Genomic DNA, 115,343 nt, shown 5'->3' with positions numbered 1-115,343 from the left:
ACTGTCACGAGCCAGACGCAGAAATGCGTGCCCATGACCCATTCGACCGAGCTGAAATCCGACACGCTGGGAATGACCATTCCCGCCGGGCGCGCCACGGGCATGTCTGCCGTGGTCACTACCGAGACGCAGGAAGGCATTACCATTGAGAGTGAATGCATCGGCAAGGTCTACGCCCCCGGCGAAGTGGACCGCAACGACTGGACCCTGATGGGCGAACCGGACACCCAGGTTGTCATTACCAAACCTTCCACCGTGGAACTGACCTGCGCCACGCTGGTGAACCGCATTCCCGACCTCATCAATGCGGCGCCCGGCTATGTGACAACTGACCAGATGCCCGTGAACAGCTACCGGGTGAAGCCTCTGGATTATTACGTCAAAAAATAACCTGACGTTATCTGCACACAAGAGCCCCGCGCCTCTGAGGAGACGCGGGGCTCTTGTGTGTAGATTGGGGGGTATAAGGACGGTTACGCTGCTTGCCTTTGCACTGGCCTTTCAAGCCAAGGCTGCCGCCAAATACTTCTTTTGCCCTACTGGCTGCGCCAAAAGGCCATTTTATCTTGCCCTTGGCGAAAATTATCTGGTTAAAGAAAGCCGCTGGAGCGTGTTAGCTTTGGAACAGTCGCTTGCCTCGTAGGCCTATTTGGCAACCTGTTCCAATGTTGAAACACGGTGTCCAAAAGTCGAGCTTAACCGCCGAGATAGGCTTCACGCACGCTGGCATTGTTCAGCAGGCTCTGTGCCTTGTCTTCCATAACCACCTTGCCCACTTCAAGCACGTAGCCGCGCGATGCCAGCTTCAGGGCCGCACGGGCATTCTGCTCCACCAGCAATACAGTCACGCCGCGCTTGTTGATGGCCCGCACGGTTTCAAAGATGGAACGCACCAGCAGAGGAGCCAATCCAAGGGAGGGTTCGTCAAGCAGCAGCAGACGTGGTTCTGCCATAAGCGCGCGCCCGATAGCCAGCATCTGCTGTTCGCCGCCAGAAAGCGTGCCCGCAAGCTGGTCCTTGCGCTCAAGAAGACGCGGAAAAAGGTCGAATATCCATTCAAGGGTGCGTTCGCTGCGGGTCTTGTCTTCAATGCAAAAAGCACCGAGGCGCAAATTTTCAAGCACGCTCATGACGCCGAAAACCCGGCGTCCTTCGGGCGACTGGGCAATGCCCAACCCCACGACCTTGTGGCTCGGCAGACGCAGCAGATCCTGCCCTTCAAAAAGAATCTCGCCAGAGGCTGGGCGCACAAGGCCGCTTATGGAAAGCAGCGTGGTGCTTTTACCAGCACCGTTGGCTCCGAGAATGGTGACGATCTCGCCCTCTTCCACCCGCAGGTCAATGCCGTGCAGCACTTCGACGCTGCCATAGCTAACCCGTATATTCGACAGTTGCAGCAGGGACATAGCTTACCACTTTTCGTCTTCTACGCCCAGGTAGGCCTCAACCACCGCCGGATTACGGCGCACGGCATCAGGCTCGCCCTGGGCTATCATGGTGCCGTGTTCCAGCACCACAAGTTTTTCACAAATCTTCATGACCAGGCGCATATCATGCTCAATAAGCAGCACGGTAATGCCCCTGTCGCGTATGGCCGCAATGGTATCAACCAGCGCGGCGGTTTCCTGATCATTCATGCCGCCCGCTGGCTCATCAAGGATGAGCAGGCGCGGGTCCGATGCCAGAGCGCGGGCGATTTCGAGCAAACGCTGGTTGCCGTAAGAAAGCCCGCCTGCGGCTTCAGCATGGCGGTCAGCCAGGCCCACAAAGCGCAATTCTTCCATACAGCGGGCCACGGCGGCGCGTTCTTCACGGCGCTGCCAGGGCAGATGCAGCATGCAGGACAACATGCCAGATTTCATGCGGCAATGCCGCCCGGCCAGAACATTTTCCAACACAGACAGCTTGCCGAACAGACGGATGCTCTGGAAGGTGCGGGCAATGCCCAGCTCCACCACCTTGTGCGGGCGCAGTCCCGACACAGGCTCGCCGTCAAAAAAGATACGGCCTTTTTCCGGCGTGTAGTTGCCTGTAATGCAGTTGAACACCGTGGTCTTGCCTGCGCCGTTGGGGCCGATAAGCCCCACCACGCTGCCCGCGTCCACACTGAAGGTCAGGTCATTTACAGCCACAAGGCCGCCAAAGACCTTGGTCACTTCCTGCAAGCGCAAAAGACTCATGCGGGCCTCCCGCCAGTGGCCTGTTCGCCGCCTGTGGCAGCAGCGTCATCAAGCTGGCCGCTGGAGCCAGCCCCAGCATCAGACCCGCCACTGGAATCGCCGCCGGAGCCGTTCTCCACAAGAGAACCTACATGATAGCGGCGGCGGCGCGGCGGCAGCAGCCCCTGAGGCCGCCAGACCATCATGACCATCATGGCCAGACCAAAAATAAGCATGCGGGCGTTGGAAAATTCGCGCAGCAGTTCCGGCAGGCCGATGAAAAGAAACGCGCTGATAAGCACGCCAATCTGGCTGCCGCCCGAAAGAATAACCACCGCAAAAATAATGACGGATTCCATAAAGCTGAAAGATTCCGGCGAAATGGTCGTCATTTTTGCGGCGTACAGCGTTCCGGCCATGCCTGCCCAAAACGCGCCCAGCACAAAGGCCATAAGCTTGTAGTGGGTGACGTTGACCCCGCAGCCTTCGGCGGCCACGTCATCTTCCTTGATGTAGTTCAGGGCGCGGCCAAAGCGCGAATGCCACAGGCCATAGAAAAGCAGCAGGCTCACGCCCACCATTCCCCAGACCAGATAATAGAACTGTATGCCCTTGACTACCCTGAAGCCAAAAAAACTGGGGCGGCTGATGCCGAAAATGCCGTTGGCCCCGCCAGTAAGACCGAAAACGTCGTTGATAAGGGCGATGCGCACAATTTCCACAATGCCGATGGTGACGATAAGCAGATAGTCGCCGCGCAAATGGATGATGGGCCGCGCCACCAGCAGGGCAAAAAGGGCCGCCACTGCTCCGGCAACGGGCATGGTCCAGAAGATAGGCCACTGGCAAAGCGTATTCAGTATGGCGGTGGCGTAAGCGCCCACGGCGAAAAAGGCCGCATGCCCCATATGAAAGATGCCCGACTGCCCCAAGATGACGTTGAGCGAGAGAGAAAGCAGCGCGTAAAGGCCGATGCTCACGCACACGTCAGTCCAATAGGCATTGCTGAACAGGGGCAGCGTACAGATAACAGCCGCCAGGGCAACCCTGACGGCAATGCGCAATGGCTCTGTTTTCATAGCTTGTCCGCCGTGCGCTCGCCCAGAATGCCCGTGGGCCGGATGATGAGAATGAGAATGAGCACAAAAAATGCTATGGCGTCCTTCCAGGCGATGGCTATGTAGCCTGCGGCCAAAGCCTCTATCACGCCCAGCAAAAGCCCGCCTATCATGGCTCCGGGGATGTTGCCTATGCCGCCAAGGATGGCGGCGGTAAATGCCTTGAGGCCGTAAGTCCAGCCCATGGTGAAGTCAATCTGCCCGTAGTAGATGCCCACCATAAGCCCGGCGGCTCCGCCGAGGCCCGGCCCGATAAGAAATACCAGACCGATGATGCGGTCCACGTTGATGCCCATAAGCTGCGCAGCGCCGGGGTCAATGGCTACAGCGCGAATGGCCGCGCCTGTGCGCGATCGCTGGATAAAAGCCCAAAGCCCAAGCATAAGGATGACGCTGGCCGCAATGACCAGCAGGCGTACGCCGGGAACGGCCAGACCGAACAGCTGCACCGTGAAGTCGGGCCTGAGATAATCGGGGTAGACGTAAAAGCGCGCCCCGTAGATGAGCATGATGGCATTCTGGAAAAATATGGAAGCCCCAAGGGCCGAAACCACGGCAGAAAGGCGGCCGGCATTGCGTAAAGGACGGTACGCCGTGCGCTCCAGAAGAAAACCGATAAGCGCAACCAGCAAAGCCACCATCACAAAGACGGCCAATACAGCCAGTACGGGATTGAGCATCCCGGAAAAATTGCAGCTTACCAGCAGGGTCAGCCCAAGGTAGGCGCCAATGGTAAAAAGATCGCCGTGCGCGAAGTTGATAAGCTTCAGCACGCCGTACACCATCGTGTAGCCCAGAGCTACTAGGGCGTAGATACCGCCCACGGCAAGACCATTCAAAAGCTGTTGTAAAAACTGTTCCATAAAGCGTTGTACCCTTACCACGCTCCGGTAGCCGAAGGTGACCGGGAGGAGCGCGATTCCGCCGCCGGAGCCGCTCCAGGCGGCTCCCATTTGCGCATCCGGGCGGCGGGCCGGAAAAACCGAACCGCCGCCACGGACGTCATCATTAATGTATTTACTGTTTTCGCGCTGCTGAAACGCAGACGCGGGGCACACTGTACGGCCTGTTTACTTGGCCTGCAAGACAAATACGCCCTTACCGTCAACCACATAGGTGCGATAGAACTCGCCCACACGGTCGCCCTTGGCGTCAAAACCAAGGCTGCCGGAAAGACCGGGCATGTCCTTGAGGTTTTTCAGCCAGGCGGCAATGGCTTCGGGCTTGTCGTTGCCAGCGGCCAAAGCGGCCTCGATAACCTTGAAAGCGTCGCCAGCCAGCACGGCCCACACAGAAACGGGCACGGCGTTGTACTTGGCCTTGAAGGCATCAAGAAAAGCCTTGGCTTCAGCAGTGTCCATATCCTGCGGCAAGGGCGGGCTGATGAAAAAATAGCCTTCAGCCGCTTCATTGCCGGCGATCTTTACCAGATCCTGATGGTTGGCGGCGTCGCCGCCCATCATGGGCACGGGCCAGCCCATTTCTTTCTTCTGGCGCAGCAGCATACCCGTTTCAGGGTAATAGCCGGTGAAGAACACAAGGTCGGGCTTGGCAGATTTGAGCTTGGTCAGAATGGCCGTGTAGTCGCGCTCTCCGGGGGTAAGAGCGTCGTAAAAGGCCACCTTGACGCCAGCCTTGTCCAGGGCGGCCCTGGTTTCTTCGGCAAGGCCCTTGGCATAGGAAGAATTGTCGTGCAGCAGCGCCACAGATTTGTAGCCGCCCTTCACAATGGCTTCAGCCGCAGCGCGGCCCTGCGCGTCGTCACGCGGGCAGGTGCGGAAGAAAAGGGGCAGGCCCTTTTCCGTCAGGCGCACGCTGGTGGAACCCGTGCCGATCTGCACCAGCTGGGCTTCATCCAGAATGTTCTGGCTTGCTTCTGTAACGGCGGAGCCGTAAGTGCCAATAACAGCCACCACGCCAGCCGAAGCCAGTTTCTGCGCGGCCAGTGCGGCGGTACGCGGGTCGCCCGCGTCGTCTTCCACCACGATCTTGATCTGACGGCCATTGATGCCGCCCTTGGCATTGGCCTCGTCAGCCAGCAGGCTGACAATGTTCTTCATGTCCTGCCCTTCAGAGGCCCATTTGCCCGTAAGGGGACACATGAGGCCGATTTTGATGTCTCCGGCAAGAGCTGCCGCAGGCACCAGCAGGGTGAGGGCAAGAGCCCCAAGCAAACGACCAAGTGCTTTCATAAAAATCCCCCGTCCGTTATGCGATGATGATAATAACAAAATAGCATACCCTAAAATGCCAGAAAGAAAAAGCCCCAGATTTTCTGCCCGTAATCCGTATGGATACAGACGATCACTCGCATATTGAAAAATAGCTCACACCGTTGTTCTCGCGTTTGCCTGCCTGTTACAGGCAAACCCGCGCTAACAATTCGGGATATATCACACAGCACTGCCGGCGACGTTACTCTGACATTGTTCCGACGCAAACCCGTAAAACTCGACATGTATAAAAATATCTTATAGGCTGAAAGCAAGATAAACAGGGGGACGGGCCGTATACCCCTGTGTGCGGCGCACACCTCAGCCACAGACTGGCACGGTGCCCCTCAATTGGCATCGCAGGTGAACATTGCGCATATTGAAGCATTGGTGCCACGCACCGTTCACGGCCGTCCCGCGCGGTTTCGCGTCCTGGCTCCACACCCTCAGTAGTCTCAAATAGGCCCGCTGCGACCTACCCTCCCCTCCTCGCCCTCACGCAGCGCTATTCTCCAAGCACCCATACCGCCGGAGGCCGTATGCGGTTCAGCTTTGACAAGGCCGCCTGCCAGAACACTCGCAGGGCATTGCGCAAGGAATGGCTGCTCACCAACGGTTTGGGCGACTATGCCAGCAGCACCATTCTTTACTGCAACACGCGCAAGTACCACGGCCTGCTCACGGTCAATACGCAGTATGGCCGCCATGTATTGCTTGCAGGCCTTGAAGAGTCCCTTATGGGCGGCGGCAAGGAATTCCATCTTTCAACACGGCAACACCCGGGCACGCTGTACCCTCACGGCCACGACTACCTGGAGGCCTTCCGGCTTGACCAGTGGCCCCAGTGCGTCTACCGGGTTGGCGATGTGCGCCTGTGCCGCGAAGCCCTGCTTGTTCAGGGCGAGAGCCAGATACTGCTGCGCTGGAGCGTGCGCGGGCCAACCCACGCGCCGCCACTGACCCTGCGCCTGCATCCCCTTCTTGCCTACCGCAACTTCCACAAACTCACCCACGCCAACTCCGAGCTGCGCGCGGATACAACCCCGCTGCCCGATGGATTCAGCATCACCCCCTACGAGGGACTGCCCACCCTCTACATCCAGTGCCAGACAAGCCAGGGATATTCGTTCGCACCACAGCCGGACTGGTGCCGCAATGTGGAATACCTTGAAGAACGCGAACGCGGCTTCCCCTACAGCGAAGATCTTTTCGTACCGGGCACGCTTGACGTGTTCATGCCGCCCCTTGCCGGAGGAGCGGATGACTGCTGCGTCTATCTGGCGGCTGGTACCAAACCCTGCGGGCAGGATCTGCGCCAGTTGTGGAACGATGCCAGCCGCGAGCGCACAAAGGCTCACAAGACCGGGGGCGGTTTGGCTGGGCATCTGAGCCAGGCGGGCCAGCAGTTCTGCGTTGAAAGCCCGTCAGGAAGGGCCGAAATTCTGGCAGGCTACCACTGGTTTGACGCCTGGGGCCGCGACACGCTTATCAGCCTGCCGGGCCTGACATTTCACGCGGGCCGCACGAACTTTGGCCTGCGCGTTCTGGCTGATATAGGCAGACATGTGAAAGACGGGCTCATTCCCAACATGTTTTCCCCGCAGGGCGACCACGCTTACAACTCCGTTGACGCCGCCCTGTGGTACGCCTTTGCCCTGCAAAGCTGCCTTGAAGTTGATGCGGGGCAGCTCGCCTGGGTGCGTGAAAACGCATGGCCCGCATTAAAGGCGATCATTTCCGGCTACCGCGCGGGCGAAGGCATGGCGCGCCAACTGGATATTTACGTTGACGCCGAAGGTCTGCTGCACGCGGGCAACGACCACAGCCAGCTTACCTGGATGGACGCGCAGGCAAACAATGCCCCTGTAACGCCCAGACAGGGCTATCCCGTTGAAATAAACGCCCTCTGGTACAATACATTGGCATTTGCCGACCAGCTTGCCACGCGATTCGGCGAAACGCCCCTTACGGGCGACACGACCCTGCGCAGATTGCGTATGGTATTTTTTCAGCGCTTCTGGATTCACGGCGGCGGGGGCTACCTTGGCGACGTGTGGCGCGCTGGCAAAGTCGACGCCAGCGTGCGGCCCAACCAGATTTTCGCAGTTTCCCTGCCGCACGCCATTTTGCCTGAAGAATATCAGGCCCAGGTGGTGGAATGCGTGCGTAACAAGCTGCTTACTCCTTATGGCCTGCGCACCCTTGCGCCGGACGATCCCCACTACAAGGGCCGCTACGACGGCGACCCTGCCGCCCGTGACGCGGCTTACCACCAGGGCACTGTCTGGCCGTGGCTGCTTGGGCATTATGCCGACGCGCTGCTGCGCACGGCCTGGGATATTGATGGCGCTGCCCTGGCCCTGCTGGATACCCTCACGCCGCTCTACTGCGACCACATTTCCCAGGCGGGCCTGGGCAGTATTTCTGAAATCTTTGACGGCTCACCACCTTACAAACCCAATGGCTGCATTGCCCAAGCCTGGAGTGTCGCCGAATGCCTGCGCCTTTTGCTGCGGGTGCAAAAAGCAGCGCCTGCCGTATATCAACGCTGGCAAAAACTGGCTGCTCACCGCATGGCCCACCCTGTCACTGGTGATACGGCAGGGGTCTGCCGCGTGAGCATGGTTCTGGAAGGCTGCAAAAAACATCATAAATGCGCGCCGGAAGCCACGCCGGCGCCGGGATCAGCCTGTTAGAGCAGACCAACATTAAAAATGTTTATCTGCTCTGCGCGGATTTTTATAAAAATTCGCGCCACAAAATGCTTGCAAGGCGAACTCACTTCGCCGCCAAGCAAGCATTTCAAAGTGAAAATGTCCAAACAGGAGTGGAGGAAAAATTTGCGGCGGCCAGCATGAACGGCCGCTGAACCCGGCGGAAAAACTTCCGCCATACGAGGGAGAACACATGCGAGTGCTTATGTTCGGCTGGGAGTTCCCACCTCACATCAGCGGAGGCTTGGGTACGGCCTGCTTTGGCATGACTCAGGCTCTGGCCCGGCGAGGAGCGGAAATAATCTTTGTACTGCCCCGCATTGACGACAGCAAGGGGCGGGACGGATTCCTGTGGCTGCGTTCGGCATCCGGCACTCCCATTACTGAAGATCTGGTGCGGCGCATGGCCTGGGCGCAACAGGAAGTCTGGCACGAAGGAATACGTTGCCTGCCTGTGGACAGTCCTCTCGTGCCGTACCTGACCGAGCAGGACTATGCCAGCGCAATGGGGAGTTCCGGTACCCGCACCTGCATGGAGCAACCATGCTCATCTACTGTATATCCGGCTGGGAGCCACAAATTCCGGCAGCGGCAATCCATCACCTACACCCTTCAGGGCGGCTACGGCCCCGACCTCATGACAGAGGTGCTGCGGTATAGCCGTTTGGCTGCCGCTCTGGCCGTTCAGGAAAATTTTGACGTCATTCACGCACACGACTGGATGACCTATCCCGCCGGAATGCTGGCAAAAAATCTTACAGGCAAGCCTCTTGTCGTCCACATTCACGCTACGGAATACGACCGCAGCGGCTCCGGCATTAACGAGCAGGTGGCGGGTATTGAACGGGCTGGCATGATGGCCGCCGACGTTGTGGTGGCCGTGAGCCGCCTCACCCGCAAGACTGTTATCGAGCGTTACGGCATTCCCCCTGAAAAGGTTCTGGTTGTGCACAATGCCGTGGCCCGGCACGAGGCCCAGCGCCGCTACCCCATTCCCCCGCGCATCCGGCATGAAAAACGTGTGCTGTTTCTGGGCCGCGTTACCTTTCAGAAAGGGCCGGAATACTTCATGGAAGCCGCGCGTCTGGTGCTGCAAAAAATTCCAAATGTGCGGTTTTTCATGGCGGGCAGCGGCGACATGCTGCCGCGCCTCATCCGCAGGGCTGGTCAGCTGCGCATGGGCAGCCGTTTTCACTTCGCCGGATTTTTGCACGGTGAAGAAGTGGACCGCATGTTCGCCCTGAGCGATTTGTACGTCATGCCCTCAGTGTCCGAACCCTTCGGCATAACTCCTTTAGAAGCCATGCTCTACGATGTGCCAGTACTGCTTTCGCGCCAGTCAGGCGTGTCAGAAGTGCTGGAACATGCCCTCAAAGCCGATTTTTGGGATACCCGCGAAATGGCCGACAAAATTTGCGCCGTCCTGCGCTATCCCTGCCTTGCGGCTGAACTGGTGAAAAACTGCCGTGAAGAAATGAAGTCCATCCGTTGGGAAAATGCCGCCGACCAGTTGCTGGCCATTTACCACAACGTGCACGGAGGTCGCTAATGCCTGCCATCTGCTTGTGCTATGAGGTTCACGAACCTTATCAGCTACGTCGCTATACTGTGTTTGATATGGGTCAAAACTCGATATACGAAGACGACGACCATAACTGCGACGCCATGCTGCGCGCCGCACGCCTTTGTTACCTGCCCGCCAACGAGCTTATGCTCAAACTCATCCGCCGTTACGAGGGAGCCTTTCGTGTCTCCTACGCCATTTCGGGCACGGCCCTTGACCTGTTCGAGCAATATGTTCCCGAAGTGCTGGACAGTTTTGTGGCTCTGGCCCGCACTGGCTGCGTGGAATTTGTGGCGGAAACCGCGCCCCATTCCCTAGCCTTTCTCTATTCCCGGGAAGAATTCGACCGTCAGGTTAAGGCCCAGCTGGCGCGCCTGAATACTCTTTTCGGCTACAAGCCAGTAACCTTCAAAAATACGGAATGCGTCTACAATAACGATCTGGCCGTCGCCGTAGCCGAACTCGGCTTCAAGGCCGTGCTGGCCGAAGGCACGGATCATGTGCTGGGCTGGCGCAGCGCCAACTATCTTTACCAGCCCGTCAGCGCTCCCGGCCTGAGTATGCTGCTGCGCAACACCAACCTTTCGGGCGATATCGGCATGCGCTTTTCCGACACTGCATGGCCTGCCTGGCCCCTCAGGGCAGAAACCTTCGCCTCATGGTGCCACGGGCTCGCAGAATCTGCCGACATCATAAATATCATCAACGATTATCATATATTGGGCCTGCGCCACAGCAAGGAATCGGGCATTTTCGACTTTATGGAAGCCCTGCCCGAAGCCCTGCTTGCCCGCAAGGACTTTCACTTCACCACTCCAGGCATGGCAATTCAGGCGTTCAAGCCTATGGGCGAAATGGACGTGCCCCAGTTCATGTCCTGGGATGAAGAAAGCGGCGATCTCACCGCATGGCTTGGCAATGACATGCAAAAGGATGCCATACACGCGCTTTACGCCCTGTCTTCACGGGTCGCCCTGTGCGGAGCGCCTGACCTGCAACACGATTTCGACCGTTTGCAGACCGCCGACCACTTTCGCCATATGTCCACCAAATGGTTCTCCAGCGAATCTCCAGACAGGCCAAGCCCGTTTGGCAGCCCCTACGATGCCTACATCACTTTCATGAACGTGCTGGCAGATTTTGAAATGCGCCTCAAGGCAGCTGAAGAATTGCAGGCGGCACCCGCCCCGGGGGCATCGGCGATATCGGCAGCATCGGCGAAAACCAAAAGCCCTGCGGCGCAAGGACGCAAGGCGCAAGCCAAGCCCCCTGAAAAAACGTCAGGCAAGAAAAAAACTGGCGCAAAGGCCGAGGGAGCCGCAACAGAAAAAAAACCCGCTGCCACGCGCCGCAAAACTGGCACCACCGCATGACGTACCAAACACGGCGATTTCGCCCCCTGGCCAGTGTCGTTGCAAGCGCCTTTCCAGTTGTTTTTGCGTCGAACCTCAGCCTTTATTCCAGTGGGGCGCCACAAAAACGCACCTCTGCATACATGGCCCGTACGCATTGATATAAAGAACAAATTCGTCTCAAGGCGGCACTGTTTGGAGCAGATTGATTGTAAAAATATGCATTTCAAAATGAAAATGCTCTAACGATATTATGCGCAAGGAGAAGACATGGAGTTCAACTCGTCCCTGGTAACCCTGTTTGAAGTGAGCTGGGAAGTCTGCAACAAGGTAGGCGGCATACATTCCGTTGTCACCAGCAAGGCCCTTCAGGCTGTGGAGCATTTTGGCGAAGACTACTTTCTTCTTGGCCCGGCCCTGAAAGAGAGCCCCGGCTTTGAAGAAACCGACGAGCACGCCTGGGATTCCCTGCGCATAGGCCTTGCCACGCGGGATCTCAAGTGCCGCCTGGGCCGCTGGAACATCCCTGGCCGCCCCAAGGTCATCCTGGTGGAATTCGACAAACGCTATTCCAGCAACCAGCTGCTTTTCGAAATGTGGAAAAACTACGGTGTGGACTCGCTTTCCGGCGGATGGGACTATATTGAACCCGTCATGTTTGCCGCCACCTGCGGCGAAGTCATAGCCGCCGTGCACGAAAGCCGGGTGGAGCCCATGCAGGGACACAGCGTGGCCCTCTTCCACGAATGGATGTGCGCTGCTGGCTTGCTTACGGTCAAAAAACTTGCGCCCGAGGTGGGCACGGTGTTCACCACCCACGCCACCATGCTGGGCCGCGCCCTGGCCGCAACCGGACGCGACATCTATACCAACATGCGCAATATCAACCCGGCCAACGAAGCCGCGGCCCTGAATATTACAGCCAAATGGTCAATGGAAAGCACCGCCGCCCGTGAGGCCGACGCCTTTACGACCGTGAGCCCCATCACGGGTGAGGAGTCCACGGTTTTTCTGGGCCGCCAGCCTGACGTCATCACCACCAACGGTCTGGACCTGCGCGTCATACCCGACTACTCCGAAGACCGCAGCATTCCTCTGGCTACCCGCGCAAAAGTAATGGAAGCTGCAGGCCGCTTTTTGCGTGATCCCCTGCCGGAAGATACCAGAATTTTTGTCATTTCTGGCCGCTATGAAATGCACAACAAGGGCGTGGACGTTTTTCTTGACGCTCTGGCCCAGGCAGACCGCAATCTGACTGGCACCGGCTCCTCCATTCTGGTTCTCTGTCTGGTAATGGGCGGGCATATGGGGGTAAACCCGGCTGCCATCTCCGGCGATCCGGCAGATACAGACAACGGCCAGCCCTTCATTTGCACCCATCATGTGTGGAACGCCCCCGAAGATCCCATTATCAACGCCTGCCGCCGCCTTGGGCTCAACAACAAGAGCGAAAGGCGCGTCAAGGTCATCTTTGTGCCAGCCATGCTTGATGGACATGACGGCTTTTTCAACATGCCCTACGAAGAAGTTCTGGCCGCCTGCGATGGAGGCTTTTTCCCCTCCTGGTACGAACCCTGGGGGTATACCCCGCAAGAAAGCGCGGCCTGGGCCGTACCCACCCTTACTACCGACCTTTCGGGCTTCGGCATGTGGGTCAAAGAACAGATTAAGGAAGAGGGCATGGACCGCAGGGGCGTATATGTCATGCCAAGACGCGGCACAAACTTTGAGCAGAGCGCCAATGTTCTGCACGAAAAAATACTTGCGGCAACCGCAGGCTCCGCAGAGGACCTGCACGCATGGCGGGGGCACGCCCGTAGCCTGGCCGAAAAAACCTCATGGGGATATTTTTTCGACAACTATATGAAGGCGTTTGAGATCGCCCTTACCAAGTCCGACACCCGCGCCGACCACGATGCGGGGCACGGCGCGCTTACGCGCGTGCTCACGGCTTCCTGCTCTGCTACTCCCTTTTTGCGTTCCATCATGGCTGTTGCCGAAGTGCCCCGCGAACTTCTGCGCCTGCGTGAACTGGCCCAGAACATCTGGTGGTGCTGGCACGACCATGCCAAAGCCCTCTTCATGGCCCTGAACCCGCAGCTTTGGGAAGCCTGCCGCAATCCACTCAAAATGCTTGAGGAGGCATGGCCCGCACGCTTCAAAGAGCTCATGGAAAATGAAGAATATATGGCCCTGTACTACAAGGTGATGGACAAGTTTGACGCCTATATGGCCGAACCCATCCGCTCCCTCAGTGTGGACGTGACGCCGGAACATCCCATTGTCTACTTTTCCACGGAATACGGGCTTAACGAGTCCATACCCATCTATTCCGGCGGTCTGGGCGTGCTTTCAGGCGACCATCTCAAATCCGCTTCGGACATGGCCCTGCCCCTGGTTGCCATCGGCCTGCTCTACAAAAGCGGCTATTTCATGCAGGAAATCGACTCCAATGGCCGCCAGATCGCGCAGTACCCCGTCAACAATTTCGGGCAGATGCCCATCAAACAGGTACACGACGCCCTGGGCGAACCCGTATATGTGCAACTGGAGCTGCCGGGCCGCATCCTGTATGCCCGCGTGTGGCGTCTGCAGGTGGGACGGGTGACGCTTTACCTTATGGATACGGACACCGACCGCAATACCGGTGAAGACCGCCGCATCACCGACCGCCTTTACGAGGCCAACCGCGAAACGCGATTGTTGCAGGAAATTCTGCTGGGTCAGGGCGGCATGCGTCTTTTGCGCACCCTGGGCATCATCCCCAGCGTTTACCACATGAACGAAGGCCATTCAGCCTTCATGGCCCTTGAAAGAGTACGCGACTGCATGACTCAGGGCATGGCCTATGAAGAGGCGGTGGTGCGCGTGCGCTCCAACACGCTCTTCACCACCCACACTCCCGTGTCTGCGGGCAATGAATCCTTCTCTCTTGAACTTATGAGCCGCTACTTCGGCGGCATGGCGCAAAACCTGAGCCTTTCATGGCAACAGTTTACGAAACTGGGACAGATTGAAGGCGGCGACAGTCAGGCCTTTGAAATGACGGTGCTGGCTTTGCGGCTCTCTTGCTGGGCCAACGCGGTCAGCCGCCTGCACGGCGTCGTTTCGCGCCACATGTGGAACAAGTTGTGGAAGGGATTGCCAACGGCTGAAACTCCCATAGGGCACGTCACCAACGGGGTACATACCCCGTCCTATGTGGGCAGCTGGATGCACGAATTGCTGCACAAGTATCTCGGCGAAGGCTGGATGCAGGCCCTGCCCGGTGCTGGCGTGTGGGATAATGTGGACGCAATACCCGACGATGCCTTTTGGGCTGCCCGTCAAAACCAGAAGGAAGCGCTGCTTGACGCCCTGCGCAAACGGGTTCCCGTCTTTGCGCAGCGTTTCAAGCTGGACCCGGCCACCCGTAAGGGTATGGAGGCTCTGCTCAAACCAGAAACCCTCATCATCGGCTTTGCCCGCCGCTTCGCGCCATACAAACGCGCCACGCTGCTTTTTGCCGATCCCGACCGGCTGGCGCGTATTCTCAACAATCCCGCCCGGCCTGTGGTGCTGGTCTTTTCCGGCAAGGCGCACCCTGCGGATGAGGCAGGCATCAATCTCATTCAGGAAGTCATGCGCATGTGCCAGGACGAACGCTTCCTGGGGCGCATTTTCTTTCTCGAAAACTACAGCCTGTCTGTGTCGCGGCTCATGTCGCAGGGCTGCGACGTGTGGCTCAACACGCCCCGCCGCCCGCACGAGGCGTCTGGTACCAGCGGCATGAAGCTGCCCGTCAACGGCGGCGTCAATCTGAGTATCTCTGACGGTTGGTGGTGCGAGGGCTACAACAGGCAGAACGGATGGACCATCGGCCCCGTAATCACCAACGAGCTGCCCAGCAGCGAACAAAACGACTATGTAGATGCCGAATCCCTGTACAATTTGCTGGAAAATGCAGTTCTGCCCCTGTACTTTGAGCGCAATCAGAGCGGCCTGCCCACGCAGTGGATCGCTATGGGCAAACGCTCCCTCAAGAGCCTGACCGCCATGTACAGCAGTAACCGCATGCTCAACGACTACATCCGTCAGTATTATCTGCGGGCGGCCCGCCGCCGCAACATGCTGGCTGACGACAACTGGACGGCCTGCCGCCAGCTGGCCGCCTGGGAAAAGGACCTTCCGGCAAGATTCGGCACCGTCAAGGTAGAAGAAATGCTCGTCAGTGGTGTGGAAAACAACACAATGATTTGCGGCGAACCCGTGAGCATACGCCTGCGGTTGCAGAAAGGCGAAATGAACTCTGACGAGATTCTTGTGCAGCTTGTTATTGGCCGCGCCCTTATTGACGGCAATTTCATCGACAAACCGGAAATACTCCGCCTTGAGCCACGCGCTACAGACAATGGCAACGGCGGCATGACCTATGCTGCAACCTACATACCGACGCACAGCGGACAATACCGCTATGGCGTCCGCGTTATGCCCTTTCACAAGAACCTGTCCACCCCGCTGGAAACGGGACTTGTTTTGTGGACATAAGGAAACTGCGTTCATGCACCGCTACTCTGCCGTGCCTGTGTGACGGCCGCAATACGTTTGCATAGCGGAGCAGACAAAGTAGCATGCTGTAATAGTTGAAGCTGGCCACCCTTGGGTGGCCAGCTTCATTGCATATTTGCCTGAACAGTGGCGTCATTCCAAAGCACTGCACAGCTTAAAGCGACTCTGCTCCCAAAAAATTTCCGGCAGAGCACACGTTTGTCACGCAGTACTAGAGCAAATTAACTTTAAAATGCTCCAGCACCATGCCGCACTCTTGTGCAGCTTTGGTGCAGCTAAATTTTTTCAAAGTTACTTTACCCTAAACCCCTTACAACAATCAAACCAAGAGGACACGCCTTCCGACGATGGCCCAAGCTCATTTTGCGGATCAAAGCCAACACATTGATGGCATCGCGCGGCGCGAAGGGAGATCGCCGAGCGGCGCGAGGAAGCTCCCGCAGCAGAAGCCGCGCAGCCCTCGCCAGGTGGCGGAATATGGAAAGCACAAGGGGGTGGTCCGGGGGGAGTGCAGAGGGGGCCTCGGAGGGGCGCAGCCCCTAACAGGCCCCTTCTGCCGCCCGCCGCGCAGGCGGCCAAATAAGTATAATTACAGCAGCTTAGAGTAAATAAATTCTAAGCCACTTCGCGTTTAGCATTATCATTCTGGCGAAACTACAATCTACGGTAAGCATGCACCCATCACGCCGCGCCATGCTAGCACCGTGCCGCAACCTCATGCAGCCTTCAAGCAAACAAACCACCGTCGACTCTACTCCAAAACTACATATACCTCACATATACTTCACATCTGCCCGGCAGGTCAGGAACGGCCCGTCAAGCATACTCATTGCGTCCAGCAACAAGGCGCGGAAGCTGCCCGTGCCGCCGCCAGCATTGGCCATATTTTCAGCAGCAATCTCGCCAGCAACACCCATACTGCTTACTGCGCACAAACAGGCCTGAGGAGCCTCTGCGGGCAGCACACCAAGGCAGCAACCGATGATTGCGGCAGACATGCAGCCGGAACCAGTGATGCGCGCCATGAGCGGATGTCCGTTGCGCACTGTCCATACGCCGTCAGCATGCGCCACAATATCAATGGCTCCGCTGACCACGACAACGGCTCCCGTGCTTTCACTGAGCCGCCGGGCCATACTGGCCGCCTCTTTCAGATTGCCCTCGGTCACAAGAGAAGCACCTTCAGCATCTACGCCTCTGGCTTTGGCGTCTTCGCCAGTCAGAAAGCCTATCTCCGAAATATTGCCCTTGATGGCCGTAAACCGCACCTCTTGCAGCAGGCGTTGCAAGGTGTCGTTGCGCAAGGCCGAAGCCCCCGCGCCCACAGGGTCAAGCACCACTGGCCGCCCCAGGCTGTTGGCGCGTCTGCCAGCGGCAAGCATAGCTTCAACTGTGCGGCTGTTGAGCGTGCCTATGTTGATGACCAGGGCTTGGGACAGGGCCACAATATCTTCCACTTCCGCCACATCGTCGGCCATTATGGGCGACCCGCCAGCGGCCAGAATTATATTGGCGCAGTCGTTGACCGTGACGTAGTTCGTAATGCAGTGCACCACGGGACCACAGCGCCGTACGGTATCCAAAATATCTGCAAAAACTTTCATGCTCTTCTCCTTCCGGCCATAGCCGGAAGTTCGCCAGTGGCGGCTCCTGCATGGACGAAAAACATTACAAACTGCATACCGCACGGCCTGCCTGAGGCAGACGGGGCACACACGCCCAACGGGCAATATATAGACCTGTCCAGAACTGAAACGGCCCCTGCCGGGGCCGATATGTGTTAAGGCTTTATGTAAGCAAAGCCTTCGCGTTGCAGACGCACAATCTCCACAAGACCAGCAGGCACTACGTCGCAGCCCGGCCAGATGTCGTCGCGCGTCATATTACTGTTGGCCAGGGCATTGGCGCAAATTGCAATGCGCAACCCTTGTTCCTGAAGGGGGGCGGCAATTGCCCGAAACTCTTCATTGCTTTTGTGGAACTGGACGGCGGAAGGGCCGTTGGCCACAACAACAAGCTGAAAACGTTCGCCGGGCAGTGCCTTGATGTAGTTGGCCGCATTCATCAGAACCAATTTTAAAATGGCTGGTTCCTTGCTGTCTATGTGCAGGCAGAGATCGTAGTTCATGTCCATTCTCCTAAAGGTGCAGCCGAAAAGTGCTTAACGGCGGCGCGCTCAGGCAACGCCGTGCACGGCTCAGTAGTAGCAGGGCCGTGTGATTTTGCCAAGCGGCAGGCGGCCCAGGCAGCCGTAGGCAGCCAGCATTGCTGATAAAACAGATTATTATATGCGAATGTTTCTTGCTAAGAATCTCCAAGCGGCGTATTGTGCCGTATGCGCAGTGTATTCAGCACAAAATTCTCGCGGTCTGCCCGAACCCGCCATGCCGGAAACCCTTTCGGCGGGCACGCAGGCCCGTGGTTTGCACCGCTTCGCTGTCTTGTCGCGCTGCTGTTGCTGCTGCAACTTTCCGGCTGTGGTCTGCTGTCTGCAAAAGTTGAAGATCCCCACGAACAGCAGGAGCAGGAGTCCCTTGAAGCCGCATGGCGCGGCGATCCGGTACCCTATACCCTGCGCATCAAGGTCAAGGACGGCCCGTCTTCTCTTGAAGGCAGAATGAAGTCTGTAAGCCAGCTGGAGCAACTCGCCAACGAACCGCCCGACAGCATGCTTGCTCTGGAACGCCGTGCCCGCGCCGACGTGGAAACAGCCGTCAGACTTTTGCACTCCCAATGCTATTATGAGGGAACTGCGGGTTTCAGCCTTGATGAAGAAGCCAAGCCCGTTCGCGTTACCCTCACCCTTACGGCCGGGCCGCGTTATACGCTGGGCCGCGCTGATGTGAATTATGAACCACCGCCCGACGTTCCCGGCTATTTCAAAACGCGCGAGCGTGAAGTGGGCTTTTGGGGGCTGGAAACCAAAACCATGCCGCCGCCTTCCTTTCCCGCAAGCGTGCCGGGAGTCACAGTGGGGCAACCCGTTGTGGCCGATACGCTGCTGAACGCGGTTGCAGCGCTGCCCGAAAAACTGCGCACCCAGGGCTACCCTCTGGCCGAAGTCGCCCAGTCCCGCTATACCCTTGACCCCGAAAAGCGCCAGGTCAATGCCGATATTATTGTAAAAACCGGGCCTCCTGCCCTTATGGGCAGCGTGGACGTAAAGGGCAATCAGGGCGTCAATTCTTCGTACTTGCAAAGGCTCGCCCCCTGGGTTCCCGGTGAGGAACCCTGGGACGATGAGCTTATGGATGATTACGCCAACCACCTGCGAGGGCTGGGGCTTTTTCGTTCTGTAGAAATACGCCCGCAGGAAGAGGCGCTGGCCCAAAAGAACGCCACTGCCATAAACGGCGCCCCCACCAAGAGCAAGGACGGCGTGCCCGTGCTGCCGCTGGAAGTCACGGTGGCAGAGCTGCCCTTCCGGTCCGTGGGCGGCAGCGCCCGCTATGACACGGACACAGGCCTTGGCGTGGAAGGCTTTTGGGAGCACCGCAATCTTTTTGACAATGGCGAAAAGCTCGTTGTCAGCGCGCCCATTGCCACACAAGTGCAGGGTATCAAGGCTGCCTTTGAAAAACCGGCCTTCCTTGTGCGTGAGCAGCGCCTTTTGGCGTCGGCCTCAGCCCTGCGCGAAAATACAGAAGCTTACAAAAGCACGGCAGGCAGTGCCTCCGCCGCGCTTGAACGGCGCGTTTCGCGATTGTGGTGGGCCAGCATCGGAGCCGGAGGCCAAAGCGGCTCCATCAAGGAAAACGACAAGTCCGAACAGTTTTACGGCTACGCGGGCCCCAAGGCCAGCGTGCGGCGCGACAGCCGAAACAACATACTCAATCCTACAAGCGGTTCGGAAATTGTCCTCAAGGCCAACCCCTACTCCGGGTTTTATGGCGAAAGCTTCACGGTCATGGCCGGGTCGCTGGAAGCCAGCGGCTATTACGCGCCTTTTCGCAAAGACGGGCGGCCTGACGACAAACTCGTTCTGGCGGGCAGGGTTGAAGCCGGGGCCATGTCGGGCGCGGCTTTGCGCAATATTCCCGGCAGCCTGCGCTACTACGCGGGCGGCGCTGGCTCTGTGCGCGGCTATCCCTACCAATCCGTCGGGCCGGAAGACAAAAATGGCGATCCCCTTGGCGGGCGATCTTTTCAGGAAATCAGCCTTGAAGCGCGCTATAAAATTACTGACGATATAGGTCTGGTGCCCTTCCTTGACGGCGGTATGGTCTACAGGGACGAAGTGCCCCGCATCATCGGCGATATGAACTGGGGTACGGGCATAGGCCTGCGCTACTATACCCCCATTGGCCCGCTGCGGCTGGACATCGGTACCCCCTTGCAACCGCGCGACGGCGATCCCCCTGTACAAATCTATGTGAGCATAGGGCAGTCTTTCTGATGACAAGCGCTTCAACAAAGCCTGGACAAACTGATCTCACTGCGGGCGGCTTTAAGGCCGAGGCCGCAGGTTCAGCTTCGGCCACGCCTGAAGCTTCAGCTTCCGGCGTATCCGGCACTGGTGCGGCGTCTGCATCCAATGGGGGCGGCAAGTGGCCGGGCAAAGGCCAAAAAACACGGGGACGCGCCGCCCGCATCTGGTCTGTGCTGTGGCGGGGTCTGGCCTTGCTGCTGCTTGTGTTGCTGCTTTTTCTGGCTGGCGTGCTGCTGGCCCTGCGCAGTGAAAGCGTACAGGCATGGCTCAAGGATGAAATCAACGCAACTCTGGCAGCCTCGGCGGCAGAAAGCGGGCTGCACATACGCCTGACCAAACTTTCCGGTTCATTGCCGTTCACGGCTGAGGTGGGGCTTGAATTGTCCGACCCTCAAGGCCTGTGGCTCGAAGCGCCGCAGAATACCTTTATATGGGATTGGGCCGCCCTGCCGGGGCGTTTGCGCATTGCCGAGCTGACCAGCCGTGAACCACGCCTGCTGCGCCTGCCGGATCTCCCCCCATCGCCTCCTGCGCCGCCCTCTCCACCAATGACGGAAGCCTCTTTACGAACAGTTCTGGGGCAGGCCGTGCGGACCCTCAATGGTCTGCCCGGCTGGCTGCCTGATGTGCAGCTTGACCGTCTGGCTGTTGTGGACGCGCAGCTTCCCGAATCCCTGCTTGGCGGCGTTGCACCAACTGGCGCTGCAAAGAACGCAGATGAAAAAAAATCCGCTGACGGCGAAGAGGCGAAGAAAGACGGCACCCCTGACGCCGAAAGCACCGCCCTCAAGGCAGAGGCTTCGAGTGCGCCCGTAGAGGCAGCCGATGCCACGGATACGGCGAACAGCAGTTCTTCAGCTGCTTCTTCCCTGCCAGCGGACAGCTATTTTCTGGCAAACTTTGACGCCAGCCTCAAAGCCGGAAGCACGGGCGGCGGCCTCAAGGCTGTACTGGCGGCTTCTGCCCTGGGTAACGCTCCCCTGCCGCTGCCCGGCGCACAAAGCGGCGGAATTGAAGCGCGTCTTGAAGTAAAAATTGTCCCCCGGCGCAACGAAACAGATACGTCTTCTCGCGTAGTGCTGGCCGCGTCCAGCACGCTCGAAGTCAACGTTCTGCCAGCAGGTTCTGCCCAAAAAACGGCCAGCCAAGCCTTACCCGGTGATGCGCCACAATCCGACAGTAGAGCCAAGGTTGAAGAATCTGCCAACCTCGTGGAGCCAGCGCAAACAGGAGTATCCGCTGCTCCCGTCCCTACCGGGGGGCGCGCTCCAGACAAGGTTGCGGCGACAAGCACGTCCGCTGGCCCGCTGGCAACGCTCATCGGTGAAGGCGCACGGCTTTCTCTGGTCTTTGAATGCCAAATAGACGCTTTGGAAAATCCCCCTTTGGCAGATGGCCCAGAAGCACAGGCCAGCGCCGCCCGCATGGGCCTATCCGGATTTGCCCTCGAGGCAGGGCCGCTGTCCCTGAAAGGACACGCGATCTGGCAAGACCACCCTGTTCCGCCCGCCACAGACTCCGCGCACCCCGCGCCTGCATTGCCGACGACGCTTCGGCCTGTAGCCGGGCAGAAATCCTGGCTTTCCGGGCCGGTGTTTGTGAACGCGCAGATCAACCTTGCTGCCAGCAAAAATATGCCTCCGCCAAGCGGACAAAGCGCAGCTTCAGAAGAAAGCGCCAATCCGCTGGACATGCTGGCCGCTCCAGCCTCGGTGCTCCTTACCGCTACCGGGCCGCTGGAGGCTCCAGACATCAACTTGAGGGCAGAATGCGCCGACCTGCGCATGGGCGCGCACAAACTTGAACAGCTTATGCTGAACCTTGGCGCAACACCGCTGAACTGGGGTGAAGTGCTGCTTGTGGTTGAAGACCACGAAAATAACTCTGCGCCAGCCAGCAGCACACCTTCTGTAGCTGCAAGCGCCACCGGGGCGGAATCATCCAGTGCCACACTGGTTGAAGACGCTGCGCCTCAAAAAGATGCCCCGGCAAAAAAACCGCAACTTACAGCCCAGCTGGACGTGAGCGGCAAGTGGGACAATGAGCCCCTGAGCCTTGAAAGCCAGATTTTCGCGGGCCGCGGCGAAGACAATATTTTACAGGCAGGCCTGCGCAAACTGCGTCTTAGCGCACTTGGGCTTGAGGCTGCGGGGCAACTGGCGGCAAGCCTGCCCCCAGGGTCCATGCCCGCGTGCGATGGCAAACTTGATATGCGTGTGGCCAACTGGGCGGCTCTTTCTACCTTGGTACCGGGCGCGCGCCTTGACGGTGAAGCTGCCCTGAGCCTTGAGCTGAAAGCCGACCGCGTGCCCGTGACGGTAAAAGAAACCAGTGCCGCCGCGCAAAATGACCAGAACGGACAAAATACGTCCGCTTCGGGCACACAGGCGGAGAATGAAAACGCGTCTGCCACGCCTGCGCCCTCCGATACTGAAGCTCCCGCTTCTGCCGATGCGGCAGCGGCAAAGCCCGCGCAACGCTACAGCCAGAAAGCCGAACTGCGTTGGAGCGTGCCGCGCCTGAGCTACAGCACGGGTTCCGGTGCTCCCCTTACGTTGCAAGGACTTGTTGGAGAAGTGACGCTCAAGGATATTTTTGGCGCTGGCAATCTGGCCGCACGGCTTGACCTTGCCAGCGTGCGCCAGGGCGACCTGAACCTTGGGGCCAGGGTGCGTGCAAGCGGCGCTCTTAACGGCCCGCTTGACGCCAGTGTGGAAACAAGCGGCTCTGTGGCAGCGCATGTCAACGCCCGCTGGCAGCCGGGCCTGGTGCAGGTGCAAAGGCTTGAGGCCCATTTGAGTGGCCGCGACCTTGGATTCAAGGCAATACCGGGAGCAACCCTGCGCTACGCAGATTCCGGCCTTGATCTGGCCGGGCTGGACATTCGCATGGTTCCCGGCGGCAGGCTGCGTGCGCAGGCGGCCCTTGGGCAAGACAAGCTTGACGTTCGCCTGGATCTTGAAGGGCTCGCCCTTACCCCGTGGAAAAAATTTGTGCCTGCGCTGCCGGAAGGCACGGTGGAGGCACGCGCCCGCCTTACAGGCACTCCTGCACGGCCCGGTGGCGATTTTCGCCTTGGCGTGCGCCAGTTGCGCATACCCGGTAGCCCCCTGAAGCCCCTGAACCTGGGGCTGGCGGGCCGCATTGAAGCCAGCGGCGGTTCCAGTGGCAGCCTTGTGGCCCGGCTTGAGATGGACAAGGAAAGCATTCAGGCGCTGGGCGGCAGCGAAGCACGGCTTGAAGTACGGCTGCCCCTGCTTTTCGGTAAAGACGGCCTGCCAGAGCCCAATATGCAGGGCCCCCTGCGCGGGCAGGTACGCTGGAAGGGAGCCGCAGGGCCTCTCTGGACTTTGCTGCCTGTGGCCGACCAGCGCTTTGCGGGTAATGTGGACGTGGCCGTGGATTTGGGTGGAACCCTGACAGCCCCGTCTGCCAAGGGTTCTGTGGTGGTAGACAAGGGCAAGTATGAAAATTTGCTACAAGGCGTGCTGCTGACCAATATCAACCTGCGCCTCAATCTTGAAGAAGGCCGTAAAGGCAGTTCAGGCAAAAAGCAGGGCGGCCTGCCCGGCATTGCCCGGCTGGAACTGGACGCCTCCGGTGGTCTTGGCGGCAAACTGCGGGTAGCGGGATTCGCCAATCTTGACGGCAGCAAGCTGGACATCAAAACCACCATAGACCATCTGCGCCCCCTGAGCCGCCGCGACATTCGCATCGAACTTTCAGGAGAAGCAGGAGTGACCGGCAGCGCCGCTGCCCCGCACGTCAACGGAAAAATCGTCGTCAATCAGGGGCTTATACAGCTCAACAAGCTGGCTGTGGGTGGCAGCGTCACTACCCTGCCCATCAGTGAGGCCCCTGCCGTTTCTCAGGCCTCTCAGGTTGCCGCGCCTGAAAAACCCGTTGCACAGGGCAGCCTGAACCTGAATATTGTGATTCCGGGCCGCTTTATCGTTGAAGGCCACGGGCTTTCCAGCGAATGGAAGGCCGATATTCTGATCTCCGGCACGCCGGAAGATCCGCAGGTCACGGGGCAGGTCACGGCAGTCAAAGGCAGCTTTGACTTTTTGACCAAGATATTCAAGCTGTCACGCGGCACCATTACCTTTGCCGGGGGCGCGCTGAGCAATCCCCTGCTGGACATCAAACTTGCCAACGAGACTCCCAATCTTACCTCTTATGTGACCATATCGGGCACAGTGCGCAAAATGAAGCTGTCCCTGAGCAGCGAACCGGAACTGCCCAGAGACGAAATTCTGGCCCAGATTCTTTTTGGCAAAAGCACCAATGAACTGGGGCGGCTGGAAAACCTGCGGCTTGCCGGAGCAGTGGCCCAATTGGCAGGCTTCGGGTCAAGTGAGGGCGGCATTTTTGATATGACCCGCAAGGCCTTGGGCGTTGACGTGCTTCGCCTGAATTCTCCCACAGGACAAAGCTCCGGGGATCAGTCCGGCGATGAAGGCATGGGGGCGGGCACCTCGGTGGAAATGGGCAAGTACATTACAGACATTATCTACGTCGGTGTGCAGCAAGGCATGAAACAAGGCAGCACAGCCTTTATCATTCAGCTTGAAGTCACGCCTCGCACCAGCCTTGAGTTGCGCTCGGAGCAACAGAGCACCTGGGGCGGCATACGCTGGAAATACAACTACTAGAGCCTTCAATACTCCATCACCACGCGTATTTGCGCCTGATGCATCACCACGCTGAACTGCATTTTTGACAGCGGCCCTTGGCCCGCGACCTGGTTGGAGCATTGTATTGTTGAAATTTACACGCTTCAACGCGGTACGGGAATGCAGCGCGCCGCAACACGGTATGGATTCTGCCGAAAATCACATTTTTCGGCAGAATGACAACTTTGAAATGTAATGCATTTCAAAGTTAATCTGCTCTAAGAGCAAGGTACCAATTTTACCCTATTTTCAAACAGACGAACATGAAACCAAACGACCATACATCAATACCCGCAGGCGCAACCCTGCACTTACGCCGTGCCCTGGCAACAGACCACGCCGCTCTTGCCGATCTTTGGAAGCGCAGCGTGCTGGCAACGCACCATTTTCTCACGCCCTTGGCGGTGGATGAGCTTTATACCGCCCTGCTGCAAGAATATTTGCCGGGAGTGGAAGAATTGTGGCTGGCAGAATACGGGCAGTCCACCGCAGAAATGGCAGACGCCCCCACGCCGGGAACGGACAGTGTGAAAACCGGAAAAGACGCAAAACCGTCGGCTGATTTTCCCCGGCCAGTGGGCTTTATGGGTTTCAACTGGCCGCAGATAGAAATGCTTTTTGTAGAACCGGAATTTTTTGGCCACGGCATCGGCAAGACGCTTCTTGCCCTTACGCAAAAGCGGGCCATTGCAGAAGTTGCAACACTGACACTTGATGTTAATGAGCAAAACCCCGCCGCCTTGGCCTTTTACGCACGCATGGGCTTTGCGGTGACAGGCCGTTCCCCTGTGGACGGGCAGGGCCGCCCGTACCCCCTCTTGCATATGGCATGGCGGCAGCCATAGAGCTTTTCAGCGCGAAAGATTCATCCTGTTACAGTTTAAGGCGGCAGAACCATAGAGCAGATTACCTTTGAACTGTATTATATTTCAAAGGGGCCATTCTGCCGCAAAATCAATTCTTGGCTGAATCTACGCCGCGTTGCTGCACGCTGTACTCTTATACGGCGGTGGAGCATGTAAACTTTTTGAAAGGTAGTTTGCTCTAGGGGTTGTTTCTAAATAAATGGTTTTGCGCCAAGGGCAAGGAAAAAGGCTTTTTTACGAGATAAGTGTACTTTTGCGGTACATGACGTGAGTAAAAAAGCCTTTTGACGCAGCCAATTGGACAAAAGAATTATTTAGGAACAGCCCCTAGATCGGCAGGCGCATAACGCACAACACGTCATTGGCGTAGCGCCCGTCGCGCTTGTACTCCCGATAGCCGCGCGAGCAGGCGCAGCCCACGGCATACAGCACACCATCAACGGATTCCAGATGTGAGGCGCACTCACCCTGCCCCAACGCCAGCCATTCGGCGGGCAGCCGGCAGTTTTCGCCCGGCGTCATGTCGGGCGTGCTGGAAGCCACAACAACGCCCCCCGCCTCTACAAAGAATCCCGCTGCCCCTTTCAGTACCGCGCCAGCGCAATCTCTGGGCAGCGTGTCGTCCAGCATGCCCTCGAACTGAGGCAAGGAATCAAAGACAATACCAATGCCGCCAACCGCCGCGCCGCCTTCGGGCGGAAGCACTGGCGCGCTGTATATGTAAGAAGGACGGGCCTCGCCGTCCGGCCGATAAAGCTCTGTAACGCGGAAAGGCGAAACGGCGAAATCGTTGGAATCCGTCAACGCCAGTGTGCGGCGCACATAATCTTCACTTATCTGCTCCCCATAGCGGCCCCGCTCCGAAGGCCGGGAACAGGCCACAATAACGCCGTGCGCATTGTACAGAAAAAGATTGGAATACACCGTGTAGTAACTGTTGATGTATTCCAGCACGCCCTCAAGCCGGGCCAGATCCCCCCTGCTGACAGACGGCTGCGCCAGAATCTTGCGAAAATCGGGCGTCAGTGCCCACCAACGGCAGTCATTGGCGCGCTCGTAGAGGTTGCGGTCCATAATTTCAACGGTAATGGAGGCAAGAAACGAGGCATCGTTAAGGCGCGAGGCAGTCACAGTATTCAGCAGGCCATTGGTGAACCGGTGAAATTCACGCTCCATTTGCACACACATTTTCCGCACTGCGTCCAGAATGGGGGGCAGGGCCTGGGCGGCGTGCCGCTCGTCCTCTCTGGCATTACCGCTCTGACGGGCGGCCATGATCTGCCCGTTGAGCGCCGCCAGGGTCAGATCGCCCATAACGTCGCTGGCCTGTTCTTCAATGCTGGTCAGCTGCGCGGAAAAATCCGCCTCGCGGCGCACCAGTTCGGCATCCAGCCCATCTGTGGGCCTGTCCGCAAAGGCGCTTTGCGCGCTGCAGAGCACCTGCGCACGCCACGGCTGCCCTGTATATCCCTGGTAGCCCTCTGACGGGCGCGAAACAGCCAAAGAGGTTTTGCCGCCAAATCCGGTTATGGAAAAACTTGTGGCGCTGTCGCAGTGGTACACGCGCCCCACGGGCGCCGCTATGGCGTTGCTGCTGGCAAAGGCTTCTCCGCGCTCGTCCAGCAGCAGCACAGCCATGTCATTGGCAAAACGGGCCATACCAGAAAAAAGATCGGCGGCTTCTCCCTCCATATCAAAAACAAGACACAGCACCCCCAACGGAGCCGCTGTGCCTTCAGCGCGGATCGCGTGCGAGTAGACAAGCGCCGCATTTCCGTCTGGCGAAAGGTCTGTGGGCCGGAACGTCTCCACAAAATCCTGCGAAGCCAGCGTTTGCCCTATAAGCGGATCGTGCGAGGCGCTTACAGGTCTGGCGGCGTCCAGCTGCACCCGCACACGCCCCTGCGGATCAAGCACAAGAATATCGCGGTATACGCTGTACTTGGCGCGGTAAGCTTGCAGCCGGGCGCGCATGCCGGGCATATCGCCAGCCCCTTCCTGAAGGAAGCGTATAATCTCCCCGTCTGTAGCCAGAAAGCTGACATCCGCTGTGCGCTCGTAAAGATTGCGCTTGATGATGTCCATAACCACCTGGGCCACTGGCGACATCTCGCGCACTGCTTTTTCGAGCAGTTTTTCCGCCAGCATGCCAGTGAGGTCGTGACGCAGAAGCCCAAAGGTGTCGCGCGTTTTAAAAATGAAGTCGAACAGTGTGGAGGCAATGGCATTGCAGTTGATTTTTCCCGTAAGGGCTATCCAGGTCCACTGCCGCTCAAGCTGCGCAAACACCGTGCGGCAGCGCCCTATTTCAGGCATGAAAGGAATCAGCTTTTCAACGGCGGATTTTGTATGGGAATCCAGATCACACAGCATGCGGTACCTCGCTCACACCCGGAGCACAATAGCAGAGTTACGTTGCGAGAGCGTATCTACAACAAAAAGCGGCAACCCGCGGGAGGCGTTTATAGCCACCGCACGGATTGCCGCACCAATACCGTTATTGCTGTTCTTCGCCCGCGGGGGGGGGCGGGTTGCTTAAAACCAGATCAAATGCACAGTGAAAATATTTATCAGCTCGAGGCAAAAATCAACCACAAAATTGATAGTACATCTGCCTCAAATCAAGACAAACACTTGCCGTGCTAGCTACCCTTGCGCTTGCCTGCAGTCTGATACCGCTTTTGAGCAGAAAGTTCAGACTTGCGCAGACGGATAGAAAGAGGGGTCACTTCCACCACTTCGTCTTCACGAACAAAGTGCAGGGCATGCTCCAGGGTCATTTTTCTCACAGGCGTCAGGGTGACGTTTTCGTCCTTGCCGGAAGCGCGAAGGTTGGTGAGCTTCTTTTCCTTGGTGGGATTGACGTCAATGTCGTTGTCACGATTGTGTTCACCCACGATCATGCCTTCGTACACAGGGTCGCCCGGTTCCACAAAAAGCACGCCACGGGGCTCAAGGTTATACAGGGCGTAAGCCACGCCGCTGCCTGCCCTGTCAGCCACAATGGAGCCGGAATAACGCGTGGGGAAATCGCCGCGCCATTCTTCGTAGCCGTCAAGGTAGGAGTTCATGATGCCTGTGCCCTTGGTATCTGTAAGAAACTCGTCGCGGTAGCCAATAAGGCCACGCGCGGGCACGCTGAATTCCAGGCGTACACGGCCCGTGCCGTTGTTGATGCAGTTGACCATGCGGCCTTTGCGCTGGGCCAGCTTTTCAGTAACCACGCCCATAAAGTTTTCATCGCAGTCCACATAGAGACGTTCGATGGGCTCAAGGGTTTTGCCGTTTTCATCCTTTTGCAAGATGACTTCGGGGCGGCCCACAGAAAGCTCGAAGCCTTCGCGGCGCATGGTTTCAATAAGAATGGCCATCTGAAATTCGCCACGGCCCTTGACCAGAAAAGCGTCGCGGTCTGCGGTGTCTTCAACACGCACGGCCACGTTACGCAGGGTTTCCTTGACCAGACGGTCGTGGATGGCGCGGCTCTGAACCAGCTTGCCTTCACGGCCCGACAGGGGCGAGGTGTTGATGCCAAAGCGCATGGCCACAGTGGGTTCGTCCACGTGGATGCGCGGCAGGGCACGCGGATTGTCGCGGGTACAGATGGTGTCGCCAATGGTGACGTCTTCAATACCCGCCAGCACGACGATATCGCCGGGCTGGGCTGTTTCCACTTCGGCCAGTTGCAGACCGTCGTACACCTGAAGCTTGGTGGCGCGCAGGGGACGGGGCTGGCCGTCTTCGCCAATGCAGGCAAGAGAGTCTTTGCTCTGCACCTGGCCGTGCATGATGCGGCCCACGGCCAGACGGCCAAGGTAGTCGGAGTAGTCAAGGTCGGCCACAAGCATCTGGAAAGGCTGCTCGGGGTCATGCTGCGGGCCATTGATGTGCTTCAGGATGGCTTCAAACAGCGGCGACAGGTCTTTCTGCTCGTCGTCGATATTGTTCATGGCCACGCCCTGGCGGCCAATGGCGTAAAGAACCGGAAATTCCAGCTGCGCTTCGCTGGCGTCGAGGTCGATGAACAGGTCATAGACTTCGTTAAGCACTTCCTGAGGGCGGGCGTCCTTGCGGTCGATCTTGTTGATGACCACAACCACGGGCAGCCCGGCTTCAAGGGTTTTGCGCAGCACAAAGCGGGTCTGGGGCAATGGCCCTTCAGAAGCGTCCACCAGCAGAATGGCGCCAGTGGTCATAGAGAGCGAGCGCTCCACTTCACCGCCAAAGTCGGCATGGCCGGGCGTGTCAATAATGTTGATCTTGACGCCGTTCCACGAGACCGCGCAGTTCTTGGCGGCGATGGTGATGCCGCGTTCGCGTTCCAGGTCCATATTATCCATGACGCGGTCATCAAGTTGCTGACCAGCGCGAAGAACGCCGCCCTGTTTGAAGAGAGCGTCCACAAGAGTGGTCTTGCCGTGGTCAACGTGTGCTATAATGGCGACATTGCGAAGTGAGTCATTGTGCTGCATGGGGCGATTGCCTTTTGGTAGAAAAAAATAGTGTCCGGGCAGCGCTTGTACGCATTTTTCAAAGTTTTGTCACCATTGCCCGTATGAGCCGACCCAGATTTTTGCCCGCCTGAGCAGCAACAAGAATGATTTCTTCCAAGGGAGCCGGGGTCATACAGTCTGGTAAATTTTTATTTGACAAACAGGAAAGACCAAGCACACGCATGCCCAAATGACGTGCGGCAATAACTTCAAGCACCGTGCTCATGCCCACGGCGTCTGCACCCCACTGCCGGTACATGCGCGTCTCTGCCGGGGTTTCCATTTCCGGCCCGCGCACACCAATATACACGCCGCGCTCAAGCCGCAGGCCCATTTTAGCGGCGGTTTCCATCGCCAAAGACCGCAGATCCGCATCAAAGGGCATGCTCATGTCGGGAAAACGCTGTCCCCACGGGTCGCAGTTACAGCCAATCAAGGGCGAATGCCCCGTGTGGTTGATAAAGTCTGTCATGCACATGACGGACCCGGCGTCAAAGGTGGGGTTGAGAGCTCCGGCCGCGTTGGTGATGATAAGCGTTTTTACACCCATCGCCGCCATAACGCGCACACCCATGCACACCTCAGCCGGGGTGCGCCCCTCGTACAGATGACATCGCCCCTGCTGGATAAGCACGGGCCGCCCTTGTGCATCGTCTTCACCACATGAGGTGGGAAAACGCCCACAAACAAATGCGCCCACATGCGAATCCACACTGGACTCGGGGAAACCGGGCAGATCTGAGTAAGGTATGGCCACCCGCTCCGCAAGCCTGTCAGCCAGCCCCGAAAGGCCGGTGCCCAATATAAGACCAATGGGCGAGGCGTTATTTTCTACCGCGCCAGTGGCACTACAGGATATTTTGCGCATTCCCGCAGGTTGCGAAAATGTGCAGGCAGATGCCGCCAGAGCCTTGCGCAGGGCCGCTGCCACGGACTGGACTTCCTGCGGATTTTGCATATTATCCCTCCTGTTTTGGTCGTGCAAACGGCCGCAATGCAATAGCCACGGCGGGTGCGCGATTTTTTTCACCTGCACTGCAACAGTGCGTGTGGATTTTCACACGAAAAGTGCGTACACTTATTTGATACACACTCTGTATATCCCGCCCGGCCCTGTCCTACAAGGACAAACCAGCGGTTTGACCTGAACCCGGCTGTTCGCGGCCCCCGCAACAGCACCGGAACGAACAGACAACAACTATTTGCGCCTTTGAAGCGCCGCATATGGAGACAGGCTTGGACAAAGCTCAGGAAATCATTCCACTGCAAAAGCATAAAATTCTGGTAGCCAACCGCGGCGAAATCGCCATGCGCATCATGAAGGCATGCCGCAAGCTTGGCGTGGCCTTTACTGCCATATTCACGGCTGAAGACGCCGCTTCGGGCCATGTGCGCCTGGCGCGGGAAGAAGGAGGCGAAAAAAGCCTCTTTCGCGTTTCTTCGTACCACGATGCCAACGAACTCATGTCCGTGGCTGATGAGGCGGGCTGCACAGCCGTACATCCCGGCTACGGCTTCTTTGCTGAAGACTACCGCTTCGCCCGCCGCGTGGCCAAACGCGACCGCAAACTCATCTTCATAGGCCCCTCGTGGAAAATCATTCGCGAGCTTGGTGACAAAATCAACACCAAACGTCTCGCGCGCAGCCTTGGCGTGCCCACTGTGCCGGGTTCCGACCGTCCCATCTATGACGAGATGGAAGCCGAGCGCATTGCCAAAAGCATTTTTGAGTTCCAGGCGCAGCAAGGCATCAGCAGACCCCTTGTGCTGGTCAAGGCTTCGGCTGGCGGCGGCGGCATGGGCATTGAAGAAGTGTACGATCCTGACCAGTTCCGTTCTGTTTACCGCCGCATTCGCAGCTACGCGCTGCGGCAGTTCAAGGACGAAGGCGTGCTTATCGAGCAGCGCATTACCGACTTCAACCACCTTGAAGTTCAGGTAGTTTCCGACCGCACAGGAACGAATCCCGTGCACTTCGGCACCCGTAACTGCTCCATCCAGTCCACTGGCTTGCAGAAACGTATTGAAGTCGCCCCCGGCTTTGTGCCCGACGAACTGGAATACACCTTTGACGCGGGCAAGGTTCTCAAGGATATCGTTCACTATTCCCTGACGATGGCCCGCAAGGTCGGCTACGACAACGTGGGCACCTGGGAATGGATTGTGACCCGCAAGGGCGAACCCTTCCTGATGGAAGTCAACACCCGCATCCAGGTTGAAAACGGAGTTTCTGCCCGCATTTCCAAGGTCAAAGGCCAGGGAGATGTGGACATTATTGCTGAACAGATACGGATCGGCCTGGGCGAGAATCTTGGCTACAATCAAAAAGACATAACCTTTCACGGTGTTGGCATAGAGTACCGCCTTATCGCTGAAGATCCCGACACCAACTTCACCCCCTGGGTGGGCCGTATCGAAAGCTTCCAATGGAAGGCCCAGCCCTGGCTGACCATGCTCACGCATGTTCCCACTGACGAACCGTATGAAATTCCCACGGAATTTGACCCGAATCTGGCGCTTGCCATTATTTGGGGCAAAGATCTGGAAGAAGCCAAGGCCCGCGGCCTTGAGTTTTTGAATGACCTGCGTCTTGAAGGGCACAATGGTGCGGGCGAAGGCTTAAAATCCAACGTTAATTTTTTGGCGGCCAATACCGGGCGGATTCTCCGCTTTTGACCGAAAGGAAATGAACATGGGTACACCCTTGGGCCAAAATTATGAGTGACGCCGGCGTTGAGCTGAACATCCTGCCGGGCCTGTGCGTAGCGCACAGCAGCCTTGTCATGCGCAATCTTGAAGGCCCCGCCACTATGCTGGCCGTAAAAGACCGCATGCTCGGCAACAAGCCCTTGGCTGCCCTGCACTCGTCCTACTCAAACTTTCTTAAAAAACCCGTTTAGCGGCATACGCGAGTTATGGATAATAACATAGAAAAACGCATCCAGAGCCTGCGCGACAGGCTTAGCTATCTGGTGGACATTTTTGCAGGCAAGCATAAAGACAATGCACAATTGCTGGAAGAAAAGCTCACCTCTTTTGCGACGCGCGTTCGTGCTGGGGAAGTTGAAGATCCCTATGCCGAACTGGCCACGGTAGAAGACCTTTTCAGCTATGTGGAGCGCCGCCTTGAAGGCAGCATCACTCCCATGGACAAGGTGCGCATTGTACGCCATCCGCAGCGCGTCTGCCTGCGCGATATTCTGGAAAACGTCTACGACAACTTTACCGAGGTCGGCGGGCAGGACGAGCACAGCCTTGACCCCAGCATGCTTATTGCCCGGGCTGTCATTACTAGACGGCGCGGCAAAAAAACCTACACCCAGTCTGTCATGGTCATCGGGCAGGAAAAAGGCCACGGCGCGGAATTCCGCAACGGCGGCTCGGTCAAACCCTGGGGCAACGCCAAGGCGCAGCAGTATATGCGCGTGGCCGAAACCGAGGGCATTCCAATTCATGCCTATATCTTCACGCCCGGTTCGTATCCCATTGAGGACTACCCCGGCGCGGCCCAGCAGATCGCCCGCAATATCTACAGCATGGCTGGCCTGCGGGTTCCCGTCATTGCCGTGATATCCGAAGGCGGTTCGGGCGGCGCCGAGGCTATTGGCCTCGCCGACAAGAGGCTCATGCTTTCGCACGGTTACTATTCGGTTATTTCTCCCGAAGGTGCCGCCGCCATTGAAGGCCGCCTCAAATCCGGGGAACGTGCCGCGCCCGAACTTATCGAGCACTGCGCCCAGAATCTCAAGATCACCGCGCAGGACAACTTCAAGTTCGGCTACATTGACCGCATTGTGCAGGAACCACCGTTGGGCGCGCGCCCCTGGCACTTTGATTTCTTCCGCAGTCTGCGGCAGGAAGTCATTCGCGCAACCGACGAAGTGGTGGTCTCTACCCGCAAGATGCCCATTTTCAAGGGCCTGGCCCTGTCTCGCCTGCGCAAGCCCGACGCCAACCTGGACGAAATGCACACCCGCTGGGGGCTTTCATCCAAGGCCAAGGACTGCCTGCGTGAAAAACGCCAGCAGAAGTTCCTGCGCCTTTCGCGTCAGGCCGCCCGCGACCGCAGGCCCTTCATCACCAAGCTGGCCGGCGCAACCTGGGACTGGATTTCCAAACCCTGGGTGAGCTTCAAGTACGATTTCTATCGTAAGCACCAGATGCGCATCCGCACCTTTATGGAAGAAATGGACAACGAATGGGAAGTGTTCAAGGGCCGCCTGCTGGCTCCCTGGCACAAACTCACCCACAAGCTGCCCAGCAAACAAGACAGCAAGGCCAAGGAACTCATGGCCCTTTCTACCTGGGCCGACGACTCGCGCCGTCTCAAGTGGAACTATATCTCCCCGCGTTACAAGACAGACCGTGCGGTCACCTGCCCCAACAGCGCTTCTTACGGCTGCCTTGACCTGTGGGGACCGGACCTTTTTGCGGAGTTTGCGGGCGTGTGCAGCCATTGCGGCTACCACTTTCCTATGGAGCCGGAATGGTACGTTAAAAACGTCTTTGATCCCGGTTCTGTTTTTGAGTTCAACAGTGAAATTGAAGCGGGCAATCCTCTGGACTTCCCCGATTTCAACGACCGCATCAGCGCAGCGCAAAAAAAGACCGGGGCCAAGAGCGGTTGCATGACCTTTGAGGCCCGCATAGACAACACCAAGATGGTGGTGGCCATGCTTATGGGCACCTTCCGCGGTGGTTCCGTTGGCGCTGCCGAGGGCTACAAGTTTGTGGAAGCCGCCCAGCGCGCAGCCAAGAAGCGGTATCCGTTCCTTGCCTATGTGCACGGCACGGCTGGCATTCGTATTCAGGAAGGAACCCACGGCGTCATACAGATGCCGCGTTGCACGGTGGCAGTGCGCCGCTATATCGAATCCGGCGGGCTGTACATGGTGCTCTACGACACCAACTCCTTCGCCGGACCAGTGGCCAGTTTTCTCGGCTGCTCGCCCTACCAGTTCGCCGTGCGCTCGTCCAATATCGGCTTTGCCGGACCCGGCGTTATCAAAGAAACCACGGGTATGGACATCCCGCCCAAGTACCATCGCTCCTACCGCGCCTTGTCACGCGGGCATATTCAGGGCATATGGGACAGAAGGCAGGTACGGGCCAACCTGAAGCAAGCTCTGCTCACCATCGGTGGCAGGAACTTGTACTATCGGTAGGCGGTGCTGTAGTGATACTGATGCGTAACCAGTCACTGTCGCCATCTCTAAGGCCCTGCGGGCCTAAGACCTGCCGCGCTCTGCTCACCATCGGTGGCAGGGACTTGTACTATCGGTAGGACGGCGGCGAACTCTGGATATGGCATGGTTCCCTGCCGCTTGCAGCAGGGAGCCCAGCGGGCGCTTTTTCAGCCTGCTGCAGACAGATTATGCAGATATGTCAGTACACAACATAGCGTGCGCCCAGTGGGGCAGACATTAAAGAACCCAAACGCCCGTGCCGCTCCGGCGGCACACGCGCCAAGCATATTACGGACCAAGCATGATTAATATATCTTCGTTGCTGGACGAAATTAAAGCCTCTCCCTACCGCGAAATCGTTATCCGTACTCCGCATACGGGGCAGGTCACTTTTGCGGGGCTCAAGCAGGGCGACAAAACATTTGGCCCCCAGGGCCAGTGGAAAGAAAAGCCCGGCACTCTTATTGCCACGCTGGAGCGCGAGCGCAATCCCAAGTCTATTTGCGCCTCTGAAAAGGGTGAGGTAAGCACGATACACAGCGAACTTGAAGGCCAGTTTGTCCAGGCCGGAACCCCACTTGCCGTGCTGCGGCATATGCTGACAAAGGATGAGGTGCAGAGCATCATTCTGCAAAAAACCCTGCACCTGTTCTGTGCGCCTGAACGCGCCAAGTACTACTTCACGCCTGAAGTGGACAAGAAAATCCGCGCGGCTGACGCTCAGTCAGTAGCCGTGCGCGACGGCATGGAACTGCTCATCATGTCCCGCATGAAGCGCGAAGTGCCTCTTAACTACTCCGGGCCTGACGGCGTCATTTACGCTGTCTACTTCAAGATCAATGACAACATGGACGCCGGGGCTCCGCTTCTGGGCGTGTGCCCCAAAGACCAGCTGCCTGCCATTCAGGACGTCATCATGCGTGTGCAGACGGAGTGGACGGAAAAGGAATAGAAAAGCCCCCATTCGACCAGTCAACCAACGTGGAGAACCATTATGGGCAACGCCTTGCAGATACGTGTCACCGCTGTGACCTGGAACGAAGACCTGCTCGAAAAACTGTGGCCCAAGTTGACGGAACTGGCCTTCAGCGTTCCCATCAAGCATGAGAAGCACGGTGTTCTTGAGATGGTGCGCGCCCTGAGTGACGGCCTGCAGTTTCTTCCCTGGTCCGAGGCCAGACGCAAGGCGATGGGGCCCGGCATTGAAGAGGCAGCCCGCATCAAACAGGCGCTGGAAAACGCGCTGGCAGACTGGCAGCCCCGTGAGGCCAACATTTTAAGTGACAAACTTGAAGACGTGCTGGATAATCTGGAAAAGGCGTTTGTGGCCTGACAGATCCGGAACACAGCAGTATATCATCGGAGAGCATTCGAATGCTGAATAAAGTTATGATTATTGGCCGCCTGGGCCGTGACCCCGAGTTGCGTTACACTCAGAGCGGTTCGCCCGTGGCCAGCCTCAATATCGCTACAGACGAGTCCTATACCGACCGTGACGGCAACAAGGTTGACCGCACCGAATGGCACCGTGTGTCTGTATTTCAGCGCCAGGCAGAAAACTGCGCCAACTACCTTACCAAGGGCAGCTTGGTTTTTGTGGAAGGCAGCCTGCAAACCCGCAAGTGGCAGGACCAGCAGGGACAGGACCGCTACACCACTGAAATCAAGGCGCAGCGTGTGCAGTTTCTGGAACGCAAGGGCGACGCCCCCCGCGAAGGCGGAGGCCGCAGCTTTGACGAAGACTATGGCGCACCTTCTGCCGCTCCCCGTGGCAACGCCCCGCGTGGCGGCCAGGGTGGAGCCCCGCGCCAGCAAGCGCAGGGTGGAGGCCAGGGTGGCCGTCGTGGAATGGATGAAGACCTCGGTCCCGCCTTCCCTTCTGAAGCGTCCAATATGGACGAAGTGCCCTTCTAGACCTTTCGATCACGGGTTCGGGCTTGACCTGAGGCAGCTTGTTGCCGCCCAAAACAGCCTGACCTGCTTTGTTTGGCCGGAACCACACAGGTTCCGGCCTTTTTTTGTCAAACGCTGTACACCGCATGTGTCTCTCCCCGCCCCTTGCACACCGTTTTGAACCGACCTTGTGCCTCGCGGCAAACCAATCGCGATCTAGCCCTGCTCCAAAGTGATGTGCCTTGGCCATCTTGTTTCCCTCTAACCTGAGCGGTAGACCAGATTGTATCCACCCGGAATGCCGATTACCGCCGCCAGCTCTCCAAAATATAAACAGCCGCAACATCCCGGCCTCAAACAGATTTACTTCAAACGGCTTCAGTGCCAACCAATCACGCAAAACCATCCCGCCTCTGTGTATCGTGCAATCTGACTCACTTCGGGGCTACTCGTTGGTTCTCCCTACCCTCCGTGCTTTTGTGCAATGCAGGCTGCGCTTGGCCTGACCTTCGAAGGCTCAGATATTCGCGGGTCTGGCCTTCCAACTTGCTCGCCCAAATGGGAGATTGCGAAAAAAAGCGCCATCGTCAAAAATGTAATATGCAACACCCCCAGCTCCCGCCTGTTTTCAATTCTCGGGCAGGCTATCAGCGCCCATCTGCAATGTGAATTTTATGTTACAATTTAAGTATGTTATTGAATTTCACTCCATCAAACAACAGCAAGGAGGCAAAAAAATAGCAAGAATATCAACACGTCACGTATGTGCTTACCTTGCCGCCTGCAAAGGAGATTTGCGCGTTTTTTCCAGCGAGGGGGCTTCTCTTTTTTAAAAACATGCCGTATGATGGTATTTAGGTTTTTTGGCGGGATGCAACGTCTTTTCGTATATTTTTGCTGACGTTGTCAGGAAAATTTGCAAGAGGTAGTTGACTTTTTGTTAGATTATTCACAAGATGGTTTTTGAAAGAAGCCCTCCCTATTCCGGTCAACGTGATGCCACGGTGGGAGGCTGTCATAACCAAAACACGGAGGATTTCGCGATGTCCAAATTGGTAGCTCCTCACGGCGGTAAGGGTCTGGTCTGTTGCCTGCTTGAAGGTAAGGCCCTGGAAGACGAAAAGAAAAAGGCTGCAGGCCTCAAGCAGATCGAGATTTCTTCCCGCGCTAAGGGCGACCTTATCATGATGGGCATTGGCGGCTTTTCGCCTCTGAACGGCTTCATGAACAAGGCCAACTGGAAGAGCGTTTGCGAGAAGATGACTCTCACCGACGGCACCTTCTGGCCCGTGCCTGTGACCCTGGACATCTCCGCTGACGAAGCCAAGACCATCAAGGCTGGCGAAGAAGTGGCTCTGGTCCGTAAGGGCGAAATCATGGCCACCATGAAGGTCGAAGAAGTCTATGAAATGACTGAAGCCGACAAGAAAATGGAATGCGAACTGGTCTTCAAAGGCGAAGGCCCCGACTCTGAAAAGTTCTGGGAAGTGGCCCCCGAAGACCATCCCGGCGTGAAAATGGTTCTGGCTCAGAAAGAATTCAACATCGCTGGCCCCGTCAAAGTGCTTTCGCAGGGCGAATTCCCCGAAAAGTTCCCCGGCGTGTACATGACCCCCGCCCAGCTGCGCGCCAAGATGGACGAACGCGGCTGGCAGAAGGTTGCCGCCCTGCAGCTGCGCAACCCCATGCACCGCTCGCACGAATACCTTGCCAAGATCGGCGTGGAAGTGTGCGACGGCGTGGTCATCCACTCCCTGGTGGGCTCCCTGAAGCCCGGCGACATTCCTGCTGAAGTGCGCGTGCGCTGCATCGACACCCTGGTTGACAAGTACTTCGTGAAAGACTTCGTCATTCAGGCCGGCTACCCCCTGGACATGCGTTACGCTGGTCCTCGTGAAGCCTTGCTGCACGCCACCTTCCGCCAGAACTACGGCATCAACAACCTGCTGGTTGGCCGTGACCACGCTGGCGTGGGCGACTTCTACGGCATGTTTGAAGCTCAGGAAATCTTCCGCAAGATTCCTGTGTCCGAAGACGCCGGCAAACGCCTGCTTTGCGATCCCCTGAATATCGACTGGACCTTCTACTGCAAAAAGTGCGACGGCATGGCCAGCATGCGCACCTGCCCGCACGGCAAAGAAGATCGCGTCATCCTGTCTGGCACCAAACTCCGCAAGATGCTTTCCGAAGGCGCGGAAGTGCCGGATCACTTCGGCCGCGAAGAAGTGCTTACCATCCTGCGTGAGTACTATTCCAGCCTGACCGAAAAAGTCGAAGTCAAGATGCAGCGTGCCGCCTCTGGTTCCACCATGTAAGGACGCCGCAGTCACAACGCGAAAGGACGCCCGCAAGGGCGTCCTTTTGTTTTGGCGGGCTGCCGCCTCTGCCCCAACGTGCAAACAGCCCGACAGCAGCCCATTATAGGCAAAGGCACGCGCGGCCAGTTTACTTTTACACAGGGCGGGTTCTGCTTTCACGCAGGGCGGGTTTTGCTTTCCCCATATGTGGCAACATGGTTTTTCCACAAAGTCCCCCCCTGAATCCAGTCGCCCGGCATGCCTGAACTTGTTACATATGCGGGGGCCTGATCCACTCGTGACGTGTTCACACTTTACCTGAAGTAAAAAAAAGCCTATAACCAAATGATACATTTTGGGCATAGAAGTCGTCGTGCGACTGCCGCAAACGTGCGGTCCCGAGTGTACCGGCAGGCGGCTCATCGTGGCGCGCGCCCTGTGCGTGCCCCGAAGATACCCGCTCAAACCCATCTACAGGTGGTCCATGAACCGATCCCACGAAGTCGTTACCGGCGCCCTGTGCCTTGCTCTGCTGGCCGCAGCATTCTGCGCATGGAGCGCCCTTGGCAACGAGGTTAACCTGTGCGTAACGGCTGGCTGTTCTTTATATCAAGACACCTCCGTTGCGGGCATTTCACTGTGGTGGCTCGGAGCTGGCGTTTTCGCGGCCCTGTGCTTTCTGGCTTTGTTGGGGGCCACCCATTGGGGCCGAATACTGGCAGCCCTGGCGCTCACGGGCGACGTGCTGCTGCTTGCGGTAATGGCCCTTACCGCCCCCTGTGTCAGCTGCCTTATCGTGGCTGTCTTCTTTGCCCTTATCTATTTGAGCTTTCGCCACGCGGCAGCCGCGCGCACTCGCGCCAGCAAACCGGGACGTTCTGCCCTGGTGCTGGTATGGGGAGTGCTCTTCATCGTCAACCTTGGCGCAGTGGTCAAATCACAGGCCAACGTCTGGGCCATTACCGATAATGGTCAAGAAGCCTCAGTACATATGTACTTCTCGCCCTCCTGCTCCAGTTGCCGTGAAGGTGTTGGCATTCTGTCCGGCCATGTGGATGTCGCTTTCTACCCTCTCGCTGAAAACGACGCGGACGTGTACCGCGTTGCGCACATGATGCGCCGCCTTGATCAGGGGGACAGCATGGCAGAAGCCCTGGCCCGCTCTCAGGAAGTAAGTGCTCCCAGTGGTTTTGCCGCTTGGAGCCCGGATATGATCTGGCTGCGCTTCCGCATGCTGCGCAACAAATCCCATGTATTTATGGCTGGCGCTCAAACCGTGCCTTTCTTCGAATACCACGGCTTGCCCTCAATGCTGGTCAAGCAGGCTCAAGCCGCAGGCCAGCGAAGCGCCACCGGAACGGGGGCTGCCGCAACAGGCTCCAGCACTCCAGCCGCAGGCATGTCGGGCGGCGCGGGCGCAGCCTATCCGCAGGGCCAACATGGCGGTACAAGTGATGCCCTGCCACTGGAACCGCAGATCGCGGGCCAGTGCGGCGGACCGGCTCCCTGCCCGGAATAGGCCGGACACTTTGAGCGGGCTGCCTTTAAAAGGGCCTCTTTCAAAGATTACAGGCGCGCTTATTGTTGGCGCCAAGGGCTGGTACTTGCAGCGTAAGACGGGTTTTGCCTGACAAAGTGAACCAAGCGAAATCCGGCAGGCAAAGTGCGTTGGCGAAATACGACAGCAGTACGGCAAATCAGCGCATAAGCCCTGTTTCTTGAGATTCAAGACGACCTGCTGTACCCGCTTCTTCAGCGCCGGAGCGATGGGGATCAAGCTTACAGCAAAAGAGCCAGCGTGAGCTGACAACGATAACTGCGCCCTGAAATCGGCACGGGCAACCATTCCGATACAAGGGTGCAGCGGCACGCTGATATTGTGCAAAAAATAACGTAAGTAATGCAGGAAAGCGCTAAATGGGCTTGACGCCCTTTGCGCTTCCACTTTATATGAAACAGCCTTACCCGTAAGGCATGAGGGCGGCATGAAAGCACAGGATTTGTTCAGAAAGCGCAAAAGCGAGATCGTTCGCCTTTGGGCTGAAGAGGTGTTTAACACCTACCCGTTTGAAACGACAGGTTTTTTGCGTACCCGTGAGGATCCTTTCAGCAACCCTGTTGCCCACATGACCAAGGAAGCGGCCGACGCTCTGTACGACGCAATGGCTGGTGAACACGTTGATCCCGGGCACACCAAGATGGCCTTGGAACGTTTCATCAAATTGCGCGCTGTGCAGAAGTTTGCCCCTAGCCAGGGGCTGGGCGTGTTTTTTCTCATGAAGCCCATTCTGCGCGAACATCTGCTGCCCGAGTTTATAGCTCTGGGCGATGTTGCGTCTTATATGGAAGCCGAATCGCGTTTGGACAGCCTTACCCTGCTGGCCTTCGACATGTACACCGAAGCCCGCGAGGTTCTGGCCAACCTGCGCATCACAGAAATTCGCAATCAGCACGCCCAACTGGCGCGCTGGGCGCAAAAGCTGGAAGGCGGATCTTCGCATCCGTCGGACGAACGCTGACATCCACGCGCTTATGCCCGGCATCTTGCCCTTGCCGGGCTTTTCAGGCGTGCGGTCAAGGCATTTCTCAATATCCCGTGGTGGGCTTTTGAGGCAACTTTAGTGGAAGTGAGGTAGGGAATGTTCAATTCATTACTGCTGGTGCTGCTCTTAGGAGCCATCGCCTGGGCGGGAGCGGCCATAGGGCTTGCGCCTCTGTTCGGCGTTGTGCTGCCATATGTAGCAGTCGTCGTATTCATCGCCGGTGTTATCTGGCGCATGGTATACTGGGCCAAATCGCCCGTGCCTTTCTGCATCCCCACCACGGGCGGGCAGGAAGTGTCGCTTGATTTCATCAAGCCCAACCGGCTCGACTGCCCCAGCAACACCTGGGACGTTGTGCGGCGCATGTTTCTGGAAGTATTTTTCTTCCGTTCGCTGTTCCGCAACACTGTAGCCGATGTGCGTGAAAATGACCCCATCAGCAAGGGCCCGCGCACCATTTATTTTTCTTCCAAGTGGCTGTGGGTTTTTGCCCTGCTGTTCCACTACTGCTTCCTGCTGGTCTTCATCCGCCACTTCCGCTTTTTCATGGAGCCCATCCCGTCCTGTATCAAGTTTCTGGAAACCATCGACGGCATCATGCAGGTGGGTTCGCCCCGCTTTTTCATGACCGGTGGTCTGGTGCTGGTGGGCGTGCTCTTTCTTCTTGGCCGCCGCATCTATGACAAGCGCCTGCGTTACATCTCGCTGTTCAACGACTATTTTCCGCTGTGGCTCATCATTGGCATCATCAGCACCGGCTTGTGCCTTCGCTATTTCGACAAGACCGAAATCGCCCAGGTCAAGATTTTCGTTATGGGCCTTACCCACTTTGCGCCCGTGACCACCGCCGGCATCAACGCGCTCTTCTTCACCCACCTTACTCTGGTGTGCGTACTGCTGATTTACTTCCCCTTCTCCAAGCTCATGCATATGCCGGGCGTGTTCTTCAGCCCCACGCGCAACCTGGCCAACAATTCCCGCCGGGTTCGCCATATCAACCCCTGGAATCCGCCCAAGCAGTACTTCACCTATGCCGAGTACGAGGATACCTATCGCGGCGCCATGGCTGAAGCCGGGCTGCCTCTGGATAAGCAACCCGAAAAGGCCGCCGAGTAAGGAGTCTTCATCATGGCAAAATTACCTACGCCGCAAATGCTTGTCGCCAGCCGTCCGGATTTTCCGGCCGAAGATTGGCTCGACGTCAAGCCGGAATTTACGCCGGGCAGCTTCTGCTATCCGGCCAAGAAAGACACTATGGAACTGTTGCACATGCCCAATCCCCACGAGTGGGATCCGTCCGCCGAGGACTGGAACCTGCCCGAAGATTGGGAACAAATCCTGTGTGACGCCTTTGCCGACAGACTTGAGAAGCACCGCTCGCTCAAGCTGTTCATGGATATCTGTGTGCGTTGCGGCGCCTGTGCCGACAAGTGCCACTTCTTCCTCGGCACCAACGATCCCAAGAACATGCCCGTACTGCGCGCCGAGCTGCTTCGTTCGCTCTATCGCCGCGACTACACCATGCTGGGCAAAATTCTTGGCAAAAAGGTCGGCGCTCGTGGCTGGGACGTGGCAGTAGTCAAAGAACTGTTCTACTACGCCTACCAGTGCACTGAATGCCGCCGTTGCTCGCTCTTCTGCCCCTACGGCATCGACACCGCCGAAATCACCGCTATCGTGCGCGAACTGCTGCATGAAGTGGGCCTCGGCACCCACTGGATCATGGATCCTGTGAAAAACTGCAGCTTCACGGGCAACCACCTGGGCATCCAGCCCCACTCCTTCGTGGAAATTGTGGAAATGCTGGCCGATGACTGCGAAACCATCACTGGCATCCGTCCCAAGACGCCCTTCAACGAAAAGGGCCACGAAATCCTGTTCATCACGCCCTCAGGCGATGTGTTTGCCGACCCCGGCATCTACACCTTCATGGGCTACCTCATGCTCTTCCACGAGCTTGATCTTGACTACACCTTCTCGACCTATGCTTCTGAAGGCGGCAACTTCGGTTCCTTCACCTCCTTCAACATGGCCAAGAAGCTCAACGCCAAAATGTACGCCGAAGCCGAACGCCTGGGTTCCAAATGGATCCTCGGCGGCGAATGCGGTCACATGTGGCGCGTAATCAACCAGTACATGGACACTTACAACGGCCCCACCCCGGCCAATATGGAAGTTCCCGTGTCGCCCATTACGGGTACGGTGTTCAAAAACGCCGCCTCCACCAAAATGGTGCACATTGCGGAATTTACGGCTGACCTCATTCATCACAACAAGCTGAATCTGGATCCCAGCCGTAACGACCATATCATCACCACCTTCCACGACAGCTGCAACCCGGCTCGTGGCATGGGCCTGCTTGACGAGCCCCGCTACGTTCTGAATGCCGTGTGCAACAACTTCCACGAAATGCCCGAAAACACCATTCGCGAGCAGACTTTCTGCTGCGGCGCGGGTTCAGGCCTTAACACGGAAGAAATCATGGAACTGCGCATGCGCGCCGGTATGCCGCGCGGCAATGCCCTGCGCTTTGTGCAGGAAAAGTACGATGTCAACCACATGGCCTGCGTTTGCGCCATTGACCGTGCCACACTGCCCCCGCTTGCCAACTATTGGGCTCCGGGCGTCAACGTGAGCGGTCTGCACGAACTGGTGGGCAACGCTCTGGTTATGAAGGGCGAATGCAAGCGCACCATGGACCTGCGTCAGGAAGACCTGCCCAATGTGGTGGACGACGAGGACGCGCCCGAAGCACAGGGGGAGGGCCAATAAATGTATAACGCCAAAGCAGTTATCGTTGGGATCATAGTATTTGTGGCCCTGTTCACCGCCCCTTTCTGGCTGAGCATGATGGGCAAGGACTACAAGAGCACCGGCATTGAGCTGCCCAAGGGTGAAAAGGAATGCATCGAGGACGTGCAGTTCATGCGCGACCAGCATATGCGCCTGCTCAATGAATGGCGCGATGAGGCCCTGCGCAAGGAAAACCGCGTCTATGTGGCCACCAGCGGCAAAAAGTGGAACATCAGCCTTCAGAATACCTGCATGAAGTGCCACAATGACTACGAGGGATTCTGTCAGAAGTGCCATAAGGCTAACGGCGTTGATCCCTATTGCTGGACTTGCCACATCATTCCCCAGGGGAGCAAGTAATGAACAAGAGCAGAAGAAGCTTTCTGAAAGTGGCGGGCTTTTCGGCCTTCGCCCTTACCAGCGGCATGGCTGCCCTGTCTGGCGTTGCCCAGGCGCAGATTGCCCCCGGCAAGTATGAGCGCGCGGCCAATGCCCTGCATGCCAAGCGTTGGGCTATGGTTATCGACACACGCCAGTTCACTGGCCCTGAAGACTACAAGCCCCTTATCGACGCGTGCCACAGCTTCCACAACGTGCCGCAGATTCCTGGCAACCAGGATATCAAATGGTTCTGGCTGGACAGCTACGCACATGTTTTCCCTGATGACATGAACGCGCATCTGAACAAGCATTCCCGCGAGTCTATGTACCCGCTGCTGTGCAACCAGTGCACCAATCCGCCCTGCGTACGCGTGTGCCCCACACAGGCCACCTACAAGATGGAAGACGGCATTGTGGCTATGGACTACCACCGCTGCATCGGCTGCCGGTTCTGCATGGCTGGCTGTCCCTACGGCGCGCGCTCGTTCAACTTCAAAGATCCGCGCAAGTTCCTGTCCAACCCTGTGCCCAACCCCGAGTACCCCACGCGCATGATCGGCGTGGTGGAAAAATGCACATTCTGCGCCGAGCGCCTTGCCGTGGGCAAGTTGCCCGCCTGCGTTGAAGCAGCCAATGGCAAGATACTTTTCGGCGACCTGGAAGACCCCAATTCAACGGTGCGCCAGGCTTTGGCCGCCAACTACAGTATTCGCCGCAAGCCCAGCCTGGGCACCCAGCCCGGCGTCTACTACCTTATCTAGGGAGAACAGGCCATGCTTGAAAAATTGCTCGACGGTCCTAAGACCTTCTACATGTGGCTGATCTTCCTGCTGGTTCTTATTGCGGGTTGCGGCCTTGTGTATCTGGATCAGTTGCAGAACGGTCTCTCTGTCACCGGCCTCAGCCGTGACGTTTCGTGGGGACTGTATATTTCGCAATTCACCTACTTCGTGGGCGTGGCGGCCTCGGCCGTCATGCTGGTGCTGCCCACCTACTTCCATCACTACAAAAAGTTCAAACGCATGATCATCTTCGGTGAATTCATGGCCGTTGCGGCCGTGGTCATGTGCGCGCTCTTCATCGTGGTGGACTTGGGCCAGCCCCAGCGCATGCTCAACGTTATGCTTCACCCCTCGCCCAATTCCGTCATGTTCTACGACATGATGGTGCTCATCGGCTATCTGGGTCTGAACATCATCATTGGCTGGGTCACGCTTGAGGCCGAAAGGCACGAGATTGATCCGCCCAAATGGATCAAGCCCCTTATTTACATCTCCATTCTGTGGGCTTTCTCCATCCATACGGTCACGGCCTTCCTGTACGCGGGCATCCCTGGCCGCCATTACTGGCTCACCGCCATTATGGCCGCCCGCTTCCTGTCCTCGGCTTTCTGCTCCGGTCCTGCCATCCTGCTCTTGCTGATGATGGTGCTGCGCCGCCTGACGGGCTTCGAGCCCGGCAAGGAAGCCGTGAAAACCCTGACCACCATTATCGTCTATGCCATGTGCATCAACGTCTTCTTCTACCTGCTGGAAATCTTCACCGCTTTCTACAGCGGCATTCCCGGACATGAAGAACCCATCCACTTCCTCTTCTTCGGGCACGAAGGTCATCTGCCCTGGGTGAGCTACTGGATGTGGGGCGCTGTTATCATGGCCTTTGCCTCTCTGGCTCTGCTTATTCCGCCCAAGCTGCGCGAAAACCCCTGCCTGCTGCCCATCGCCCTCATCATGCTGGTGCTGGCTTCCTGGATCGACAAGGGTCTTGGCCTGCTGGTGGCTGGTTTCACGCCCAACATGTTTGAAGCTTTCACGCCTTATATGCCCAGCGCCAAGGAAATTGCCGTGGCTCTAGGTGTGTACGGTGTTGGCGCCCTAGTGCTCTCGCTGCTGTGGCGGATAGCCCTTGGTGTCAAGATGGAAGTGAACCACATGCACGACGACTAGGTTGACCTCAGGGTTAGCCATACGGTGAAAACCGTTACCAAAGCCCCCGTGTTCGCACGGGGGCTTTCCTGTGGGCCCCAGTTGTGATAAAATTCTCTTATTGAACAGATCATATTTGAACGAAAGCAGCGCGGAGCTTGCAAACGCCCAAAGGCGTAAACAGCTCAGACGCAGCTGATATTTATCACTTTTACCAGCACAACAAGGCGACATGCTTGACTTTCATTGCCCCCAAAAGGCATAGTACAGGCCATTGCCGCCATTATTTGCAAGGAGATTACGATGCAACAAGCGCTCAAAGACGCCATAACCATTTGCAAAACATTTTTGCGCAACGGCTATGACGCGCATGTCATCAATGCCCCCTTGCAGGAACATCTGCTCCAGAAGGTTGACCATCTGGCCGTAGACATTGCCTGCGAGCCGGACATGGACACGCTGTTCAAGCTTTTTCCCAAAGCCACCGCCGCCCCCGAAAAGCGGGCACTGGCCATTATGGAAGAAAACGGCGTCACATATCGCTTTTATCCTCTTGAAGTGGCCGCAGCCGGGCATCCCGAGCTTTCGCTGGTCAAGATCACTCCAACAATGATTGATCTTATGAGCCCTGAAGAGCGCCTCAAGCTGCGCCTCACGGGTTTCAATACGCCAGAAGCCAGCGGTGACGTGTACGACGGCTTTGAAGACATCAAGGGCGGAGCCATCTGCCTCACCGGCCTGCCGGACGAAACCCTGCGCCACAACTACTTGCTGGCCATCCGCGCACTGCGCTTTGCGGCCAACTTTGACTTGCCCATCGAACCCAATACCTGGCTGGCCATCATTCGCGCTTCAAGCCGCGTGCTGGACTATGTGCCGGCCACGGATATTATGGACGAATGGCGCAAGGTTGCCGCAGAAAACATGCACCAGTTCGTGCGGCTGCTCTTTGAAGCCCACATTCTTCAGGGCCTCATCCCCGAAGTGGCGTCCCTCTCCTGCCTGACGCAGATGCGCAACAAGGAAGGCGACACTGAAAACGTTTTCGAGCACACACTTGAGTGCATGAAGTGCTATCCAGAAGAGGATTTTCACTACGACTGGCTGGGCACTATGGCCATGCTCTTTCACGATGTGGGCAAGCTCTACACCGGGGAATATTTTGACGGCCTGTGGACCTACTACCAGCACCACCGCGTGGGGGCCAAGGTAACGCGCAAGATTCTGCGCCGCCTGCACTTCACACAGGAAGACATCGACCTGCTGTGCAACCTGGTGCGCAACCACATGCGCTTCCACTTCATGATGACAGACAGGGGCATCCGCCGCTTCAAGGCGCTGGACGACTACCCCCGGCTTATTGCTATGGCGCGGGCAGACCTCAAGGCGCGCGACGGCATTCCCACCTCGTTCAACCATAATATGAAATACCTGGACCGTGCGGAAACGCCGGAACAGATGCTGGAACCCCTGCTCAACGGTAATGAGATCATGAGCGAAACCAAGCTGTCGCCTGGTCCCCAGGTGGGCGTGATTCGTGATGCGCTGCTCAAGGCGCAGATTGCCGGAGAGGTTACGGATCTGGATTCAGCTGTACACTTTGTGCGGGAGTATGCGAGGAAGTCGGTTGGCTAATAGGTGAGCATAGCTCACAGTTAATTTAGGCTGAGTTACTATTGAGGCCGTCTCTGAAATATGGGGCGGCCTTTTCCTTTGGGTTCAGCAGGAGCTATACAACTTTAATTTCATATTTCGCGATATAGATGGCATCCCTGTTCGTCAAAATGCAATTCATCTGATCATATACATAAACATCACTGTCTATTTTGTGTTTTTGGTCAACTATGGCTTCTATCATCTGCTTCAGAGCTGCCTTATGGCTTGGCATATTCCCTTTATGAAACAAACATGCATAACTGCCTTTTTTTATTTCTTTTATGACCATATCGCGCCCTTTTGATGCCTTTGAAAACAGAAATGTTGTGCTGAAGTCATTATTCTCGGCATGCTCCTTGGGGATGACCATCCCTATGGGGGGATATACCGTATTTCCATGCGCCAAATCGTACATCAGGCATGCAGAATAGCACTCGACGCTATCCTCCCGAGTCAGCATTTTTTCTGGATTTACAGGATAATACCTTACCTTTTCAGCATCTCGATTCTCAAAATAAACCTTATCAAACTCCACCGTCAGAGCCTGCTCCGCTATTGTTGTAAGATCCGTCAGCATATGCATGCGGTGAAGAATCCTGAGATGCTCCGTATAAAGCACTTCAATGCGTTTTTTAATAAAACCAATATATTCAAGCGTATTGCAATTATTCTGATTTTCCCTGATTTCCTCAAGACTGCTTCCCGTTTCTTTGAGCAGAGAAATCATATCAAAATCAAAAAACTGCTCCATACTGTAAAATCGGTATCCATTCTCCGAGATATAGCGCGGCTGTAAAAGCCCCTTTCTGTCATAATGAAGAAGCGTTTCTTTTGTCGTATGGCACAGACGTGCGAATTCTCCGACCTTCAAAAGTTTTTTTGTTTTCATAAAGCTTCTCCTTGACCCTTGTGTTACCCAGTAGTTTATACTTGAAAAATTCTCAACAAATCCTTTCTCTCCAAAAGCGGAAGCAGAAAAAGAACATGGAATTTGTTAGAGTTACAAGGAAGAATTTACCATGAGATGGTCTGGCTTTACCATTGCCCGGGCGGCATGCGCCTATTTTTTCATTTGTCCCGGCCTTGCTTACGGTCTTCTCACTTCACGGCTTCCAGCCCTGAAAAGTCAAACCGGGGCAGATGAAGCTCAAATTGGCCTTATTTTGCTCAGCCTTGGCTTATCGAGTGTTGTGGCCCTGTCGTGCAGCGGTTGGCTTATCGCCCGCTTTGGAAGCGCGCTGATTTTACGGATCGGCTCACTTGTGCTTGTTCTTGCCACAATTCTTTGCAGTCTCGCAGCCGACCCTGTTCAGCTGGGATTAACGTGCATACTGGTCGGCTTGGGCATGGGGCTGGTGGATGTTTCTATGAATACTCAAGGCATACAGATTGAACGGCGTTACGCCTCGCCCTGCATGTCGCTCATGCATGCGTCGTACAGCCTTGGCGGCGTATTGGGGTCACTTACTGGGGCGGTGTTTGCCAGTTTGGGCTTAGGCCCTTTTATTAACATTGCCGGGGTTCTTGGATTTTACACCTGCCTTCGGTTTTGGGCCACACCACGGCTTATGGAAGATTCAGTCCCCGACAGCAAAATCCAATCCCCCACGGGCAAGCACAGCTTGCCGCTGTTTGTCTTTCTGTGCGGGTTATTGTCAATGATAGCGTATGCGGTGGAAGGATCCGTTGCGGAATGGGGCAGCCTGTTGCTGCACACGGTAAAGGGGGCCACAGAGCAAACAGCAGCTCTTGTTTTTGCCGCCTTTTCAACGGCCACGGTCTTATGCCGTATTTTTGGTGACAGACTGCGTAGTTATTGGGGAGATTTTATCCTTGCGCTAGGAGGCTCTGTTCTTGCTCTTTGCGGTATGTCTGCAGTTTTGTTTTTTGATAACCCCGCAGCGAGCCTCGTGGGCTATGCCTTCATGGGCGCGGGTTTGTCGCCCATTGTTCCCATTTTGTTTAGCCGGGCTGGCAGCTACCCCGGTGTGAGCGCGGGAAAAGCCAGCGCCACTGTGTCGTTGTTATCCTATAGCGGCCTGCTGTTTTTCCCACCGTTACTTGGCTTTGTCGCCCATCAGAAAGGGCTTTCTGATGCCCTGCGGATCGTTCTTGCCGCATGCGCCATTCTTGCCTCGGGAACCTTTCTTTTGAGGAAAAAGGCTAAATGATATCTTAGGTGAAGGTGTGGCTCGACAGATCAAACCAAGCGTCATTGCTATAATACAGCAAACTTTCACAGGGTTATCAGTTAAATATATTGCTAGTTGGGTATCCCTTCCACCTTGAGAATCTCACTCAGTTTACTACGAATGCGCTGCTCCTCAGAGCTTCCATTGGTGGCTAAACGAAGTATGGGAATGTTGTAGCGCTTTAATATTTCATCTTTCATTCTATCCCTTGCATACTGGATACTCCCTTCTTTATGGTAAGAGGTTCCATCAATTTCGATTGCTAATATTGGCATTTTATCCATTTTGTTAAAAATGATAAAATCGACATGAGTTGCTGGATGCAATGCGTATTTGCGTTGCTTTTCCAGAAGCCTATCCACATTGTGTAATAATTTACTGAGAGGGTAATGGCAGGTAAAGTCCAATTTGGAGAAAGATTTTTCTACGAGCACCTTCTCTATAAGAGTGTTTGCCAGATTTTCTGAGTCATACTCAGAAATACTTTTGTACTTTTTTAACAATTCAAGCCTTTTTTGCGCATATTGTTTATACAAAAGATCAAAGATTGAACTTATTTCGCTCTGCACAACTTCAAAGTTATGCCGCCGGATGTATTTTATTAAATCTCCGGTATTAGTGTTTTCGTTATCTGCATCAGGCGAAACGACAACGCGCAATCGCCTGATTGCTCTTGACACTGCAACGTTCAAAAGATTTGGGTTATCAGCAAACTCGCCAATTTTATCATCAACAGTACTGATAATAATATTTTCTTTTTCGCGGCCTTGATACTTGTGAACCGTATCTGATTCAAGTTCAGATGTTTGCTCTTGATTGCTCAGAGCGTTTGCTTGAGCACGATAAGGTGTAATTATTCCAGTTGAGTCATCTGGTGCTGCCAACTCCGGAAGAATTTCCCCTTTAATTACATCTAATTGTCTTTGATTAAGGTGCTTTCGAGCATGATTTCCAGGCAGCGTATAGTAAAGCTTCAGCACATCCTGCTCAGAACGATCTTTCGTCATGATAACTAGCTGATTATTATAAAATTTCTTATTACAAAAACCAATTATTTGCGGATGACAACGGTAATGCTCTCTCAGTAATGTTTTAGGAATTTTTTGCCATACAGAAGACGCAGATGAGAGCAAGCTATGCCGGGTATACCTGTATTCATTTTCTATATTATATTTATCTTCTATTTTTAGTGAACGCTGCATATCCTGCGGAGTTATAACATTAGGCAACTGCATCAGATCGCCAACGATAATCGCATTTTTAGCATTTGCGAACGATAAAGCACCAGTAAGAATATCAACCTGCGATGCTTCATCAATAATTATGTAATCAAACATACATTTTTTTGAGAGACTATTTCTAATAGAGTGAGTTGTACTAAGTACTACTGGATACTCTTTTAAAAAATTTTCTGGACTTCTATACAACTCATCCTTCTTAAATAAAGTCCGAGGCATATCAATTCTATAACACGCAGCAATATAACCTTTAAATAAACGGGTAGACTTAAGTTTTATCTCCTGCATCTTATCTTCGAAGCGATACCCACTTAGTTTTTTTTCAAGATAAATCCGTTTATCATCCAACTCTTTTTTATAAATCTCATAAAACAAACTCTGAAGTGTAGGGATCACCTGCTCTGCTGGCTGATTTAAAAAGCTAAAACTGTCCCACCCGTAAAAGAATACTTTCTTGATACGAAACCATAAGCCTTGGATACGAGATTTTTCAGCAAAGTTCTCATATTCTATCCAAAGATTCAGTATGTCTTTATGACTTCCTTTCAGTTTGGGCTTTTGCGGTGGTGATTGAGTTTTTTTCATCCCTAGATAGCTAACAAAATATTTCCGTTCTTGCTCTAACTCAGAACTTTCCTGGCGAACTTGGGCAATTTGATTTTGCACCTCAAGCATCTCATCAAGTTCAGTTGTCAAGATAGCTATTGCGGTCTTGAGATTAGCCAACTCTTCCGCTGGCATTCTCCAAGAAGAAATATCAGGGTAACTTTCAGACTGATTGGTGATGAACTTTTCTTTATTCTTTCCACTGCCCAAGGGGGCACAGAAAAAATCAAAATTATTCTTAGCCAATTTTTCTAGGATGTTGTCCGTCGCAGAGTTGTTGCTTGCGGCAATAGCAACTGTTTTGCCCTGCAGAACAAGGTTGGCAATAATATTGAGGATAGTTTGTGTTTTACCGGTTCCTGGCGGCCCTTCAATAATGCTTATTCTTGAACTTAGAGCGCACGAAACGGCTTTTTTTTGACTTTGATTTAACCCAAAAGGGAAAATTATTGGGTTTGGAAGTGGCATTTTGTCTAGATCGTCCCGGCGAGAAAGATAAAAACCCATGACACTGTTTGTACCAATGAAATCAATATCCCTGTAATACTTCGAAAGTATTGACGCCCCATCATCACATGGCAGACCAATTTCTTCTGCTAATTCTTTAAGATAATAAAATTTTTCTGCAACATGCCTGATCTGTAGGCAATTTTCTTCAATATGAAATTTTTCATCTGTGATTATGCGGCGCTGGCCATTTTTGAAAAACATCTTTTTAAGTTTACCATAATCATGAATCTCTAATACGTTTTCTTGCAGTGCATCATTCACAAACACGCGAGAACTAGCGCAATCTATTTTTTCCTTAAGGCATACGATTTCAACTCTGCTTCCGCCGTATGAATACACCTTATCATTTGAATTAAATACAATGTCATATCCGTTAGCTGTCTTCTTCCATTGCTTTACAGAATCAGTTTTGTCGCAACCATCAACTGTTATGACATAGTCTTCAAATAACACAGCTTACTCCAACATTCTTTATTTATTAATATTTCCTGTGCTTATCAATATGATATATATCTATTACAGCTACCTATATTTATGCCTAAAGTTTAAACGCTAACATCGCTAGTTAGTTAGCACCATCACCCCCATGGCATAATTCCACAAAGCACTTATGGTATAGTTGTATAAGAAGCAAAACGCCAATTTAATGAAATTATGCATAAAATCATGGCTTCTGCAGCTACAAAGGAATCACAGCGCGACACGACCTAAATCATGTGCAAGCTATAAAATCGACATATAAATATGATAACTATGCCAAAACATATGACTATATTGTGAACGGGTCAAGGGGCGTCACTCACTAGAGTATAAATATTTTTCATTTAAATATTCTCAACACAACATTGGAATTGCGTCCCCGGTTTGGGTGTTACATTTGGCTCAAAGAAAAGCGCAACGTTTTTTGAACAGATTAAAGCCGACATGCCTGGTAGCAAAGAAATCTGCAGTGTAGTCATCTCCCTGATCGCAAAATCCACCCAACAAATCCCCTTGTGCTCTCCTCTTCCTCCCGGTAAACAAAAGGCGGGCCTTTACGCACAGGGCGAGGCCGAAACCACAACACGCAGCCAGGACGCCACCGCCCGGCAGGACATAATGATCAATCTTCTCAATCTCACCCTTCCCGAACTGGAAGCCTGGACGCAGGCAGAACTGGGCGAACCCAAATTCCGCGCCATGCAGATATGGCAATGGATATGGCAGCGCATGGCCCGCGATTTCGACACAATGACCAACATTTCCCGGCCTTGCCGCGAAAGCATGGCTGCCAAAGCCTGCATCGTCTGGCCGGAAGTGACCGCTGTGGAAGAAAGCCAGGACGGCACCACCAAATTTTTGTTGCGCCTTGAAGACGGCGCGCAGGTAGAGACTGTTCTTATCCCCTCAGACTCCCGCGAGGGCGTGCGCCGCTGGACCCAGTGCCTCTCCTGCCAGGTGGGCTGCGCAATGGGCTGTACCTTCTGCTCCACTGGCGAAATGGGCTTTGAACGCAACATGACTATGGCTGAAATTCTCGGCCAGATTCTGGTAGCCCGCGAGCACCTGGGCGACACGCGCCTGCACTGGCCCATGCTGCGCAACATCGTTTTTATGGGCATGGGCGAACCCCTGCTGAATTTTAACGAAGTCATGCGCTCATTGCAGAGCCTCAACAGTGACAAGGGATTAAATTTTTCACCGCGCCGCATCACGGTTTCCACCTGCGGCATTGAAAAAAATCTGAAAGAACTGGGCGAATGCGGTCTGGCGTTTTTGGCGGTGTCGCTGCACGCGCCCAATCAGGAACTTCGCGAACGCATCATGCCCAAGGCCGCCCGCTGGCCTCTGGACCGCCTGATGTCCACGCTCCAGTCATACTCGCTCAACACGCGCGAACGCATCACGTTTGAGTACCTGCTGCTTGGCGGCGTCAATGACGGTCTGGAACACGCCAGAGAACTCGTCCCCCTTGTCAATTCGGTCAAGGGCAAGCTGAACCTCATTGTGTATAATCCCGCTGAAGGTTCACCCTATGCCGCCCCCAGCCACGAGCGTGTGCTGGCCTTTGAAAAATATCTTTGGGACAGGGGTGTCACTGCCATTCTGCGCAAGAGCAAGGGACAGGACATCAAGGCTGCCTGCGGGCAGCTCAAGGCTGCCAGACAAAAAGAGCAGCTTGAAGAGATCAAGGCTACTGCCCCTGGGCATGCCGGACAGGAAACTTCTGCCTAGAGCATTCACTTTTGAAATACCCGCACGGATTTAACGGTAAACCGTGCGTTAGCTGACGCAGACGGGATTTGCCGCCCACCGGGCTTTTCAAGTGGTGACGCCCCAACGGGCTGACCACACAACGTTTCTTTTACGATTTGCCAGTTATTCACATAAAAAAGGCGGTCCGACTTTCAAAACCGGACCGCCTTTATCATTTGTAATGGAAAAAACGGACGCGATCAGCCCTTGAGGGCGGTCTTGCCGAGTTCCAGAGCCTTCAGGTTCACTTCCTGAAGTTTGGCGGGCAAGAATTTTTTGATGGCCTCTTCCAGCGCGTCAACGCCAAAGGGCAAAACGCCCGAGGCGCAAACGGCGCTCAAAAGCACGGTGTTGCCGCTCTGTACAGAGCCAGCCTGTATTCCCAACTCGCGGCAGGGAATAAAATGGCACACCCCCGCCACTTCGCAAACGCTGGCCTTGATTCTGTTCATGGCAGGATACTCGGCCTTGCCCAGCGACACGCTTACGGGAGGCATAGGATCACTGCTGGAAAATACCGCGCCGCCCTTTTTCAGATACGGCAGGCCGCGCAGGGTTTCCAAGGGTTCAAAGCCAAGCATGACGTCGGCCTCGCCCAAATCCAGCTTGGGTGAACGCCAGCCGCCAAGCAGCATAACGGATTCCACCACGCCGCCTCGCTGGGCCATGCCGTGCACCTCGCCCGCCACAACTTCCAGCCCGGCTTCAAGGGCCGTGCGTGCCAGCAGGGTCGTGGCCGTCAGGGTGCCCTGACCGCCCACACCTGTAAAATAAACGCGCATGCGCTTCTGGTTGTTCTGCATAGTCATTGTTCTCACCTATCCCTGACGCTTGCGCGCCTTGAAGGCCCCAGGGGCCACCTGCAAGCATACCATGCAGCCCGTGCAAAGGGTCGCGTCCACAGCCAGATTGTCGCCATCGCGGTAAAAGGCGGGGCAGGCAAGCTGCTCGAGGCAGCGCAGGGCTTCCTCGCCCTGTTGCGCAACCTCCGCCACCTGGGGCGAAGTCTTCTTGAGCTGGCGGCGGGCATACAGCACGCAGGGCTCTTCAGTGATGAGCACACGCACGCCGGGTTTGCTCTTCATTTCTTCCAGAGTCTTGGTCAGCGTCTTGATGTTGAAGGCGCGCACCTTGGCAACATCGGTCACGCCCATGCCGCGCACAATGGTTTCAATATCCATGTGGCTGCTCATGCCGCCAAGCATGTCTTGCACCATACCGGGGTTGGGCTGATGGCCCGTCATGGCCGTGGTGCCGTTATCCAGAATAATCATGAGCACGTTGTGCTGGTTGAAAACCGCATTGGCGAGCCCGGTCATACCGGAATGGAAAAACGTGGAGTCGCCGATAAAGGCAATAACAGGCTTTTCAGAGGCGCGGGCAAATCCGCTGCCAGCCGAGATGGACGAGCCCATGCAGACCAGAAAATCCGCAGTGCGCAGGGGCGGCAGAAGACCCAGAGTATAGCAGCCGATGTCGCTGGAGTAGTAGGCATCGTCGCCGAAAACCTGACGTACCGTGTAGTACACGGCCCTGTGCGAACAGCCGGGGCAAAGGTTGGGCGGACGGCCCGGCAGATCAGGCTCTGCACAGCGCGGTTCCTGCACGCTACAGGAAACTTGCAGCCATTGGGCCAGACGGCGCGTAACCAGGGTGGTGGAATACTCACCCTGATGCGTGAGAATATCGTTCTTGCCGTCAATGAGCACAGACAGGCCGCGCTTTTGCACCAAAGCACGAATATCCTGCTCCAGCAAGTCTTCGCCTTCTTCCAGCACCAACACGCGCTTGCACTGATTCAGGAAGCTGCTGACCTTTTCTTCAGGCAACGGCCAGGTCATGCCCAGTTCCAGCACGCGCACGCTGTCTGCCCAGTCATTGGCGGAAAGCGCGTCGGCCAGATAGTTGCGCGAAACACCGCTGACGATGATGCCCAAATCAGTTGGGGCAGCGGGTTCGGTAACGGTGTTGAAGGGGCTATTTTCCGCAATCTGGCGGGCGCGGGCCACAATTTCATCCAGCACAACATGGCGTCTGCGGGCCACGGCGGGTACGGGCACAAAGCGCGAAGGCTCACGGCGGAACTCCACCTTGGGCTGCGGCGCGGGCAGGTCGTCAAAGTCAACGGGGCCACGCATATGGCTGATGCGCGTAGTGGTGCGCAGCAACACGGGCTGTTCAAGCTGGCGGGCCAGGCTGAAAGCTTCGCGGGTCATGTCCTTGGCTTCCTGAGCCGAGGCAGGCTCGAAACAGGGCAGCATGGCAAAACGCGCGTAATAGCGGTTGTCCTGCTCGTTCTGGCTGGAGTGGCAGCCGGGGTCGTCAGCGGAAAGCACCACCAGCCCGCCGGGCAGTCCCGTGTACACGGCTGTAAACAGCGGGTCGGCGGCCACGTTGAGCCCAACGTGCTTCATGGTCACAAGGCTCATTGCGCCGCCCAGGGCAGCGCCGGCGGCCACTTCCATAGCAACCTTTTCGTTGACGGAATATTCCAGCCGATAACGCCCCTCGCCGCCTATGCGGTGAAAGGTGTCCGGCACTTCGGATGAAGGCGTACCCGGATAACAGGTCACTATATGCACGCCCGCTTCAAGAGCGCCGCGCACGATGGCCTCGTTGCCCAACAACAAATGACGCTCACCGTGAGCGCCGTGCAACAGGGGATTGTTGCTCATGCTTCCTCCCGGCCCCGGCGCGTGGCACGCGGGCCGCTAGTGCTACTGAATGCAAGATGCGCCCGTTGGCGCACCCTTATTACGCAACAACCCGCAGCGCTGAACATGCTGCGGGTTGCTGTCTGAAATCGTTACGGCTTTGTCTGCTCGGGCTGCGCGGCCTTTTGACCGCCTTTGTCAGCATCTGGTGTGGCGCCCGTGGCCGAAGCCTTGGGCGCTGCTTCGGCAGCGGCCAGTTTGGGATCAAGCTCGGCGGCGCGGGCACGCAAATAGCTGCTGTTGACGCCCTGAGTTTCGCGGGCCAGAGCCAGATAGGTGCGGGCGGCCAGTTCATTCTGCCCTGCGGCAATGGCGGCTTCAGCCATCATCTGCCGCAACTGCGGTGCATTGGCTGCGCCAGGCAGGGAATTTTGCAGGCCCTGCAACAGGGTCAGAGCTTCAGTGCTTTTTCCGGCCTTGAGCAGTGCTCCGGCTTCGCCAAGAGCGGCAGACAGGCCAAAGGCACCGTCAGTGCTTTTGGCGGCCTTGCCGTAAGCCTGGGCCGCTGTGGCGTAGTCGCCGTTTTGCATGGCGCTGTTAGCCAGAGCCATATAGGCGGCAAAACGCGTGGACGAGGGCGCGCCCTCTGCCAGTTGAGAAAGAGCCTTGACCTGATCCGCGCCCTGGTTTTGTATAATGGTGCGAGCCAGAGCATCGCGGGCTTCTTCCGCCCGGGAGTCACCGTGCCAGTTATAGATGCCCGTGCCTACGAGCACCAGCAGAAAAAGTACCAGCACACCGGCAATAAGCCCGGCGTGACGCAGCATGAACTGCAGAAGAGGCGCACTCTCCTGACTAACTTCCAGTTGCAGGTCACGCAACAGGGGCGCGTCGGCCGCGCCTTGATTCTTTTGCGGATTCATGTATCAAAAACTCCTTAGGGGCGAAATCGCCGCCGTTTCCGTCGTGCATGCAGAGCGCGCACGTTAGGACGGACTCAAGACGGAAGTCTTCTTCATAGGCCACAAACAGTCCTTCTGTCAAAACAAATATCCCTTGGCCAAGGCCGCAAACGCGCGCCCGTGGCCGCTGCCACAAGGAGCTTGCATGACGCCAGCTGAAAAAATGACGCGCCTTGGCGCGCAGGCAAAAAACGCGGCGCGTGCCATGACCAGGGCTACGCCCGAAGCCAAAAACCGGGCGCTTCTGGGACTGGCCGAACTTTTGCGCGAACGCGAGGCTGCCATTCTGGCCGCAAACGCCAGCGACGTTGAAGCCGCAAGGGCTGCCGGGCAGGATTCTGCCCGCCTTGACCGCCTCACGCTCACGCCCGCCATTATGGAAGAAATGCGCGCCGCCTGCGCTCACGTAGCCAACCTGCCCGATCCGGTGGGCGCTACCGAGAGCCAGTGGCAGCGCCCCAACGGCCTGCTGGTAGGCAAGATGCGCATTCCGCTTGGCGTTATCGCTATGATTTACGAGGCCCGCCCCAATGTCACCATCGACGCGGCCATTTTGTGCATCAAGGCTGGCAACGCCGTTATTCTGCGCGGCGGCAGCGAAGCCCTGCATTCCAACACCGCTCTGGCGCAGGCGCTTCAGGACGCTATGGTTCAGGCGGGGCTGCCCGCAGATGCCGCGCAGCTTGTGACCGTGCCGGGCCATGAGGCCGTCAACGCGCTGTGCAAGCTCGACCAGTACATAGATGTCATCATTCCCCGTGGGGGCGAAGGCCTTGTGCGCGCCGTTACCGAAGCCGCCACCATGCCCGTGCTCAAGCATTTCAAGGGAGTGTGCCACGCCTATATCGAGCCTGACGCCGACCTCGACAAGGCTCTGGACATCGTTTTCAACGGCAAGGTGCAGCGCCCCGGCGTATGCAATGCGCTGGAATGCCTGCTTGTCCACAAGGACGTGGCCGCGCGCTTTCTGCCTATGGTGGCGGAAAAGCTCGGCGCTGCCGATGTGGAATTTCGTGCCGACGCTGCCGCCCTGCCGCTTATGAGCAAGGCTCCTGCGGGAAGCGTTGTGCCTCAGAAATCCGAAGACCTCGGGCAGGAATTCCACAATCTCACCCTCGCCGTGCGCGTGGTTGCGGATATGGATGAAGCCTTGGACCACATCGCCCGCTACGGTTCCAACCATACGGAAATCATCTGCACCAACGATCACGCCAAGGCCATGCGCTTTCTGCGCGAGGCCGACGCCTCGATGGTGGCGGTCAATGCGTCCAGCCGCTTCAACGATGGCGGCCAGCTCGGCCTTGGTGCGGAAATCGGCATCTCCACTTCCAAGCTGCATGCCTACGGGGCTATGGGCGTGGAAGAGCTGACCACCACCAAATTTGTGGTACTGGGGCAAGGGCAGGTACGGCAGTAGTGACGGAAAAATTCGGCGCACAAAAGGCAACAGGCGGGCAGACTGCCAGCCAGATGGCGAGGCCAGGAACAGGCCGGGCCATTCTGGGCGGCAGCTTTAATCCCCCGCATGTGGGGCATTTGCGTCTGGCCATTGAGGCCGCCGAAGCACTGGCCCCTCTGGTGAGCGGCGTGGATATGGTGCCCTGCGCCGTGCCGCCGCACAAAACCATGACGGGCATGCTGCCCTTTGATCTGCGCGCCAGCATGGTGGAAGCCAGCATTGCTGACCTGCCCTTCCTGCGCTGCAACAGGCTTGAAGGGCACCGCCAGGGGCCGTCCTACACATGGGACACGCTGCTGGCTTACCGCGAGGCCGAGCCGCAAACAGAGCTTTACTTCATACTGGGCAGCCCCGACTTTGCCCTGCTGCCCACATGGCACAGGGGACTGGAGCTGCCGAGCCTGTGCAACTTTGTTGTTGTGCCGCGTGACGGACAGGCAGGCAGTGATATGGTGGCCACGGCGCAACGGCTGTGGCCTGATGCCAGCGAGCGCGAGCCCCTCATCGGTGACGGCCCGTGCATGGCCCTGCCCGGCGGCGGGTTGGCGCATTTTTTACCCCTGCCCTGGCTGGACGTGAGCGCGTCGCGCCTGCGTAATTTGTGGCTGGCAGGCCGAAGAGTGGATTTTCTGCTGCCTCGGGCGGCCTTTGACATTCTGAAGCAGAGCGAAAAAAACGTGCAGGCACACTGGCGACAGACGGAGAACACATGCTGACAACTGCCCCCAAGGACATACGCGAAAATGTGGCCCGCGCCGTAGGCTACCTGCGTAGAGACGAGGTAGAGCGTTCGCTTCAGGTCATGAGTGAGGCTCTGCGCCGCATGGCCGAGGTCAAAATGCTGCGCTCTGCACGGGCAGAGCTGGACATCCAGATCAGTGAGTTTTTGTCTTCTCTCATCCACCACGCAAGTATGCAGTCGCTGCTGGACCCGGCGCACACGGGCAATCCCAAAAGCATCCCTTTTCAACAGGGCAAGGAAGCGGCCTTGGCCACGGTGCTGGACGGCCTTGCCCGGATTATGCAAAAGGAAGCCGAGCACAGCGTGCAGGCCGAAGCCCGGGCGCGTATGGAAAGGAAAAAGCATCTCATCGATACGGGCCTGCAATTTATTCGCGAGGGTCAGACCGCCAAGGGCCGCGCCTTTTTAAAGCGCGTGATTGAGGAGTTTAGTCAGGAAGAAGGCATTCGCGTTCAGGTAGCCCAAATTTTTGCCGCCGCTGCCCTGCATCAGGAAGCCGCCGAAACATATGAAGAGGCCATTGTCAAGCAGCCGCGTGACCCCGCCGCCTATACCGGCGCGGTAGCCGCCTGGATGGAACTGCACGAATACGAAAAGGCCGAGAGCGTCTACAAGGCCGTGCTGCGAACCTTTGGCGGGCACCCTTCCACCTATGGCAAGATGGCGCAGCTGTATCTTATCTGGCACAAACGCCAGTTGGCGGAGGATATGGCCCTGCGCGCGCTGCACGATGACCCGGAACAGACCGACGCGCTGGAAGTAATGGCCGCGCTGGAGCGCAGATAGGCCGCTGCAACGCTTGGGCATTGCTATTCAAAAAAAGATACGCTATAGACAGCCTTCGGTTACGGGCTCAACGCCCCTGACCTGCGGAGAGGTAGCGAAGCTGGCCGTAACGCGCTCGACTCGAAATCGAGTTGTCCCTTAACCGGGGCACGTGGGTTCGAATCCCACCCTCTCCGCCATATGATGATTCACGGAACTCCGAATTCGTCCGCTAAGCATTGACAGCAGCCGAATTCGGAGTTTTACTTTGTCCGACGATGTCCGGTCAAAATCGCTCATAGCCGAGCGTAAACCGGACACCGCACCGGACATTTTTTATTTTGGCGCTTCCTATGTCCAAAAAATGTCCGGTCAAAAGGAGGAAACGCCCATGGCCCTAAGCGATATGGCTATAAAAAAAGCCAAACCCCGCGAGAAAATTTATACCCTCAAAGACGCAGACGGGCTTTATCTGGAAATAAAGCCTTCAGGTAAAAAATATTGGCGTCTCCGTTACTGGATAGACTCCAAAGAAAACCGCCTCTCCATCGGTGAATATCCCCTCATATCTCTGGCTGAAGCCCGTTCGCGCCGCGATGAAAAACGGCGCATGATTAAAGACGGTATTGACCCTGTGGCACAGGTGCGCGAACAGAAAGCAGCCGTAGCTCCAGATAAGTTCTTTGAGTCTGTAGCGCGTGAATGGGCGCAGAAAAACGCTAATAAATGGACGGAAGGTCATGCCGAATTGAGCTTGCGGCGTCTGGAGATGAACATTTTCCCTTACATCGGCCAAAAGCCCATTGGGGAAATATCCGCACCAGAACTTTTAGAATGCCTTCGCCGCGTTGAGGCCAGAGGAGCGCTTGAGGTCACGCGCCGGGTGCGCGGCCTTTGCTCTATGATTTTTCGTTATGCCATTGCCACGGGCAAGGCAGAACGTGACGTTGCCGCCGACCTCATAGGAGCCTGCGCAACCCCAAAAAAACAGCACCGCCCGACCATTACTGACCCGCAAGAAGTTGGCAGACTCATGCAGGCCATTGATGCCTGTTCAGCCTCGGCAGTTGTATATTGCGCCCTGCGGCTGGCCCCTCTGGTTTTTGTACGCCCCGGTGAACTGCGCAACGCAGAATGGTGCGAGTTCAATCTGGAGGCTGCTGAATGGCGCATTCCAGCCCATAAAACAAAAATGCGCTCTCTGCATATTGTGCCACTCTCTACACAAGCCTTGGACATCCTCAAAGAGTTGCATCCTCTTACAGGAGACGGGAACTTTCTTTTTCCTTCAGTGCGAACGGCATCCCGTCCTATGTCCGACAATACCATTAACGTGGCGTTGCGCCGAATTGGATACGCCAAGGAAGAAATATGTGGGCATGGCTTTAGGGCTATGGCTTCAACCCTGCTTAACGAGCTCGGCTGGAACAGGGACGCTATTGAGCGTCAGCTTGCCCATGGTGAGCGCAATAAAATTCGAGCCGCGTATAACCACGCGGAGTTTTTACCGGAACGCCGCAAAATGATGCAGGCATGGGCTGATTATTTGGAACAACTCTGTCAAAAGGCCTAGCAATGATTCCACTAACAACGCTTGAAAAATATGTTCGCGCTGAAGACCTTATCTGTTTTGCCGACCTTATTTTACGCTGGCCTTGCCAAGCCGTCATAAAAATTCCTTATCATATTACAGTTGGTAATACGTTTGAATCATTAACGGCCTATAAGCTATTAGAAAAATCATACACTCCAGAACATGTTGCATTTTTTCATATTGAAGAACTCAATATGGATCATCATGATGATATCATTAAGACAGCAAGTTCAATAGTATTCTTACTTTCTGATGTAGAAAAAATTGAATCAGACAATCAAGCATATCGGGCATCAAGAAGTCTTCTTGAAAAAGAACCATCTTGCTATCTGGCGACCCAGGAAAACATCGTTGAGATAATGGAAAGAATACTACACGTTTTAAAAATACGAGACACCAGTAATTCTATTATTAGCGAGATGCATAAAGACAGCAGACTATATTCAAATGTCGCTCATTACCTGTACACGCCATTTAGTGATAGTCATATTTCACCAATACTTGAAACACGCCCTACAGATTTAGATTTTTATATGAGCACGCAAAACCTGACGACAAAAGATCAAGCTTCAATATTTGTAAAAAAATGTAACCCACAGGATGAACTTGAAAAAGTACTCACCTTTATTGAGGTCGAGAAACGTTTTCCTAGCTTGCGAAGAGAGGAGATTGGTGAATTGATCCCAGCTCGCCCAGGAGCGAAAATTGAAAAAGAATCAAAGGAAAAACGATATTCACGCTTAAAGCGAGATGCATATCAGTATTGCGAAATAGAAATTGCATGATAAATTTGATAATTGCGCGATTTGTCCCTTGACTGTCTTCCCCAAGGACAACGCAACATCGGCCCATGTTCTCCAACATGGGCCGATTTCATTTTATAGCGGCCCGTAAACCGTAGGAGCCGTTATGGCAAAGGTCGCTTTTTTGTATAGGCAACGACACTACCTACCTGACGAGGGTTTTGTTCGTTTGTCGCAAATTCTCCAAGTGCTGCCCATTGGCAAAACAAGCTGGTGGGAAGGCGTCAAAAACGGGCGCTACCCTGCCCCGCTCAAATTGGGGCCGCGCACAACCGTATGGCGTGTTGAAGATATCCGGGCGCTAATCAGCAACGTGGAAGGGGGAGATGCGGCATGAACCTTTCACAGGCCCATAACCAATCGAACAATCTTCCACCCCTACGGGCGATTAATATGGAAGACTTTCTCGCTATTACTCTTCCTGAGCGCGACTTTTTGTTGCGCCCTGTAATCCCAACCCAAGGCATTGCAATTCTGTTCGCGCCACGCGGCATCGGCAAAACTTTTGCGGCATTGGGCATTGCCCTCGCGGTTGCAGGTGGCCTGTCCATATTCAACTGGCATGCCCCACAAGCCAGAAATGTTCTCTATGTGGACGGTGAAATGCCTGCCATCTCAATGCAGGAACGCCTTGCAGCCCTTTCGCTGGGCATGGCGGCTCCTCCTCGCGCCTTGCAAAACCTCTCCATCATAACCCCTGACATGCAACCCCGGTCTATGCCCGATCTTGCAACGACATACGGGCAACAGGCTCTTGAACCTTTTCTCTCTGGAGTAAACATGCTCGTTCTGGATAACCTCGCCACGCTTTGCCGCACAGGCAAAGAAAACGAGTCTCAATCTTGGACGCCCATACAAACATGGTTACTGGACTTGCGAAGGCGCGGCATGGCTGTCCTGCTGGTGCATCATGCAGGCAAATCAGGTGACCAGCGCGGCACGTCTGCTCGCGAAGACATTATGGACACCGTAATCAGCCTTAGACGCCCTAAAATATACAACGTGGCAGAAGGAGCGCGATTCGAAGTGCATCTGACCAAAGCGCGGGGCATTGTAGGAGAAGAAGCTCTGCCCTTCGAAGTGCATCTGCGTAGTGAGGATAATCGGCTACTTTGGGATGTAAGCGATCTGGTAAATGTTCAGGCCGAAGAACTCAAGCGCCTTCTCGCGGAAGGCCTCAGCCTCAGAGATTGTGCTGATGAAATGGGCGTCAGCAAATCTGTTCTGCATCGACTCAAAAAACGCTTGGAGGGTGAGCAATGACACGGCCTGCAAACCTTCCCCACCACCTGTCCCACTGTCCCACTCTCTGGGGCAGGGACAGCGGGACAGTAATCAACCGCATCACCCCCCAAGCATTAGCAGGTTTGAAGCAAGCCATGTTTTCGCTTCGCTCAAACGGCTTGCTCTGCGAGGCGTCAAAGCACATTGCCGCTTCACGGCAAAAGGAGCGCGCCTATGCTTGCTGAGTCGCGCAAACACGCCCCCCGAAAAAGTGGACGCCCAAAGGGCGACCCCATAAAGGTGCGCCACATGACAATCGGGGTGCGCGTTAATCCGGCAGAGTGGGAGGCGCTTCAGCTTCGTGCGCGGCATATGGGCATGAGCCCTGCGCAGTGGTTGCGCACAGCAGCTTTAAGCAGGCGCATGCCGCTTCCCCCTGTGCCAGAGGTGAACCGCAAGGCCTACGGCGAGCTTGCGCGGTTGGGCGTAAATCTCAACCAAATCGCCAAGGCAGCCAATGCGGGGCGAACGGCTGTTCCCTTCGGCCTATTGAGGGAACTGCTTAGCCAGATCATGTGCTTGCAAGCTTCCCTGATGGGGGTTGCTGGCAATACGCCGCCAGTGGCAGGGGAAATGCCTTGATAGCCAAGTGCATCAAGGGCAAGGGCTTTCGTGGGGCGGCAGCCTACGATTTGCAGCCCCACAAAAGCCTGTTGCTTGAAACCAATATGGCGGGGCGAACACCACGCGCCCTTGCTGCGGAATTTGGGGCCATTCGCGCTTTGAGGCCGAATCTGTCCAAGGCCGTTTGCCATGTGAGCCTGAGCTTGCACCCAGAAGAATCCCTGTCAGATGAGCAGTGGTGTGAGGCCGCGCATTCGTGGCTTCAGGGCATGGGCTTTGTAAACAATCAATATGTCATTAGCCGACATACAGACGCGGCGCACGCACACATTCATATTCTGGTGAACAGGATTGCGCTGGATGGAAAAGTGGTGAGTGACGCGCACGACTACAGGCGACAAGAAAAAATCATGCGGGAGCTGGAGCAACGGTTTTCTCTTCGGCAGGTGCGTTCAAGCCGGGAAACGTTGCGGGCAGCCCTTACGAAAGGGGAGATTGAGCACGCCCTGCGCACTGGCGAGGCCTCCACCCGCATGAACCTACAAAAAATAATTGATGCGGCCCTTACGCAAAAAAATGCGTTGAATGCGTTTTGTCAGCAGTTGGCAGCCCAGGGCGTGACCGTGCGTTTAAATAAAGCCTCCACCGGATTTGTTTCGGGGATCAGCTTTGCGCTTGGTGACGTGACGTTCAAGGGTAGCAAGCTCGGCAAAGGGTACACATGGGGCGCATTGCAACTTAGAGGATTACTCCATGAGCAAGATAGACGAATTGAAGAGCATGAGCAGGGCATCGGAAGCGACAACGCCACCATCCCCGTCGAGCGAGATAGATCAGACAAGGATAGAAGCAAGCCTGATGGTTCTGAGCTTGCAGGAGGAAGCACGAATCAAGAACTCACAGGAGCTGATTCAGCTTTTACGAGAATTGCAGAGAAGTACCTCTCAGGCCGCGCGGGAGATCGGAACCGCAGCTCACCAAGTAAGGGATTATCCCGTTGAGGTTTTGAATCAGCACCGGGCGCGTATGGAGCAATGCTTGGCAAAGTGCGAGGCGGCGGCAATCGCATCAAAGGAATATTTTGATAAATCGCGTGCAGTAATGGATGGTTACGGCAAGGAATTGCGGGGAGATACGTGGTTGCTGGCAAGTGTAACTTCTGGATGCACAGCGATTGCTTTCATGCTTCTGTTCTTGTTTCTCCGCTGGCTAGGTCATTAAGTGTTGCCGTAGGGATTTAGGATATCATCCCAGTAGGTTAATAAATACAGGCTGCTATGCGTAACCGCATGGCAGCCTGCTTTCGCGCTGTAAAAATCAGATACCAAGCCGGATATTTTTTCTGGCATTTCCTTTATGAGCAGTTTTCAGGCTGCTTGCGGAATTTCCCATTTGTCACTCAGACGGCCTCCTTCCAGCACATTTGAGCACCTTACTTTTTCATCTCGGCCAAAGCAGCGTCCACCTGCTGTATAATTTCGCGCACAGTCCGAGCGTCTACATCCACAGTTGCGGCGGCAGCCAAAAAATCCTTTTCGGTTATATCCTTGCCCTTGTTGTTGACCATGCAGGTCTGCTCCCCGTTAATGCCCTCTGACGGCGTAAGGTCATAAACCGGGGCCATGCACCACTGGTTTTCCTTGTTCAGCAGAAAGGAAAAGTTCTTGGAATGGTCGTCCCTGTTGCCGGAGCGCACGTTGAACACCATGAGCCGCACCATTTTGAGCACTTCGCGTATGTCTTTGGTAAGCAGCAGCGTCAGGCGCAGCAAGCTTTCATAGGTGAGCGAGGGTTCGCGGTGCGATGCGTGCAGCAGGCCGCAGGCGGTGTGCACATGCACCTTTTGACCATGCACCCTGTCAAAGCGTTGGACGCCGAAATATCCCGGCGAGGTTGCCGACGGAAACAGGTGCGTTTTCGGCATATCCAGCCCGGCTTCTCTGGCCGCCAGGGAATATGCGTATTCCGTCAGCCCGGTGTTTGGCGGTTCGTGCGCGGAGCGAAATTTGATGATCCAGGGGGTTCCTTGGGGTTCCCCCGCCCCCTGCGGCACAATGCGGTAATCATCGGCAACGTTCACCAGAATTTTGGGTCTGGCCCCTGCGGATGAGCCGTTGAGCTGAATAAGCTTGTCCAGTTGTCCCGCATCCACAGGCGCATCGCGCAGAATCCGCAGAGAATCCTCTGCCAGGGCATCAAGTTCCGCCACAGAAACCGCTTCTTCTGCCTGTTCCGCCGCCGGGGTGTACTCCAGCGCGCCCATGCCGTGGGCACCCACCATGGCAAGGCGCTGCAAGGGCAGGCAGGCATGAAGCGATGAGCCTTTTTTTCGTAATGCCCTGTCCAGCAAAAGCAGCCCCCATCCATCGGGCAGGCTGTCGTTGAATACGCCGAACAGGCCGTCAAAGGTGCGCTTGGGGTCTTCCTTGACCTCTGGGCTGAGCGGAAGCCTGAACGGCGAAATGTTGATGCCCGAATCAAGAAATTCTGGCGCGTACTGAAACAGAATGGTGTTGCTGTGCGCGGCGAGCTTTCCCACATGGCGCCGTACGCCGTATGCATGCAGATGCACGTCAAGATTCATGGCGTTTTCTCCCTGCCCGCTTGCGGGGTGCTGGAGATTGCGGCTTGAACAGGTTTTCTGTGCGCGACGGGTTGAACAAGCCGGAAAAGGCTTCAAGATCGTTAAGAATCAGCGCGATAGCCAGCAGGGACGCGAGGGAGATTTCCCCTGTTGTTTCAAAGCGCTTCACAGAGCCAAGGGAAACGCCGCTGCGGGCCGCCAAATCTTTCTGGCTCATATTGAGAGCAAGACGTTTGGCCTGCGCCTTAGCAGCGATGCCGAGACGGACTTCCTGCGGAGTTTTTAAAATATCGTCTAACATAATAGCTCTTAACTTGATTTTTTAGTATAATAGCTAAAATATAAGATGATAGCAATTGGTTGACGGGGGGGGGCGAACTCGCGCTATAACGTCAACACCAGCCCCGCCGAGCAAGATCGGGGCCGCAGCTCACCAAGAAAAGGAATAACCTGTTGAGGTTTTGAATCAACAACGGGCGCGTATGGAACAGTGCCCGGAAAACGGCGAGGAAGGCGTAAACATCATCTTTCCTCGTCTAGTCAATATCGACAGCAAGCCCAATCGGGCATATTTTTGTTTAACGAATACGTTTAGCGTATTCGTGACGACCACATAGTTCCTTGGGCTGGTATAACCTGCAACCCATTGGGAACTACTAACTTACAAGTGGAATACGCAGTGGGGTAAGGTCATGTGGGTCAACTTGCAGGCTCAGTACGAGGCGGATTTGATGGATGCCTAGAAGCGCACGGATATGGAAAGGATAGTTCTTTACAGCGCGTTGCAGCGGGCTAGTGCTGTCGTTTAGTGTTTTTCATTCTCTTCTATAGATAGGCAGAAGCAATATGTTTGAAGTCACTGGCGAGGATATTTCAAATCTTAATGACGTTGACCTTCGAACATTAGTCGTCAAACTTTGCGAGGCAGAACTCAGGCGTGTTGATCTGCCGGTGTCTGCATTAACTGCTGGTGGCGATCAAAACGCTCCAGATGGCGGCTTAGATGTACGCATTGCATTAAATGAACAGGATAAACAAACGGATTTTATTCCTAGGTCCAATACGGGATTTCAGGTAAAAGTGCCTGACATGCCTCGCAGCGCAATCTTAGAAGAAATGGCTCCAGACGGAAATTTGCGGCCAGTCATTCAGGAATTAGCTCACAAACAGGGAGCATACGTTATTGTTAGTTCCCATGGATCAACAGCCGATAGGCCGCTTCAGAATCGTGTTCTCGCCATGCAAGAGACTGTTGGGGGAGTTCCTGATTTGCCCCCAATTCACTTAGATTTTTACGATAGAGATCGTCTTGCTACTTGGGTAAGGCAGTATCCGGGTGTTTCGCTCTGGGTGCAAACGCAATTAGGTAAAAGTACTTCAGGGTGGCAAGGTTACGGCAATTGGTCTGGGCGAAGCGAGCAAATCGGCACGAAGTATATGCTCGATGAAAAATGCAGATTGTATGATGCACAAGACCCAAAGGGGGGGAAGCTAACTGTAGAGAAAGGGGTTAACCGTCTTCGAGAAGTACTTGTCAATCCCAAAGGCATTGTGCGCCTTATCGGATTATCTGGTGTTGGAAAAACGCGTTTTGTTGAAGCCTTGTTCGATTCAAGCGTTGGAGAAAAGGCTCTTGATCCTGCGGTAGTTGTCTACACGGATATTGCAGCCGAGCCTTCACCTTCGCCTCGGGATATGATTCATCGTTTCGCCCAATCGGCTCAACGGGCGATTATTGTGGTTGATAACTGTCCACCAAGCACACACCATGAGTTGGCAAAAATTAGCGCGTCCGCATTAAGCTCCGTAAGTCTTCTTACTGTAGAATATGATGTTGGTGAGGATGAACCAGAGGGGACGGAGGTCTTTCGGCTTGAGGGTGCTTCTGGAGATGTTATTGAGAACATTATTGAAAAAGTTGCGCCACACATCTCTCAAGTCAATCGTCGCAGAATTTCTGAATTTTCAGGCGGGAACTTTCGCATCGCTCTTGTTTTGGCGAAATCTATTGATCGTAGTGAAAGTGTTGCAAAACTTTCAGACAACGACCTGTTTTCGCGTTTATTCCGACAACGCCGTTCAGAAAATTCTGATCTGCTTCGTGCTGCGGAAGTATGCTCCCTCGTCTATTCATTTAATGGTGAAGTGGCAGAAGGGCAAGAGGCCGAATTGCCCATTTTAGCCAAACTGGCCGAGCTTTCCGTACCTGAGCTTTTTCGGAATGTTCAAGAACTTAAAGAACGCGAATTGGTTCAGCAAAGAAGCAAATGGCGCGCAGTGTTACCCCATGCCTTAGCAAACAAGCTCGCACAACGCGCTTTAGAGCGAACAATGCTAAGTGTGATTTCAGACGCCCTAGTGTTCGAAGGTCCTGAGCGTCTGTTGAAATCATTTTCCCGTAGAATTGGTTACTTACACCACAGTGAAAACGCGCAACGCCTTGTCACGCAATGGTTATCTGAGGGTAGCCTTTTGGGACAAGTGAACAAACTGAATCCTCTGGAGCTGGACATGCTCCGCAATGTTGCCCCTGTAAACCCAGAAGCCACATTGGCAGCGTTGGAACGGTCATTGGGTATTCCCGGAGGAGTTGAGGGCATTACGCCTCTAAGTGAAAGGCGCTATAAAATAGCAGCTTTGATTGCTAATCTCGCTTTTGATGCAGGTCTATTTGAACGGGCTTCTGCTCTGCTTGCCCGATTTGTTATCGCAGAGGCAGCGACGCAGAAATTTAATTCAACCCGTGGAGTATTTGATGGGCTTTTTCAGCTTTACCTCTCAGGTACACATGCTAGCGTGCAGCAGCGGCTTAACTGCATAGATACTTTGCTTAGCTCTCCTAATACTCGTAGTCAGACTGTCGGGCTCGGGGCTTTGGAGCGCATGCTTGAGCCGTATCATTTTTCATCAACCCGTAATTTTGAATTTGGCGCGAGGCCGCGTGACTTCGGGTGGGAACCAACGACGCATGAGGCTGTTGGCTGGTTCCGTGCTGTACTCATGTTTGTATTGCAAAAAATAATTTCAGGTCACAAATGTACTTGTCAGCTTAAATCCCTAGTGGCAACGAATTTTCGAGGGATTTTGACTAAATGGGGAATGCTGAATGAGTTAGAGGAACTTGCTGAAAAAATTATAGAATGCGAAAGTTGGCCTGATGGGTGGCTGCGTGTTCGTGAAGTGATAAAGGATTCTGCGGCTAAAATGCAGCCAGAGGTATTGGAACGTATAAAACGTATTGAAAATTTGCTTCGCCCAAAAGACTTATTGGAGCAATCTAAAGCATGTGTGTTGTTGCCTCAATGGTCTTCGTTTGAGTTCTCTGAAGTAGTTTCTGGTGCTGAAAAAAAAGATTTTCAGACAAGTTTTAGCAAGGTAGATACAATTTCTGAGGAGCTAGGCAAAGTCGTTGCAGTAACTCCAGACGTGTTTTCTCAACTTTTGCCAGACCTAGTGAAAGACAGCCATGGGCGAGGGGTGGCGTTTGGAATCGGGCTCGCTCAAGGTGCGACCAATCTCCATGAAATGTGGGAAGTGCTTAAAACTGCATTCACTACAGCCCCTGAACTGGTTCAAACTCCAATGGTGTTAAGGGGATTTCTTATTGGCGCCTCTCAGCGTTCGTTGAAAATAGTGTCTAGCTTTTTAGATTCAGCCGTATCTGACCCCGCATTGGGGAAAGTGTTTCCATTTTTGCAATGCGCGGTGGAAATCGGTAGTCGGGGTGGGCAGCGTTTGCTTGAATCATTGCCTTTAGGAATCGTCCCTCTATGGGGGTATAAATATCTTTGCACCGGAGGGGTGACCGCTTCGATCCCGAATGCACAGCTGAAACAGTTCCTTATTGAGCTGTCACACCGTCCAAGCGGGTGTGCAGTTGCAATTGAAATTTTGGTTATGAGGATTTACCCTTTGAAAGGTGCCAGTCTTTCAGTGCCTCAAGAGTTTATTAGCTGTGGCTGTGAACTCCTCTTGAGATATGATTTTACAGACGTAGTCCCGAACGATGTGAGCAATATTTGTGAAATTTTAAAAGTGTGCCTTGCTAGTCAAGGGGGGGGAGGATTGGCGCAAAAAATTTGCCTAAATTTGATCCACAGTATTTCTGACGGTCAAACATCCTTCTCTAAGTGTTCACGAATAATAGAAGAGTTGTTTGAGGCCACACCGTTGATCGCTTTGGATGTATTTATCCCACCTAAAGGGGACAAGCGTGTCCGGCTGTTATATGAATTCTGGCAAAACAAGGGCATTGCATTGAGGCGTGTTCAACCAGCAGTCTTGATTGACTGGGCTAATGAGGAACCCAAAATTCGATTTCCAGAATTGGCAGAAGCGATTGATCTATTTGTTTCAGCAGACAGTAGTTCTTCCATTGCGATTTCGCCTGAGGCGCTGCAATTAATTAGTGCTGCGCCAGATAAAAGTATTGTGCTTGCTGGGCTGGAAAAAAGTTTCGACTCAATTTCTTGGTGTGGGTCACTTTCAGAAGCATATGATATGAGGCGTTCAGCCCTTAGACCTCTTAAAAATCATTTGAGCGAAGTAGTTGTGTCGTGGGCGTGTGAGTGGGATGCGAACCTCATAAGACGGGCTGAGGCCGAACGATCGCGTGAACGTGCCGAGGATGAACGATTCGAGTAAATTAGGCTAGTAATGTATCACAAAAGATGTGATGTGCAGGCTCGTCTTGTGCCTTATCGTGCTGTTTCCTAAAACTCACTATTTTAATTATGCTATTGGGAGATTTTTTACGGTTAATGTGTGGGGTGAATATCCTGAATAGGTAATCAATGGCATAGTCGTATCGATTTTTTTTGCCGTTGGCTGGTTCGAAGAAATGAACCCACTTCTAGGTGTGGCTACTACACAAAATTTTAAGTTGATTTTTTTTGGACATAAAACCGGATATTATTTTTTTAAATTAAAAATTTATTGTTTTATTACAGAATGTTAAAAGATATTTTAGATCCCACCCTCTCCGCCACAAGTAAATAAAAAGAGCTGACTACTTTCGTAATCAGCTCTTTTTTATGTTCAAATTTATGGTGTGCCTAAGGGCAATTCGTGATTCCATTCGTGATCCAATAAAAAATGATCCGATAATTAATGCGAGACAGATGTTCACGCTTTTTTCAGAAAGTACAAAAATTTAGGCACATTGTGCCCATGTTAAAACCTGTTCTTGTGCAATCCCCCTGCAATAGTTTGCAATCCGCTGCCTAGTACGCAACGGACATTCCCCTCCAAGGCCAGCAGAGCCCCGCACAGTTCAGTGGGATAGCTAACACCGGGGGATTTCGTAAAAAAATACAATCTGCCCCCATCAGAAACCACTACTTCAAGTGGTATACGCAGTGGGATAAGGTCTAAGCTCCCCTATAGATCAATCAGAGCGCGGCTCACAAGCTCAGTAATCAACTCTTGAGCGGAACATTCATTGGGGGGTTTTATTTCCGTCCGATAAATAATTTGTGCGGTTGATTCCCCTATGGCCGGGCCAAGGAATATCGGCTCTACACCCAGCAATATCCAATCCGGATTAGTACTTTTATGTTTTAATAGCTTGATGAGCCATTCCGCGGGAATAGCTCGTCTTTTTTTGGCGTCGGAAATAGACGATTGACGAATACCTAGAAATTTTGCCAGTTCTACTTGTGTTTTTGTATTTGTAACACTTTGAATCCGCATCATAATTTCATTGAATGTTACGTCATTGATTTTTTGCATCTTCATTCTGCCAGCCAAGAGGAAAATTGTTCGCTCCAACCTCGCATCTACAAATCTGGTCAAATTTTGAGGTTTGCGAGTAGCTATAGCTTTACATCGAGTATTTATAACTACTCGATTGAAAAAAATCTAGAGCTAAAATGGCAATATGGAAGATGATGAAAAAATTACCCGTCGCTTTATGCCTGACGTATTGAGGCGCTACAGAGACAACGCAGGGCTATCTCAACAAGAACTTGCTGACAGTATAGGTGTCAGCAAAGGATTCATTTCTGCGCTTGAAGGTGGGCGAAGCGTTCCCAACCTTGATAGGCTGGTTCAGATTGCGGATGCCCTGCAAGTAAGCCCCGGTGAACTGGTCAATGCCATGCTTGAAAATGCTGCAAAAGAACTCGGCAGAAAGATACATGTAAAGATAAAATAAACAATAATTTCCAGAGTCTAATGAAATAATGGAACAAGACTTTTTATGTCAAAGCTTTGGGGCTATTATCAAGTCAGCACGCCTTCGCAAGGGGCTGACCCAATATCAACTGGCTGATGCCGCAGGTGTTGGCCGACGATTCATTCAAGGTGTGGAAAATGGTCACCACGAGGCCAAGATCTCCACACTTTTCCATATGGCAAACGCAATGGAAGTCTCGCCAATGGTTTTGATTGGTGAGCTTGAACACGCTATGCACACTGGTAAATTTCCCGATTCAATCGTTGAAAACTTACCCGCAAAAAAGATTGGGCGGCCACAAAAAAACAAAGCCGTGTCCGACTGATAAAATACAAAATTGATATTGTGCCAGTAATGAGCAGCCAGTCTTCATCTCGCCAGGCAGCTTAAGCCCCACGCCCCCTCAAATCTCGCCGTAAAGCTACATACTTCTTTTCATGCAGGCCCAAGTTTAACGGCAAAATCTTGCGCATCCTCCAATACCAATGCGCTGTCATTCCTCCAGTATCGGCAGATCGCTGTCAGCTTTTAACCTGCCCTCGCCCACACCATTACTCCCTGCCCCCATATGGCATTGTCAGCACCTTGGTGCTAATGTGTCCATAAGCATCGCTGCACCACAACGACGCAGCAGGCATTCACGTTACATCCTCACCAGAAAGAGGCTCCTCTTTACCCGATTCACATCTCAGCCAGGAGGCAGATCATGACGCGCCGCGATCTTATCAAACTCCTCAGTATATTGGGCGTCAGCAGCATGCTGCCCTTCGGGCACAGCGCCTTTGCCGCCGCCCAGCCCTCACTGCCCATCCCGCCCCTGTTGCGGCCAGACGCCAATGGCCGCATTCGCCTGAAGATACAGCAAGGCCAAAGCCAATGGGGGCATCACCCCACGGCAACCTGGGGCTATAACGGCCCGTTGCTCGGCCCGGCCCTGTCGTTGCAGCGCGGGCAAAAAGTACAGATGGAAGTGGAAAACGCCCTGAACGAAAGCACCGTTGTGCATTGGCACGGCCTCGAAATTCCCGGCATTGTCGATGGCGGGCCGCAGTCGTCCATTGCCCCCGGCGGAATATGGAAACCGGAGCTTGTCATCGACCAGCCAGCGGCGACCTGCTGGCTTCATCCGCATCCGCACGCAAAAACGGGCCGTCAGGTGGCTATGGGCCTTGCTGGCCTGATACTCATCAGCGACGACGAAAGCCAGCGCCTGCCCCTGCCCAAAACCTGGGGTGTGGATGACATCCCGGTTATCCTGCAGGACAAGCGCCTGAACGCAGCCGGGCAGATCGACTACACGATGGACGACATCAGCGCTGCCGTGGGCTGGTTTGGCGACCTTATGCTGACCAACGGCAGCCCATACCCGCAACACGCCGCCCCGCGCGGCTGGCTGCGCCTGCGGCTGCTCAATGGCAGCAATGCCCGATCCATGCGGCTGGCTGCCAGTGATAGCCGCCCCTTGTACGTCATTGCCAGCGACGGGGGCTTTCTTGCAGAGCCCGTAAAGCTGACGGAACTGCCCATCCTTATGGGCGAACGCTTTGAGGTGCTTGTTGACTTGCGCGACGGCAAGGCCTTTGACCTCGTAACCCTGCCCGTCAAGCAAATGGGTATGACCCTGCCGCCGTTTGACCGCCCCCTGCCCGTGCTGCGCATACAACCCACTGAAAGCAAGGGAAATACGGTGCTGCCAGACCAGCTTGCCGCCCTGCCGCCCCTGCCGAAACTTGACGGGCTGCCCGTCAGAACGCTGAAACTCTCTATGAATCCCATACTCGACCAGCGGGGCATGGAGCAGTTGATGCAGCGCTACGGTCACGCGGCAATGGCCGGAATGAGCATGGATATGCACAGCGGGGCAACGGCAGCCTCCGATCCGCATGCGGGGCACGGATCAATGGACATGTCCTCCGCCGGGCAGGACATGGGCCACAATATGAATCAGGGCATGAACCACAACATGGGCCAAAGCCAGAATGCTGCTATGGGCCACTCCATGTCCGACATGCCCAATCAGGGAATGGACCACGGCGCAATGACTATGGACGCGCCACAGCAGGCTCCGGGCCAGTTTGACCTCTGGCGCAGCAATTACATCAACGGGCAGGCCTTCATGATGAACAAGCCCATGTTCGATGCCAAAAAGGGCCAGTACGAGCGGTGGATTATCTCTGGCGTCGGCGACATGATGCTGCACCCCTTCCATATTCACGGCACGCAGTTCCGCATTTTGTCAGAGGATGGAGCGCCGCCGCAAAAGCATCGCAGTGGATTCAAGGATATTGTCCGCGTTGAGGGCAAGGTAAGCGAGGTGCTGGTGCGCTTTGACCACCTGGCCCCAAAGGAACACGCCTACATGGCCCATTGTCATTTGCTGGAGCATGAAGACACCGGTATGATGCTGGCATTCACGGTGAGCGGATAGAGCAATTTACAAATAAAATGAGTCAATTGCTCTGCAAGGATTTACCTACAAATCCTTGCGGAAAAATAGGCGTAGGTGAGCTTTGCTCCCGTAACGAGGCTACTTCATGTGCAAAACACCCTAACGCAGCAGATTGCAGCACCTGCGCGGGTAACGCCGCATTGCAGCGCATAAAACAAGAGGGAGGCTACAGCCTCCCTCTTGTTATTCGAAACTTCCCCTCAGCCACAAACTTTGACAGAAACCTGAAGCTACACAGCCCACCAGTAGAAGAGGGCCTGCGGCACACGTGCCCTAGAAGCTCGCCCTACTGCTCAAGCTGGCGCAGCAAATCTGCCATAAAATCGTCCAGCCTGTTCTGCGCGTCTTGGTCCAGCCCCAACACACTGGCGGAGTGCAGCTGTTTTGCACTTAACTGATCTACCACGGGCAAAGCGACACGGCGTTCAGGCAAATGCTCCAGAGCGGGAAGGTTCGCGGCCTGCTCTGCGGTGGCACGGTTCAAGATCAGAGTCTGTTTTTTCAGGCCCAGATCAGCAGCCATGCGCGACACCTGCTCCGCTGTTTGCAGCGAACGCATGCTTGGTTCCGAAACCACAAGCAGGTGATCCACATGCGCCACAGTGCCCCGACCAAGATGCTCCACCCCGGCTTCCATATCTACCAGCACCCAGTCGTTCCGCTCCAGCACCAGATGCGCCAGCAGGGCCTTGAGCAACGCGCTGGCTTCACAGGCGCAGCCGCCATTGGCCGAAGTTACCGCCCCCATAACCAGCAGGCGCTTTTCGCCCACAGGCTTGTCGCCCAGCGGCGGCCCGCAAACCTCCAACGGAGCTGAAAGAATTTCGGGCAAATCGCTGACATGCGGGTTCAGCATCATCATGCCGCCCTGCCCCGCTGGCCGTATGCGCTCCTGAACAAGTTCGGGCCGCTGGCTCAGGGCAATGGGCATTTCTGCCGCGCTCAACCCGCAAGCCTGCCCCAGCGACAAAGCCGTATCCGCATCCACCAGCCACACGTTATGCCCCTGGCGCGCAAGGTAGTCGCCAAGCCAGGCCGTCATGGTGGTTTTGCCCACGCCCCCCTTGCCGGAAACAGCAATCTTCATAACAACTCCTGAAACAACGTGGCGTTAAATTACCCTGGCGGATCGTGAAAGCATTCGTGCCGCGCGGCGAAAGCTTAGGGAAACGCTGTTTTATTCCATTTGGCAGCGTTGCTTCACTTTTTTGAAACAGTCGAGGACGAAAGAGTCCACTTCTGCTTCAAAAAAGATTGCGCCTTGCCAAACGAAACAACTGCGCGTTTCCAGGAGGCTTTTTAATCAGTGCTCCTTAAAGCCTTCGCCGCTACGGCACAATGCCATATTGTATTACGCGTTCAGGCCAAGGGCCTTGCGCTTGCTTGTGACGCGCTGGTTCAGCAGCTCCGCCGCTTTCACCGGGTCAGGTTCCACCACAAAGGATGCGCCCACCAGATCTTCCAGACCGTTAAGGGCAATATCCGTCACCACCTGCGAGCCCAGAATATTGGGCGGCAGGCCAAGGTGCGTGTACACGCCGCTGGCAACGGCATACAGACCAATGGCCGCGGCTTTTTCCGAATACCATTCCGGCGCGGAGGCCACCACAGGCAGATCAGAAATATCCACGCCAAGGCTGTTGGCGATCAGCGCGCACAATTGCAAGATGCGGGCGTTATCCACACAACTGCCCATATGCAGCACGGGCGGTATGCCCAGCGCGCCGCACAGGTTGCGCAGCCCCGGCCCGGCCATTTCCGCCCCTTCGGGCATCAGCAGCCCGGCCTTGCCCGCAGCCGTCGTCACGCAGCCCGTAACAAGCACCATAATGTCATTCTTGATGAGTTCCTTGATGATGCCAACATTGGCCGAGTCCTGCTTGATCTTGGGATTGTTGCAGCCCACCACCGCCGCGAAACCGCGCACGGTTCCCGCCTTGACGGCGTCCAGCAGAGGTTCAAGCGAACCGCCCAGTGCCTCAAGAATGGCCTCGTTGGAAAATCCGGTCATGATGTCCACTGGCTCCACGGGAATGTCCACCCGGCCAGGGTCGCGCTCGGCAAAGGCTTCAATAGCCATATGCAGGATTTTGTGCGCTTCTTCGCGTGCATTTTCAGGCGTAAAATTCATGTGAATGGCCCCGGTAAAACGGGCCTTGGCGGCAGTGTCGATGAAACGGGTATGGTAGCAGGCCGAAATCTGCACAAGACTCGGCATAATGCACTGATAGTCCACCACCACAGCTTCTACCGCGCCTGTTACAATGGCCAGCTCGGTCATGAGGTGGTTGCCCGCCATCGGGATACCCTGACGCATGAGCAATTCGTTGCCAGTACAGCACAGCCCGGCCACGGTGATGCCCTCGGCCCCGGCCTTTTTGGCCAGTGCGATCATTTCCGGCTCACGGGCGGCCATAAGTATCATTTCGGAAACCACGGGATTATGCCCGTGTACCAGTATGTTGACGGTTTCCTTTTTGATGACGCCCAGGTTCACAGTGGACTTGCGCGGGGTAGGAGTGCCGAAAAGAATGTCGCACAGTTCTGTGGCGATCATTGATCCGGCCCATCCGTCAGACAGGGCGCAACGGGCCGCGTGCAGCATTGTGTTGGGTGCGTCGTTGTCGCAGCCCATATGGGTGCGGTGCATCATTTCGGCAATTTCACGGTCAACGCCGCGCGGTGTAATACCCAGCTTATCCCATACTTCCTTACGCTTGGCAGGAACACGCGACACAAAGTTCACTGCTTTGCGTCTGCTGCCAAAGTCGCTGTAACAGGCGTCCACCACATCGGCGGCCACGTCAATTATGGCCCGACCTTCAACGGCGATGCCCAGTTCAGCCGCGATGCGCGTCAGTTTGGCGGCATCACGAATCTGGTAATTGGCGGCATGACCTTCCACCACCGCTTCAAGGGTTTCGATAACGTCCCGGCCATGATCGGAATGCCCGGCAGAACCGCCAGCAATAAAGCGCCCGAAGTTGCGCGCCACAATAACGTCCGCATCTGCCCCGCATACCCCGCGTGAAAGCTTGCCACCGGGTTCGGCCTTGGCGCTGATGCGGCACGGCCCCATGACGCAGTTGCGGCAGGTTGTGCCGAGTTCACAAAAACGGCAGTGCGGCGTCTGCTGCGCCAACCTGTCCCATGCGGTTTCAACGCCGTCTTTGCGCGCCTTTTCAAGCATGCGCTGGGCGTCTTCCCAAATAGACATTTCGGTAATGTCAGTCAGCTTGTCTTTCATAACGTCCTCGCTCACGCTGAGTGTTGCTGCCGTCAGGCAGGGCACGCAATTGCATGCCTTTGATACCAACATAGCATTATACAGGGAATTCGTCTGTCAGCTACACGACAAAAGGATCGGTCCGTTTCAGTGGGGGCGGTGCGGCGCGCCGCAGCAAAGGCAAAAAATGATCCGGCTGGCGCAGGGCTGCGGATCTGAAACCCAGGCGGTAAAACATACGCGGCGGCATGTCGGTTTTCCGGGTTCACGGCCGCCGGGCAGGCTGATACGTTCAGGGCCGGGAAGACTCAAGGAAGCACTGACCAAAGAACCTTTTGGAACCGCGCAGTTGTTTCGTTTGTCAAGGCGCGATCTTTTTTGAAGCAGGAGTGGACTCTTCCGCCCTCGGCTGTTTCAAATAAAGAGAAGTAACGCCGCCAAACGGAATACATCAGCGTTTCCTTAATGCAGCAGTTCGCGCAGACGGTCTTCGTCCAGAATGCGGTACAGGCCGCGCTGCTCTTTTTGCAGAATGCCAAGGCGGGTAAAGTCGGTCAGCAGGGTGGAAATGGTCTGACGCGAAGTGCCGAGCGTTTGCGCCAGCATTTCGCCAGAAAGGGGCAGCCGGATAAGCCGCTCCTGCGTTTTTTCGTCACTTTCGTGGGCAAGGTCGATCAGCAGCCGAGCCAGGCGCACGGTCACATCGCGCAGGGCAAGGCCGTCAATAATGCTGAAACAGCTTTTCAGCATACCGCCCAGTACCCGCACAATAGGCACGGTGAACTCGGGTATGGTCATCATACATCGGTTGAAAGTGGGGGTATCAAGCAGCAGAAGAACCGCGTCTTCCAGCACCTGCACAAAAGCGTTGGAATGGCTCACATAGAGGTCGCCGGGCTTGAGAAAGGCAATAGTGAACTCCCGGTCGCCATAGGAAAGATAAATGCGCACCAGACCGGATTTAACGATGAAAACAAAATTGTCTTCCTGCGGATTGTGTGGCTCCTGCTCCGCAAGGTCGTCTTCATACTGGGGGGAAAAAATTATGGCCTGCCGTACATAGCGCCTTTCATGAAAGGCCGACAGCAAGGGGGCAAGCTCAGGCCGCGCCAGCTCATCAAGCAGGTTGATATTACTGAATTTCATGCAGCCCCCTTTTGCATCTCTTCTTGAGCAGACCAACTTTGAAATGCATTATCTTTCAAAGTTGTCATTCTGCCGGAAAATGCGATTTTTGACAGAATCCGCGCCGCGTTGCGGCGCACTGCATGCTTGTACAGCGTTAGAGTTTTTGAATTTTTTCAAAGGTAAAATGTCTAATTTCCGCAATTCGCTGCCGCTAGGGCGCTCAGAAGTTTCCAGAACCGGGGCGGCTTGCGGCCCTGCTCAAAACCAGAGGCTGGTCTGACGGGCCATGCGGGCACCAAGAGAATAGACGCTGCACGAAGAGTGTCAACACAAAGGACATGCTGGCATAGAAAAGCCAACATGTCCTTTGCGAATAAATACCGGTGAATGCCACAACTGTGTAGCTATGACGAGAACGACACTTCGGGGCCATGCCCTGTAAAACACAAACCCTCCCGGGGGAATCTGTTCTGGTTATTGCGGGGCACCTCACACCGCTGATCCATACGCGATGGCTGCCCGCCTTGCCTCCTACGCCGGAGGCAGGTATTTTTTAAAATCGATATCGTATTTTTTCATTTTATAATAAATAATACGATATGTTATATTCAAATCCCGCGCAGCCTGATGGATATTGCCCCCGGCCTTCACAAGGGCGGCTGCAATAAGTTCGCGCTCAACATTGGCCACAGTTTCCGTCAATCCCAGATTGCCTGTAGTCCAGTTGTGTATGCCACTCTTTTCATTTTGCAGCATGCCCGGCAGATGGTGTGAACGCAGCACGGCGTCGTCACAAATAAGCACGGCCCTTTCAAGAACATTTCGTAGTTCACGCACGTTGCCCGGCCAGTGGTAGCCAAGCAGAATATCGATGGCCGGGGTTGAAACACGCCGCACAGGCCGCCCGTATTCCTTGCTGAACATCTCGATAAAGTGCTCTACCATCGGCAAAATGTCTTCTGGCCGCTCCCGCAGCGGCGGAATGAAAATGGGAAAGACATTGATGCGGTAGTACAGATCTTCGCGAAACAGCCCCTGCTCCACCAGCTCTTCCAGCGGACGGTTGGTTGCGCACACCAGACGCACGTCCACCTTGATACGCCGTTCATCCCCAAGGGGCTGAATCTCGCCTTCCTGCAAGGCCCGCAGCACCTTGGCCTGGGCAATGGGCGACAGGTCACCCACCTCATCCAGAAAAAGCGTGCCCGTGTCTGCCTGACGAAACATGCCAGCGCGGTTTTGCACCGCCCCGGTAAAAGCGCCCTTGCGCCAGCCGAACAGCTCGCCTTCAATAAGCTCTGAAGGCAAAGCCGCGCAGTTGAGCATGACCAGCGGATTATTGCGCCGCGGGCTCGCCGCGTGCAGGGCTTGCGCCATAAGTTCCTTACCCACGCCCGATTCGCCCCGCAGCAACACCGTTGCCTTGCCCGCCCCGGCCTGTGTCAGCCGCCGCAACACATGATGCAGGCTTTTGGAACGCGCAATGATGGACGAAGGCAGACCGCTGGCCACAGGTTCGTCAGCCAGTATGCAGGCATGCCTTCGGCTCAGTTCTTCCTGCAACCGGGCAACCTGCCTGCCAACCAGCGTGGCGACTGTCTGCAAAAAGCGTCGGCGCAGCTCCAGCTCTTCCTGAGGCGCTGTGGGCGTATCCGCGCTGAGAATCCCCACCACCTCGGACTTGTCGCCGTTTTCCACATGCACGGGCACACAGATGAAGGCCAGCCGGGCCATTTCCTCTTCGCTACGGCCAAACAGGCGATTCTTAAAATCCGCCCGCCCGCGCATACATGACACAATAATGGACCGGCCCTCGGCAAAGACCTGCCCAGTAATACCGGAACCCGGCGCGTAGGCAGCCTCCGGCGCGTCGGCCTGCCCATAGGACAACGAGAGACGCAGCTCGCCGCTGTCAGGGTCCTGCACCACAATGTGCGGCCTGTCGAAATGCATGTCTTCAGCGAGGGCCGCCAAAAGTTCCTGCAAGGATTCTTGAAAGGGATGACCAGGAGAAAGGGCCGTCAGCACCCGGTCGAGGGTATCCAGACACTGGCCCGCATCCATAAAGGACAAGAGGGGTGGCACGTCGCTATGCACGGTGGCCTCACTTCCAGGATTGAACCGGGGACTCCCGGTACGGACAATATCCGCGCAAAGCGGAAATGGCGTGCCCGCCCGCTGGCGGAGCACGGGGCACACGGCAACAGACATGCCCGCCTGCCGTTGCCTGACTGAAACCTGGGGGGAGGTGGAGCCGAAAGACTCCAAAGGTACAGCGACATCTCGGTTTTTCAGCATGGCCTTTGCGGCCAGCCGGAGCCTGAGCCCTGATGGGCCGTACTCCTTATGCACCTGAAACATACCCGCAGGCTGCCCTGACGTCAAAAACAATCCGTGCCTCCAACCCGGATGCCGCCCGGCCCACAATCACTTCCTTGATCGTATCTGCGCTGCCGACCGCGCGGGATGCGTGTATACGATATTGAAACAATTATCTTTTTTAGCTTCAACACGCTTCAAGAAGGTCATTCAGAACGCTGCATTACGCCATTGTGTGCAGCCTCCTCTCCCAATTCCCTCCATAGTTTCAAAAATGTATCAAGTTTGTTTTTTTGAGCTGATTTGTTTCTTCATAAATTAGCAAATACTCATAGTTAACAAATTTATCTCTCTTTCTGCGCATGTGGCCTGTACAGCACAAAATAGTACTGCAAACTGTCTTCTCTGACGAACAACATTAAACATATTAGCCCATTATACAAAGGGCACACTTTCTGCACAAAACGTGACAAGCGCATACGGCGCGCTAACCATCAAAGCAAGAGGGAATCTCATGCGTCAGGTAGCAATTTACGGAAAGGGCGGCATCGGCAAGTCCACCACCACACAGAACCTAAACGCTGGTCTCGGCGAAATGGGCAAGAACATCATGATCGTGGGCTGTGACCCCAAGGCGGACTCAACCCGTCTTATCCTCGGCGGTCTGGCCCAGCAGAGCGTGCTCGACACCCTGCGTGAAGAAGGTGAGGACATCGACCTTGATCTGGTGCTCAAAGAAGGCTTCAAGGGTATCCGCTGCGTGGAATCCGGCGGTCCCGAACCGGGTGTGGGCTGCGCCGGGCGCGGCATCATCACCTCCATCGGCCTGCTTGAACGCCTTGGCGCCTATACCGAAGACCTTGACTACGTTTTCTATGACGTTTTGGGCGATGTTGTCTGCGGCGGTTTCGCCATGCCCATCCGCGAAGGCAAAGCCCAGGAAATTTACATCGTGGCTTCGGGCGAAATGATGGCGCTCTACGCCGCCAACAACATCTGCAAGGGTGTAAAAAAATACGCCAATACCGGCGGCGTGCGCCTGGGCGGCATCATCTGCAACAGCCGCAAGGTTGACGGCGAGGCCGATCTTGTGGCCGCCGTTGCCAAGGAAATCGGCAGCCAGATGATCCACTTTGTTCCCCGCGACAACATGGTGCAACGCGCTGAAATCAACAAGCAAACGGTTATCGAGTTCGACCCCACCTGCGGTCAGGCTGATGAATATCGCGCTTTGGCAAACAAGATTGACGGCAACGACATGTTCGTCATTCCCAAGCCCCTCAGCCAGGAAAGGCTTGAAGAGCTGCTTATGGAGCACGGCATTCTGGACGCGTAGGAACATTGCGCTGGAGATACGCAGTACATATGCAACCGTCCGCCCGAAACGGCGCCGCGCAAACAGACCGCGCGAAACCCCACAAGGGACGGATTTCCCCAACTGCCGGAGCAGCTGTGCTGCTTCAGGCAACGCAAGATAAGGGAGAACACCAAATGCAGATGATCCGCACCATCATTCGCCCCGAAAAAACCACCGAAGTGCTTTCCGAGCTTATGTCCGCCGGGTTTCCCGCAGTGACCAAGCTGGATGTCGTGGGCCGGGGCAAGCAAAAAGGCATCATGGTCGGCGATGTGCAATACGACGAAATACCCAAGCAAATGCTCATGCTTGTGGTTAACGATGAAGATAAAGACGACGCCGTGCGCGTAATCCTGCGCGTGGCCCGTACGGGCGAAAACGGACATTACGGTGACGGACGCGTTTTTGTGTCGTCCGTCAGCGAGGCATGGACCATCAGCACCGGCAAGGCCGGTTTGTAGGAGGCCGCCATGCAGGAGATTGTCGCCATCGTCCGGGCCAATATGGTTGGCCCCACAAAAGAAGCCCTGACCAAAGCGGGCTGCCCCTCCTTCAGCTGCACCAAATGTCTCGGGCGGGGCAAAAAAGGAATGGATAACGCCACCCTGCGTATGGTTATGGAAAACGGCGAACTGCCGCGCACCCCCACCGGGGAATCTCTGACCGAGGTGGGCCGTCTCATCCCCAAGCGGCTGTTCAACATCTGTGTGCCCGACAACAAGGCGGAAGCCGTGGTTAAGGCCATCATTGAAGCCAACGGCACGAGCCACCCCGGCGACGGCAAAATATTCGTCATGCCGGTGGAAGAATCCTACGTGGTCCGCACGGGCGAGCGCGTTGACGCATAAGGAAGGTAGTTATGACTATGGACGCCAGCGCCAGAGTGCTTGAGCGTTATAACGCCAAGGTATTCAAGAATCGTAAGGAGCACATGCTCCGCATCAATCCGGATGAAGCGCAACAAATCACGGCCAACACCCGCGCCATACCCGGCATAATGACCAACCGCGGCTGCTGTTACGCGGGCTGCAAGGGCGTGGTGCTCGGGCCCATCAAGGATATGGTGCTCATCACGCACGGTCCCGTGGGCTGCGGTTTCTACAGTTGGGGCACACGCCGCAACAAGGCCAGGGCTGAAGAGGGTGAGCCCAACTTCACCCAGTACTGCTTCACCACCGACCTGCAGGAACCTGACATCGTTTTTGGCGGCACCAAAAAGCTCAAGGCCGCCATTGATGAAGTCATGCAGCTCATGAACCCGAAAACCATCATGATCGCGGCCACCTGCCCCGTGGGTCTCATCGGCGACGACATTCAGGCCGTGGCAACCGAGGCCGAGCAGCAATACGGCATCCGCTGCGTGGCCTACAACTGTGAAGGCTATAAAGGCGTCAGTCAGTCAGCCGGGCACCATATTGCCAACAACGGCCTCATGAAACGAGTCATCGGCACGGGCAGCTACGAACCTGCCTCCAAGTATTCCATCAATATTCTGGGCGAATACAACATCGGCGGCGACGGTTGGGAACAGGAACGCATACTGAGAAAAATCGGCTACGAGGTGGTTTCCGTCTTCACGGGCGACGGCGAAATCGAACGCATCGCCAGTTCCCACAAGGCCAACCTCAATCTCGTGCAGTGCCACCGCTCCATCAACTACATCGCTGAAATGATGAAGATCAAGTACGGCGTGGACTGGCTCAAGGTCAACTTCATCGGCCTTGAAGGAACCATAGAAAGTCTGCGCCATATGGCAGCCTACTTTGGCGACCCGGCCCTTGCCCAACGCACGGAAGAAGTCATTGCCGAAGAACTGGCCGAGGTTCAGGACGAAATGGCCGCCGCCAAGGCCCGTCTTGATGGGCTTACCGCCGCGCTTTTTGTGGGCGGCAGCCGCTCGCACCACTATCAGGGACTGCTCAAGGAACTGGGCGTGCGCACCGTGCTGGCAGGCTACGAATTCGGCCACCGCGACGACTACGAAGGCCGCGAAGTCATCCCCGACATCAAGGACGACGCCGACAGCAAGAACATCGAACACATCACCGTGGAAAAGGACGAGAAGAAATACCACGCCTACCTCACCCAAGAAGAGTACGACAAGCTTGCCGCGCTGATTCCTCTTGAAAAATACGACGGCATGATCCGCGATATGGACGCGGGAACCTTCGTGGTGGACGACCTCAATATGTACGAGGCCGACAAGTTTATGGAAGTTCTCAAGCCGGACATGTTTTTCTCCGGCATCAAGGACAAGTATGCCCTGCAAAAGGCGGGAACGCTCTCACGCCAGCTGCACAGCTATGACTACAGCGGCCCTTACGCGGGCTTCAAGGGCGCTGTGCAGTTCGCCAAAGACGTTTGCCTGGGCTACTTCACCCCGGCGTGGCACATGGTCACTCCGCCCTGGAAGACCCGCGCCACCCTGCAAGGCACAGTGGGAGAAAAGTAATGCTCGACCTCACACCCAAGACACATATCAATCGTACGGGCGCACTCATCAACCCCTGCAAGACCTGTCAGCCTGTGGGCGCGCTTCTGGCGGCCCTGGGCGTGCACAACTGCATGCCTTACAGCCACGGCTCGCAAGGGTGCGTATCCTATCACCGCACCTATTTGAGCCGCCATTTCAAAGAACCTGCCATTGCCTGCACCAGCTCCTTCACTGAAGGCGCGTGCGTGTTCGGCGGCGGGGCCAACATCCGCCAGGGCGCCAAAAACGTCTTTGACGTGTACGATCCCGACGTCATCGCCGTACACACCACCTGTCTTTCCGAAACCATCGGCGACGACCTCAATACCTATATTGAGGAGATGGACATTCCCGACGGCAAACTTGTGGTGCACTGCAACACGCCGAGTTACGTGGGGTCGCACGTCACGGGCTTTGCCAACATGATGGCCGGATTCATCAAGTATCTGGCAGCCAAGGGCAAAACCACGGAAACCGTGGGGGTGTTTCCCGGTTTCGTGAACCCCGGCGACATCCGCGAATACAAGCATTTGCTCAAGCGCATGAAGATCAGGAACATCATGTTCCCCGACTGCTCCAACGTTATGGATGCCCCGATGACAGGCGAATACAAGATGTATCCTGACGGCGGCACCACCATTGACGAAATCCGCGCGCTCGGGTCCTGCCGCAAGGTACTGGCCCTTGGCCGCCTCACCAGTGAGGAGCCTGCCAGCCAGCTCAAGCGTAAATGCGGTGTGGAATACGACCTTCTGCCCCTGCCGTTGGGCCTTGCAGACACCGACACCTTCATTATGGCCCTCGCCTCGCTCAACGGCGGCGATGTGGACGCCTACCTTGAAGAAGAACGCGGCCGCCTGCTTGACCTCATGCTGGACGCCAATCCTTACTTCTACGGCAAAAAAGTGGCCGTGTACGGCGACCCCGACACCGTGCTTGGTCTGGCCCGCTTCTGTCTCGAACTGGGCATGACCCCAAGCTATGTACTGACGGGCACCCCCGGTGAAGCCTTTGTCAGGCTGGCCACGGCCATGTTCAAGGAATACGGCAAGGAATCGCAGTGCCGGGCCTTTGCCGCCAAAGACCTCTTTGACCTGCACCAGTTCATCAAGAACGAACCTGTGGATCTTCTGCTGGGCAATTCACACGGCAAGCAGATAGCCAAGGCCGAAAACATTCCCCTGGTACGGGCGGGCTTTCCCGTGCTCGACCGCTACGGCCACGGCTCGCAGACCATTGTGGGCTACCGGGGGGCTTTCAACCTGGCCACAAAGATCGCAGACGCCCTTATGGACGAATACGACCGCCACTGCGCGGATGAAGATCTGGAACTTGTTATGTAGGGCCACATGGCCGCAATCGGGCGGGGCCGCCACGGTCCCGCCCCGCAAGGGGGTTCCCCATGTCCACTGAAATACTTGAAGAACGCCGCCAGTCCATCCAGACCAAGGAAGACAAGGGCGCGGAAAATGCGAAGGGGAACAGCGGCGGCTGCGGCGGCAACGGCATGCGTTGCGACACGGCCAGCGTGGCCGGAGCCGTAAGCCAGCGGGCATGCGTATACTGCGGCGCGCGCGTGGTGCTCAACCCCATTACCGATGCGTTTCATATCGTACATGGCCCTATCGGCTGCGCCAGCTACACCTGGGACATCCGCGGCAGCCTGACCAGCGGGTCGGAGCTGTTCCGCAACAGTTTTTCCACTGATCTTCAGGAAAAAGACATCGTCTTTGGCGGGGCGGAAAAGCTCACTGCCGCCATTGACGAAGCCGTGGCCAACTACGCCCCCAAGCTCATCTTTGTATATGCCACCTGTATAGTGGGCGTCATTGGCGACGACGTGGAAGCCGTTTGCAGTCAGGCCGAAAAAAAGCACGGCATCCGCGTTATCGCCGTCAAGGCTCCGGGCTTTTCGGGCACCAAGTCCACTGGCTACCGCATGGCCTGCAACGCACTCATGCAGCTCATGCTGCCCCACGCAGACCAGCCCAAGGTTCAGGGCGTCAACATTCTTGGCGACTACAATCTGGCCGGAGAAATGTGGATCATTAAAAACTACCTGCGCGATATGGGCATTCCCGTGGTTTCCGCCATCACCGGCGACGCGGCCTATGAATCGCTCATTAAGGCTCCTGCGGCCCAGCTGAATATTGTGCAGTGCGCCGGGTCCATGATGTACCTCGCCCGCCGTATGGAAGATGAACTGGGCGTGCCCTGGATGCGCGCAAGCTTCTTTGGCGTGGAAGACACCTCCACCGCCTTGCGGCAGGTGGCGGAGCGGCTGGGCGACGCGCAGGCCCTGCAATACGCCGAAACCATTATCGGCAGACGCTCCGTGGAAGCCACAGATTTTCTTGACCGCTACAAACCCCACTTTGTGGGCAAAAAGGCTGCCATTTTCGTAGGCGGCGGCTTCAAGGCCATCTCGCTCATACGCCAGTTCAACGAAATGGGCATTGAAACCGTGCTTGTGGGCACGCAGACAGGCAAACCCGAAGACTATGAAATCATCGCAGGCCTGGTGAACCCCGGCACAGTCATTCTGGACGACGCCAACCCGGCGGAGCTGGAAGCCTTCATGAAGGAAAAGGGAGCGGACATTCTGGTGGGCGGCGTCAAGGAGCGCCCGCTGGCATACAAGCTGGGCATTGCCTTCTGCGACCACAATCATGAACGCAAGCACGCCCTGGGCGGTTTTGAAGGTGTGGAAAACTTCACCCGTGAGGTGAACCTTTCCCTTAACAGCCCCGTATGGAGCCACACACGCGGGGCAGACTCCTACGCCGCCACGGCCGCTACACAGGCAGCCTTGGTACGTCAGGCCCTGTCAGCAACACACGTATAGCCAAGTCGCACAGCCAAGCCGCATTACAAGACCGCGCCGCTTCCGCCCGCGGAAACAAGGAGACGACGATGAGCGCCAACCTGGTAAACCTGAACACCAACCCCTGCAAGATGTGCATGCCTCTGGGCGCGGCCACAGCTTTTTACGGTATTAGAAAGTGCATGACCATTCTGCATGGTTCACAGGGGTGCAGCACCTACATCCGGCGGCACATGGCCACCCACTACAACGAACCCGTGGACATCGCCTCCTCCTCCCTGACAGAAGAAGGCACGGTTTTCGGCGGCGCGAAAAACCTCATCAAGGGGTTGGAAAATCTTATCAGGCTCTACCAGCCCGAAGTTATCGGCGTGGCCACGACCTGCCTGGCCGAAACCATCGGCGAAGATGTGCCCGCCATCATCAAGGATTTTTACGAAAGCCACCCCGAAGTGATGGCCGCCATCATTCCCGTAGCCTCGCCAGGGTACGGCGGTTCGCAGTACGAAGGATTTTTTCGCGCGCTGCACGCCGTGGTCCGTCATGTGCCTATGAATACCACGCCCAATGGCCGCATCAACATCATCACAGGCCATCTTTCCGCCGCCGACACGCGGGCGCTCAAGGCTCTGCTGGACATGAGCGGCCTCGAGTACGTGCTGCTGCCCGACCTTTCGCAGAATCTGGATGGCGGGCATGAAGAAACCTACAACCGCCTGCCCCAGCACGGCACGTCCCTTGAAAGCATATCCCTTATGGCTGGCGCGCGCATGACGCTGGAACTGGCCCCCTTCTGCCCGGAGGAATATTCCCCCGGCGCGTACCTGCGCGAAGCCCACGGCGTGCCCCTGCTGCGCATGGGTCTGCCCGTGGGCCTTAGCCTTACCGACGCCTTCGTCTCCACCCTCGAGGCTCTGGGCGGGCAAATCCCGGCCAGCGTGCGGCAGGACCGCGCCCGGCATCTGGACGCTATGATAGACGCCCACAAGTATAACGCCCAATGCCGCGCCGCCATATTCGGCGAACCGGATATGGTACATGCCCTTACCCACGCCTGCTGTGAAAACGGCGCAACGCCGCTGGTTGCCGCCACGGGCGCGCGCTGCTCCGGGCTGGATGCGGCCCTGCGCCCGATCATGACCAAAGCCGCCGAAACCCAGTTTGTGGATGGATTCGACATTCTGGATTTTGCTGATTTTACCGCCATTGAAAACGCGGTGACGACCCACAACGTGAACCTCATGATCGGCAATGGCGATGGCCACCGTATTGAGGAGCGCCAACACATACCCCTGCTGCGCTATGGCTTTCCCATCCACGACAGAATGGGGGGCCAGCGCACACGTATTTTACTCTACGACGGAGGCACCTCGCTTATGGAATCCACTGCCAACGCCATGCTGGCGCGCACAGAGGTCAGCTTTCGCGAAGAACTGTTCCGCAAGTACTACAGGGCTGAAGAAGAAAAAACCGCCAGTACCCCAGCCAGTACCCCCACCTGTAGTCAGGCGGAGCCGCAGGCCGCGTCGCATACAGAGCGGCCTGCGCCATCCCCTGCTGTTCCAAGCGTCAGCGAACGCACGGCGTCCCACCCCTGCTTTACCTGCGGGGCCTGCGCCACGTCAGCCCGGCTGCATCTGCCCATCGCGCCCATGTGCAACCTGAGCTGCAACTACTGCCTGCGCAAGTACGACTGCCCCAACGAAAGCCGCCCTGGCGTGACCACCGCCGTGCTTTCGCCGGAACAGGCCTTTGAACGCTTTATTCAGGTGCGGCGCGACATGCCCAACCTCACAGTAGTGGGCATAGCCGGGCCCGGCGACTCCCTTGCCAATGCCGAGGCGACCTTTCGCACACTTGAAATGATCCGCGCCGAAGATCCGGCTATCACATTCTGCATGTCCACCAACGGCCTGGCCCTGCCCGAGCACGTGGAAGACATGAAGCGCGTGGGCGTAAGCCACGCCACTGTGACCATAAATGCTGTCGATCCCTCCATCGGGGCGCGCATCTACCGCTATGCCGACTTTGGCGGAACGCGGTATACGGGCGAAACCGCCGCCGCCCTGCTACTGGCAAACCAGCTGGCGGGCCTGCGGGCGCTCACGGCGGCTGGCATCGTGTGCAAGGTCAATACGGTACTGCTCAAGGGCATCAACGACCACCACATTCCCAAGGTAGTGGAAACGGTGCGCGACCTTGGCGCGGAGCTGACCAACATCATGCAGCTTATTCCGGTCAAGGGCAGCGCCTTTGAACACATGCCCCTTGTGAGCAACAAGGAACTTATGGACATGCGCAAACGCTGTGAGCCCACCCTCAGGCAAATGTACCACTGCAAGCAGTGCCGCGCCGATGCTGTGGGTCTTCTGGCGGACGACCGCTCCATAGACTACCGGCCCATCAAAATCGACAAGACTCCAGCTCCGTCAGAAGACCACACTGCCAACCCCGCGCCCATTGCCCGGCGCATCCGCATTGCGGTGGCTTCCAAAACTGGCGGCACCGTGGACCAGCACTTTGGGCAGGCTGACCAGTTCTTCATCTATGAAAGTGACGGACGTGAAGCCAGCTTTGTGGAAACACGCAGTGTGTCCCGCTACTGCAAGGGCATGGACGACTGCGGTGAAAAGGCAGGCCGTATGGACGGCATTCTGGCCGCCGTGCAGGACTGTGAAGGCGTGGTGGCCCTGCGCATCGGCGCGAGCCCGCTGGAAAAGCTGCAAACCAGAGGCATCAGCGTTTTTACGCGCTATGAGAAGGTGGACAAGGCCGTTAATGAGGCAGCCAGGGCCCTTTGCGGTTGAGGTCATCATTCTCGCGACGCGGCCCGAGGCTTGGCGGGCCGCGTCGTTCTTTCAGGCATAACCAGCCAAAGGCAGGCCTGCCACAATGCGTACAATTCAACTGCTGGATATCACACTCAGCCTCTTCAGTACGGCCATGCGTTCAGGGCCCGGCCGCCGCAGGCCCAAGCTTTCACACGAAGAATTTACCAGCTGGGCCGGGCGCTGGCAGGTTCTTTTGCAGGATATGGGCTTTCTTGTGGAAATTCCGTCTGACCTGCTGCAACCTCTTCACGACGCTTCGCCTGCGGCTCAAAAGGCAGAATCTTATACAGACCAGCATGCCCCCCTGCTGCCTGCTGCAGCAAAAGACGCGTCTAAAGCAGATGAATGCGGGCCAACCACTGTTAGAACAAACAGCATTGCAGGAACAAATTCGCTTGAGGCAAGCAACCTCGGAGCGGAAGCCAGCGGGGCAGGCGCGGCCTCAGTACCGGACGGGCAATCAACCTGGCTGCGCATGGGTGGCTGTGACGACGCCCTCCCCTTCACGGAGCTTGGCTTTTTCGACAAATTCATAACCCTGCGCGATGTATTGGAATTCTGCCCAGGCGATCAGGCAGGATGCGCCACCGCCCTAGCGGTGCTGTGGCTGTTACGGGGTGGCAAACGTGTGGCCGGCAGCATCGGCGGCCCGGCCCTGCACGGAACTTCTTCAGGCCCGGCGCTTGAAGAAGTGGCCCTGTGTCTTGAAAGTCAGGGCGTACACACAGGTCTGAGCAACCTGCACAAACTGCCCGAGGCCGTAGCCCTGTTGCGTACCGCCGGATTTCGCGTTTCACCCCACAAGGCTGTATTGGGCGACCACATTTTTGCGGTAGAGTCTGGTATTCATGTGGACGGCATTGCGAAGAACCCCGCTCTCTATGAAACCTATCCGCCCGAAAGCGTGGGACTTGCGCGCAGTATTGTGATCGGCAAGCACTCCGGCAGGGCGGCCCTGCGCCTCAAAACCGCCCAACTGGGTATCGACCTTGTGGAAACACACGAAAACCGGTTGCTGGCAGCCGTACAAAAAATGGCCATGCGCCAGCAACACAGCCTCAGTGACAGACAGTTCGCCGCGCTTTGCGCATCTGTCAAAACGCCCTTCGGCAAAAAACGGCACACCGCCGCCCAAACTGAAAGCCGTCCATTGGAGAAAAGACATGGCTGACGTCATTCTTGTGGACACCACATTGCGGGATGGCGAACAGGCTCCCGGCTTCGCCTTTTCACACGGTCTCAAGGTGCGCCTGGCGGCCCTGCTGGATGCTGCGGGCGTGGGGCAGATAGAGGCGGGCATTCCGGCGATGGGGCCGGACGAAAGAAAAACCCTGCGCAAGATTATGGATGTCTGCTTTCAGGCGCGCATCTCCACCTGGAACCGCCTGTGCGAGAACGACATCAAAAATTCCCTGACCTGCGCGCCGCACGTCATTCACGTGTGCTGCCCCCTTTCTGACCGGCAGATCTGCAGCAAGCTCAAAAGCGACCGTCAAAAGGTTATGGCAGCCCTGCGGCAATGCATTGAGCTGGCAGCATCGGGCGGGGCGGAGGTCAGCGTGGGTTTTGAGGATGTTTCATATACGACAGAGCTGCAATTGACCCAGGCGGTGGACGTGGCGGCCCAGGCCGGGGCGCGGCGCATACGCCTCAGCGACACGGTGGGCAGATACACGCCGGACGCCGTGGCCAAAGCCGTACGGCTGGTGCTGCGGCAGGGGCTGGAAGCAGAAATACATGCCCACAACGATTTGGGCATGGCTGTTCCCAACTCACTTATGGCCGCATACGCGGGTGCGCGCTATGTGGACACCACCCTGTGGGGCATTGGCGAAAGAGCGGGCAACTGCGGCATGGGAGCTTTTACCGCGGCTCTGGACCGCCTTGAACATCTTACCTGCGCCGTCAGCGGACAGGGCGCGGCCCGCCTTGAAAGAAAGGCCGCACCCTTTATCCCGCGCGCTCTTCTGGAAGCGTGGAATGTACCCGCCGTGCGGCGCACCTCACACGCGTTCCCCTCTTCATGAAGACCGCGCAATACCTGAAGCAGCCCAATCGGGACAGCGCATGCTTTCAAGGGTTGAAAACAATCAACTGTCGGGCCTCTGCCCGACAAATAACGATGCCACCCGCAAGACGGCCATGCTCTGACAGTTCCGGCAAACCCGAGGGGTGCAATTGCGCATATGGCTGATGCCCGACACTTGCCGCCATCGCCGGACCAGAAGTTTTTTGAACCTGCCCTATAACGGATTCGGGCAAGAATCCGGCCTGCGAGGCTGATATGGAATGCACCTACATTGTCCTTCTGGAAGACGATCAGCACTGTCTGACCACCATCAAGCAGTGCGCCCGGCTGGCGGTATGGCAGCGTAGTGCCAGCAGCGGCGAAATTAAAACCGCCCCTAAAAGCGCATGGCAACAGCTGGCGGCCATCCCCTTCACCCTTTCAGGCTGTTATGAGCTGGCGGAAATGCGCACCCGCATAAAAGCCCTTGAGCAGCATTTGCCCCGGGGAGCCGTCATCGCCGGAACCTCCATTTCAGGGCTGGCGTACAATGAGTTCAGCCATATGGGGTTTTGCCTGTGTGAACTGGAAAGCTTCAGCCCCGACATTCTGGATGCTCTGGCGGCAGAAGTGGCGGCCAAGGCCGAGCCCTCCACGCAAATTCCCACAGAGCCCGTTTCAGGCGACAGCCCGGGGAGCTACAAAATCAACCTTATGGAGGTGCAGGCGGCGCACCCTGAAGTATCGTCCAAAAAAGCCCTGCGCCCTTTTTTGGCTTCAACGCCTTTTGTTGAGCTTGAGATCATCTGTTCACACATGCCTCCCTGGCTTGAGGGGCACATGAAAGAACGCAACCTGACCTGCTCCCGTTCGCGAACGCCGGAAGGCAACCTGCGCCTGCGCATCTCGCACGCCCTGTGCAACCAGACGCCCAACAGCAACACCGGAGACAGACCATGAGCTCTTCCACAAAGCTTGAAACAGTGGCAACACCCTATGGGTGCATGCATAATGTGCATGTTCTTTCCCGCTGGGACAATGGCGCTCCCCGCGCCTGCCACTGCCTTGCGCCGGATATCGCTCCCACGCCTCACGGTTGGCTCATGCCCCTGCACGACATCACCGACGTGCGCCGTAGTTGTGAAAACAGTTTTACACTCTACCCCAACGGCATGTGGCGCAGCCTGGAGTTACAGCATCAAACCAGCGTGCCTACGCCTCTGGGGCTTTTGCCCGCGGAATGGCTGTCGTGGCATCCCGGCGGTGCGCTCAAGCGCATCCTGACGCGCAAGGGAAGATTGAGCGGCTACTGGACTGAAAAGGATGAGGAGGCTCTGGCCCCCTGCCTCGACCTGACGTTGCCTGCAGGCCGGTTCACGGGCAAGGTGCAGGGCCTGCGCTTTCATCCGGGTGGGCAATGCGCCAGCATAACCCTTTGGCCGGGACAAATCTGGACCATCTCCACCCCTGTGGGGCCGCTACCGATACGATATGGGTGTGCGTTTTATGAAGACGGTTCCGTTCGAAGCTGCGAACCCGCCCGTCCTGTCAGCGTGCCAACGCCTCTGGGAAATATCCGCGCCTTTGACCCTGCTGCCCAGGCCGTTTGCGGTGATACAAATTCACTGGAATTCGCTAGCCCTGAAACTTCAGAGTCCCAACCCGGCGCACTACGGTTTGCTGGCGCTACAAAAACATACGCTTCCCTCCATAGTGGGCCAGAGACAGACGAACCGCGTTCAGAAGCAAGTGAAGGCAACGCGGTGCTGAGCCTCAGCACCATCAGCACTGCACTGCACTGGAAATCTGGAACCAACGCAGGAACCATAGCTCCCCGCATGGAAACAGATCAGCTCACGGGTATGAGCACAGTGGTTGTGCCCCTGCACCTCAGCTTTGGCCCGCGCGGGCAGCTTGCTGTTGACGATGGACTTGAGAAATACACGCTGCAAATGACCGCAGTGCAAATTCAGCCTCACATCAACTTGCCCGACATGCGCAGCACACTGGCAGGTTCACTGGCAAAAATGCCGCTATAACAGGGGCAACAGCGCAATCCAGTTTACGCCCCTTGAGTGAAGCTTCTTCTTAGAGCATTTAAACTTTTTCAAAGTTTAAATGCTCTAACGCTGCACAAGCGTACAGCGCGCCGCAACATAATGACAACTTTGAAATGTAATGCATTTCAAAGTTAATCTGCTCTAGTCCTGCCGGGCCCGCCGGTTACATCGTCTGCGAATTTGCGGTCTGAACTTTAGCACCAGCCATGCTGCGGCATTCTGACCAAGCCCGAGGCTCAAATATCAAACCACATGTCTTCGGACGCATCATGATCGTACTGCCCAAGGTACTCACGCAAACGCGAAGAGCCGCAGCCGGATATTTCAGTCCAACTGAGGCGGCTCGGATCTTTTTCCCAGTTCAGCTCATAAATAAAGTGCATGCGTACAGCCAGTACGTTTGGCAATTCGCTTCGAAAGAAGCCCATTTTCTTGCCCAGGAAAACGTAGGGCTGGTCCATTGATGGAGAAGCGGCAGGAACCATGTAAAACAAAATATCAGGCTCACCGGACAAACTCTTGATATCCGGTTCTTCTGGCATCCAGACGCAGGCACCACTGGCAGAAACATTCACTACGGGCGTTTCGGCATCAGCCTCATGACTGTGGCGGTGCAGCAAACTGGTAAGGTCGCAACGAAATTCCGGCGTCTGGGCTATACGCAGCGCGCCTGATGCACGGCAATACTGGTTCGTCCAGTCAATTCTTTTATCCCGGCGCATTTTTCGGACAAAACACCTGCTGGCCAAACGCAAGCTTACATGGCTGATTTCGCCCCGGTTATTTTTTTTCACGCCAAGCACCCGGCCCGCCCCTCGATACCCCAACCTTTCCAGCCCGTTGCTCTGGTTCTTTCGCATCAGGCAGAAAAAAAACTCACACCCATATTGATGGATTTTACATCCCCGCGACAGTACCTCTGTCTCCTGCACTACAAGCGTTGCTTCCCTGCCCAAAACATTGTGCAAACGGCCATAAAGCAGCACATCTCTTGGCCTTCCTTTCCAGGGTATGCAGCAAGTCACCTTAACAAAGGTTCTGTGCCTTTGAGCAGCAGCAAAGGCCTCGCGATCATCCGAGTTCCAGATGCAGCAGATATCGTTGCTTGTTTGCTTCATGACACCACGGACTCTCTAGTTTATTTACTATATCTCTATAAATACTCATATATAACGCTGCATATAAAAAATATGAGCAAAAAAGTATTCAATCTGCACTATACTTTAATTTAATTCATTAATCTTTGCGCACTACAATCAACGTTACATCAATTATCCTGTAGCCTGCACTTGGTGCACATTTATTTTTAAATCCACTGCCCACACGTAAGGCACAACGCCCCGAGCGCCCGGTTAAAGCCTGAGTTTTTTCGCATGGGCTGACTGCAAATGGATGCATTGTGCGCTAGAAACAAACTTTCACAACGCAAGTAGGGTATTTATTGAATAATTTATGTTTCAGTATGAACATTTTCAATAAAATACAACGGGTAGGAATAATTGTGTGATTTCGTATTGGCTACAGGGTAACCCCTGTATCGTGTTTATCTTGTGCGCTCAATAAGATTATCCCTTTGAACCACAGTAAATACTAACCCACTAAGTGCATGCATTGTCAACGTAATCAGGCATCAGAATAATCTGTCAGTTCATATATTAAATAGAGCAATGCAGCATTCCGATTCCGCCACTTCAAAATTCCCACTCTATCCCCAAAAGTTTATTCCTGATTACAGCTAACAGCCCTTCAGTAAAACTTTTCATTCGACTATCAGATACTCAAAACACACAGTAAAAAGCAAAACTATCAAAAATAGCTTCTGATGGTTTTATTTTATCAATCACACCTGTGATTATGCACTCAGTCAGTAAATAAAACTCATTACCAACGCAGATTAAAATACCATGTACTGCACGGCAATACGATAAAATTAAATACTCTTATGCTTCTCACAATAAAAAAATACACTTCTAAAATTATTCAACGACAGCACAACTTTGGTTTACTTTCAAAAATATCAATTGCACAAATCAATTCATACACAATCAAATTTTGTTATATAAGAATAAAACATTTGACTTAAAGAAGAAAATACATTTATTGTTTCGCATAGAAAGGCTTTATGCTTCTCTTCTATTATCGCGTTACCTATTTTAAATGATGCATAGCCATTTTTCTGGCTATAATCACACAAGAGTAGCGCGCAGATGCGGATATCTAAAAGTGGTTATATGTTTTCATATTTACCACTTTGGCGTAAGCGCAGTCGATATCAGCTCTGCCCCTCTTTTTCGGGGAGGGACTACATTCGCTTACTTCGACTCCTTTTGGGAGACTCCAGGTTGTCGCTACGGCAGGGCCGCGCGCTGGGGTTACACGACCCTGCCGGTTATCATTCCAGTGAATGTATCCATACAAGATACAAAAGAGTCAGGCCCTATGGGGGAGGTGCCGCAAGCACGTCTGGCCAAAGCCCTTTTGTAGAAGAAAGCACTCATGCCACGGATAATTGGGCATAAGATCAGGAGCAACAAATGATGGACAATAACTTTTTTGACTACTCCCTCGCAATGGAACGCATAAAATCGGTTACAGGGTGCAAGACACAGCAAGATCTGGCAAAATTTCTAGGCGTGTCACAGTCATGCATTTCGGACGCAAAAAAGCGCATGGCAATCCCTGCCGAATGGCTACTAAAGCTTTTGAGAAAACAGGGTATCAACCCGGAATGGATTCGTAGCGGCATGGGAGCTCAATACCTGCACCCCAGCGAATCCAACAGCGACATTCTGCCGAACACCCACCACAGGCCATCATCAAGCTGCATGATGCAAGAATTCTTCTTTTCCCTTGTCAGAAGGGCGATGGATGGCAGGGCAATGGACAGTAAAAAACTTACATAGCAAAAACATGAATGCCATTCTGCGCAGCCGGGCATTTTGATTGCGAAGAACAGCATTCAGTTGTGGAATCAATAGTCGGCCACTGGCAGGGGGCAACCTGCCAGTGGCCTTTTTATGCCCCCTGAGTCCCCAGGCCGCCCACAGCGGCACTCACATCACCATCGGCAGAAATGGAATTGACGGGAAAAACCCGTCCCACCCTGAGCATTTTTTCAAATTCGCATGCGGGCATGGGCTTGGCATAGTAAAAGCCCTGCGCGTTATAACAACCGTGCCGCATAAGTATTTTTGCCTGTTCTTCAGTTTCTACGCCCTCACAGATGGCACTCATTCCCAGCTGCTTTGTCAGCTCGATCATGCTTCCCAGCACGATCTGCGCCCTCCTGCCCGCAATATTTCTTTTCACAAAACTTCGGTCAAATTTTATGACATCAGCGGCAAAGAGTTGCAGCAGGCCGAGTGACGAATAGCCCGAGCCAAAGTCATCAATGGTCGTTCTGAAGCCAAGTTCTTTCAGTTGCTTGATCTGTATATTGGCGGCTTCGGGGTTACGCAGCATGGTGCTTTCGGTTATTTCCACTTCCAGTAGCCCATGCGGAATGGAATACCGGGAGGCTATTTCCACAAGCTTGCGGCTGAACTCGGGCCGCTCAAAATGCTGACTGGAAAAATTGCAAGATACCGTAGAGGCGCTGATTCCTGCGTTTTCCCAGCTCTGCAGGGCGCTGCACACCTGTTCGAAAATATGAAAGTCCACACGAAGCACATCACCACTGCGCTCAAACAGCGGAATGAAAGATCCTGGCAAAAGCAGGCCATGCGTGGGGTGGTACCAGCGCACCAGCGCTTCACTGCCGATGATGCCATTGGTGAGCATATCCACCTTGGGCTGAAACCAGACCTGTAATTCCCCTTTTTCAAGAGCAAAGCCGATGCCGTCTTTCAAATCCTGATGCAGCAATGAGACCTTGCGCATGCTTTCATCGTAAAAAACTACCCGGCTCTTGCCATGTTGCTTGGCTTCTTGCAGCGCATAGCCCGCCAGATCCAGCGCCTGCTGAATATCATGCGCGGCGCGATGTTCTTCATTGAAAATATAAACGCCGCAATGCAAGTCTATTCTGCTGGGGAAATTGCTTTCAAGCCGCCACTGCTCAACACTGTCGATGATATGGCGCACACGCTGCCCCAGCGTATCCAGCCCCTCATAGCGCACGAATGCTACAAACTGGTCAGCAAAGCACCGGGCACAGATCTCTGAGTCAGAAAGCGAATTTCGCAATGCATCGCCGCATACTTGAAGCAGCTTGTCACCAACAGCAAATCCAAATTTATCATTGATGATTTTAAACTTGTTTATATCAATTTGAATAATTGCATACGATTGCCCGCCATGTTGCTCCAGATGCGCGGCGCATTCGTCCTTGAATTTTTCAAGGGTATTTAAGCCCGTGAGCGCGTCACAACTGAGCACACTCTGCATTCTTGCCCTGACTTTTTTTCTGTTAAGGCAGTAAATGATCAGCAGCAGTACACTGGCGGCAAGGCCGGCCACCGCAACCTCAACACCGGTAAAGACGCCTTCAGGCAAATGGCCAGCCCCCGCGCGCTCGCCCTCGAACAAATAGCTGCCGAGCACACCATCCCGCCCGTCAACAGTCAGCATAGGGGCGACGCTTTCTAGCCAGACCGCGCCGTGCAGCATTTCCCAGTCAAGATTAGGTATAGCGCTTATGGAACCAAGCCAGTGTACAGGCCCCAGCCGCTGACGGCGCTGATCATATGCTGAAATATGAGACCGCAAAAACCAGTCTTCCTTAAAGACGCGAAATGAAGACTGCTGCGGACTGGCAGAGTCGTGCCTACGTTCAAACAGCCACCAGACCCCACCAGCGTTCCCAGGCACGCTTTCAGCAAAAGTAGCGCCCTTTTCTGTCTCAAAGCGTTGTGTACCGCCTGATAAGGCAGCGTCTGCAGTCGCGGGCCGTGTGGAATTTTCATGAACTGCGGCGCTTTCCTCGGGTTCAACCAGTCTGGCAACCATACTTACGCCCGCCACCAGCCTGTCGGCAAAGGCTGCGGCATGCCGCGCTGAGGAGTAAAAATTTTCTCCGTCCCTAACCACGGCAGCAATGGAAATTGAGGCACAGGCCAGCAGAAGCAGCGCGGCCAGTATTGGTAAAATTTGTCTCATCTGTTGTCTCGCGATATCGAGGATCAACGCATTGTATATGTAAAAAGACTGCTGCCTTTGCCAGAACAAAAGGCATTCATCTTGTTTTATAAAATGGTTTGCTTCGCTGTGTATAAAGTGTGACGGCGTACGGGCTGATAAATTTAACTGCGGCGTGGGCGATTTTGCATTCCTGCAAGAGCAAGAAATAGTGCCCGTATAGTGAGAGTAACTACTATTATAAGCGGAAAAATGTAAACCAATTCTATCCAGCGATAAAAAAAATCGCCAAATATCGTTGTTTTTAACCATCAATTATATCAGAAACGCTTTTCCGGTTTTACGGCTAAACACTTTACACATAAAAAAAATCTGGATAATTTTGCCTCTTCAAACACAAAAAACATTACCTGCCACTTTACCCGAAAAGATTTAGCCCAATATTCCTTTGCTTCTGGTTTGCGGCGTACTTTGACATATAACTGTTCAAAATTACTTCTCATTGCCCGCCATGCCATGCTACGAAAGTTATTTTTATGTAACCTCCACGAGGTGATGACCTATGGCCCATCCAGACGACTCTGAAAATTTCTTTGCCCGTGAGGGCAATTCGCAAGCAGAAGATGTAATAAACTATGTACAGGCCATGTTAAACCGCAGCACTGTTGAGTGCAGTACTATTCCAGAAAACATTCGCGGCATCCCGGGTATTGAAAAATTATCTTCTTTGCTTTTCGGCATACGGCACATGACAAACACCCTCAGCAAGGGGGATCTGGACTACAGCTGTTCTGAAAAAGGATACGTCATCGGCTCGCTTAAATCCCTTCAGGCTGATTTGCGTCACATGACGTGGCAAGCGCGTTGTATCGCCAGGGGCGACTATCAACACCGCGTGAATTTTCTTGGCGACTTTTCTACGGCTTTCAACACGATGGCCGAAGAGTTGGATAAAAGCGTCACCAAGCTCACGTCCCTGTCCACAGAGTACAAGGAAATGTCCAACAGGGATGCGCTGACGGGCCTGCTGAACCGCCGCGCCTTTACCAATCAGGCATTGGACGCACTGCAAGAGCACGCCGAAAGATGTTCACAGGCCGTCATCATTATGGTGGACCTGGATTACTTTAAAAAAATCAACGACACATGGGGGCACGCATGCGGCGACGAAGTACTGCGCCAGACGGCGCGGCTGCTGTTGTCCCGTTTACGTGAAGAAGACATTTGCTGTAGATATGGCGGGGAGGAGTTTATTTTGCTGCTGCCCCATACGGACATTCAGCGGGGGGTGTACGTTGCGGAACAACTGCGCCAGAACTTCATTGAATCCTGTATTGTTTATGACGGGCACAACGTGCCCGTGACAGCCAGCTTTGGCGTGAACGGCGTCAGCCTGGACAGCCCGCAAAAATGTCTGAACTCTGTTTTTGACAAGGCCGTAAAACGGGCAGACAAGTACCTGTACGCAGCCAAAAGAGGCGGCAGGAACAAGGTTGTCAGCAACGAGAGGGCTATTGCCAGCCTTACCCCCATGCGGCGGTCAACGCAGAATGATCCCGGCTCTGACATGACGCCCCGGCCTGCCGGGCAGGAAGTCGGTATTTAAACCAGAATTTATATCAAAAAGCAGGCTCTGGGCAGCGCCGCCACAAGATGAGTTGCCTTGTTATCTCACGGGGAACGAGCTTTTTATGCAGGGAGTGCTCTCTGATGGTACTCGACCGGAATAAAAAGAAGTCCGGCGCAAAAAGCTGAAAGGGCGCTGTACCGACGCGGCTTAAACAGCAGCAAGCGCCTTTTCCAGACAGATTGCAGCGTAGTCCAGATCCTCACGGGTATGGGCAGCCATAACCGTCAGCCGCAGCCGCGCCATCCCCTTGGGCACGGTGGGATACCGTATGCAGGGCGCAAAAACTCCCAGAGCCAGCAAGGCATCCGCCGCTTGAGCGGCCTTTTCCTCATCGCCCACCATGATGGGAATAATGGGGCTCTGCCCTTGGACATCCATACCAATCCGGCCCAATTTTTTCACAAAATAGGCAACATTGCCCTGCAAGCGCGCCACCAGTTCCGGGTGAGCGGCTATATACTCCAGCCCCGCCGCTGCCGTGGCCGCCGTGGAAGGTGAAGGGGCTGTGGTGAAGATGAAGGAGCGAGCCGTGTTGCGAATCAGATCGCACAGGCTTGAACTGCCGCAAACAAATCCCCCTTCACTGGGAACCGCCTTGCTCAACGTGCCCGTAACCACAGGCACATCGTCGTGGCTCAAGCCAAAATGCTCCAGAGAACCACGCCCCGTGGCCCCAAGCACGCCAGTGGCATGCGCGTCGTCAACCACAAGCGTCAGGCCATACGTCCGTGCTATGGACGCCAGATCGGGCAGACGCGCAATATCGCCGTCCATGCTGAACACGCTGTCGGTAACGATAAAACCCTGGCGAGGCCGGAGGTGGCGAACCCGCTGCAACAGGTCGTCCATGTCGTTATGAGCATAAACAGCGGTAAGCCCTCGCGCCAGGCGGCAACCGTCAATAATGCTGGCGTGGTTGAGCGCATCGCTGAAAATTACGGTATCCTTGTGGCACAGGGAACTTATAACGCCCACATTGGCCGTGTAGCCGCTGGTAAAGGCCAGGGCCGCCTCACTGCCCTTGAATTCGGCCACAGCGGCCTCAAGACGCATATGCGGGGTCATATTGCCCGTCACAAGCCGTGAACCGCCTGACCCTACGCCAAATTCTTCCACTGCGCGGATAGCCTCGCGGCAGATATGCCCGTTGGTGTTAAGTCCCAGATAGCTGTTGGACGAAAAAAGCAGCACACGCTGGCCGTCAATCACCACTTCCCTGCCTTGCGGCGTCGAAAGGGTGCGTAACTTCCGGTACAGATGTGCGGCCTTGATGGCGTCAATTCGGGAGGCAAAGCTGTCCATGCCTACTCCATGCAGACCATGACGGGCTGATGTTCAAGATAGTCCATGCACTGTTCCAGGCTGCCCGGCTCTCCCCTGAAGAGAAAAATGCGGCCTCCCAGTTGCATGCCGCTGGCCTTGATGTGGTGGATGCGCACATACCCCCGGTCGCGGGAGGCGAAGTAGCCCGTCGTGTAGTCGGGGTCATCGGAAATACACAGTTCGCCGATAATCTGGGGGCAGGACGCCACCTTGCTGGCAAGACAAAGCGCCTCTTTGAAGTGATTTTTGCCTTCGCCGCTATTGCCCGTATAGTCCATACATGTGGCCCGTACCCCGCGCTGCTGGTCTGGCTCCAGCCGTTGCAGATTGTCTGCATGCAGCAGCACGGCACCGCGCATGGGTTCGCGCAAGCCATACAGCAGAGACAACACAGGGGCGGATTGCAGCCCCAATGCGCGAAGTTCGGCATCCAGTACCCGGCGGGCTTCATCCATATCTTGCACTTTGGGATCACGCACGGGCAGAGCCTGTATGGTCAGAAGAGGCCGGGTTATGTGCCGTACCGTAACTGTTACGTTTTCAGCCGGGCCGTTGGGATGTTCCAGACCGCGTCTGGTCAGGGCGTCCATGACCTGAGCCATTTCACGCCGTTCCACAATGCGCTCTGCCCCCGAGATATGACGCGAACCGCTTTCTGCCCGCATCTTGATACTGTATAACATACCCTTTGCGTCCTCATTAAGCGAATCATTTTGCGCTGCAATGTCTGCACATGCCGCGCATGGCCAGCATCGCCCCGATGGCAAAAAGGTGCCAGCCAAGCGAGCAGCAAATTACGCCGAAATCACTGCCGAACCCCCGGGCCTGACTGCCAGCAGCATGGCCGCCCACATTCGCGATCTTTGTGGAGCCGACTCTTTCCCAAAGCCGCCTCTTGGTCAAGGGCGTAGCCGATGGAGGCAAAACTTCAGTGCGTCAATGCCCCCGGCAACTTCTGCCAAAGAACAGAAGTAATGCATGGCAGCGATCAAGAACGCGGATATGCTGTACGGAAAAATCGGCTGACGCAAGATTCCACAAATGGCCAAAAAGACCGCACCATTTGTTGCCCAAAGGCAGGCTTCGCACATAAAAAAGGGGCAGTTGCCCAGGTGGGCAACCTACGCCCCCCCGTGCTGGTCTTGGGCAGCGCCAGTAAACAACGTCCAGCCTGGCCCCGAGGCAACCAGATTTTTATTGAACGGGACAAAACGGTCGGCCCATCTGGCAAAAAATGCGGGGTCGGCCACAACTGCATCGTAGGGTGAAAGTGACTTCTGGCCTGTCTTTTCAACCGCGTTCGGAAGAAAAAACTCCGCAAAAGGCCACCATACAGAGCGGAGTCCTTGTTCCCCCAGGCGCAGACAGTAATCCCATACAGCTGTATGCGGCATGCTGACGTCAAACCCGCCGGCCAGATTCAGGGTTTCAGCACGTGTGAACAGGCACAGGCTGTCCAGTGCGTCTACTGTTCTGGCCAGCATATTCCAGCCAAACCAGCTCGGCTCCTCAGAAGCAAGACCACGAAAGATCGCGGTCAGGCGGCCACTGCCGTCGGCAAGATAACCGCCGTGCAGCATAGTGCCCCTATCGCTCAACAATTTTCCGCCCACAGCCCCTACCCCGTCCCGGCAAAGGCATGAAACCAACTCCTCAAGCCAGCCATCCGTCAGGGGAACCACGCCGCCAGAAAGAAATCCTAAAATCCGTCCTTGCGCGTGTTGTGCCCCCATCTGCAACCGTGCCGGCTGTGCAAGCCCGGCGGCATGCGCCAACAGATGAACGTTTTTGGGCAGGACGCGCTGTACCTTTGCAAGAAACGGCCTGGAAGCAGTTTCGCTATGCAGCGCCAGAATTTCATATTTCCCGTAGCCCGTTCGGGCTGACAAGGCGGAAAGCTGCGCTCCCAAAAGGGGGAGTGATTCTTCCATATCAAGAATCAGGCTGACCAGAGGCCGCGGTTCCGGCAAGGGAAGCTTGAGCCGCAAAAACTGCAAATTGGGTATCGTTGACACGACAGCCCCAGCGACAAAACTCTCAATGTGCCCCTGAACCGCCTGTATTGCACTGCCCTCGACCTCGCTTTTTACCCTGACGTCAGTTGCCGTGCTGCCCGCATGCGCGCGCCAGTGGTAAAGCACCTGGGGAATATGGACAAAGCGTGCGGCGTCCTCGCCCGCCGTATACCGCAGCAGCATGTCAAAATCCTGCGCACCGCGAAAACCTTCCCTGAATCCGCCAAGATCACGCATGCGGTCTGTACGGTATACGCCGAGATGGTTGACGAAATTCTGCGCATACAGCAGTTCCCAATCCCATTTGCCATTTTTGAAGTGTGGATAAAAGGCGGAGCCGTCATCATTGACTTTGTCTTCATCAGAATAAAAAAGCAGGCCGTCTGGGTGCGTTGCTATGGCTTCAGCCACAATTCGCAGGGCTTCCGGTGCGAGCAGGTCGTCCTGGTCCAGCAGGGCTACATACGGATGGTGTGCCGCAGCAAGGGCCGTGTTGGTGGCAGCAGCTATATGCCCGTTTTCCGACCGACAGGTGACGCGTATTCTGGAATCAACGCTGACGTAGTGGTCCAGAACAGCCTTTACCACAGGGTCTGTGGAGGCATCATCTGCAATGCAAAGCTCCCAGTGTGGATACTGCTGCGCCAGCACAGATTCAATTGCAGCCACAAGGTGTTCTTTTTGTGGATTGTAAACCGGCATAAGCACAGAAAAGGCAATGTTCTTATCCAAAGAGGTACACGTTGAGGCCGCCGTTACGGATGGCTTCTGGGACAATTCAGACCTGTGCCGCCAGAGGGTATACGCCCAGGCCGCCCCTGGAGAGAGAGGAAGTTGCTGGCCTATCTTCCAGAATTTATTCATGAACGGCATATAGCTGGCAACTTTGAATTTGCTCGCGTCCTCCAGCCACGCTGTATACTGGTCTGCCAATTCGTCCATTCCAATACCAGCGCACCACTGATGCATGGACTTTGCGGCTGTAACGTATTCTTCAAACTCCTTGCAGAACCCCACCAGATTGCTGAACGCAAACGAAGCCGCCGCCCTGTCTCTTGCCATACACGCATGCAGATACAGCCCCAATGCCCCTTCTGGCGAGGGAAAAAGCTTGAGCATGGCAAGCTGAACAGCAGTGCTACCCTCTGCATCTACATCACAATCCGCGCGAACCAGGGCCTGCCAGCCTTCCTCCCATAACGGGTAACGCACAAGAAGATCCCTGATTTCATTACGGGCTGACACTGCGGCTATTCTGTTCAATTGCTGGCACTGCTGTAGGGGTAATGCACCTTGCAGGGTCTGCCACGGCCCTACCTTCAAAAACATGCCATCGTTTTTCAAATGCAGATGCCAGTCGGGCACAAGCAATGACAGGCTATGCTGCGCAAGATGGGCAAAATTCTCAGTTTCATGCTTGTGCCTGCCTGGCGTCTGGCTTGTGTGGTGGACCACCCGCGAATCGGGGTTTACGGTCATTCTGTAGCCCTGGCTGTACAGGCGGGCGCAGATGTCCACATCTTCCACGCCGTTGACGTAGTGTTCGTCAAACATACCTGCGGCCATAAATATGGAACGCGGCATCACCATACAGGCTGCCGTGATGATCTGAAAAAAACGCCGTTTTTTCGCCAGGGCACAGTCAGCGGCTATGCCTTCATAGAGGTGCCCAACCTTGAGATTGGGCGAAACAAAGACGCCAAGATGCTGCACAGTATGTCCGAAAATCGCGTCTTCGGGATAAAGCAGCACTGGCCCGGTGGCGGCAATATCCGGGTAGGCCGAAAAATCGTCGATAAGCGGCTGGTACCACCCCGGAAGGGGCACCGTGTCGTTGTTGAGAAAAATGAGAAATGTTCCCTGGGCCATTTTTGCCCCCAGGTTGGACGCTGGCCCAAAATTCAGGTTGGCTTCGCAGCGCTGATACCTGAACATGGCCCCAAAAAGCTGCGCCCCCAGAAGGGGGCATTGCTCCGGCGTTGCGTCGGAAGAGGCATTGTCCACAACGATCACTTCGCAGGCTTTGCCAGCAGTAGTGGCCGCCACCGCTTCAAGGCAGGCACGGGTGTACTCCCATTGATTAAAGACAGGAATGATAATTGAAGACTCAATATAGCCGGACATGTGCCCTCCGAAATTTTCTGCACCTGGCAACGACCGCCCACCATGCTCACGCCATTGACATGCCGTAAAAGATTAGTATGTGCTTTACGTGAGGTCAAACAAGGCTTGGGAGCAAATTGGGGGGTCTGCGAACTGCCCTGTTCAACAGTTTGAATGATCCATGGCGGCAGCTAAATTTTGTAATCTGCGGGGCCTCTTGCAGAGGATTGAGGCCTGCCTGTCACCGGCACCGAACGTTGAGCAAATTTGCCTTTGTACAATCAAGCGTCTAGTATTGTAGTCGTCAATCAACAGTGCCTGTTGAAACATCAAGATAACAACCTTAACTGCAAGGATTTATACTATGGGAGCACTGAGCATACAACATTTGCTTGTTGTGCTGGTGGTTGTGATCGTGCTGTTTGGCGCGAAAAGCTGCCTGAAATTGGCAGCGGGCTTGGCAAGGCCATAAAAAACTTCAAGCAGGCCACCAGCGAACAGGAAGAAACGGACATACCCGCCCGCGATAGCGAAAAAAACGACAACAAGCCGAAATAATCACGATTGTTCTTTGCATCTGCTGCGGCACCGGAATCTCTGGATATACAGACCTGTACTGAAGCCTGCCCTTTGCCTCGACGCCTGACGTTGACACACAAACCCCATCTTTTAGTCTGCTGCTGGCAAAAGACTCATATTATTACGGCGCTAGCCTGTTGCATGCGCCAACGGGCGAAACAAAAAACACCCGCTATTGGCCTCCCCCCGCCGACGCAACAGGGGACATGCCAATAGCGGGTGGCGCTGATTTTACAAAAGCAACATCAAAGCAGACGGTTTGCTGTTGCCTGCTACCTCAAGCTTTACTGGCTGGAGGACGGGTAAACAGCCTATTGGAACACCATACCTAGAGCCATTTCAGCCCAAATCCCGGCATGCCAGCTTCGTAGTGACCGCCAGCTCAGGCATTTGCTCCCTTCATTCCTTCCTGGGGGTAGCGTTCACCGTGTACTGCTTCCGCCGCAAATGCAGCATCAAGCAATGCAATGTCCTCTTGCGGCAGAGTAATCTGCACTGCACGGCAGTTTTCTTCAAGTCGACCAATACTGCGCGTACCGGGAATGACCACAAGGCGCTCATAACGGCTGAGAAGCCACGCCAGAGCGATCTGCGCCGAAGTGCAGCCCTGTTTTTCAGCCACAGCCTGCAAGGATGGCAAAAGCTTCGCATTGTTACGGAGATTTTCCCCCTGAAAACGCGGATTGGCCCGCCGGAAATCCCCGGCCTCCAACTGCTCCACTGAAGCGTATTTTCCTGTCAAAAACCCCCTGCCCAGGGGGCTGTAAGCAACGAAACCAATGCCCAGCCGACTGCATGCGGGCAAAACCGAGCCTTCCATTTCGCGCGTCCACAAGGAATATTCGCTTTGCAACGCAGCCACAGGATGCACGGCATGGGCCTTTTCCAGCGTAGCTGCTGAAACTTCGCATAAGCCTATATGCGCTATCTTGCCCTGCTTCTTCAGGTCGGCGAGTACGCCCATTGTGTCTGCGATATCGACATCGGTATTAATCCTGTGGGCGTAATACAAGTCTATGCGCTCCACACAAAGCCGCTTTAGCGATGCATCGCAGGCGCTGCGGATATAGTCTGGAGAGTTGTTGATGCTGCGTTTGTACGAGTCCGCAGGGTCTCGGTCGATGCCGAACTTCGTTGCAATGCGTATGCGACCGCTTGCGTACTCTTGTGGATGACGGGCAATGAATTTGGCGATAAGCCGCTCATTGTGACCACGCCCATACATGTCGGCAGTATCAAGCATGGAGACGCCCAGTTCCAGAGTGTGATCAAGAACCTTCAGACAAGCTTCGTCATCGGGCGAAGCACCGTAAAATTCCGACATGCCCATTGCGCCAAAGGAAATGGCGGATGCGGAGAACCCGTCGCCGAGCTCTCGTACTGGCATTGCTGTATTGTGCTGTGTCATTGTTTTTGTCTCCTCACCGTTATTTGTTTTCTGAGCCGTAGCAAACGCGGCCTGTTTTCTGTTTTGCTCAAGCAATACGTACCTTGCCAGCAGCAAGTTTGTCAGAGATTACGCCAAGCTTTGCGCCAGACTTTAAGGCGGTCTTTAAGGCAGGTTTTGAGCGAGCCTTGAAGCAGGAATTTCCCACGAAGTTGCGGCTGGTCGTGCGCGGCGCATTCCGAACATTTCCCGGATATGCAGGCCGGGTTATCCGCGCCCCTTTCGCCTCATGAACGTAGACAGCTATGACCGATTTGCATCATACTTCTTTTGTGATACCTTTTAGGTATGACAAAGATCATTTCTGAATCAGCCCTGAATGCAATCGATGTACGGCATTTTTATTATTTCTCTGTCGTTGCGGAGGAAAGCAGCCTGCGACGCGCTGCCGAACGGCTGTTTATGGCGCAGCCGCCATTGAGCCGCCAGATAAAACAACTGGAAGAACGGCTGGGGGTGGCCCTTTTTGTCAGGCACAGCAAAGGGCTCACCCTTACGGACGAAGGGGCCAAGGTGCTGGCAATAGTCCAACCGCTTTTGCGTATGAAAGAGGCAACCTACAAACGGCTGCGAGAGGAAATCCAGCCCGGCGCGCAAATTGCGCGCATCGGTTTCACAACCGCCTTTGAGCAGGGGATTTTTACCGATCTGGAGAAGCGGTTAACGAACTTCTACAATGGTGGGATTCATATACAGCGGGAAGCCTCAACCAGGCTCGCGCGTGACACGCGCAGGGGAAAACTTGACGCCGCCTTTGTCGCTCTGCCCCTGGATGCACCGGGGCTGCTGGTGCAGGAATTGCCCTATGCTGAACCAATGCTCGCCGCCTTGCCTGCCCTATGGCCGGCAGCCAAGGGTTCACCTGCGGAAACGCCATCTCTTAGAAGCTTTAATGAGAGGCCGTTATTCTGGTTCAAGCGGGAAGCTAACCCTGGTTTTTTTGACTATGCAAAAACCCGCTTTGCGCAGGCAAATTTCATACCCTGCTTTCTTGAAGAACCTGCGGAACACGACGTGCTGCTGGCCCGCATCGCCGCTGGTGAAGGCATGGGGCTGTTGCCAGCCTCATTTGCGGCAATACGAAGGGACGGCGTCGTCTTCAAGCCACTGCAAGAAAGCGATGCATTCCATTTACGCCTCGGCCTTGTTGCACTGCCGGACAAAAACCAACTTGTACAAACACTGGCCACAATGGCGCCGCCCGCGTGGGCGTGATGGAGGATACAGTAGTTACGGCGACAGGCAGGATACAGCAGGCCCAGAGTTGGCAGCAGAGCCATCGTCGATTCGCGGCAACGCTGTTCCAGGCAGGCAACAAGCAGCGCTACAACAACGATGGACTTGTGAGCGACAAAAATGCTGCGGCTTGGCCGCCCTCGTGGCGGCACAGACACCGCAGGCGCTGATGGCAGAACAACGGCACTTTCTTTTATGCACCTGAATTTTTGATATTTTAAAATATCCGGCAGAACAAATAGAGCCAACATAACTGGTGAGGCGCGGATTTCAAAAAATCTGTGCCACATCAAAGCATTGCAGCTACACGCTATTATGCAAAACGCGCGAAACCCTCTCGGCAAGATCCTTAAAAGAACAAAAAAGCGAACCATGTTCCAACAAAAAAGGGATTACAACAACCTGTTGTAATCCCCTATCTTCTTATGGTGCCGAAGGGGAGAATAGGCACCGCGACACCATCGCGTTAAAAACAGCCTGTAATCATTGATAATATTTTTTAGAAAATTTGTCTATGACCCCGCACTTTGACCCCCTAGCTTGACATCACTTAGGTGACTCTGTGTCAAGCTTTTTGATAGGAGCGGTCTATTTCTGTTTGTTTCCCCCGCAGGTGGTAATGCAAGAGAAGTGCTCCCCAAAAAGAGCAAAGCAAAGAGGGGAAAGGTTTTGCTTGACTCATGGCCTCATGAGAAAAAAGCGAGGCCTGGTTAACCTCGCTTCTGCCCGCATCGTCTGGTGAACCTTTCCTTTTACAGGTAATCAACACCCTACTTCCTTCTGGTGTCTGATTGCCAGAACAGTAACGGCTTCCCCGTTTTCGGCGTAGTGGTACAAAAGGACATATCCAGCCCCGCCAAACGGAATGAGCAATTCCCGGTGTTCAGGCTCCAAATCCTCAGCCGGACGTCCGGCTTGTGGGAACTGCTCCAAAAGTTCAGCCTGTTTCAAAATAAGCGCTGCCGCCGTTTTCGCTGCATCAATGTCTTTTTCAGCAAGAAAACTATAAAGGCGCTGAACACATTCAAGAGACCTCGGCGACCAGACGACTATATGTGACATTTGGGCGGCTCCACGTTGTCACCCGCTGCAAGTTGCGAGAGCCATTCCTTAGCCTCGGCATTCGTCAGATGTAGGCCTGTCCGTTGATATTCTTCCCAAGCGGCTATGCCTTCTTGCCGCCATGCTTCCCGTTTTTCTTCACGGCTCACAAAATTTTCTATTGCCTGAATCATGAGCGCGTGGGGCGTGCGTTGGCGGGATTCCGCAAGGCGCTGCAAGCGTTCACGCAGTTCGCCGGGTATTTTTATGCTGGTTGATAATGCCTTTAATGGGGCTTGTGTCTGCATAACTCCACCTCCTAAAAACAACAGTGGCTACCTTTTGGTTTTTAGTCAATCTGGGTTCCAAGGACGATGCCCTAGCCAGCGCCCTGCATGGTTGTGGCCGAGTTGGGTAGACTGGCTGCCGGGTTAAACGCGGGCCTTCGTTACTTTCTTACTTACAGGCCTGGTCTTTTTGGCTTCAAGCCGTGGCGTCTGGTCTGCCGGCGTGTGTGCAAACTCAAAGTGAACATAGAGCTTGATGAAAGCATGATAGCCCAGAGCCGCTAGTTGCTCGTCCGTGCCCCTTTGGTCCCAACCCAATGGAAAGATAACAGCACCGTATAATATCTGTCCATGCAAACAGGGCGGGATCCCCAAAAACTCCCGCCCTGCAACCAGCCAGTAGTTCTCTACCTGCCTTCACTTTCAGGCAAGGCCAACCTTTCCGGTTCACCCACAGCTTCATCCATTGCAGGGTGGCTGCCGCTTTTGCGGCTTTCCAGTTCCATCGATACCGCCGCCGCAGTGAATACCCCCGCGATTCCGGCCAGTATGCCACCTATAAACGTCCATTTACTACTCATGATTTGCTCCTTTTCAGTTGCGTAACTGCAGGAGGCGGGATAATTCCCGCCTCCTGCAATCAATTATTTTGTCGGTTAATCATCCCAATTTTCCTTGATGACCTGCAACACAGCAATGGCAACAGGTATCCATGCCAGTGGGTTCATATTAGCCTCCTTATGTGTCAGCAGCGCGGA

General features: G+C 55.2%; 84 protein-coding genes, 1 tRNA gene and 2 pseudogenes (1 of these 87 running past the window's edge). 56 read left to right on the top strand and 31 right to left on the bottom strand.

Annotated elements, in window-relative coordinates; genetic code table 11:
- On the top strand, positions 1-390 hold the end of the coding sequence (locus HNQ38_RS05685) for an NAD(P)H-dependent amine dehydrogenase family protein (RefSeq protein ID WP_183718462.1). The gene continues 687 nt to the left of window position 1, outside the view; the window shows 390 of its 1,077 coding nt (coding positions 688-1,077); the start codon falls outside the window, past its left edge; its stop codon occupies positions 388-390.
- Between the two features lie 305 nt (positions 391-695).
- Here the strand turns inward: HNQ38_RS05685 and HNQ38_RS05680 are convergent, their stop codons facing one another.
- The 5 genes from HNQ38_RS05680 to HNQ38_RS05660 all read right to left on the bottom strand — a co-directional run bounded on the left by HNQ38_RS05680 (position 696) and on the right by HNQ38_RS05660 (position 5,469).
- Complete coding sequence (locus HNQ38_RS05680) at positions 696-1,406, bottom strand: ABC transporter ATP-binding protein (RefSeq protein ID WP_183718461.1); 711 nt, start codon at positions 1,404-1,406, stop codon at positions 696-698.
- A gap of 3 nt (positions 1,407-1,409) precedes the next feature.
- Positions 1,410-2,180 (bottom strand): ABC transporter ATP-binding protein, encoded by a 771-nt coding sequence (locus HNQ38_RS05675; protein WP_183718460.1) that lies wholly within the window; start codon positions 2,178-2,180, stop codon positions 1,410-1,412.
- Positions 2,177-3,238 carry a branched-chain amino acid ABC transporter permease gene (locus tag HNQ38_RS05670; RefSeq protein ID WP_183718459.1) on the bottom strand — a complete coding sequence of 354 codons (1,062 nt, stop codon included), beginning with the start codon at positions 3,236-3,238 and terminating at the stop codon, positions 2,177-2,179. Before HNQ38_RS05670 ends, HNQ38_RS05675 begins: the two co-directional genes overlap by 4 nt.
- Positions 3,235-4,140 (bottom strand): branched-chain amino acid ABC transporter permease, encoded by a 906-nt coding sequence (locus HNQ38_RS05665; RefSeq protein WP_183718760.1) that lies wholly within the window; start codon positions 4,138-4,140, stop codon positions 3,235-3,237. Before HNQ38_RS05665 ends, HNQ38_RS05670 begins: the two co-directional genes overlap by 4 nt.
- A 207-nt stretch (positions 4,141-4,347) precedes the next feature.
- On the bottom strand, positions 4,348-5,469 hold the full coding sequence (locus tag HNQ38_RS05660; RefSeq protein WP_183718458.1) for a branched-chain amino acid ABC transporter substrate-binding protein: 1,122 nt from the start codon (positions 5,467-5,469) through the stop codon (positions 4,348-4,350).
- Between the two features lie 560 nt (positions 5,470-6,029).
- Here HNQ38_RS05660 and HNQ38_RS05655 point away from each other — a divergent pair.
- The 4 genes from HNQ38_RS05655 to glgP all read left to right on the top strand — a co-directional run bounded on the left by HNQ38_RS05655 (position 6,030) and on the right by glgP (position 15,647).
- Positions 6,030-8,186: an amylo-alpha-1,6-glucosidase gene (locus HNQ38_RS05655; protein ID WP_183718457.1), complete on the top strand. Its 2,157-nt coding sequence runs from the start codon at positions 6,030-6,032 to the stop codon at positions 8,184-8,186.
- 211 nt (positions 8,187-8,397) lie between these two features.
- Positions 8,398-9,753: a glycosyltransferase family 4 protein gene (locus HNQ38_RS05650; RefSeq protein WP_183718456.1), complete on the top strand. Its 1,356-nt coding sequence runs from the start codon at positions 8,398-8,400 to the stop codon at positions 9,751-9,753.
- Positions 9,753-11,141 carry a glycoside hydrolase family 57 protein gene (locus tag HNQ38_RS05645; protein ID WP_183718455.1) on the top strand — a complete coding sequence of 463 codons (1,389 nt, stop codon included), beginning with the start codon at positions 9,753-9,755 and terminating at the stop codon, positions 11,139-11,141. Before HNQ38_RS05650 ends, HNQ38_RS05645 begins: the two co-directional genes overlap by 1 nt.
- 249 nt (positions 11,142-11,390) lie before the next feature.
- Positions 11,391-15,647: an alpha-glucan family phosphorylase gene (gene glgP, locus HNQ38_RS05640; protein ID WP_183718454.1), complete on the top strand. Its 4,257-nt coding sequence runs from the start codon at positions 11,391-11,393 to the stop codon at positions 15,645-15,647.
- A gap of 794 nt (positions 15,648-16,441) precedes the next feature.
- Here glgP and thiM read toward each other — a convergent pair.
- Positions 16,442-17,272 carry a hydroxyethylthiazole kinase gene (gene thiM, locus HNQ38_RS05635; protein WP_183718453.1) on the bottom strand — a complete coding sequence of 277 codons (831 nt, stop codon included), beginning with the start codon at positions 17,270-17,272 and terminating at the stop codon, positions 16,442-16,444.
- A 176-nt stretch (positions 17,273-17,448) separates the two neighbouring features.
- Positions 17,449-17,796: a DsrE family protein gene (locus HNQ38_RS05630; protein ID WP_183718452.1), complete on the bottom strand. Its 348-nt coding sequence runs from the start codon at positions 17,794-17,796 to the stop codon at positions 17,449-17,451.
- A gap of 207 nt (positions 17,797-18,003) precedes the next feature.
- On the opposite strand from HNQ38_RS05630, the gene HNQ38_RS05625 reads away from it, so the two are divergent.
- The 3 genes from HNQ38_RS05625 (at position 18,004) to HNQ38_RS05615 (ending at position 25,618) form a co-directional block, all read left to right on the top strand.
- Positions 18,004-20,064, top strand: coding sequence for an autotransporter assembly complex protein TamA (locus tag HNQ38_RS05625; protein ID WP_183718451.1), 2,061 nt, complete (start codon positions 18,004-18,006; stop codon positions 20,062-20,064).
- Positions 20,064-24,752 (top strand): translocation/assembly module TamB domain-containing protein, encoded by a 4,689-nt coding sequence (locus tag HNQ38_RS05620; protein ID WP_183718450.1) that lies wholly within the window; start codon positions 20,064-20,066, stop codon positions 24,750-24,752. The genes HNQ38_RS05625 and HNQ38_RS05620 overlap by 1 nt, the downstream gene beginning before the upstream one ends.
- Before the next feature lie 284 nt (positions 24,753-25,036).
- Positions 25,037-25,618 (top strand): GNAT family N-acetyltransferase, encoded by a 582-nt coding sequence (locus HNQ38_RS05615; RefSeq protein ID WP_221277832.1) that lies wholly within the window; start codon positions 25,037-25,039, stop codon positions 25,616-25,618.
- A 348-nt stretch (positions 25,619-25,966) separates the two neighbouring features.
- On the opposite strand, the gene HNQ38_RS05610 is transcribed toward HNQ38_RS05615, so the two are convergent.
- The 3 genes from HNQ38_RS05610 to HNQ38_RS05600 all read right to left on the bottom strand — a co-directional run bounded on the left by HNQ38_RS05610 (position 25,967) and on the right by HNQ38_RS05600 (position 31,090).
- Positions 25,967-28,012: a cache domain-containing protein gene (locus tag HNQ38_RS05610; protein ID WP_246388012.1), complete on the bottom strand. Its 2,046-nt coding sequence runs from the start codon at positions 28,010-28,012 to the stop codon at positions 25,967-25,969.
- A gap of 269 nt (positions 28,013-28,281) precedes the next feature.
- Positions 28,282-30,111: a translational GTPase TypA gene (typA, locus tag HNQ38_RS05605; protein WP_183718449.1), complete on the bottom strand. Its 1,830-nt coding sequence runs from the start codon at positions 30,109-30,111 to the stop codon at positions 28,282-28,284.
- 58 nt (positions 30,112-30,169) lie between these two features.
- Positions 30,170-31,090: a purine-nucleoside phosphorylase gene (locus HNQ38_RS05600; RefSeq protein ID WP_183718448.1), complete on the bottom strand. Its 921-nt coding sequence runs from the start codon at positions 31,088-31,090 to the stop codon at positions 30,170-30,172.
- 266 nt (positions 31,091-31,356) lie between these two features.
- Between HNQ38_RS05600 and HNQ38_RS05595 the strand changes: the two genes are divergently transcribed.
- From HNQ38_RS05595 to HNQ38_RS05525, 15 genes are all read left to right on the top strand, one after another.
- Positions 31,357-32,808, top strand: a complete 1,452-nt coding sequence (locus HNQ38_RS05595) for an ATP-binding protein (protein WP_183718447.1) — start codon at positions 31,357-31,359, stop codon at positions 32,806-32,808.
- 41 nt (positions 32,809-32,849) lie between these two features.
- Positions 32,850-33,032, top strand: a complete 183-nt coding sequence (locus HNQ38_RS05590; protein WP_183718446.1) for a DUF1847 domain-containing protein — start codon at positions 32,850-32,852, stop codon at positions 33,030-33,032.
- A gap of 15 nt (positions 33,033-33,047) precedes the next feature.
- Positions 33,048-35,297, top strand: coding sequence for an acetyl-CoA carboxylase carboxyl transferase subunit alpha/beta (locus HNQ38_RS05585; RefSeq protein ID WP_183718445.1), 2,250 nt, complete (start codon positions 33,048-33,050; stop codon positions 35,295-35,297).
- Positions 35,298-35,619: 322 nt separating this feature from the next.
- Positions 35,620-36,270, top strand: coding sequence for a biotin attachment protein (locus HNQ38_RS05580; protein ID WP_183718444.1), 651 nt, complete (start codon positions 35,620-35,622; stop codon positions 36,268-36,270).
- A gap of 42 nt (positions 36,271-36,312) precedes the next feature.
- The gene (locus tag HNQ38_RS05575) at positions 36,313-36,651 is read left to right on the top strand and encodes a hypothetical protein (protein WP_183718443.1); all 339 of its coding nucleotides are present in this window, start codon (positions 36,313-36,315) and stop codon (positions 36,649-36,651) included.
- Between the two features lie 41 nt (positions 36,652-36,692).
- Positions 36,693-37,232 (top strand): single-stranded DNA-binding protein, encoded by a 540-nt coding sequence (locus HNQ38_RS05570; RefSeq protein WP_183718442.1) that lies wholly within the window; start codon positions 36,693-36,695, stop codon positions 37,230-37,232.
- Positions 37,233-38,254: 1,022 nt separating this feature from the next.
- Positions 38,255-39,526, top strand: a complete 1,272-nt coding sequence (gene sat / locus HNQ38_RS05565; RefSeq protein ID WP_183718441.1) for a sulfate adenylyltransferase — start codon at positions 38,255-38,257, stop codon at positions 39,524-39,526.
- Positions 39,527-39,992: 466 nt separating this feature from the next.
- On the top strand, positions 39,993-41,027 hold the full coding sequence (locus HNQ38_RS05560) for a hypothetical protein (protein ID WP_183718440.1): 1,035 nt from the start codon (positions 39,993-39,995) through the stop codon (positions 41,025-41,027).
- A 466-nt stretch (positions 41,028-41,493) separates the two neighbouring features.
- A complete protein-coding gene (locus HNQ38_RS05555) occupies positions 41,494-42,027 on the top strand; it encodes an RsbRD N-terminal domain-containing protein (protein ID WP_183718439.1) in 534 nt (177 codons plus the stop codon).
- Between the two features lie 120 nt (positions 42,028-42,147).
- Positions 42,148-43,167: a sulfate reduction electron transfer complex DsrMKJOP subunit DsrM gene (gene dsrM, locus HNQ38_RS05550; protein ID WP_183718438.1), complete on the top strand. Its 1,020-nt coding sequence runs from the start codon at positions 42,148-42,150 to the stop codon at positions 43,165-43,167.
- Between the two features lie 12 nt (positions 43,168-43,179).
- A complete protein-coding gene (gene dsrK / locus HNQ38_RS05545; RefSeq protein ID WP_183718437.1) occupies positions 43,180-44,823 on the top strand; it encodes a sulfate reduction electron transfer complex DsrMKJOP subunit DsrK in 1,644 nt (547 codons plus the stop codon).
- A complete protein-coding gene (gene dsrJ, locus HNQ38_RS05540) occupies positions 44,824-45,204 on the top strand; it encodes a sulfate reduction electron transfer complex DsrMKJOP subunit DsrJ (protein ID WP_183718436.1) in 381 nt (126 codons plus the stop codon).
- Complete coding sequence (dsrO, locus tag HNQ38_RS05535) at positions 45,204-45,986, top strand: sulfate reduction electron transfer complex DsrMKJOP subunit DsrO (RefSeq protein ID WP_183718435.1); 783 nt, start codon at positions 45,204-45,206, stop codon at positions 45,984-45,986. The genes dsrJ and dsrO overlap by 1 nt, the downstream gene beginning before the upstream one ends.
- Before the next feature lie 12 nt (positions 45,987-45,998).
- Positions 45,999-47,171, top strand: coding sequence for a sulfate reduction electron transfer complex DsrMKJOP subunit DsrP (gene dsrP, locus HNQ38_RS05530; RefSeq protein WP_183718434.1), 1,173 nt, complete (start codon positions 45,999-46,001; stop codon positions 47,169-47,171).
- A 282-nt stretch (positions 47,172-47,453) separates the two neighbouring features.
- On the top strand, positions 47,454-48,785 hold the full coding sequence (locus HNQ38_RS05525; protein ID WP_183718433.1) for an HD domain-containing protein: 1,332 nt from the start codon (positions 47,454-47,456) through the stop codon (positions 48,783-48,785).
- Positions 48,786-48,879: 94 nt separating this feature from the next.
- On the opposite strand, the gene HNQ38_RS05520 is transcribed toward HNQ38_RS05525, so the two are convergent.
- Positions 48,880-49,695: a MerR family transcriptional regulator gene (locus tag HNQ38_RS05520; protein WP_183718432.1), complete on the bottom strand. Its 816-nt coding sequence runs from the start codon at positions 49,693-49,695 to the stop codon at positions 48,880-48,882.
- Positions 49,696-49,825: 130 nt separating this feature from the next.
- On the opposite strand from HNQ38_RS05520, the gene HNQ38_RS05515 reads away from it, so the two are divergent.
- Positions 49,826-50,977 carry an MFS transporter gene (locus tag HNQ38_RS05515; RefSeq protein ID WP_183718431.1) on the top strand — a complete coding sequence of 384 codons (1,152 nt, stop codon included), beginning with the start codon at positions 49,826-49,828 and terminating at the stop codon, positions 50,975-50,977.
- Positions 50,978-51,069: 92 nt separating this feature from the next.
- Here the strand turns inward: HNQ38_RS05515 and HNQ38_RS05510 are convergent, their stop codons facing one another.
- The gene (locus tag HNQ38_RS05510) at positions 51,070-53,805 is read right to left on the bottom strand and encodes an AAA domain-containing protein (protein WP_183718430.1); all 2,736 of its coding nucleotides are present in this window, start codon (positions 53,803-53,805) and stop codon (positions 51,070-51,072) included.
- Between the two features lie 645 nt (positions 53,806-54,450).
- Between HNQ38_RS05510 and rlmN the strand changes: the two genes are divergently transcribed.
- Positions 54,451-55,566 carry a dual-specificity RNA methyltransferase RlmN gene (gene rlmN / locus HNQ38_RS05505; RefSeq protein ID WP_183718429.1) on the top strand — a complete coding sequence of 372 codons (1,116 nt, stop codon included), beginning with the start codon at positions 54,451-54,453 and terminating at the stop codon, positions 55,564-55,566.
- Positions 55,567-55,787: 221 nt separating this feature from the next.
- Here the strand turns inward: rlmN and HNQ38_RS05500 are convergent, their stop codons facing one another.
- The 3 genes from HNQ38_RS05500 to HNQ38_RS05490 form a co-directional block, all read right to left on the bottom strand.
- Positions 55,788-56,396, bottom strand: a complete 609-nt coding sequence (locus HNQ38_RS05500) for an indolepyruvate oxidoreductase subunit beta (protein ID WP_183718428.1) — start codon at positions 56,394-56,396, stop codon at positions 55,788-55,790.
- Between the two features lie 9 nt (positions 56,397-56,405).
- The gene (gene iorA, locus HNQ38_RS05495) at positions 56,406-58,262 is read right to left on the bottom strand and encodes an indolepyruvate ferredoxin oxidoreductase subunit alpha (protein WP_183718427.1); all 1,857 of its coding nucleotides are present in this window, start codon (positions 58,260-58,262) and stop codon (positions 56,406-56,408) included.
- Positions 58,263-58,393: 131 nt separating this feature from the next.
- The gene (locus tag HNQ38_RS05490; protein WP_183718426.1) at positions 58,394-59,164 is read right to left on the bottom strand and encodes a tetratricopeptide repeat protein; all 771 of its coding nucleotides are present in this window, start codon (positions 59,162-59,164) and stop codon (positions 58,394-58,396) included.
- Between the two features lie 184 nt (positions 59,165-59,348).
- On the opposite strand from HNQ38_RS05490, the gene HNQ38_RS05485 reads away from it, so the two are divergent.
- The 10 genes from HNQ38_RS05485 (at position 59,349) to HNQ38_RS05440 (ending at position 67,415) form a co-directional block, all read left to right on the top strand.
- On the top strand, positions 59,349-60,620 hold the full coding sequence (locus tag HNQ38_RS05485) for a glutamate-5-semialdehyde dehydrogenase (RefSeq protein ID WP_183718425.1): 1,272 nt from the start codon (positions 59,349-59,351) through the stop codon (positions 60,618-60,620).
- A complete protein-coding gene (locus HNQ38_RS05480) occupies positions 60,620-61,378 on the top strand; it encodes a nicotinate-nicotinamide nucleotide adenylyltransferase (RefSeq protein ID WP_343060108.1) in 759 nt (252 codons plus the stop codon). The genes HNQ38_RS05485 and HNQ38_RS05480 overlap by 1 nt, the downstream gene beginning before the upstream one ends.
- Entirely contained in the window at positions 61,372-62,190 is an 819-nt protein-coding gene (locus HNQ38_RS05475) for a tetratricopeptide repeat protein (RefSeq protein WP_183718424.1), read from the top strand. Before HNQ38_RS05480 ends, HNQ38_RS05475 begins: the two co-directional genes overlap by 7 nt.
- A gap of 85 nt (positions 62,191-62,275) precedes the next feature.
- A tRNA-Ser gene (locus HNQ38_RS05470) sits at positions 62,276-62,369 on the top strand.
- A 191-nt stretch (positions 62,370-62,560) separates the two neighbouring features.
- Positions 62,561-63,742 (top strand): tyrosine-type recombinase/integrase, encoded by a 1,182-nt coding sequence (locus tag HNQ38_RS05465; protein ID WP_183718423.1) that lies wholly within the window; start codon positions 62,561-62,563, stop codon positions 63,740-63,742.
- Between the two features lie 2 nt (positions 63,743-63,744).
- Positions 63,745-64,548 carry a hypothetical protein gene (locus tag HNQ38_RS05460; RefSeq protein ID WP_183718422.1) on the top strand — a complete coding sequence of 268 codons (804 nt, stop codon included), beginning with the start codon at positions 63,745-63,747 and terminating at the stop codon, positions 64,546-64,548.
- A 124-nt stretch (positions 64,549-64,672) separates the two neighbouring features.
- A complete protein-coding gene (locus HNQ38_RS05455; protein WP_183718421.1) occupies positions 64,673-64,903 on the top strand; it encodes a helix-turn-helix transcriptional regulator in 231 nt (76 codons plus the stop codon).
- A 56-nt stretch (positions 64,904-64,959) separates the two neighbouring features.
- On the top strand, positions 64,960-65,829 hold the full coding sequence (locus HNQ38_RS05450) for an AAA family ATPase (RefSeq protein WP_246388011.1): 870 nt from the start codon (positions 64,960-64,962) through the stop codon (positions 65,827-65,829).
- Positions 65,830-66,024: 195 nt separating this feature from the next.
- Positions 66,025-66,432 carry a plasmid mobilization protein gene (locus tag HNQ38_RS05445; RefSeq protein WP_183718419.1) on the top strand — a complete coding sequence of 136 codons (408 nt, stop codon included), beginning with the start codon at positions 66,025-66,027 and terminating at the stop codon, positions 66,430-66,432.
- Positions 66,429-67,415, top strand: coding sequence for a relaxase/mobilization nuclease domain-containing protein (locus HNQ38_RS05440; protein ID WP_183718418.1), 987 nt, complete (start codon positions 66,429-66,431; stop codon positions 67,413-67,415). Before HNQ38_RS05445 ends, HNQ38_RS05440 begins: the two co-directional genes overlap by 4 nt.
- 431 nt (positions 67,416-67,846) lie before the next feature.
- Here the strand turns inward: HNQ38_RS05440 and HNQ38_RS05435 are convergent, their stop codons facing one another.
- Positions 67,847-68,998 (bottom strand): type II toxin-antitoxin system HipA family toxin, encoded by a 1,152-nt coding sequence (locus HNQ38_RS05435; RefSeq protein ID WP_183718417.1) that lies wholly within the window; start codon positions 68,996-68,998, stop codon positions 67,847-67,849.
- Complete coding sequence (locus HNQ38_RS05430; protein WP_183718416.1) at positions 68,988-69,299, bottom strand: helix-turn-helix domain-containing protein; 312 nt, start codon at positions 69,297-69,299, stop codon at positions 68,988-68,990. Before HNQ38_RS05430 ends, HNQ38_RS05435 begins: the two co-directional genes overlap by 11 nt.
- A gap of 545 nt (positions 69,300-69,844) precedes the next feature.
- Here HNQ38_RS05430 and HNQ38_RS05425 point away from each other — a divergent pair.
- Positions 69,845-73,642, top strand: a complete 3,798-nt coding sequence (locus HNQ38_RS05425; RefSeq protein WP_183718415.1) for a hypothetical protein — start codon at positions 69,845-69,847, stop codon at positions 73,640-73,642.
- A gap of 735 nt (positions 73,643-74,377) precedes the next feature.
- Here HNQ38_RS05425 and HNQ38_RS05420 read toward each other — a convergent pair.
- Positions 74,378-74,734 (bottom strand): helix-turn-helix domain-containing protein, encoded by a 357-nt coding sequence (locus tag HNQ38_RS05420; protein WP_183718414.1) that lies wholly within the window; start codon positions 74,732-74,734, stop codon positions 74,378-74,380.
- A 142-nt stretch (positions 74,735-74,876) separates the two neighbouring features.
- Here HNQ38_RS05420 and HNQ38_RS05415 point away from each other — a divergent pair, with 142 nt between their 5' ends.
- The 3 genes from HNQ38_RS05415 to cueO all read left to right on the top strand — a co-directional run bounded on the left by HNQ38_RS05415 (position 74,877) and on the right by cueO (position 77,601).
- Positions 74,877-75,152 carry a helix-turn-helix domain-containing protein gene (locus tag HNQ38_RS05415; RefSeq protein WP_183718413.1) on the top strand — a complete coding sequence of 92 codons (276 nt, stop codon included), beginning with the start codon at positions 74,877-74,879 and terminating at the stop codon, positions 75,150-75,152.
- 28 nt (positions 75,153-75,180) lie between these two features.
- Positions 75,181-75,498, top strand: a complete 318-nt coding sequence (locus HNQ38_RS05410) for a helix-turn-helix domain-containing protein (protein WP_183718412.1) — start codon at positions 75,181-75,183, stop codon at positions 75,496-75,498.
- A 381-nt stretch (positions 75,499-75,879) separates the two neighbouring features.
- Complete coding sequence (gene cueO / locus HNQ38_RS05405; RefSeq protein ID WP_183718411.1) at positions 75,880-77,601, top strand: multicopper oxidase CueO; 1,722 nt, start codon at positions 75,880-75,882, stop codon at positions 77,599-77,601.
- Positions 77,602-77,908: 307 nt separating this feature from the next.
- Here cueO and HNQ38_RS05400 read toward each other — a convergent pair whose 3' ends face one another.
- The 4 genes from HNQ38_RS05400 to HNQ38_RS05385 all read right to left on the bottom strand — a co-directional run bounded on the left by HNQ38_RS05400 (position 77,909) and on the right by HNQ38_RS05385 (position 84,367).
- Entirely contained in the window at positions 77,909-78,709 is an 801-nt protein-coding gene (locus HNQ38_RS05400) for an ATP-binding protein (RefSeq protein WP_183718410.1), read from the bottom strand.
- Positions 78,710-78,973: 264 nt separating this feature from the next.
- A complete protein-coding gene (cooS, locus tag HNQ38_RS05395; RefSeq protein ID WP_183718409.1) occupies positions 78,974-80,869 on the bottom strand; it encodes an anaerobic carbon-monoxide dehydrogenase catalytic subunit in 1,896 nt (631 codons plus the stop codon).
- Positions 80,870-81,310: 441 nt separating this feature from the next.
- Positions 81,311-81,994: a Crp/Fnr family transcriptional regulator gene (locus tag HNQ38_RS05390; protein ID WP_183718408.1), complete on the bottom strand. Its 684-nt coding sequence runs from the start codon at positions 81,992-81,994 to the stop codon at positions 81,311-81,313.
- A 513-nt stretch (positions 81,995-82,507) separates the two neighbouring features.
- Positions 82,508-84,367 carry a sigma-54-dependent Fis family transcriptional regulator gene (locus HNQ38_RS05385; protein WP_246388010.1) on the bottom strand — a complete coding sequence of 620 codons (1,860 nt, stop codon included), beginning with the start codon at positions 84,365-84,367 and terminating at the stop codon, positions 82,508-82,510.
- Positions 84,368-84,809: 442 nt separating this feature from the next.
- Between HNQ38_RS05385 and nifH the strand changes: the two genes are divergently transcribed.
- The 11 genes from nifH (at position 84,810) to HNQ38_RS05330 (ending at position 97,827) form a co-directional block, all read left to right on the top strand.
- Positions 84,810-85,631: a nitrogenase iron protein gene (gene nifH, locus HNQ38_RS05380; protein ID WP_183718407.1), complete on the top strand. Its 822-nt coding sequence runs from the start codon at positions 84,810-84,812 to the stop codon at positions 85,629-85,631.
- A gap of 29 nt (positions 85,632-85,660) precedes the next feature.
- Positions 85,661-86,113, top strand: coding sequence for a P-II family nitrogen regulator (locus tag HNQ38_RS05375; RefSeq protein ID WP_343060105.1), 453 nt, complete (start codon positions 85,661-85,663; stop codon positions 86,111-86,113).
- A 9-nt stretch (positions 86,114-86,122) separates the two neighbouring features.
- On the top strand, positions 86,123-86,500 hold the full coding sequence (locus tag HNQ38_RS05370; protein ID WP_183718406.1) for a P-II family nitrogen regulator: 378 nt from the start codon (positions 86,123-86,125) through the stop codon (positions 86,498-86,500).
- Between the two features lie 11 nt (positions 86,501-86,511).
- Entirely contained in the window at positions 86,512-88,104 is a 1,593-nt protein-coding gene (locus HNQ38_RS05365; protein ID WP_221277831.1) for a nitrogenase component I subunit alpha, read from the top strand.
- Complete coding sequence (locus HNQ38_RS05360) at positions 88,104-89,468, top strand: nitrogenase component 1 (protein WP_183718405.1); 1,365 nt, start codon at positions 88,104-88,106, stop codon at positions 89,466-89,468. The genes HNQ38_RS05365 and HNQ38_RS05360 overlap by 1 nt, the downstream gene beginning before the upstream one ends.
- Before the next feature lie 59 nt (positions 89,469-89,527).
- Entirely contained in the window at positions 89,528-90,970 is a 1,443-nt protein-coding gene (gene nifE / locus HNQ38_RS05355) for a nitrogenase iron-molybdenum cofactor biosynthesis protein NifE (protein ID WP_183718404.1), read from the top strand.
- Between the two features lie 68 nt (positions 90,971-91,038).
- The gene (gene nifB, locus HNQ38_RS05350) at positions 91,039-93,756 is read left to right on the top strand and encodes a nitrogenase cofactor biosynthesis protein NifB (protein WP_183718403.1); all 2,718 of its coding nucleotides are present in this window, start codon (positions 91,039-91,041) and stop codon (positions 93,754-93,756) included.
- 85 nt (positions 93,757-93,841) lie between these two features.
- Positions 93,842-94,951, top strand: a complete 1,110-nt coding sequence (locus HNQ38_RS05345; protein WP_183718402.1) for a homocitrate synthase/isopropylmalate synthase family protein — start codon at positions 93,842-93,844, stop codon at positions 94,949-94,951.
- Positions 94,944-95,807: a beta/alpha barrel domain-containing protein gene (locus tag HNQ38_RS05340; protein WP_183718401.1), complete on the top strand. Its 864-nt coding sequence runs from the start codon at positions 94,944-94,946 to the stop codon at positions 95,805-95,807. Before HNQ38_RS05345 ends, HNQ38_RS05340 begins: the two co-directional genes overlap by 8 nt.
- 257 nt (positions 95,808-96,064) lie before the next feature.
- Complete coding sequence (locus HNQ38_RS05335; protein ID WP_183718400.1) at positions 96,065-96,748, top strand: Fe-only nitrogenase accessory AnfO family protein; 684 nt, start codon at positions 96,065-96,067, stop codon at positions 96,746-96,748.
- On the top strand, positions 96,745-97,827 hold the full coding sequence (locus HNQ38_RS05330; protein ID WP_183718399.1) for a hypothetical protein: 1,083 nt from the start codon (positions 96,745-96,747) through the stop codon (positions 97,825-97,827). Before HNQ38_RS05335 ends, HNQ38_RS05330 begins: the two co-directional genes overlap by 4 nt.
- A 257-nt stretch (positions 97,828-98,084) precedes the next feature.
- Here the strand turns inward: HNQ38_RS05330 and HNQ38_RS05325 are convergent, their stop codons facing one another.
- A complete protein-coding gene (locus HNQ38_RS05325) occupies positions 98,085-98,570 on the bottom strand; it encodes a hypothetical protein (RefSeq protein ID WP_183718398.1) in 486 nt (161 codons plus the stop codon).
- 39 nt (positions 98,571-98,609) lie between these two features.
- Between HNQ38_RS05325 and HNQ38_RS05320 the strand changes: the two genes are divergently transcribed.
- Complete coding sequence (locus HNQ38_RS05320; RefSeq protein ID WP_183718397.1) at positions 98,610-99,080, top strand: hypothetical protein; 471 nt, start codon at positions 98,610-98,612, stop codon at positions 99,078-99,080.
- Between the two features lie 1,302 nt (positions 99,081-100,382).
- The gene (locus tag HNQ38_RS05315) at positions 100,383-100,751 is read left to right on the top strand and encodes a helix-turn-helix domain-containing protein (RefSeq protein WP_183718396.1); all 369 of its coding nucleotides are present in this window, start codon (positions 100,383-100,385) and stop codon (positions 100,749-100,751) included.
- A 112-nt stretch (positions 100,752-100,863) separates the two neighbouring features.
- On the opposite strand, the gene HNQ38_RS05310 is transcribed toward HNQ38_RS05315, so the two are convergent.
- Positions 100,864-102,945, bottom strand: coding sequence for a putative bifunctional diguanylate cyclase/phosphodiesterase (locus HNQ38_RS05310; protein ID WP_183718395.1), 2,082 nt, complete (start codon positions 102,943-102,945; stop codon positions 100,864-100,866).
- Positions 102,946-103,486: 541 nt separating this feature from the next.
- On the opposite strand from HNQ38_RS05310, the gene HNQ38_RS05305 reads away from it, so the two are divergent.
- Entirely contained in the window at positions 103,487-104,530 is a 1,044-nt protein-coding gene (locus tag HNQ38_RS05305; RefSeq protein ID WP_183718394.1) for a sensor domain-containing diguanylate cyclase, read from the top strand.
- A 171-nt stretch (positions 104,531-104,701) separates the two neighbouring features.
- Here HNQ38_RS05305 and bioF read toward each other — a convergent pair whose 3' ends face one another.
- From bioF to HNQ38_RS05290, 3 genes are all read right to left on the bottom strand, one after another.
- On the bottom strand, positions 104,702-105,856 hold the full coding sequence (bioF, locus tag HNQ38_RS05300) for an 8-amino-7-oxononanoate synthase (RefSeq protein ID WP_183718393.1): 1,155 nt from the start codon (positions 105,854-105,856) through the stop codon (positions 104,702-104,704).
- A gap of 2 nt (positions 105,857-105,858) precedes the next feature.
- Positions 105,859-106,560 carry a 6-carboxyhexanoate--CoA ligase gene (locus tag HNQ38_RS05295; protein ID WP_183718392.1) on the bottom strand — a complete coding sequence of 234 codons (702 nt, stop codon included), beginning with the start codon at positions 106,558-106,560 and terminating at the stop codon, positions 105,859-105,861.
- A 438-nt stretch (positions 106,561-106,998) separates the two neighbouring features.
- The gene (locus HNQ38_RS05290) at positions 106,999-110,016 is read right to left on the bottom strand and encodes a glycosyltransferase (protein WP_183718391.1); all 3,018 of its coding nucleotides are present in this window, start codon (positions 110,014-110,016) and stop codon (positions 106,999-107,001) included.
- Positions 110,017-110,359: 343 nt separating this feature from the next.
- Between HNQ38_RS05290 and tatA the strand changes: the two are divergent.
- Positions 110,360-110,553, top strand: a pseudogene (tatA, locus tag HNQ38_RS05285) (twin-arginine translocase TatA/TatE family subunit).
- Between the two features lie 403 nt (positions 110,554-110,956).
- On the opposite strand, the gene HNQ38_RS05280 reads toward tatA, so the two are convergent.
- A complete protein-coding gene (locus tag HNQ38_RS05280) occupies positions 110,957-111,982 on the bottom strand; it encodes an aldo/keto reductase (protein ID WP_246388009.1) in 1,026 nt (341 codons plus the stop codon).
- A gap of 327 nt (positions 111,983-112,309) precedes the next feature.
- Between HNQ38_RS05280 and HNQ38_RS14540 the strand changes: the two are divergent.
- Together HNQ38_RS14540 and HNQ38_RS05275 are read left to right on the top strand one after the other, a co-directional pair.
- A pseudogene (locus HNQ38_RS14540) lies at positions 112,310-112,516 on the top strand (LysR family transcriptional regulator); the annotation flags it as partial.
- A 48-nt stretch (positions 112,517-112,564) separates the two neighbouring features.
- Positions 112,565-113,236: a LysR family substrate-binding domain-containing protein gene (locus tag HNQ38_RS05275; RefSeq protein WP_246388008.1), complete on the top strand. Its 672-nt coding sequence runs from the start codon at positions 112,565-112,567 to the stop codon at positions 113,234-113,236.
- Between the two features lie 783 nt (positions 113,237-114,019).
- On the opposite strand, the gene HNQ38_RS05270 is transcribed toward HNQ38_RS05275, so the two are convergent.
- The 3 genes from HNQ38_RS05270 to HNQ38_RS05260 form a co-directional block, all read right to left on the bottom strand.
- The gene (locus tag HNQ38_RS05270) at positions 114,020-114,319 is read right to left on the bottom strand and encodes a type II toxin-antitoxin system RelE/ParE family toxin (protein WP_183718390.1); all 300 of its coding nucleotides are present in this window, start codon (positions 114,317-114,319) and stop codon (positions 114,020-114,022) included.
- The gene (locus HNQ38_RS05265) at positions 114,307-114,606 is read right to left on the bottom strand and encodes a CopG family ribbon-helix-helix protein (protein WP_183718389.1); all 300 of its coding nucleotides are present in this window, start codon (positions 114,604-114,606) and stop codon (positions 114,307-114,309) included. The genes HNQ38_RS05270 and HNQ38_RS05265 overlap by 13 nt, the downstream gene beginning before the upstream one ends.
- Before the next feature lie 386 nt (positions 114,607-114,992).
- Positions 114,993-115,166, bottom strand: a complete 174-nt coding sequence (locus HNQ38_RS05260; RefSeq protein ID WP_183718388.1) for a hypothetical protein — start codon at positions 115,164-115,166, stop codon at positions 114,993-114,995.
- Positions 115,167-115,343 lie beyond the last annotated feature (177 nt).

The sequence above is a fragment of the Desulfovibrio intestinalis genome (genome assembly GCF_014202345.1).
Taxonomy (GTDB): domain Bacteria; phylum Desulfobacterota; class Desulfovibrionia; order Desulfovibrionales; family Desulfovibrionaceae; genus Desulfovibrio; species Desulfovibrio intestinalis.
Note: the sequence above shows the minus strand (reverse complement) of the source record. Positions and strands in the feature narration are given on the sequence as shown.

Coding starts and splice junctions, on each gene's coding strand:
- HNQ38_RS05455 (WP_183718421.1), top strand. CDS start 64,673: ATGGCAAAGGTCGCTTTTTTGTATAGGCAACGACACTACCTACCTGAC.
- HNQ38_RS05600 (WP_183718448.1), bottom strand. CDS start 31,090: ATGCAAAATCCGCAGGAAGTCCAGTCCGTGGCAGCGGCCCTGCGCAAG.
- HNQ38_RS05290 (WP_183718391.1), bottom strand. CDS start 110,016: ATGTCCGGCTATATTGAGTCTTCAATTATCATTCCTGTCTTTAATCAA.
- bioF (WP_183718393.1), bottom strand. CDS start 105,856: ATGGACAGCTTTGCCTCCCGAATTGACGCCATCAAGGCCGCACATCTG.
- HNQ38_RS05680 (WP_183718461.1), bottom strand. CDS start 1,406: ATGTCCCTGCTGCAACTGTCGAATATACGGGTTAGCTATGGCAGCGTC.
- HNQ38_RS05260 (WP_183718388.1), bottom strand. CDS start 115,166: ATGAGTAGTAAATGGACGTTTATAGGTGGCATACTGGCCGGAATCGCG.
- typA (WP_183718449.1), bottom strand. CDS start 30,111: ATGCAGCACAATGACTCACTTCGCAATGTCGCCATTATAGCACACGTT.
- HNQ38_RS05585 (WP_183718445.1), top strand. CDS start 33,048: ATGGATAATAACATAGAAAAACGCATCCAGAGCCTGCGCGACAGGCTT.
- HNQ38_RS05575 (WP_183718443.1), top strand. CDS start 36,313: ATGGGCAACGCCTTGCAGATACGTGTCACCGCTGTGACCTGGAACGAA.
- dsrO (WP_183718435.1), top strand. CDS start 45,204: ATGAACAAGAGCAGAAGAAGCTTTCTGAAAGTGGCGGGCTTTTCGGCC.
- HNQ38_RS05320 (WP_183718397.1), top strand. CDS start 98,610: ATGGCTGATTTCGCCCCGGTTATTTTTTTTCACGCCAAGCACCCGGCC.
- HNQ38_RS05435 (WP_183718417.1), bottom strand. CDS start 68,998: ATGAATCTTGACGTGCATCTGCATGCATACGGCGTACGGCGCCATGTG.
- nifE (WP_183718404.1), top strand. CDS start 89,528: ATGTCCACTGAAATACTTGAAGAACGCCGCCAGTCCATCCAGACCAAG.
- HNQ38_RS05345 (WP_183718402.1), top strand. CDS start 93,842: ATGCGTACAATTCAACTGCTGGATATCACACTCAGCCTCTTCAGTACG.
- HNQ38_RS05295 (WP_183718392.1), bottom strand. CDS start 106,560: ATGTTATACAGTATCAAGATGCGGGCAGAAAGCGGTTCGCGTCATATC.
- HNQ38_RS05670 (WP_183718459.1), bottom strand. CDS start 3,238: ATGAAAACAGAGCCATTGCGCATTGCCGTCAGGGTTGCCCTGGCGGCT.
- HNQ38_RS05315 (WP_183718396.1), top strand. CDS start 100,383: ATGATGGACAATAACTTTTTTGACTACTCCCTCGCAATGGAACGCATA.
- HNQ38_RS05280 (WP_246388009.1), bottom strand. CDS start 111,982: ATGACACAGCACAATACAGCAATGCCAGTACGAGAGCTCGGCGACGGG.
- HNQ38_RS05660 (WP_183718458.1), bottom strand. CDS start 5,469: ATGAAAGCACTTGGTCGTTTGCTTGGGGCTCTTGCCCTCACCCTGCTG.
- HNQ38_RS05415 (WP_183718413.1), top strand. CDS start 74,877: ATGGAAGATGATGAAAAAATTACCCGTCGCTTTATGCCTGACGTATTG.
- HNQ38_RS05490 (WP_183718426.1), bottom strand. CDS start 59,164: ATGAATCCGCAAAAGAATCAAGGCGCGGCCGACGCGCCCCTGTTGCGT.
- HNQ38_RS05655 (WP_183718457.1), top strand. CDS start 6,030: ATGCGGTTCAGCTTTGACAAGGCCGCCTGCCAGAACACTCGCAGGGCA.
- HNQ38_RS05560 (WP_183718440.1), top strand. CDS start 39,993: ATGAACCGATCCCACGAAGTCGTTACCGGCGCCCTGTGCCTTGCTCTG.
- sat (WP_183718441.1), top strand. CDS start 38,255: ATGTCCAAATTGGTAGCTCCTCACGGCGGTAAGGGTCTGGTCTGTTGC.
- HNQ38_RS05465 (WP_183718423.1), top strand. CDS start 62,561: ATGGCCCTAAGCGATATGGCTATAAAAAAAGCCAAACCCCGCGAGAAA.
- HNQ38_RS05365 (WP_221277831.1), top strand. CDS start 86,512: ATGACTATGGACGCCAGCGCCAGAGTGCTTGAGCGTTATAACGCCAAG.
- iorA (WP_183718427.1), bottom strand. CDS start 58,262: ATGAGCAACAATCCCCTGTTGCACGGCGCTCACGGTGAGCGTCATTTG.
- HNQ38_RS05430 (WP_183718416.1), bottom strand. CDS start 69,299: ATGTTAGACGATATTTTAAAAACTCCGCAGGAAGTCCGTCTCGGCATC.
- HNQ38_RS05520 (WP_183718432.1), bottom strand. CDS start 49,695: ATGAAAACAAAAAAACTTTTGAAGGTCGGAGAATTCGCACGTCTGTGC.
- HNQ38_RS05310 (WP_183718395.1), bottom strand. CDS start 102,945: ATGAGACAAATTTTACCAATACTGGCCGCGCTGCTTCTGCTGGCCTGT.
- HNQ38_RS05515 (WP_183718431.1), top strand. CDS start 49,826: ATGAGATGGTCTGGCTTTACCATTGCCCGGGCGGCATGCGCCTATTTT.
- HNQ38_RS05325 (WP_183718398.1), bottom strand. CDS start 98,570: ATGCGCCGGGATAAAAGAATTGACTGGACGAACCAGTATTGCCGTGCA.
- HNQ38_RS05650 (WP_183718456.1), top strand. CDS start 8,398: ATGCGAGTGCTTATGTTCGGCTGGGAGTTCCCACCTCACATCAGCGGA.
- HNQ38_RS05580 (WP_183718444.1), top strand. CDS start 35,620: ATGATTAATATATCTTCGTTGCTGGACGAAATTAAAGCCTCTCCCTAC.
- HNQ38_RS05425 (WP_183718415.1), top strand. CDS start 69,845: ATGTTTGAAGTCACTGGCGAGGATATTTCAAATCTTAATGACGTTGAC.
- nifH (WP_183718407.1), top strand. CDS start 84,810: ATGCGTCAGGTAGCAATTTACGGAAAGGGCGGCATCGGCAAGTCCACC.
- HNQ38_RS05570 (WP_183718442.1), top strand. CDS start 36,693: ATGCTGAATAAAGTTATGATTATTGGCCGCCTGGGCCGTGACCCCGAG.
- rlmN (WP_183718429.1), top strand. CDS start 54,451: ATGATCAATCTTCTCAATCTCACCCTTCCCGAACTGGAAGCCTGGACG.
- nifB (WP_183718403.1), top strand. CDS start 91,039: ATGAGCGCCAACCTGGTAAACCTGAACACCAACCCCTGCAAGATGTGC.
- cooS (WP_183718409.1), bottom strand. CDS start 80,869: ATGAAAGACAAGCTGACTGACATTACCGAAATGTCTATTTGGGAAGAC.
- HNQ38_RS05450 (WP_246388011.1), top strand. CDS start 64,960: ATGGAAGACTTTCTCGCTATTACTCTTCCTGAGCGCGACTTTTTGTTG.
- HNQ38_RS05555 (WP_183718439.1), top strand. CDS start 41,494: ATGAAAGCACAGGATTTGTTCAGAAAGCGCAAAAGCGAGATCGTTCGC.
- dsrP (WP_183718434.1), top strand. CDS start 45,999: ATGCTTGAAAAATTGCTCGACGGTCCTAAGACCTTCTACATGTGGCTG.
- HNQ38_RS05475 (WP_183718424.1), top strand. CDS start 61,372: ATGCTGACAACTGCCCCCAAGGACATACGCGAAAATGTGGCCCGCGCC.
- HNQ38_RS05375 (WP_343060105.1), top strand. CDS start 85,661: ATGCAACCGTCCGCCCGAAACGGCGCCGCGCAAACAGACCGCGCGAAA.
- HNQ38_RS05665 (WP_183718760.1), bottom strand. CDS start 4,140: ATGGAACAGTTTTTACAACAGCTTTTGAATGGTCTTGCCGTGGGCGGT.
- HNQ38_RS05445 (WP_183718419.1), top strand. CDS start 66,025: ATGCTTGCTGAGTCGCGCAAACACGCCCCCCGAAAAAGTGGACGCCCA.
- HNQ38_RS05335 (WP_183718400.1), top strand. CDS start 96,065: ATGGAATGCACCTACATTGTCCTTCTGGAAGACGATCAGCACTGTCTG.
- HNQ38_RS05360 (WP_183718405.1), top strand. CDS start 88,104: ATGCTCGACCTCACACCCAAGACACATATCAATCGTACGGGCGCACTC.
- HNQ38_RS05270 (WP_183718390.1), bottom strand. CDS start 114,319: ATGTCACATATAGTCGTCTGGTCGCCGAGGTCTCTTGAATGTGTTCAG.
- HNQ38_RS05525 (WP_183718433.1), top strand. CDS start 47,454: ATGCAACAAGCGCTCAAAGACGCCATAACCATTTGCAAAACATTTTTG.
- HNQ38_RS05370 (WP_183718406.1), top strand. CDS start 86,123: ATGCAGGAGATTGTCGCCATCGTCCGGGCCAATATGGTTGGCCCCACA.
- HNQ38_RS05590 (WP_183718446.1), top strand. CDS start 32,850: ATGAGTGACGCCGGCGTTGAGCTGAACATCCTGCCGGGCCTGTGCGTA.
- HNQ38_RS05675 (WP_183718460.1), bottom strand. CDS start 2,180: ATGAGTCTTTTGCGCTTGCAGGAAGTGACCAAGGTCTTTGGCGGCCTT.
- HNQ38_RS05410 (WP_183718412.1), top strand. CDS start 75,181: ATGGAACAAGACTTTTTATGTCAAAGCTTTGGGGCTATTATCAAGTCA.
- HNQ38_RS05595 (WP_183718447.1), top strand. CDS start 31,357: ATGGAGACAGGCTTGGACAAAGCTCAGGAAATCATTCCACTGCAAAAG.
- dsrK (WP_183718437.1), top strand. CDS start 43,180: ATGGCAAAATTACCTACGCCGCAAATGCTTGTCGCCAGCCGTCCGGAT.
- HNQ38_RS05275 (WP_246388008.1), top strand. CDS start 112,565: ATGAAAGAGGCAACCTACAAACGGCTGCGAGAGGAAATCCAGCCCGGC.
- HNQ38_RS05330 (WP_183718399.1), top strand. CDS start 96,745: ATGAGCTCTTCCACAAAGCTTGAAACAGTGGCAACACCCTATGGGTGC.
- HNQ38_RS05305 (WP_183718394.1), top strand. CDS start 103,487: ATGGCCCATCCAGACGACTCTGAAAATTTCTTTGCCCGTGAGGGCAAT.
- dsrM (WP_183718438.1), top strand. CDS start 42,148: ATGTTCAATTCATTACTGCTGGTGCTGCTCTTAGGAGCCATCGCCTGG.
- HNQ38_RS05645 (WP_183718455.1), top strand. CDS start 9,753: ATGCCTGCCATCTGCTTGTGCTATGAGGTTCACGAACCTTATCAGCTA.
- HNQ38_RS05620 (WP_183718450.1), top strand. CDS start 20,064: ATGACAAGCGCTTCAACAAAGCCTGGACAAACTGATCTCACTGCGGGC.
- dsrJ (WP_183718436.1), top strand. CDS start 44,824: ATGTATAACGCCAAAGCAGTTATCGTTGGGATCATAGTATTTGTGGCC.
- HNQ38_RS05485 (WP_183718425.1), top strand. CDS start 59,349: ATGACGCCAGCTGAAAAAATGACGCGCCTTGGCGCGCAGGCAAAAAAC.
- HNQ38_RS05610 (WP_246388012.1), bottom strand. CDS start 28,012: ATGCTGTGTGATCTGGATTCCCATACAAAATCCGCCGTTGAAAAGCTG.
- HNQ38_RS05340 (WP_183718401.1), top strand. CDS start 94,944: ATGGCTGACGTCATTCTTGTGGACACCACATTGCGGGATGGCGAACAG.
- HNQ38_RS05625 (WP_183718451.1), top strand. CDS start 18,004: ATGCGCAGTGTATTCAGCACAAAATTCTCGCGGTCTGCCCGAACCCGC.
- HNQ38_RS05630 (WP_183718452.1), bottom strand. CDS start 17,796: ATGAACTACGATCTCTGCCTGCACATAGACAGCAAGGAACCAGCCATT.
- HNQ38_RS05390 (WP_183718408.1), bottom strand. CDS start 81,994: ATGAAATTCAGTAATATCAACCTGCTTGATGAGCTGGCGCGGCCTGAG.
- thiM (WP_183718453.1), bottom strand. CDS start 17,272: ATGAAAGTTTTTGCAGATATTTTGGATACCGTACGGCGCTGTGGTCCC.
- HNQ38_RS05500 (WP_183718428.1), bottom strand. CDS start 56,396: ATGACTATGCAGAACAACCAGAAGCGCATGCGCGTTTATTTTACAGGT.
- HNQ38_RS05460 (WP_183718422.1), top strand. CDS start 63,745: ATGATTCCACTAACAACGCTTGAAAAATATGTTCGCGCTGAAGACCTT.
- cueO (WP_183718411.1), top strand. CDS start 75,880: ATGACGCGCCGCGATCTTATCAAACTCCTCAGTATATTGGGCGTCAGC.
- HNQ38_RS05265 (WP_183718389.1), bottom strand. CDS start 114,606: ATGCAGACACAAGCCCCATTAAAGGCATTATCAACCAGCATAAAAATA.
- HNQ38_RS05420 (WP_183718414.1), bottom strand. CDS start 74,734: ATGAAGATGCAAAAAATCAATGACGTAACATTCAATGAAATTATGATG.
- HNQ38_RS05400 (WP_183718410.1), bottom strand. CDS start 78,709: ATGAAGATTGCTGTTTCCGGCAAGGGGGGCGTGGGCAAAACCACCATG.
- HNQ38_RS05615 (WP_221277832.1), top strand. CDS start 25,037: ATGAAACCAAACGACCATACATCAATACCCGCAGGCGCAACCCTGCAC.
- glgP (WP_183718454.1), top strand. CDS start 11,391: ATGGAGTTCAACTCGTCCCTGGTAACCCTGTTTGAAGTGAGCTGGGAA.